Genomic DNA, 113,312 nt, shown 5'->3' on the forward strand with positions numbered 1-113,312 from the left:
CTGCAGGCCCGAGCCCTCATCCTGGAGTTGGATGCGGTCGTCGCCTGTCGCGCCGGCACGAGCCGCGAAGCGGACGGCTGCATAGAGCGTGGTACCGCAGCTGCCGTAGTAGAAGTTGTCGGCCTTCGGCTGGATGTGGCTCACAACACCCTCGAGGAATCGTCAAGACCTGTGGTTGGCAGGTGATCCCTAGCGAGTCTTTGAGCTGCGTAGGCGTCTGACCTCTGCCAGGAAACGTGCGATGTCCTGCCGGGCGTGTGCGATGAAGTCCAGGTCGTGATTGCTGGCGGGGGCAAGCCCTTCCTCGGCGGCTCGGGAGACATACATGTCGGGCTCGCTGTCGTCGAGTCCTCCGATCCGGATGAAGTTGTCGCCGCCCAGGTGCTCTCGGCCTTCAACGAAGGATTGCCACGGCCCTGGGCTGGCCAGCCTGCAGCGCCTTTCAATCGCGTCGAGCTCGTCGCTGCTGAGGGGATCGGTGTCCAGGGGCATTGCGTGATTGGGATTGGTCCGGTTCGCCGGTCTCGTGAGTGACGTGGCGTCATGTCCGTTGTGGGGCAAGGGGCCCGGGAGAGCAGAGCAGGCACGGTGCTGGTGATCATGTGGTTGTCGAGACCCATGAGAACCGAGCGAGACCGTGCCTGCCCGAACATCATCGCCCATCCCTTCCGCACTGGAGAAACTGGGTTCCCCGACTGATCCCCTCACCTCAAGCGATGTCGCTGACCTGCGGCGTTTCCTGATCCTGGTCGCCGATCCCCGCGATGCGCGAGGACTGCGGTATCCGGCCCTCGCGTTGCTGTGCGCAGCCGTCTCGGCGGTGCTGACCGGGGCTCGCTCGCTCATCGCGATCAGCGAGTGGATCACGGATGCCCCGCAGCATGTGCTGGGCGTCCTCGGCTTCGCTGCCGATCCACTTACCGGTCTGCGGCCGGTGCCGCACGCCGCAACCGTGCGCCGCCTGCTGCAGCGTGTGGACGGTGACGCGCTGGACGCGGCGATCAGCGCGTATCTGCAGGCCAGAACGCCGCCCCCGGTCGAGCCGGAGGCGGAGAAAGGGCCGGTGCGACGGGTGATCGCGGTCGACGGCAAGGTGGTCCGCGGATCGCGAACCGCAACGGCCGCGGCGATCCAGCTGCTGGCGGCGATGGACCACCACGGCGTGGTCCTGGCCCAGCGGCAGGTCGCTTCCAAGAGCAACGAGATCCCCTCCTTCGCGCCGTTGCTGGACGGTCTCGAGCTGGAGAACACGGTGGTGACCGCCGACGCACTGCACACCCAGCACGACCACGGGGCCTATCTGACCAGTCGCGGCGCGCACTACGTGGCCGTCGTGAAGAAGAACCATCCGGGCCTGTACGCCCAGGTCAGGAAGCTGCCCTGGCGAGACATCCCGCTCGGGCACCGCACTCGCGACCACGCCCACCACCGCGACGAGATCCGCCGGCTCAAGGTCGCCGCGTTCAGCCACCTCGACTACCCCGGCGCCCGCCAGGCGATCCAAGTCGTACGGTGGCGACGCGACTTGAGCACCGGGAAGCTGACCATCGAGCGCGTCTACCTGATCACCAGCCTGAGCGTCTTCGACGCCACCTGCACCGAGCTCGCCACCTGGATCAGAGGCCACTGGGGAATCGAGAACCTCCTGCACCACGTGCGGGACCGCACGTTCCGCGAGGACGACTCCAAGGTCCGCACCGGCACCCTGCCTCGCGCCATGGCCTCCCTGCGCAACCTCGCCATCAGCGTCTTCCGCCAGGACGGCCAGACCAACATCGCCGCCGCCCTCCGCCACACCGGCCGCGACTACCACCGGCCCCTACGAACCCTCGGTCTCACGTGACGAACCCAGACAGATCTCGATCATGCAATGACCCTGGATGGCGGGGGACGCGGCCGGAGCGGCAGCAACCTTGAAGGAGTTGTTCGCCGATCAAGAGCGCACACTGGGCCCCGACCACCCCAAGACCTTCACTACCTGGAACCACCTCGCCTACTGGCAAGGGAAGGCGAGGGACGCGACCGGACCGGGTACGACTTTGTCGGAGTTGTTCGCCGATCAAGAGCGCACACTGGGCCCCGACCACCCCAACGCCCTGAGGACTAGACGCAATCTGGCCATCTGCCGGGGGGAGGCGGGAGACGAAGCTGGCACAGCAGCCGCCCTAGAGGACTTGCTGGACCACATGTTGCGGGTGCTTGGCCCTGACCACTCCCTCACCACGGGAACGCGGCTCGAGCTCGCCTACTGGCAGCGCCGGGCGAGGGGAACGGCCAGATCAGTCGCCCTAGAGAAGATCCTGGACGCCACACTGCGCGTGCTGGACTCCGATCCCACCAACCCCATGGGAAAGCGGCACAGCCTCACCTACTGGCGGCGCCAGGCGAGAGGCGCGGCTGGCCCGGCAGTCGTCTTTGGCAAGCTGCTGAAGGGGATGCTGCTGCCTGATAGCGATCCTTCCTGAGAAGCCGTTGTCGTACCGATCATGGAACGTGCAGGTCGAACAAGGTTCCTGGTCGGGTGATCGTGTGGTGGTGCGGGCATGAAGGCGGGGCCTCTTGGTAGCTCGGGGGTGCGAACCTAACCGAGCGGCCCAAGGAGGCCCCGTTGTCACATGTGTACGCGCCTGCGCCCGTGGACTTCAACTCGCCCGGCGTGTCGTGCGATTGCCTCGCGCACGTGTACGGCAATGCGGCCGATCACCCGGACCGGGTGCGCCGGTATCCCTCGGACATGAGCGACGAGGAATGGACGGCGGTACGGCCGTTGTTGCCCACCCCTGCCTGGCTGGAGGGCCGCGGCGGGCAGCCCGAAGGGTACTGCCACCGTCAGATGCTGGATGCGATCCGCTACCTGGTCGCGGGCGGGATCTCCTGGCGGTCGATGCCCGCGGACTTCCCCGACTGGGACCGCGTCTACGCCTTCTTCCGCCGCTGGCGGCAGCACGGACTGATCACCGAGTTCCACGACCGGCTACGCGGGCGGATTCGCGAGCGCGAGGGCCGCGCGGTGGAACCGACGGCCGGGATCATCGACGCGCAGTCGGTGAAGGCCGCCGCGACGGTGCCCGCCGACTCACGCGGCTACGACGGCGGCAAGCAGATCAACGGCCGCAAGCGGCACATCATCACAGACTTGCCCTTGCCGAAAACCTCATCCGCCCTGGTGGGAGCTTGGTGTGCGGGGTGTGCGGGGTCTCGGGCCCGGGGGCTCGAATTGGTCCTCTCGCGCGACTGGTGACCGCCCCGGCATGATTGCCGATCGTGCTGCTGCGATTGGCTTACCTGACCGTGACGAACGCGTTCGCGATGCTGCGTGTGCTGCCGATGAGCGATCGGGACAAGGACGCGGAGATCCTCGCCTTGCGCCATCAGGTCACGGTGCTGGAGCGCCAACTCGGTGGCGAGAAGGTGCGGTTCACCCCGAGCGATCGCGCGTTCTTGGCGGCGTTGCTGCATCGGATGCCGGTCGAGGTGCTGCGCAGGGTGCGGCTGCTGGTGCGTCCGGACACGGTGCTGCGCTGGCACCGCGATCTGGTCGCACGCCGCCATGCGGCCCGGTCCCGGCCGAAGCGCTCGGGACGGCCGCGGATCCTGCGCTCCATCCGCGCCCTGGTCCTGCGGCTCGCCCAAGAGAATCCCAGCTGGGGGTATCGCCGCATCCACGGTGAACTTCTCGTTCTCGGTATCAAGGTGGCCGCCTCCACCGTCTGGGAAATCCTCAAGGAGGCCGGGATTGATCCGGCGCCCGAACGGGCCTCCAGCACGTGGTCGGACTTCCTGCGCTCGCAGGCCGACGCCCTGTTGGCGTGCGACTTCCTGGAGACGGTCACGCTGTTCGGGGCGCGGCTGTATGTGTTCGCGGTGATCGAGCACGCCAGCCGGCGGATCAGGATCCTGGGCGCCACTGCGCACCCGACCGCCGCGTGGGTGACGCAAGCCGCGAAAAACCTCGTCATGGACCTCGAAGACGCCGAATGTCGGGCAAGGTTCCTGATCCGTGACCGCGACGGGAAGTTCCCCGCCCTGTTTGACACCGTCCTCAAGGATGCGGGGATCGAGGTCGTGCTCAGCGGCGTACGGATGCCGCGCATGAACTCGATCATGGAAAGGTGGGTGCAGACCTGCCGGTGTGAGCTGCTGGACCGCACCTTGATCTGGAACCAGCGGCACCTGCTCCACGCACTACGGGAGTTCGAAGAGTTCTACAACTCCCACCGGCCGCATCAGGGCATCGCCAACGCCCGTCCGCTGCACCCGCTGCCGGTGCCGATCACCGATCCGGAGCAGATCACCCGCCTCGACATACGAAAACGCGAACGACTCGGCGGCATCCTCCACGAGTACCAACATGCCGCCTGAACTGGGCGGATGAGGTTTTCGGCAGCAGCACGGTCAGCCGACAGGCGGTCATGATGCCGAGCAGCGGCCTCAGCTCCTCGACCGCCTCGGCGAGATGAGCGTCGAGGACATGCTTCAGTCCGCGCTGCCGGACACCATCTCCAACAGCGCGTGTGCTTTTCCCAGCACCTCCAGGGCCGCGTCCCGCTGGGCCAGCTCCTTCTCCAGGCGCCCGATGCGGCGCCGCAGCTTCTCGTTCTCGACCTCGACGGCCGACTTCTTCGGCCGTACTCCGGCGCTACGGCGGTCGGCCAGCGCGTCCAGGGCACCGGCGTCCCGCGCCGCCCGCCACTCCTTGACGTGGGAGTCGTACAGGCGCTCGCGCCGCAGCACAGCGCCCTTCCCACCCTTCGGGGCGGCGTCGTACTCGGCCACGATCCGCAGCTTGTACTCAGGGGTGAAAGTACGGCGCGTCGGTTTCGCAGCCGGATCTATACCGGGGGTGTTCTGGCTGGTCATGCGGGATGGTTCTCCTCGTCGTGCCCTCACAGGCTAACAAGACAAAACGTGGTGTTTCACGCCACGCTGTCACAGAGGGATATCAGAAACCGGCGCTCATCCCGCCTGTGCACCCGGCGGGACATCGCACCGCAGGGCGTGCACCCAGCACCCTGGCTGACGGTTGCCACCTCGGCGGACGGCCGCCCTACGGGTACAGCTGATCGATGTCGGTCCGCACCCGAACCCGGCCAAGGCCGCCGACCACAAGCTGCTGCGCGCGCTGGCGATCGACGAGCCCGCCGCCGCAGCGGTCGGGCGGATCTTCGCCGAGTTCCTCGGCGCAGCTGGGGGTTTTGCCGTCGCCCAAGTGTCAATGGGGTCCAACATCCGGGGTCAACGCCCCTCGGTCTTTCGTGTGGTTTATGCCGGGCTCTGCGCCAAGCAGCCCTGCTGCGCACCCGCGGCGGGGCGCTGGGCTTAGCATCAAGATCGTGCATATGGCTGGAGCGGTCCTCGGGGCCCTAATTGTAGTCGCCGTGGGGGTAAGCGTGGCCAACACCCTTATCTTGCCCCGCGGCCATATCTGGTTCCACCAGGTCGTCGACCAGCTCGTCGACCGGATGTACACCGCGGGCAGCCGCTTCGTGCGGACATGGGAACGGCGCGACGCGCTGCGGGGGAGCCAGTCTGTCGTCACGCTCGGCGTGGTGTTGTTCAGTTGGCTGGCTGCCCTGGTGGTCGGCTACGGGCTGTTGCTGTGGCTGCCGGGGGGATCCTTCCCGACCGCGCTTCGCGTAGCGGGATCATCGCTGGCCACCCTGGGAATCGCCTCCAGGACCGGCACGGAGCCGACCGTCGTCGAGCTCCTGGCCGCTTTCTCGGGACTGGTCCTCGTTGCCGTTCAGATCGCCTACCTGCCCACCTTGTTCGCGGCCTACCATCGCCGCGAAATGGCGGTCGCGCTGCTCGGCCCGCGCGCCGGGAGCCCGGCGTGGGGGCCGGAGTTGCTCGCCAGAGCGCAGACCACGGACGCCATTGGGCAGCTAACGGACCTCTACCAGGACTGGGAGCACTGGTCAGTCGACGTCGCCCAGACCCATTCGAGCTACCCGACGCTGGTTCGTTTCCGGTCACCCGAGTCGCGCACCTTCTGGATCGTCTCGCAGCTGGCCATGCTAGATGCCGCCGCCCTGCACCTGGCGGCCTGCCCGGCAGCCGCGCCGCTTGCGGCCCGGCAGTGCGTGCAGATGGGCGTCACCTGCCTGCGCAAGCTGACCCGCACGCTGCGGATCCCGGTCGACGGCGACCCGCGGCCGGGCGACCCAGTTCAGCTCAGTTGGGAGGAGTTCCTTCAAGGCTGGGAGCGGCTCACCGCCACCGGGTTCCCCGTCGAGCGGACGGCCGAGGAGGCCTGGCCGCACTTCCGGGACTGGCGGGTCAACTATGAGGCAACCGCCTACAAGCTCGCGGCGGCCCTCGACGCTGTCCCCGCTCGCTGGTCGGGTCCCCGCCGCCAGGAGTCGGGGGCCGTTCGAACCGCCGCCGGCACTGGCCTCGAGAATGCACCGAGGTCGCATGAATCTGGCCTCTGACCCTAATCGGGTGCGTATCCAATGAGGGTGCTGGTTTGATCAGGCGGCGAGGCTGAGGGTGTTGCGGTATCGGGCTTGGTGGTTGCGGGTGAACTCCTGTTGTTCGTGCCAGGCCCAGTAGGTGTCGAAGTCGCCGTTGGCGTGCAGGGCACGGAGTTTCAGGACGGCTTCGGCTCCGGCCAGTCCCCAGCGGGCTCCGGTGATGTCGAGACGGTCTTTCACCAGGTGGCGGCAGGCTCCCTCGATGATGCCCGTCGCGATCGGCCAGCCGGCGGTCAGGGCGGTGTCGTAGCGGAGGTATTCGGCCTTGTTGGTGAGGTAGGCCACGGCGTCGTCGATGCCTTTGTGGTGGCCGGCCGCGATCCCGGCCTGTTCGGCGGCCGTCCGGATCGCGGCGGCGGCCTTGCCGCAGTCTCCGGCCAGGACGGTGCGGGCGGTGCGGGCGACCCAGGCCTCGATGGTCTTGTCGCCGCTGTCGTGCAGGCCGTGGCCGGCACCCCACAAGTACTCCAGGACGTGGACGATGTCGATGACGATGTGCACCTTCACGCCGCGGGCTTGTGCCTCGGCGTTGATCAGGTCGATCTGGTGGGGTGCGCCGTCGACCAGCACGACCCAGGTGCGGGAGTGGCCGGGGTCGCGGGCCTCGGCCTGGTCGAACACGGCGGCCACGACTTCGGCGGCGATGTCGTTGACCGAGCCGCACAGCCACTTGGAGCGGGCTTACGGGGCCCGGACCGGGAGGTCGGCACCGTCGGTGGCCCTCTCGGGGTCGGGGTCGGGGTCGGGGTCGGCGATGATGTCGTCGATGTCGGCGGCGGCGCCGATCGCCAGCTCGGCGACCTGCCGATGGCCGACCCCGGCGCCGGTCAGGGCGTTGACGCGGCCGGTGGCCTCGGCGAACGAGCCGCGGGCCGCCTCGATCGCGGCGAGTTTCGCGATCCCGTGGGAGTGCATCCCGGCCGGCATGTTCAACACCGCGTCCGCGACGTGCAGATCGGCGACCCCCGTGCCACGGTAGGCGATCCTGGTCGCGGTGACCTTCCCGAACACCGTGGCCAGGACACGCGTGCGGCCGCGCTCGATCCTCGTGCGCTCCACGCCGTCCGCGTCCACCACCTCCGGCACCCGCATCTCGGTGAGCGAGCGCAGGTTCAGATGGTCCTGGAACAGCGACCGGGTCACCTCCCGCATCCGCGAGCCGACCAGGTCCTCCAGCTGTGAGTGCGTCAACTGTGCAGTGTCCGGACCGGACAGATCCGCGGTCACCAGCTCGAACAACCCCCGCGAGGCGGCGAACGCGTCCTCGGCCACCGCCAGATCCGCCCCCACGCCGCTCACCGCGCACCAGCCCGGGAAACCAGCGCGAACAGCCCCGACTCGGCCTCGACGAGAATCCCTCGCTCGACCAGCCGCTTCAGCTTCGACCGCATACCCTCGGTATGGTTCGCCGCCGTCCCCAGGCCCACCCCGACACACACGTCCTTGCAGCGCAGCGGGCCCGGCGCCTGGGCGAAGACCACCAGGATCCGCCGATACGCCTCCGAGGTCACCGTCGCATCCCCGGACGCCTCCGCCGCCAGCAGCACCGGAACCAACTCCGCCAACGGCACCACCGCGGACTCAACATCCGCAACCGGCGCCGCCGAGCCCGGACCGTCCGCCAGCACCTCGGTCATCGTCTCCCGAGTGATCTGCAACCGGGACAGCTCGGTCTCTACCAGCATCAACGCCTCGGACAACCTGGCAATCTGCTCACGCAGTTCGGCGGCCCGCGACCCGGCCGCACTCTCTTTGGACTCCAACACGGCCAACCACGACGGCACGAGACCACCCACCCCCGACCAGTGTCCGCACCGACAGCGGACGACTCACCACGGAAGGTAGGGAACCGAAGCAGCCCCCGGCATACCAAACCCCATCGAACCACCCCAACGAGTCACCCGAGCAAGATACGCACCCGATCCGGATCCAGCACGGCCTTGCCGGTGGAGGCCTGCCGGGCGGCGCCCGTACGCGTGGCCGTCCAGAACCGCGCCTGCACCACACGGCCGCGATGATGCCCCCACCGCCCGGCGAGCACCCGAGGCCCCCGACACCGTCCCGGCACAGGTCACCGGGAGTACGCGGCCACGTGCCTGACCATCCCGATCAGTGTGAGCACCCAGGCAGCGCAGGCGACCCAAAGCAGTACCTGGCCCGGCGTCCGCAGCCAGCCCACACCCGCGGCGTCGGCGACGGACAGGGTGGCGACGGCCGTCATGCCCATCGGGAAGACCGTCGCCCAGCGCCTCATGTCGTAACGCGGACGCGGCCAGCGCGCCTCAGCGAAGAGGAGGACGGCGTACCAGCACAGGGACAGCGCGAGCGTGACCAGCGTGATCGGACGTAGCACGTCGTGCAGCGCGGTGCCGCGCCAGGCGGGCACGGCCAGCAACTGCGCCCCGGCCAGCGCGCAGATCCCCATCGCCCCGCCCGCCACCCACTGGTCGCCCCCTCCGGACCGCACCTGGCCCAGGTCGAAGCGGACGAAGGCCACCGGGTACAGAGCCAGTCCGAGCACGAAGCAGCCCAGCGCCGGCCAGGCGAGCCACCCGGACGGCAACGAGACGACCAGCGTTCCACCCAGCACGGCCAGGGCCTGCGTCGCGACGCACACCAGGAACACCGTGCCCGGCAAGTGCCGCAGCCAGTGCCGCACCACCGCCGCCAGCAGCACCGGCCAGATCAGTACCGCGACGACCAGCGCGGCGACCGCGACACCCGACCACCCCTGTAGCGCGAACCACTCCCCGAGAATGGTCGTTGCGGCCACGGCGGTCAGCGCGGGCGGCGTGTCCGCCTCCAACCGGTCCCGGTCGCGCAGCAGCCGCCGCGCGAAGTCGAAGGCGAGCCCGCACCACGCAACGGCAGCGAGGACGAGCAGGATCTGTGAAAGCACCGCTTGCCCCACCAGGCGCAGCCCGATGGAGACAATCCCGGTCGCCATCACCGCTGTCCCCGCTCCCGGGGGCAGCTCCTGCCACCAGCCCACCAGACCGTCCACGGCCCGCGCACTGTCACCCATCCCCCCACACTGTGCGGCGGTGAGGCAGGCCGCAACTGCAACACAGCCCCGACACAGCGAGCGGGCAAGGTTGTCCCGGGTATCCAGGTGAGCCGGGGCGGCGACCACGGTACGGTCCCCGGATGGAGCGCTCGAACCCCAGCTGCCCTGCTCACGGGCCCGGAATCGATCCCGCGTGCTTGATCGGGCGTCGGCTTGTGCAGCTCGTGGCGTCGTGGCACGTGCATGACGGGCGCCGCTCCGACGCCCCCGTCGACGTGTGGCTGATCGATGACCAAGGCGCATCCACCCGCATCATGAACGGAACGGACTGGTGCCTCGTCGTTGAGACATCCCTACCGTACGAGGGCTATGACATGGGCGACTGGGGCCGGATCGACGTTCTTCCTGTTCGCGACGAGACGCCCCTCGCGAGCCATGTTGGGGACACCGTGCTCGGAGTCCGGGAGGAGTGGGAACCGCGAACAGGGCGCATGGTGTCGGCGGGTTCGTGTGGCTGACCGACGGCAACACGTACCGCCCTAATGTGCCGCCCCACCGATGCACGTTCGATCTCGCCGCCGGGCAGACTGCGACATGTTCGACCCGTGCCCGGCCCGATCGTCCAGGCACCCAATGGGTGGCCGCCACCGCAGCCGAAACGGGAGTGGCCGAGTACCCATCCGGTTGGAGCAGCTTCCCGAGTGTGACCGGCACCCAGAGCGGCCACCCGTTGACTTGGCCGTTGCCGAAGTAGCGGACAGCCGTCGACGCGCATTGCGGCGCCTTGATCCGGAGGCCTTTGGATTGCCGGTCGGAGATGATGCGGACCCAAGGCGGCACGACTCGTCCGGCGGGAAGCGGCGGTGTCGGCAAACGATAGTTATCTTGAGCTCCGAGATGCTGTGTCTCGCTGACCTGGGGCGATGCGGCAAGGACAGTGTCCATGAGGCAGCTCACGAGGCTGGCCAGGGTCCTGTCAGCAGGGCCCGATCGTTGCCGAACCTCGACCTTGGCGGCGGGTCTCCGGGATGGGCGGGCTCTGGAGCCTGGCGGCGCGCAGGTCGCCGAGCGCGTGGGCGAGTTGTTCTCGGAGCTGGCGGTTTTCCTCGGCGAGGCGGCGGTTGCGTTCGTTGGCGGCCTCCAGGCGTTGGATGAGCGAAGCGTCGGAGGCTCGCTGCCGGGCCGGAACCGGGTCGGCGGAGGCTCGCTGTCGATCGGCCCGCAGGCGTTCGATCTCGGCTCGCAGGTCGGGTTGGGTGTAGAGCCAAGATCTTGAGACGCTGGCGGCACGGGCCACGATGTCGAAGGTGACGACCGTGCCTGCGGCGTCGATCTCGCGTAGGGCCTTGATCGCCTTGGCCCGTGTGTACTCGTGACGGTTGCCAGCCGCCGCGACGATATGGTGGGAGTTGTCAGCCCGCATCAGGCACCTCCGCTCCGTCGGGAGCTTCGTCGTCCTCCAGGGAAGCGATGATCCGGTCGAGGTTGCCGAGGGCCTGCTGGTTCATCTCGACGACGCGGAGCTGGCCGCGGGCCTCGGCCGCCGAGACTATCTGTAGGAGTTGCTGGCGCTGCTGCCGGTGCTGAGGCAGGAACTCCGGTGAACCGCCCCGGTTCGAATAGAGACTCGATTCCATGTAAGGATTGAGTCATGGCACGCCCCTCCTCCTATCCCCTTGAGCTGCGCAAACGAGCGGTCCGCATGGTCGCCGAGGTCCGCGGTGATTACCCGAACGAGTCGGCCGCGCTGAAGACGGTCGCCCAGAAACTCGGCATCGGCTCGGCCGAGACCCTGCGGAACTGGGTCAAGCAGGACGAGATCGACTCCGGTCGGCGGCCCGGCACGACGTCGGAGGAGTCCGCGGCGATGAAGGCCCTGAAGAAGGAGAACGCCGAACTCCGCCGCGCGAACGACATCTTGAAAGCCGCGGCAAGTTTCTTCGCGGCCGAGCTCGACCGGCCACACACACGCTCGTAGCGTTCATCGACGAGCACCGGGCCCGCTTCGGCGGTGTCGAGCCGATCTGCCGCGTGCTCACCGAGCACGATTGCAAGATCGCCCCTTCCACCTACTACGCCCACCACAAGCGGCTGGCCGAGCCGTCCGCGAGGACCGTGCGCGACGCCGGGCTGAAAGAGAAGATCAAGGAGATCTACGCGTCCAACTACCGCGTCTACGGGGCGAGGAAGATCTGGCGCGAGCTGAACCGCCAGGACATCCCGGTGGCCCGCTGCGCGGTCGAGCGGCTGATGCGCGAGCTGAACATCGCCGGCGCGGTGCGCGGCAAGAGGGTCATCACCACGATCCCGGACGAGAAGGCCGAGCGGGCACCGGACCGCGTCGAGCGCGACTTCGTCGCCGAGGCGCCCAACCGCACCTGGGTCGCGGACTTCACCCACGTGGCGACCTGGGCGGGCGTCGTCTACGTCGCCTTCGTCGTGGATACCTTTTCACGTCGCATCGTGGGCTGGTCCGCCTCCACATCGAAGGAGACCCAGCTCGTCCTGGACGCGCTGGAGATGGCACTGTGGCAACGCGACCGCGACCAACACCCGTATACGCACGGCGAGTTGATCCATCACTCCGATGCCGGGTCGCAATACACGAGTTTCCGTCTCGCCGAGCACCTGGATGCCGCCGGTCTCGCGGCGAGCATCGGTTCCGTCGGGGACGCACTGGACAACGCCCTGATGGAATCGACCATCGGTCTCTACAAAACCGAGTTGATCAAGCCGCAACGGCCCTGGAAGACGCTCTCCCAGGTCGAGCTGGCCACCGCCGAATGGGTCGACTGGTACTGCCACCGGCGCCTCCACGGTGAAATAGGCCACGTCCCGCCCGTCGAGTACGAGAACAACTACTACCTCGCGACCACGAAACCCCAGGTCACAACCGCTATCTGAGCTCTCTACCGAACCCGGGGCGGTTCAAGGTTCCTGGTCGGGTGATCGTGTGGTGGTGCGGGCATGAAGGCGGGGCCTCTTGGTAGCTCGGGGGTGCGAACCTAACCGAGCGGCCCAAGGAGGCCCCGTTGTCACATGTGTACGCGCCTGCGCCCGTGGACTTCAACTCGCCCGGCGTGTCGTGCGATTGCCTCGCGCACGTGTACGGCAATGCGGCCGATCACCCGGACCGGGTGCGCCGGTATCCCTCGGACATGAGCGACGAGGAATGGACGGCGGTACGGCCGTTGTTGCCCACCCCTGCCTGGCTGGAGGGCCGCGGCGGGCAGCCCGAAGGGTACTGCCACCGTCAGATGCTGGATGCGATCCGCTACCTGGTCGCGGGCGGGATCTCCTGGCGGTCGATGCCCGCGGACTTCCCCGACTGGGACCGCGTCTACGCCTTCTTCCGCCGCTGGCGGCAGCCGGACTGATCACCGAGTTCCACGACCGGCTACGCGGGCGGATTCGCGAGCGCGAGGGCCGCGCGGTGGAACCGACGGCCGGGATCATCGACGCGCAGTCGGTGAAGGCCGCCGCGACGGTGCCCGCCGACTCACGCGGCTACGACGGCGGCAAGCAGATCAACGGCCGCAAGCGGCACATCATCACAGACTGCCTCGGCCTGCTCCTGGTCGTCGCGGTCACCGCCGCGAACGTGGGCGACCGCGAAGCGGCCGTGCCCCTGCTGCAGCGGCTACGCCGGCTGCACCGGGACATGTGCCTGGTCTGGGCCGATGGCGGCTACACCGGCGGTCTCGTCGACTGGTGCCGGCAGAAACTCGCCTTCGCCCTTGAAGTCGTCAAGCGCACCGACGACATGGAGGGGTTCGTGGTACTGCCGAGACGGTGGGTGGTGGAGCGCACTCTGAGCTGGCTGATGCAGTCGCGGCGTCTGTGCCGGGACTACGAGACACTGACCGCGACCAGCGAGGCGATGATCCTGTTCTCGATGATCACGCGGATGAGCCGCCGACTGGCCCGGCCACGAGCCGACGGCCGGCACTGAACGCCCCCGACGCCTCCTGGAGCAACCACCCGCGCTCGGCCAGGCGCTTGGCCTTCGACCGCACCCCTTCGACCTTCGCCGCGACCGTGTTGTCGATACCCAGTGCCGCCGCGATGTCCTTGGCCCGCACCGGCTCGTGACCCGGCCGGTCCTGAAGCACGTTCAGGATCCGCTGGTTGTCCAGCGAAAGCACCGACACCGACAACCCCTCCCGCCAGGGCGGCACGACCGCTCTCGGCACTGACGCGGACCCCGGCACAGGAGCGGACACTTCCTCGCCCTCGACCTCCGTCACGACGGTGGTCTCTTCGGCAGATGCGGCCAGAGCGTCGACGAGCTCCTCGCGCGCGATCACCCGCCGGTCCAACTCGATCTCGGCGGCCTCCAGCGCCGCGGCCGCACGGGCCGCCTCCTCCCGCAGGTCCTCCACCCGCTCGCGGGCAGCCGTTTCCCGCGCCTCCAACAACCCCAGCATCGACGCCACCGCGCACCCCTCGACGATCAAGCGGAAACAGAACGTCGAGACCATCCCTCACCCCGACCAAAACCATGCCTGACCAGCAGGAACTCAACGCTCACATCCGGTTCAACAACGGCTTCTGAGGATGCTGCCCTCGGGCAGGGCCACGCTGGTGGATCGGTAGGAGGCCACGCCGCGTCCCAGGTTCGGCCCCGCGGGGACGTCGATGACGTGGATGCTGCCGTCGGGGAGGGCGAGGACGGGCGCGGGATGTCCTGCCCGGGACAGGGTGCAGGTGCGGGTGGCCGGGTCGTAGATCACGAAGAGGCAGGTCGCCGTCAGCTCCGGCTGGTCGGGGTTCTCGACGGGCGGGTGTTCGCGGGCGAGCTGTTCGGTCAGGGCGTGGAGGTGTTCGAGGAGTTCGTCGGCCTGCAGGTCCATCGCGGCCAGGGCGCTGATTGCCGTGCGCAGCCGGCCCATCGTGGTCACGGTGTGCAGGCCGTGGCCTGACACGTCGCCCGCGACGAGGGCGATGCGTGCACTGGAGAGTGGGATGACGTCGTACCAGACGCCGCTGGTGGTCACAGGCAGGAAGGTGAACGTGGTCTCCGCGGCGGTCTGCGAGGGCAGCCGGTCGGGCACCAGGGTGCGCTGGGTGAGGCGGGCGATCGTGCGCTCACGGGTGTAGCGGCGGGCGTTGTCGACGCACACTGCGGCCCGGGCCACCACGTCGGTGGCGACGCTGAGGTCGGCGTCGTCGAAGGGCGGTGATCCGGTGCCGCGGTAGAAGCCCGCCATGCCGAGCACCACGCCGCGCGCGGCCAGCGGGACGGCGATCATCGAGTGCACTCCCGTCTCACGCACTCTCTCGGCGAGCACTGGATGCCGGACCAGCCACGGGTCGTCGGCCTTCAGCTGCCGTACGAGCCGGGGCTTCAGGTCGCTGAGGGCCTGCGCGTACGGGGTGCCGCGGGGAATCACCCTGACCGCCCCGATCTCGAACATGGCCGGAACCGCCGTGATCGCCTCCACTGCTCGGAAGCTTGCCTGGCGCACGGTGACCGGGTCGACCAACGGTCCCGGGCGCGGCGCCTCGCCGTGCAGCACGGCATCGAGGACGTCGACCGACACCATGTCGGCCAGCTCGCCCACGGCGACATCGGCGAGTTCCTGCGCTGTACGGAACACATCCAGGCTGCTCCCGATCCGCTCACCGGCCCGGTACAGCAGCTGCAGGTGCTGCTCGGCGTGATCCCGCTCGGTGATGTCCACCACCGTGCCGGCCACCCCCAGCGTGCGCCCTTCGGCGTCCTGGAGACGGAACGCCGAGATCGACAGCACCTTCTCCACGCCGCCCCAGGATGGCCAGGCGGCCCCGGTAGCGGAAATCGGTCATCGCCTCGCCTGTCTCCAGCACCGTGCGCAGCATGCTCTCCACGTCGTCCGCAACGAATCCCAGCTCGCGCCAGGTTCGGCCGACCGCGTCACTCATGTCGAAGTCCTGGACACCGGGCGCGGCGGAGTTGAAGCGCACGATCCGCAGCTCCGGATCCAGAACCTGCAGGCCGATCGGCGGCTGAGTGAACAGCGCGTGCAGCACCGCCGCATCGAAACCAGAGTCCATGCCTACGACAGCCTCCTTCGCACGATGACAGCCTGCGGCGCAGCCTGGAGCAGGCACGGCACGCTCTCGCCCTGGCCCGTCGGCTCGACGACCAGGTCGCGATCACTGCGAGCCACGAGATCGACTCACCGGACCTGCTGCTCGCCATGATCCCCGAGGACATACGTCGCGCCTACCACCACCGTGTGCTCGGCCCGGTCCTCGACTACGACGCAGCCCACGGGTCCGACCTGGTGAACACGCTGGAGACGTTCCTCGCCGCCTCCGGTTCCTGGCAGGCGTGCGCCGAGGTGCTGCACGTGCACATCAACACCGTGCGATACCGCATCCAGCGAGTCCAGGATCTGACCGGCCTCGATCTGGCGTCGCTCCCGGATCGGTTGCACCTGTACCTCGCGCTGAAGTCCCGGTGAGGGTCTCCTCTGCGGGACATCTGTTGGGCGCGGGTCACCTGACCGAGGGGCTTGATCCAGGGCTGGGTAGTTAGGGCCCGTAAAGAATCAACTCGTTGGTTTGGTCTCTGTCGTGAGGGTCACGCCGTGTGCGGCGGCGTGAACGAGGAGTCCCGCCAGGGTGTTGAGGTGTGCTGCTGGGGGCCGGGGCGGCCTGATCGACCTCTTCGACCGGCGGCGGCTCTTCCATAACCCCTCCTCAAGACATACTCGTGACCAGTGGGGCGTCTGGGGAACCGTGAGGACGTGCGGGAATCTGAATCCGCGTGCTCGGTAGCAACAGGGCGTGGCTCCTCGGGTCGGCTCCCTCGCCAGACTGACTCTCGGCCTCAACGTGCCAAGGAGCGACCGACGTTGGCAGACGACCTCACCACCCCATTTTCACGGCCGCGAGGCGCCGCCGTCAGGCGGGAGGGGGACTGAGGGGAAAAGCCGCTCGGTGAGATCACTGAGCGGCGGACGACGTGCAGGGCCCGGGTGAACGATGCCCGCTCGGCGGTGCTGCGGCGCAGGCGGGCGGCCTCGTCCAGCAGGTCCCGGGTGGCGTGGTGCACGATCAGGTGTGTGTAGATCTCCTGCCGCACGCCGTCCGGTGTCTGTGATCCTCCGCCTGGCGGATCCAGTTACGCAGGGCCTCGTGGTGCACGCCCAAGCTCCTCGGCCATGCGCCGGATCACGGGCTTCGGCTCGGCCGTGCGGTACATCCGGACCGCACGCTCACGCAACTCCAGCGGGTATTTCCTCGGAGCAGGCATCGTCTGGGCTCCTCTCATGAGACCCATCTGACCTGCTGTCACCATTCCCCGCATCTCGGGGGAACCTCAGCACGACGGCAGCCCAGCCGAGCGGCGGGATCGGACTTGTCCACGCCAGGATCTGCGCCCGCTCCAGCCTGGCCCGGGAGGTTGTTACGCGTCTGTCGTGTCGGCGGCGGATGCGGTTGGTGATGATCAGGAGGGCGGTGCCGAGCAGGAGGATTCCCGTGACGAGCCCCTTGAGTGCGCCTCCGCTGGACGTTTCGGCGTCTACAGCGGCTGCTGGGGCCATGCCGTGGGTGTGCGGGAATTTGATCTTCGCGTGGAACTTCTTGACGAGCAGTCCGCTTCTCAGTTCAAGGGTGGCGCGCCAGGGGCCGTCGGCCACTTCGTCGGTGACGGGAATCATCACGGGCTCGGACTGGTGGGGTGCCAGGCTCGTGCCCAGCTGTACCTGGTAGGGGCCTGCGCTCAGGCTTCCCGACACCGAGGCGAGTTTCAGGGTGCCGGACAGGTCCAGGGCGCGGCCCCCGGTGCTGATGATCTGGGCGCGCACGATTGCGTGCCCATGCGGGCCGCGTTGCGCCGTCATCGTGCGCGCGGTGAAGTTGGGGGCCGGGGGGTTGTGGCCGCCGACTGAGAGGTACATCCGGATGCCGGTGCGGCTCACCAGGGCGATACCACCACCTCGATTGCCCCTGACTTGTGCCCAGATCACGGCATAGCGCTCGCCGGGCGCCGCGTCTCTGGGCACGCTGATTGTCACGGTGTCGCGGAGGGTGTCGTGGGCGAGAACATGGAGTGTCCTGCGGCGCAGCCTTGTCCAGGCCGAAAGCTCGTTCCGCTTCCTGCCGGCTGCCCCCACGAACGAGCCATGGGTGATCCTGGCGGCGGCCGGATACACCTCGACGTGCAAGGTGGAATCAGTGGTGGGAGACGCAGTTCGTCGGTGGTGCCGTGTCATCTACGATCAGCGGGATGAAAAGCGCAACTGCCCTGAAGAACTGGCTCGCCGACCGCACCCCTGAGCAGCTCACCGCGCTGTTGGAGATACGGTCGTTGCCGTCGGCCGCCGGGTATGGGCAGGGTCTGCGTACATTGGGCCAGCTCGCCGATCACCTGCTGTCCGATGTCTCCGTCAGCCGCGCGCTGGGCTCGCTGAACGCTGGTGAGCTGCGGCTGCTGGCCGCTGTCGCCCAGATCGCCGACACCGAGCACGGGCCCACCCTTATGGGCCCAGTACCGTCCGGCACCTATAGACCTCGCCAGGACGCCGTAGTCGATCCGGCTAGCCGCGCTGTGCCGCGCGCCGAGGTCCTGCGGCGGCTCGCACCTGACGCGGCGGGGCAGGCCATCATCGAGGACGCATTGGAGCGCCTGGCCGGGCGGGCGCTGGTCCTGCCTCCGCACGCGGGGAAGGTCGTGGTGCCCGCGCTGCTGCACCATCGCTCGGCCGAATTCCAGGGCTATGGCCGCCCGGCCGACCTGCTACTTACCGGCGCCTTCAACGCTCCCGAGGTCCATGTGATCGCCGACCGGCTGGGCCTGGGCAGGGACACGACCCGTGACGGCTCCCAACGCCGGATCGTCACCTTCCTCCGGGACGCCGGGAAAGTGAGGGAGTTGGTCGCCCAGGCCCCGCCTGAGGCCTTGGATCTGCTCGACAAGCTCGTGCCTGGACCGCCTCTGTTGCGGACCCACTGTTTCGTCTCGCGATACGGCTACTACTCCGGTCCGAACAGCAAGTTCACCGTGCGCCCCGGCGGTTCCGGCGATCCGGGTACCGACTGGCTGGCTGAGCACGGTCTGGTGCTGCCTGTCAGCACCGACCTCGCCGAGCTGCCGTATGAGATCGCCCGAGCCCTGCGCGACGACACCGCCCCTGACCTGCATCTCACCCCGCCCGCCCTCACCCGCACCGTGCCGCTGCCCCGCCGTACCGACGGTCAGGCCCAGGCGGCAGCGGGGGCCGCCGCCTGGCATGCAGAACTTGTGCTGCGCGCCGTGGCCGCCCAGCCGCTGGCGATCCGCAAGGCCGGCGGCATCGCGGTCCGCGACACCCGACGGGTCGCCAAGGACGCGGGAATCAGCGAGGAACAGGCCCGTCTCTGGCTCGACCTCGCCTCCAACGCCGACCTGCTCGCCCCGCACCAGGACCAGGCATCTGTCCCCGCACCACGCGGTCGGCAACGCGGCCGCAAACAGGCCCCCGAACCCCCGGTGCGACTGCTGCCCACCCCCCGCTACGACACCTGGATCACCAAGCCCCCTGCCCAGCGACTCCTGCCACTGCTGGCCACCTGGGGCGTCGTACCCGAGATCTTCACCTACTGGCCCGCCGACAACGACCAGCCCCCCGTCGCACTGATCTCACCTACCGACACGATGGCAGCGGTACTGCGCCGAGGCATCCTCGACGCCCTCGCCACCCTCCCCGCCGACCACGGCATCGCCACCGGTGAACTCGATGAACTGCTCGCCTGTGCGGCCTGGTTCCGCCCCTCGCTCAGCCCATTCCTGGACACCAACGATCTTCAGTCGCGTGCCCAGGCCACTCTCGACGAGGCCGAACTGCTCGGCGTCACAGCCCACGGTGCGCTCACCACTACCGGCCACGCCCTGCGCGCCCTGCTGCACACCGGGGCCGTGCTCCACTTCCCCGCTGTCCCCGGCGCGGGCCCGGACTTGACCGACTATCCTCCACTCGCCGATGCCGTCCGGGAACTGCAACGTGCCCTCGACACACTGATGCCCGCCCCGCGCGCCACCGCCCGCTTCCAGGCCGACCTGACCGCCACCGTCACCGGCGCCGGCGCTCCCGACCTCACTGACCTGCTCGCCACCCTCGCCGACCGCGAATCCGAAGGACACGCCACCGTCTGGCGGATCACCCCGGCCACACTGCGCCGCGCCTTCGACACCGGCCTGGACGCCGACACCGTCCTGGAACGCCTGACCGCCGTCAGCGAAGGCGGCACCCCGCTGCCCCAGCCCCTCACCTACACCGTCAAGGACGTCGCCCGGGCGCATGGCCGCCTGCGCGTGGTCCGCTCCGCCTGCTGCATCCGCTGCGACGACGAACACCTCGTCACCGAGGTCTCCTCCGCCCGCGGCCTCACCAAACTGGGCCTGCGCAAGATCGCCCCGACCGTACTGATCAGTACCGCGCCGCCGCAGACCACACTCACTGCACTGCGCGCGGCCGGGTACACCCCGGTGCTGGAGGCCGAGACAGGCACGACCGTGTTGGAACGCGCCCCCCAGGAACGCGCCGAACCCCAAATGCCCGAATTCGCACAGGCCCACCCCCACTACGGCCCTGGCCCGGCGACCGCCCCTGCTCTCGCCGCCACGCTGCTGCACCCAGAAGGCAGCCGAGACAGCCGGAAGAGATAGCGGGGCCTCTTGAAGCCCGTCCGGCTCTGTCCGTAAGGGGATCCTCTACCGCACAGAGGCGACCTTCGGCCCCGGAAGACCGTGACCAGCGCCAGGGCCGTCTCATTTGAGCCGTCCGCTGATCCGAAAGTGATCGTTTAGCTGGGCGTGCGGGAGCGCCCGGGCGGCGGAGCTGTCCGGACGGGGTGTCGGTGGGGGTTGTTCAGACACCCCATGTCGTTTGAGGTCAAGCGGCATGGGAGTGGGCATAGTGTGACCAGGCGGTTGCTTCGCTGTAGGGGGTGCGGGTTTTGAGGCAGCCGTGGACTCTGCTGCGCAATTCCTGGGTCAGGCCGTGAGCCGGTAGGCGAGGCGTTCAAGGCGGCTTCCCGCCTGTCGCCCTGGTGTTCACGAAGACGTCGGCGCGCAGGCGCGGATGAACCGCATCAAGGCCGTCCGCGATCTGTCCCGCACGTGCTGGCAGCCTCGCTGGCAGAAATCTCACAGCTGGTCATCCAACGTCTCGGAGGATGACGGCTGGTGGGACTTCGCCGGCACGGTCCCGGTCATCGCGACCCACCTCGACCAGCTGCGCACCCATGGCCCGCACGGTTCCGGCTGGTGGAGGTTCGGTCACAGCGATTGGCAGCCGATCACCGAGGCTTTCACCAACACCGGCACCAAAGACGAGTACCGCGCCCGCGAAGACCAGCGCAGCCTGGAGCGCGAAGCCCAGGAAGAGCGCCGCCGCCAGGAGCGCGAGGAGGAGCAGCTCCGCCGGGAGGAGGGGAAGTGGGAGTGGCCGTCGTGCGGTGGCCTGGTCTACCCCGGCGATGCCTGGGGCAAGCCAGTGGCCACAGGTAGCCCGTGCACGGTCTGCCGCACAAGCACGGACAGCCAGCAGCCGCAGACGGCACAACGGGCGGTCACGGCTGCGGAGGCCGCCGAGACCAACGGGATCCTGGCCCGCCTACGCCGCACGTAGCAGCCCCGCACCGCGGTGCGGGTGTCACATCCAGCGGCCCAGGCGGCTGTGGTGAGCCGTTCGGTGACGACGGTGGTCAGTTCATCGAGCCGCCCGCAGACGCTCGTCCGGCCCGAAAGCCTCGGTATCCCATCCGTGCAGGTCACCACGTACCTTTCGGCGTGGTCGGGGAGCCGACATCCCTGTGGTTGATCTTCGAGTGGTTTGGGCGTGTTCTATGCGTATGGCCGGGGTGTAGCTGGGACGGTTGTGGCCTAGTCGATCATGAAAGGCCTCTGATGATCCGTAGATTCGCCCGTTTATGCAGCGCCGTCGCCTTGGGCACCGCAATGCTCACGGCCGCAGCGGTTGCGCCTGCCAGCGCATTCACCGCATCGGCCGCGGTATCCGCGCCGAGCCAGCTCAGATCTCTACCACCACAAGCGAACGTCCCTTCCCTGGATGCCGGCGGGCCTGCCGGGACCGTCAGTTATCCTCCGGACGGTCAGCGGCATCCCGGGCCCAGCACCATCACCATCCAGGCGCCGCCCTACACCCGCATCGTCGGACTGGACCTGCGGTGCAGCGGGATGGGGTGCCCGGTGAGTATCGCGCCTGACGGCAAGTCCGCCACGGCTCAGCTCACGGCCGGCACCTATGACTTCATCCGGCCGTGGACCGTCCACGTCGTCGCAGACATCGACGCTCCCCTGGCCGGGGGAACCTTTAGCGGCACCTTCACCGTGGACGGCGTGACACAACCGCTCATCGTGCACATCACCCCCGGCATCCAGGGCATCATCGCGGCCAACCTCCGCAACACCAGCCCCTCCGGCGGTGGCGTGCGCGTACTCGCCGTCGACCCGGGCACCAACACCGCTGCGGCCGGCCTGCTGCCCGGTGACCGCATCGTCGAGGTCGCCGGAATCCTCACGCCTACCGTCAACGACCTCGACAACGTCCTGAGTGGCAAGCGGTCCGGTGCCACCTACCCCGTGACCGTCGATCGCGGCGGCACGCTCGTCACCCTGCAGATCCCCCTGGACCCGGAACCGTAACTTCGCGGGTGCCACGGTGCGGCCCGGTCCCATCCAGGATGCTGTTGAACGAATTCGGGCCCGGCCCCTTCGCCCCGTTGGAACTATCCGGCGGGACGAAGCGCTGCGAGGCGGATGCTGCGGGCGTTGGCCCTTGCAGATTGACACCGTGATCAGCTTCGGGCGGCTTCTCAAAGACCTCGAAGGGGCATGTGACAGCGCCCGCCCGGCTACGCCGCCCACTCCAAGGGATAGACCAGGCTCGGTGACTGCTTCGGGGGAGGGGCGCTTGATCCGTTCTCGATGCGCTCCTTGTGACCCCGGCACGCCGCTGCTGTGGGGGTGATGGGGGCAGGGATGGGTGCCGGGTGTCTGTGATCTTGGTGGTGCGGGCCGGTCGGCCCGCACATGCTGCACCGATCTGAGGAGTCCTGTGCGTATTCGTTCGATCCTCTCTCTCGCCGCGTCCGCTGTCGCCGTGGCGGCGCTGGCCACTCCCGCCCAGGCCGCCGATGCCGCCGACGGCGTGTACTTCATCCGTGACGTGCGCAGCGGTGCGTGTCTGGCGGGCGGTGAAGGTTCGCTGGGCGCCCGCATCGAGCCCTGCAATCCCGGCACCGTGTGGGAGGTCCGCAATCAGGGCGACGGTCTGGCCCAGATCGTCGAGGCGCGCGGGGAGATGCGCTGTCTGGCGCTTTCGCCGATCCGGATCTACCCGCCGGTGGTGTGGGTGGACGAGTGCGGCCGCCAGCCCGACCGGTGGACGATCCAGGGCGAGGCCTCGGAAGGGCCGGTCGCCATTGCCCTCGGCCGGGGCGAGCTCGGCCACCTGACTACACAGGGCCACCGCGTGATCCTCAGCCCCGACGGCGGGCCCCAGTGGATCCTGGAACGCCTCGGGTAAGACATAGGTGTCGGGTCACCTCGCGGCCCGGATGAGGGCCCGCGAGGTGCTCAAGGGGTGTTCCTGGCTCGACACTCCAGGTGACGAGCGCTTCGACCACGCCGACTTTCTGCGCGGGCAGTTGGACAGGACCGTCACCCCGGCCGGGATGGCCGTCAAGGACGCCGTGTACCGGCAGTCGCTCGCGGCTCTCCTTGTCGCCCTGGACGCGGTTGAACGCGCGGCCCTCACCGCCTGGCTTGCCGCCGTCAACGCGAAGGACCCCGATCGGCCGGCGTGAGTTTCGCCCCGGGTTCTCCTCGACGACTTCGCCGATGAACGGGGCCCAGGGCCAATGACTCCCGCTCTCTCTCGTGAACATCGCCTATTCGCGCGAACGAGCGGATCCCAACCTCACATCGAAATGACGTGGAACTCACGTACACAGCCAACGCATCCGGCTGTGCGGTTCGAAGGCCTCGGCGGGCCTGCTCTCGATGAGCGTCTGGACGTCTCTGGGGCGCGCCCCCGTTTCCTGGCGACGCTGGGTTAGGGTCGCGGGCAGTCCGTGCCGGAATGGTGTGTGCGGGCCAGGCCCGGCTCCCAGGCGCTCTGGAGCAGCCGGGCCGCTCCCAAGCTCGCGCTCGCGCCGCCGCCCGGGGACCGGCCCCTTTCTTCCGGACTGACGCTGGAAGAACTGGAAGAAATGGGGTGTCGGAGTTGGCGGGGAGGTCTGTGAGGCTGTTGTTGTTGTGGGACGCGTATTACAGCAGTCCTCCGAGCGGTAGGGCCCGCTCGGCGAGCTGTCCGTGCAGCATTCCTTGGGCGGTGTCGGCTTCGGTGAGCCAGTCGGCGGTGACCAGCAGCGCGGCGTGCTCGGCGACTTTTTCGGGTGGCAGGGCGCAGAACGCGGCGATCTTGTTCAGGTGGAGTCCGCCGTCCTCGGCGTGTCCGAGGCGGCCGTCGGGGCGGGTGTGGGCGGCGGTGTACAGGGCGAGGAGCCGGGTTGTGGCGCCCAGTTTCTTCTTGCGGATCTTCCGGTCCCCGACTGCTTTCTGGGCCCAGCCGGAGATTCTGGAGCGGGTGGTCTTGCCGAAGGTGAACGGGTGGGGCTGTGCGGGCTGCAGTGTGGGGACGGTGAACGCGGTGGGGTCCTCGGGCTGCGAGGCGAGGGTTTCGGTGACGGTGCCGGGCAGGCGTAGCCAGCCGGCTGCGATCAGCCGTTCCAGTACCTGCTCGGCGTCGTCGGGCAGCCAGCCGGTGAGGTCTTGTCCGGTGATGTTTCCGGTGCCTGTGCGCGCGGCGCGCAGGGTGAGCAGGAGCACCGCGAGGCGCACTTCGGCGTCGGGATGGGGTGCGTGGGCCTGGACGTAGTCCAGCACGGTGCGGGCGTGCGCGGCTTGGTTGCGGGTCAGTAGCCGTTCCACCACCGGCTCGTCCTCGCTCATCGTGTCGCTGACTGGCCGGCCGACACGGTTGGAGTGCATGTCGCGGGTGGTCTGCGCGGCACTCTCGGCGCGTTTGGCCTCGTGGCGCAGGGATCCGTTGCCGGTGGCGTTGGCCCACAGGGCGAACGCGCGGGCTTTGCGCTCCTGGAGTTGAGCGAGGAGGGCGAGGTCGGGTTCAGCACGTTGTTGATAGGCGCGGAATGCGTCGCCGAGTTCGATGAGTTCCAGGCGTAGCGCGTCGGGCTGAAGGTCGTAAGGGACGGTCCGCTGCGCGATTTTCCCCCACCGCTTCGCCTGCCCGGGCGTTGTTGCCGGTGAGGTGGCGCGGGCGCGAGGCACCGGCGCCGGCCCGGTGGCCGCGTAAGAAGAAGCGTCGGCCACGGGGGACACGGGGGAGGGGCTGTGGTCGGAGAACACCGCCGCCGCCCCACCCCTGGCGGTGCTGCCTGCGGGCTTGCGCTCTGCCCCTGGCTTCTGCGTCGTTTCCTGGCCCGCCTCGGCCGGGGCCGGGGTGGGGCGGGGCGGTGGTGGGGCGGTGTCCAGGACACGGCAGTCGGGGGTGGCGGCCGCGCAGCGCGCGCACGTCTCCGCGATCCGCCAGAGCCGCCCGGCCCGGTCCGCGTAGACCGCCAGAACCACTGGGCCCCCGCACCGCACCGCTCCCGCCGACGGCCGCGCACCGGTCCGCCTTTTGGGGAGGGTGTCGGGGTCGGGGGTGTGCCACGCGCAGTCGGCGGCGCGGCAGCCGCACCACGCCCCGGGGCGCGGCCCGCCGCCCGCGCGGATGTGGGCCAGGTGCGTGTTGACGTGTCCGACCGCGGCCTTGCGCCCCGCGGCGGTGTTGGGCAAGCGCTGGTCGGCGCAGGCCGGGCGGGAGCAGGAGAGCCGGACCGTGCCGGCAGAGGGACGGCCGTAAGGGTCCAGGCGCACCGTCCATACCCGCCCTGTGACGTGCTCCTCCTGCGTACCAGCCTCCACCGCCATGTGCGTACTCCCAGCGTTGCTTGATCCGTTGCCCCGGACGGTCCCCATCATCGGGGATACCGGTCGATCAGCCCCCGAGGACCGGCAGTTTCGCCCACGACGCAGACCTCGGCAACCAGCGCGTTGAGCAGCATCGGCGCCAAGGCGGGATCGGCGCGTCGATCGCGTACCTGTGGAACTGCTACCAGGACCTGATCGAGGGCCGGACGCGAGCACCAGAGCGTTGACGAAGCCGCCCGCAACAACGGCATCCTCGCCCGGCTCCGCGTCCGGACTCCGCCTGCCAGATGACTGGTTTGTCAGGCATGGGTCTATCAGGAATGAGGTGTGATTCGTCTGATTGGCCTACAGGTTCTTCGGTGGGCTGATTGGTCTACACCCGTCCGGCGGTGAGGCGGCCGTCGAAGAGGAGGTCGAACTCGTTCAGCGCGCTCTTCCAGCGGTTGTTCCAGCGCTGGCGGCCGCGTCCGGTGGGGTCGAGGGCGAGGGTGGCCAGGTAGAGGCGCTTGAGGGCGGCGGTCTCGTTGGGGAAGTGTCCGCAAGCTTGGGCCGCGCGTCGGTATCGGGCGTTCAGCGACTCGATGGCGTTGGTGGTGTAGACGACCTGGCGGATGGCGTCCGGGAGGCCGAGGAAGGGAACGAATTCGCTCCAGGACCGTTCCCAGATCCCGGTGATCGACGGGTACTTCTTGCCCCATGTGCCGTCGAAGTCGGCCAGTCGCTGCCGGGCCTGCTCCTCGTTGACGGCCGTGTAGACGGGCTTGAGGTCGCGGGCGACGTCGGCCCAGTCGCGGCGGGACGCGTAGCGCAGGCTGCCGCGGATGAGGTGGACGATGCAGGTTTGCACCACGGTCTGCGGCCAGACGGTGTTCACCGCGTCGGGCAGGGCGGAGAGGCCGTCGCAGACCAGCATCAACACATCGCGGACGCCCCTGTTCTTGATCTCGGTCAGGACGGTCTGCCAGTACTTGGCGCCCTCGCCGCCGTCGCCGGCCCACAGTCCCAGGATCTCCCGGTAGCCGTCGGCGGTGACCGCGATGGCCACATAGACGGGTCGGTTCGCGACGTGCCCGTCGCGGATACGGACGTGGATCGCGTCGATGAAGACCACCGGATAGACCGCGTCGAGCGGGCGGGTGCGCCATTCCGCCATCGACTCCAGAGCTTTGATGCTCCTATCGTCGGTCAAGCGGCATCGAGCCAGCTGCGGTAGGCGTCGGCGAAGGTGTCGTCGCGGCGGAGTCCTCGTTCGATGTTGGAGATGACGGCGGGCCAGACTCCGAAGTGGTTCGCTGCGGCGGTGAGCGTGATGTTCTTGGCCTGGCGGGTGGGCCTGAGGTCCGCGATCTCGGGAACCTCGACTGCGGTGGTCAAGAGGCGGAAGATCTCCCGGGCGATGGCGCGTTTGAGCAGCCGGATGATCTCCTTTTTCGTCCGGCCGGCCTTGGTTTGACGCTCCACGTAGTCACGGGTGCGCTGGTCACGGCGCATGCGGACGAGCGCGATGCGGTAAAGGGCCCCGTTCGCCGCGCGGTCACCGCCGCGCGAGAGCCGGTGACGGTTGGTCTTGCCACTGGAGGCCGGAACCGGGGCGACACCGCACAGGGCGGCGAAGGATGCTTCGGTGCGTAGGCGGGCGGGGTTGTCGCCAGCGGTGATCAGCAGTTGCGTAGCGGTGTCGGGTCCGACGCCGTAGGCGGCGCGCAGGCCGGGGTTGAGCTGCGTGACCAGGGCGTCCAACTCCGCTGTCAGAGCGGCGTGTTCAGCGGTCAGGTTCTGGACGCGTCGCGCGAGCGTGCGCAGGGCGGTCAGGATCGGGACATGGACAGGGGCGTTGCCGACCCGGAGCCGGACCAGGGCGTCGATGCGCTTGTCGCCCCGCAGCACTTCGTACTTCGTGCGGATGCTGTCGGGCGCGGTGATCAGAATGTGTCCGATCTGGTTCAGCGCCGCTGTACGGGCCTTGACGGCGGATCGTGCCACGTTGTGCAGAGCCCGGATCCCGGCGACGGCATCGCCTTTGGGGGCGCTGGTGGCCCGGCCGGACACGACCGCACGAGCTGCGGCATAGGCGTCGATCGGATCGGACTTGCCGATCCTGCGGCGCTCGGCCTTGTCCGGCCGGTTGACCTCGACCACGGTCAGACCGGCCTTGCGGGCCGCGCGCGTGAACCCCGACCCGTAGGAGGACGTGCCCTCCACGCCGACGGCGGCGACGGTGCCGTGAGCAGCCAGGAAGGCCAGAGCAGCCGTGTATCCGGCGGCCGTTGTGGGGAACTCGGCATCGGCGACCTGCCCACCGCGGTCGGTCACCACGGCAACGTGGACAGTGTCGGCATGAGAGTCCACGCCGCCGATCACCACGTGTTCGACGGCTGCTGCAGTGTCCGTTTCTGTCATGCTGGAAATGCCTTCCTGACCGGAGGTGGCTCCAGCCGGGTGGGGCAGACAGGACAGTGATGGGGCCTCTGGCCAGGCTCCTATGAGGTCATGTTCCACCCGGCCGGGGCCTCGGGAACGGGCCCCGGCAGCCGGACAGACCAAGGCGAAGACAGCCCAGCAGGACGTCAGTCAGTGATCGAGCCACGACCACCGGGAACCCGAATACCACTATCACTGTCGGTGATGGTGGAGACGGTCTCTTTTGTGGTCGTCATCCCGTACACCTCGGAGAGATGGGCGACGATCTCGCCGGAGGTCAGGCCCTTCGCGGTCAGCGACAGGACCATCTCGTCCAGCGCACCCGTCCGGCGGGCGTACTTGGGCAACAACCGTGGGGTGAAGGTGCCCAGGCGGTCCCGGGGGACCTGCACGGTCACCGTGCCGACCTCCGTCATGACTTTCTTGGCCCGGTAGCCGTTACGCATGTTGCCGCCCGAGCGTGAACCGCGGCCGCCGGCCCGCCCGGCCTCCGCCGCGAGATGCACATCCATCTCGGCCTCCAGGGCGGCCTGCATCAGATGCTGGGCCAGCTCGGGCAGCAGCCCGCCCTCGCCCATCAACCGCAGCCCTCCTAGGCGCACCTTCTCGGCCGCCAGCGCGGCCAGCTCCTCCAGCAGCTCGCTGGACAGACCGTTCTCGGATACCGGCATCGACTTCACGTCGGCACCCTCGATGCTCTCACCAGCCACGGCAAGCGACACACCGTCAGCGGCCTCGATCAGGTGATCCGTCGTCGTACTCATCAGGTGACTCCTTCGGGGAAGCACACACCTGATTCATGACACTCCCTGCTCTGGATGCGCTCCTGCCCGGGTGCCGGCCCGGGTTTCGCGCGAGGACTTGACGGCCGCGAGCTGGTGTTCCTGCCACCGCGACGCGTATACGAGCCGCAGCGCGTTCCCCCGCGCGGCGGCCTCGACCGCCACCCAGTCCAGAGCCGCCAGGCTCTGGTCGGAGCCGTCCACTCCCACGGTGATGGGTCGGGACATTTTGCTCTCCTAGCCTGGGGCTCTCTCAGGCATCCGTGCACGAGGCGCCTGATCAAGAAATTTCCCACTCGGCCGAAAGGGCGCGATTCAGGGCATCACGCATTGTGGCACCGCAAGATCGTCAAGCACGCGGCATTCACTGGGCAGTACCCGGTCGCGATCCTCTCCGACTGCGTCGTCTACGCGGCCGACGGCGAATCACCGCTGGACTTCCTGCCGTACCGGGAGGGCAAGCCGCTGCCGGGCGGCTTCAAGCTCGGGGTCAACCCGGGCCTGGTGAAGCACGAGGGAACGCAGAGCGTGCTGTGGGGCGAGGGCGCCAGGGAGCAGTTCCAGGCCCCGGAGCTCAACCTCGCCCGGTACATCAAGGACGGTACCGTCACCGACCAGGACAACGGGGAGTAGGTAGGCGATGAGCACGTTCGGGGACGGTCTCGACAAGGCGGTGCAGAAGGCGTTCACCCGCCCGACGCCCAAGAGCGCGGGCGCGCAGATGCGGTACCTGGTCAAGCAGTACAAGGGCACCAGGGCGGTCGCCCAGATGCTGCGGATCTCCCAGCGCACCGTCGAGCGGTACGTGAAGGACCAGATCAAAAAGCCCCGCCCCGACCTCGCCGCGCGCCTGGAGCGCGAGGTGAAGGCCCGCTGGCAGCCGCAGATCCGGGCGAAGGCCAGGGAGAAGGCGGCGAGCACCGGCGGCATCGTCATCGACACCCGGGCGCGGCTCGGCTATGTCGCGCCGATCGGGTCGACGATGAGGACCGGATCCGGCACCTGACCGTCGCCCTGCCGCCGCGCCACGCCGCCCGCCTCTTCGAGGCCCAGGAGGCCGGTGCCAGCGACGACCGCCTCAGGGAGATCGCCGCCGAAGCCCTCAAGGAGACCTACTTCCAGGACGGCGGCCGCCGCGCCGGCTCCCTGGAGGAGGTCCACTTCACAGATATCGAGCACCTGGAGTTCGACCTGTAGCAGCCGCGGCCCGAACAGCCCGCGAGCCCGGACCAGTTGGTCCGGGCTCGCTCGCGTATCCGCGGGGGGTGCCTCTATGTCCTTCATCAAGGCTGAGTGGTCTGCGGTGGCTGTTCTGGTGGTGCGTGGTTCGTGGAAGGTGCCGTCGCGGAGCATCGCGAAGAGCACGCCCATGCGGTGCCGGGCGAAGCGGAAGAGAGCCTGGATGCGGGTCTTCCCCTGATCCCGCCATATGTCGCCCCTGCAGTTCGCCTGGCTGCAGGTGAACTGGATCGGTCGTGATCCACCTGAGAGCCCGCCGGGGCTTGGGCTGTGTTGCCGGAAGCGTGATCACGCGGCGTCCCTCGCCGGGGCCGGTGCCCCCCCGGGCACGTCACAGCGCGAACGCCGGGACCCCGGGGGTACGGGTCACACCGCACACCCCCCGTGCTCGCGAGGGCGCCGCGGGCGGCGCGAGGGCCGGCCCGATCAGCGGCATGACGGCCGCCAGCATCTCCGCCTCGCTCGCGGTCCCGTCCACGACCAGATCGGCCGCCGCCCGGGAGGGCGCGACGTGGGCTGCGTGGCGGTCCCTGCCGGTCTGCAGATAGTTGCGCAGGGACAGTCGGGGGTCCTGCCGCTGCACCTCGATCTTCCGGAGGATCTTGCGGGCCAGGCGTATGTCGTCGGGGGTGTCGACATACACCCGCCACGCCGCCCGCTGGACCACGGACGGCAGTGACAGCGCGAACAGGCCCTCGACCACCACCAGCAGCACGCCGGGGCGCAGCAGCGCCGCGTCAATGACGTGTGTCACCGCTGTCTCGTCGATCGACCCCGGATGGTTCCAGTCGAGGACGGCGTGCCCGTCGGCACTGACCGTCCACACACCCCTCAGGGGGTCGTGCGCGGGCACGTAGTAGTCGTCCAGATGGACCAGCGCGACGTTCTCGGGACACTGCAGCGACAGGGCTTCGGCAAGGGTGGACTTGCCGGATGCGGTGCCGCCTGCGACCGCCAGTACACCCGTCATACCGGGCGCTCCTCATGTGCTCAAAGGGGATAGACGAAGCGGCTGGACAAGCCGGGTGCAGGGAATGTACGGCGGCGTGATCGCCCATGGCAAGCGGGGAAACGCGGCCCGGTTCAGCGGAGGCCGGGGCCGCGACCTTTGGTCGACCTGCGCACCGGTCTCGGCGATGCCGCGGGCCTTCAGCGTGGCATAACGGCCCTTGGGCGCGGGCGTGACGTCGACGCGCGGGAACGAGTAGTCGAGGCAGCGCACCTGCGACCAGGTGACCCCGCCCGGGCCCCACCCGCACACCGGGAACAGCACCGACGGCCGCCGCCCTCCACGCCCTGACCAAGACGTCTCCGGCAGGTCGCCCGGCCGAGCCGGAGGAGATCGCCGGGGCGGCCCTCTACCTCGCCAGTGAGGTGGCCACCGGGGCGGGGCACTGGCTGGCGGCTCGCTAGACCCAAATCTCGTGTTCGTTGCGGTAGTGCGGCCACGGCCGCCCGGCCTGTCGTGCGGCGAGGACGTGTTTGATGCCCGCAACCCACGAGCCCGGGCGCAGCAGCTCAATCAGGTAGCGCTCCAGCTCGGAACGGCGCATCTGCAGCGTCCAGCCCGGCGTCATCGTAAGGCCGCCCGGCAGTGCCACGGCCCGCAGCTGTTCCTGCTGGTGGATCTCCATGACGACCTCGCCCTGCTGCAGGTGGGCCTTCCCCGGCGGGCGGACCCAGCGCGCGTCTAGGCCGGCCACCTGCAGCAGGCGGGTCAGCGCAGGACCGGAGGTCTCCACGGTGGCCACGGTGTAGTCGCCGATCAGACGGGCGCAGGCTACCGGATGCAGCGGATAGTTGGCCCAGGGCACCCGCAGCGGGTCGCGGGCCGTGCTGTCGAGGCTGGTGGCGTTGATGTTGTGGTCCTCGCGGCCGACGGCGATCCCTGCCTGTTGCAGGGCGATGTCGACTGTCTGCTGAAGGCGCTCGTTGAACTGCTTGGAGGACAGTCCTTGCTGGGAACAGCCGTACTGGTCGATGACGAACAGGGCCCGGCTGCCGGGCACCTCGGTGGCGTAGATGCCCTCGTTTGCGGCCCGCTCCAGGGCCTCGCGCAGCACGTCCAGGTGTGTGCGCAGCGGCAGGTTCAGGTCGTAGAGGAGTTCTGAGGCGTTGTCTCCTGGCAGTGGGCCGCCATCCAGCACCGCCGCGCGGGCCTGGTTGATCCGCCGTAGTTGAGCGCTCTTGGTGTTGTTCGGGTTGGTCTTGATCTCTTCCGTGCGGGGCGGGTGCACGCCGTCCCAGACCGTGATGTCGCCGATGCGCAGGCAGTTGGTCAGGTCGTGCAGGAGCGCGAAAGCACCGTCCTCCTTGAAGGCCCTCTCGACGTGTTCGCGTTCCGCCTGCAGCCCTGCCTTGCCGTACATCAGGCCGGGCGAGTCGTTGCGGCACAGAGCGAGGATGAACGGGCGGTGGAAGCCGAAGACGCGCCAGGCCAGCGCATCACCCACCGAGCGCAGCTGGCGGGCCAGCCGGTCGCATACGTCCTGCTCGAACCTGTGGGGCTCGTAAAGTCATCGCTGCTGGTGAGAGCCCGCGTGCAAGGCCCTCGGTGGTGGCTGGGATGCTGCACCCCGTGATCATTTCGATCCTGTACCGGGCCACCCGGGCGTTGCTGTCCGTGCCTGCGGTGCTGCTGCGCCGGTCCGGTCCGCTACGAGCCCGCAGACCGGTTCTGGCTGGCCGCGTTGTCGTCGCTGATACCGCGCCGCCGCTGGAGCGGTGTCTTCCCGGTCACGCCGGGGGCGCTGCTGGCCTGGCACCGCGGGCTGATCACCAAGAAGTGGGACTACTCCGACAGACGCCGACGCACCGGGCGCCCTCCCACGGCCGCCGCGCTCAAGAAGCTGGTTCTGCGTCTGGCGCAGGAGAACCCGCGGTGGGGCCACCGGCGGATCCAGGGTGAACTGGCCCGGCTGGGGCATCCGATCGCGCCGTCCACGGTGTGGGAGATCCTGCACGCGGCCGGCATCGGTCCGGCCCCGCGCCGTACCGGCCCGAGCTGGCGCGAGTTCCTCTCCACCCAAGCCGAGGGGATCATCGCGGCGGACTTCTTCCACGTGGACACCGTGACCGGCAGGCGGCTGTACGCGCTGGCGTTCCTTGAGCACGGCACCCGCAGGCTCCACCTCACCGGCGTCACCGCCCACCCCACCGCGCAGTGGGCGACCCAGCAGGCCCGCAATCTCGCCGCCGACCTCGGCAACCGCGTCGAGTCGCTGCGCTTCGTTCTCCGCGACCGCGACAGCAAGTACACCGACTCCTTCGACGCCGTCTTCGAAGCCGAGGACACCGAGGTGCTGCTCAGCGCACCTCGGGCGCCGCGCATGAATGCCCACTGCGAGCGAGTAATCGGCACGAGCCGGCGCGAGGCCCTCGACCATATCCTGATCATGAACGAGGCCCACGCCCGACAGGTCCTCGCCGAGTATCAGGAGCACTACAACTGCCACCGGCCACACCGATCACGAGACCAACGACCACCCGAAGCCCCGGAACAGCCAGCGGTGTTGCACGATCGCGTGCCCCGCAGGCTCCTGCGCACCCGCGTCCTCGGCGGGGTCATCAACGAGTACCGATACGCGGCTTGAGCTGCAGCGATGACTTTTCGAGCCCCACAGGAATGGGCCGAGGAGAGCGTCGGCGAGGATGTATGGGAGACCTGCCGGGAGTTGATCCCGGCCGGGAGTGTGTTCGCTTTCCTGGCCGAGCACCGGGAGGCGCTGTTCCCGGGGTCGATGTTCGCGGACATGTACCCCTCCACGAACGGGCGTCCCAGCATGCCGCCGCAGGTGCTGGCCTCGACGGTGGTACTGCAGAGCCTGCACGGGCTGTCCGACTTCGAGACGGTGCAGGAACTGCGCTGTGACCTGCGCTGGAAGGCGGCGTGCGGGCTGGGGCTCCACGACACCGCGTTCGATCCCTCGCTGCTGACCTACTTCCGCCGCCGCCTGCAACGCTCTGGTGACCCGAACCGGCTGTTCCACAAGGTCAGGGAGGTCGTGGCGGCCACCGGCGTCCTCAAGGGCCGGCGGCGGCGGGCTTTGGACTCCACCGTGCTGGACGACGCGGTCGCCACCCAGGACACCGTCACGCAACTGGTTGCCGCGATCCGCCGGGTCATCCGCGAGGTCCCCGGCGCGGAGCAGACCGCCGCCACCTGGTGCAGCGCGCACGACTACACCGAACCGGGCAAGCCGAAGATCGCGTGGAACGACGAGCAGGCCCGCGCCGACCTGGTCGACGCCCTGGTCCGTGATGCGCTGAACCTGCTGGGCGGCCTCCCCGAGCAGGAGCTCGGGGAGGCCGCGGCGAACGCGCTCGGGCTGCTGGCCCTGGTCGCGGGCCAGGACGTGGAACCCGCTGAGGACTCCGACGGCCGCGACGGGCGCTGGCGCATCGCCCAGGGCACGGTCCGCGACCGCACGGTGTCCACGGTCGACCCCGAGGCGCGGCACATCCACAAGAACCGGACCCGTCACCAGGAGGGCTTTCGCGCCCATGTGGCCTTCGAGCCGAGGCGGGGCTGTTCACCGACGTCGCCCTGACCGCCGGAAGCGGCGCGGACAACCACGAGGCCGCCGTCGCTCGCGACCTCCTGTCCGAAGAGGAGACGAAGGTCACTGCCCTGGGCGATGCCGCTTACGGCACCGGTGACCTGCGTGAACACCTCCAGGATCAGGGCCATGCCCTGGTCCTGAAGCCGCCTCCGCTCAAACCGGCGGTCCCTGGCGGGTTCACCGCCGACGAGTTCACCGTCGACACCGAGCGGGGCCAGGTCACCTGCCCCGCCGGACATACCGTCGGGCTCGGCCGACCACTGGCGAACGGCGCCCGCCAGGCCCAGTTCAAGAAACTGTGCGCCACCTGCCCCCTCAAGGACCGCTGCACCCGCTCCAAGACCGGCCGCGTCTTCAGCGTCCACGCCCAGTACGACCTGCTCAAAGCCGCCCGCGACCAGGCCGCCACCGACCCCGGCTGGCAGGCCGAGTACCGCCGCTGGCGACCCCCGGTGGAACGCGCCATCGCTTGGCTCGTCGCCAAAGGCAACCGCCGCGTGCCCTACCGCGGCGTCATCAAGAACGACACCTGGCTCCACAATCGAGCCGCCGCCCTCAACCTCCGCCGCCTGATCAACCTCGGACTCACCCGCACCAACGGCACCTGGACGCTCACCACCGCGCACGCATAAGACAAAGGGCCGCCCGGCCCACCGTCGAACGGCCCCTCACACAAGATTTTCAGTGATCTTCTAGACGGACCCGCACCGCACGCCGACCGCCCACCGGCCGCACCACCCTCAGCGGGGAGAGCGGTGGTCCATCCGCTTGACGCCCCGGACCCGCCGCACCGCCTTCACAGGAACTGTCCTGCCCCCGCCCGTGCCCCGTTCGCCCTGGTCACCGCCCTGGCCGCCGCCCTCGTCAACCCCCGTTCGCCGGTGGGATCTTGACAAGCGTTCGACAACCGAAGACATTGACGCGCGTAGAGCTGAGCCCACCCCTCACCCCCGTCCAGTGCCCTGGCACCTCCCCCCACCACCCTCCCTGGAGGCATACCTTGCCGATGAAAACCTCGTCCCGGCTCGCCGCCCTCACCGTCGCCGCCGTCTGCTCCACCGTCACCACCGTGGTTCTCAGCTCGCCGGTCCAGGCGGGAACCCTGCCGCTGGCGGGAGCCCATGGCCAAGCCGAGAGCCTGCTTGCCGACCAGGTCCGCATCCACGACATCCAGGGCGGCACCCGGACATCCCCGCTCGCGGGCACCACGGTCACCACCGTGCCCGGCATCGTGACGGGCCTGCGGACCTACGGCTCCTCGAAGGGCTTCTGGTTCCAGGACCCCGAGCCGGACAACGACCCGGCCACCAGCGAAGGCGTCTTCGTCTTCACGAGTTCCACACCGAAGGTCGCCGTCGGCGACTCCGTACAGGTCTCGGGATCGGTCTCCGAGTACATCCCGGGCGGCACCGCCACGGGCAACCAGTCGGTCACCGAGATCGGCAAGCCGACGGTGACGGTGGTGTCGTCCGGCAATGCGCTCCCGGCCCCGGTGACCATCGACGCGAGCTCGGTGCCGGACGCATACACCCCGGACGGCGACTCGTCCGGCTCCATCAACGCCCTGCCGCTGCAGCCGGACACCTACGCCCTCGACTACTACGAATCGCTGGAGGGCATGGACGTCGAGATCGGTTCGTCGCGTGTGGTCACCGCCACCGACCCGTACGCCGAGCTGTGGGTGACGGTGAAGCCGGATGAGCACCCCGACCCGCGGGGCGGCACCGTCTACGGCTCGTACACCTCGCAGAACTCCGGCCGTCTGCAGGTCCAGTCGCTGATCCCCACCGCGACCCAGCCCTTCCCCACCGCCGACGTCGGCCAGACCCTTGAGGGGACCACCGAAGGTCCGCTGGACTTCAACCAGTTCGGCGGCTACACGCTCGTCGCCCGCACCATCGGTACGGTCACCGGAGCGAGCCCTGAGCGCGAGGTCACCCGCAAGCAGGCCAGCGACGAGCTGGCGGTGGCGACGTACAACGTGGAGAACCTCGCCCCGAGCGACCCGCAGACCAAGTTCGACAAGCTCGCGGACGGCGTGGTGAACCACCTGTCCTCGCCGGACATCGTGGCCCTGGAGGAGATCCAGGACAACAGCGGCGCAACGGACGACGGCACGGTGGCCGCCGACCAGACCGTGCAGAAGTTCATCGACGCGGTGGTCGCCGCGGGCGGGCCGCACTACGAGTGGCGGTCCATCGACCCGGTCAACGACGCGGACGGCGGCGCGCCGGGCGGCAACATCCGCCAGGTCTTCCTCTTCAACCCGGACCGTGTCTCGTTCGTCGACCGGCCGGGCGGCGGCTCAACCACGGCGGACAACGTGGTGGGGACGGCAACCGGCCGGGCCGTGCTGACCCAGTCCCCCGGGCGCATCGATCCCACCAGCACCGCCTGGACGGACAGCAGAAAGCCGCTGGCCGGGCAGTTCACGTTCCAGGGCCGTACGGTCTTCGTGATCGCCAACCACTTCATGTCCAAGGGCGGCGACCAGGCGCTGACCTCCGCGTTCCAGCCGCCGACGCGCAGCTCCGAGACCGAGCGGCACGAGCAGGCGGACGAGGTCAACGCGTTCGTCAAGAAGATCCTGGCCTTCCAGAGCAACGCGGAGGTGCTCGCGATCGGCGACCTCAATGACTTCGAGTTCTCCGACACGGCGACCCGCCTGGAGGCCGGCGGCGTGCTCTGGTCGGCGATCAAGTCGCTGCCGGAGGCGGAACGCTACACCTACGACTACCAGGGCAACAGCCAGGTCCTGGACCAGATCCTGGTGAGCCCGGCGGTGCAGCAGGGCACGTTCGAGTACGACAGCGTGCACATCAACGCGGAGTTCGCGGACCAGAACAGCGACCACGATCCGCAGGTGCTGCGGCTGAAGCCGTAACGGTCCTGCTGCGGCGCGGGGGCACCGGGCGGGTGCGGTGACGAAGGCCCGCCCGGCGCCGCCCGGCGTGGCCGCCGGCCTGCCCCCTGTGGTGCGGGTCGGCGGCCACGCCGGGCGGCGCGCGCTGTTCCTGCTCTCCGTCGGCTCCGAAACGCACGGCTCACCGCGGGAGCCGGTCACCGCGTCCGACATCGAACAGGCCGTCCGGCTGGCGATCGCCACGCTGAGCACGTCCGCGGAGCAGGACTGGAGCGCCCGGGCCGACTCGCTGCGGTGGGACTGCTGGGAGACCGTCGAGCACCTGGCGGACGATCTGTTCTTCTACGCCGCCCAATTGGCCCCGTGGCAGCCACCGCAGTCCGACGCCGTGCCGTACGACTGGCAGGTGCGGCGGGAGGGCGGCCCCGCGAACGTGATCTTCATGGACCGTGCGGCGGGCACGGCCGGGCTCTTCCAGGGCCTTGAGGCGTGCACCGCGATCCTGGCGGCGGTCGTGCGCACCGCACCGCCCGCCAAGCGGGCGCACCACGTCTACGGCCTCTCCGACGCGGAAGGGTTCGCCGCGATGGCCGTGGTGGAGACCCTGGTGCACACCTACGACATCGCCGAGGGCCTGGGCCTCGCCTGGGCACCGCCCGCCGGCCTGTGCGCCCGTGTCCTGGCCCGGCTCTTCCCACATGTCCCGGCCGACGCCGCCGCGCCCTGGCCGGCTCTGCTCTGGGCAACCGGGCGTATCGCACTGGAGGGCCGGCCGCAGCTCACCGAGTGGCGCTGGTACTCAGTGCCGCACGGCGACGCCGACGCGGCGACGGTCGCCGAAGCACCCGCCGCCGAGGGGACCGCGGCCGTCCGGAGCTGACGGCGCATGACCGTCGCGGGCCGCACCAGGCCACCGTCACCAAGCCGCCGGACCGTCGTGGCACGCACGACGGTCCGGCGGTGATGCACAGCTGGACGGCTAGAAGATCACTGAAAATCTCGGGTTCTGGCCTCGCGTGTGCTGACGCGGGGCCAGACTGCTGTGTATGCAGGGGGAATGGGCCGAGGAGAGCGTCGGCGAGGATGTATGGGAGACCTGCCGGGAGTTGATCCCGGCCGGGAGTGTGTTCGCTTTCCTGGCCGAGCACCGGGAGGCGCTGTTCCCGGGGTCGATGTTCGCGGACATGTACCCCTCCACGAACGGGCGTCCCAGCATGCCGCCGCAGGTGCTGGCCTCGACGGTGGTACTGCAGAGCCTGCACGGGCTGTCCGACTTCGAGACGGTGCAGGAACTGCGCTGTGACCTGCGCTGGAAGGCGGCGTGCGGGCTGGGGCTCCACGACACCGCGTTCGATCCCTCGCTGCTGACCTACTTCCGCCGCCGCCTGCAACGCTCTGGTGACCCGAACCGGCTGTTCCACAAGGTCAGGGAGGTCGTGGCGGCCACCGGCGTCCTCAAGGGCCGGCGGCGGCGGGCTTTGGACTCCACCGTGCTGGACGACGCGGTCGCCACCCAGGACACCGTCACGCAACTGGTTGCCGCGATCCGCCGGGTCATCCGCGAGGTCCCCGGCGCGGAGCAGACCGCCGCCACCTGGTGCAGCGCGCACGACTACACCGAACCGGGCAAGCCGAAGATCGCGTGGAACGACGAGCAGGCCCGCGCCGACCTGGTCGACGCCCTGGTCCGTGATGCGCTGAACCTGCTGGGCGGCCTCCCCGAGCAGGAGCTCGGGGAGGCCGCGGCGAACGCGCTCGGGCTGCTGGCCCTGGTCGCGGGCCAGGACGTGGAACCCGCTGAGGACTCCGACGGCCGCGACGGGCGCTGGCGCATCGCCCAGGGCACGGTCCGCGACCGCACGGTGTCCACGGTCGACCCCGAGGCGCGGCACATCCACAAGAACCGGACCCGTCACCAGGAGGGCTTTCGCGCCCATGTGGCCTTCGAGCCGAGGCGGGGCTGTTCACCGACGTCGCCCTGACCGCCGGAAGCGGCGCGGACAACCACGAGGCCGCCGTCGCTCGCGACCTCCTGTCCGAAGAGGAGACGAAGGTCACTGCCCTGGGCGATGCCGCTTACGGCACCGGTGACCTGCGTGAACACCTCCAGGATCAGGGCCATGCCCTGGTCCTGAAGCCGCCTCCGCTCAAACCGGCGGTCCCTGGCGGGTTCACCGCCGACGAGTTCACCGTCGACACCGAGCGGGGCCAGGTCACCTGCCCCGCCGGACATACCGTCGGGCTCGGCCGACCACTGGCGAACGGCGCCCGCCAGGCCCAGTTCAAGAAACTGTGCGCCACCTGCCCCCTCAAGGACCGCTGCACCCGCTCCAAGACCGGCCGCGTCTTCAGCGTCCACGCCCAGTACGACCTGCTCAAAGCCGCCCGCGACCAGGCCGCCACCGACCCCGGCTGGCAGGCCGAGTACCGCCGCTGGCGACCCCCGGTGGAACGCGCCATCGCTTGGCTCGTCGCCAAAGGCAACCGCCGCGTGCCCTACCGCGGCGTCATCAAGAACGACACCTGGCTCCACAATCGAGCCGCCGCCCTCAACCTCCGCCGCCTGATCAACCTCGGACTCACCCGCACCAACGGCACCTGGACGCTCACCACCGCGCACGCATAAGACAAAGGGCCGCCCGGCCCACCGTCGAACGGCCCCTCACACAAGATTTTCAGTGATCTTCTAGATGCTGGCGTACGGCTGCTCCTGCTCGCTCACCTCCGCAAGATGCTTGAGGCCGTCCAGCTCGTACGCGTTGGGGGGCGTGCTCTGATCGAGGAACAGCTGGACGCCATTGTCGGCACGGTGAACCGCCGGCCCGAAGCTGCCGAGACACTTCAGAGGACTGGACTGCTCGAAAAGCTCAGGACATGGGTGGACACCATGAACGGACTTCTGTCGGTCGGCACCGGTGCGACCCAACTTGGACAGGCGGTGGTGAGAGCGATCGAGATGTGACAGTAGACGGACGGGGCGGTGGTCGCTGCGGACCGCCATGAGACTGGTTTGCCCGGGCGCGTCTCGCGGTACCTGCCCTGGGCGACCGATCAGGCTGGCGAGGTCGACCCGACCACGTGATTGGCGACAAGGCCTATAGCTCTCTCTGCAACCGCCGCTACCTCAGACCGTGATCCGCCGGTAGCCCCTTCCTAGGGGGTGCGGGTCCGGACGTCCAAGAGCATCGTGTCGGAACCGCCGTTGCGCCCGACCCAGGTGAAGCCGAGGGATGTGTAGAGGTGTACGGCGGGGTTGCCGTCCTCGACGCTGAGGCTGAGGCGATCAATCGGCCGCTCGCCGGCTGCTTGGATCAGCGCTTCCATGAGCGCCCGGCCGTGTCCGCGGCCGCGCTGTCCGGGCAGCACGCCAAGGGTCAGCTCGGGGACGTCCGGCGTGACGAAGCCGTACCCGGGCTCGTCCTCGGGTAGGCACCGCGCCCAGGCCGCGCCGACCGGCTCGCCGGCGTCGGTCTCGTTGACGACCCCGAAGTCGCCCTTGCGGGGCCAGCCGACGAGGTAGCGCGCGGCGTACGGGTCGATGACGAGTTGCTCGACAGTGAACCGCTGCTCGCCGTTCCAGTTGTACGCCTCCAGCAGGACGCGCCAGAGGAAGTCGGTGTCGCGGGCGATGGCGGGACGGACGGGCATTGGCGGCCTTCGGTCGGGAGCGAGACGGGGCGGCCGACGATAAGCGTCCATCGACGGGGCAGGCAACGGGATTCGACGTGAGGAGATCCGCCGGACAGCTGGGGCGCGCATCCGGAAGACGACATTCGCGACGGTCGAAAAGTCAGGTACGTCCCTTGCGATGTATGGCGAAGGGTGGCGGATTCAGCGGCCAGGGCCGGGACCGGCACATGCCACTGGAACTGCCCGGCAGACTTTCGTGAGCCACCGGCCGCTCACCGCGGCCAAGCCGAGCCTCGTTTCTGGCAACGCGAGTACACCCTCGAACCACGTGTACGTCCGCCAAGGGGGAGCCCGGCTCCGACCGACTTCCGTGAGGAGCGAAGCGCACGTTCATGACGTGCGCTGACACCACCATGCTGAGTTCCGTCATGCAGGACGCCACTGCCCAGTACATAGCCACCACGCTTTTCGCGGTCACCTTGGTGGTCACGGGAGCGCTGCGCACGCTGTGGCGCCGCAGGCCCTGGCAGAAGGTTCCCGAAGAGCCGGCCCCGGCACCGGAGCGTCTGTCGTCCTCGTCTGTGCGGACGATCCTGGGCACCGGCCGCCGAGCCAGACGTCGACATCTGCAGAGAGTGTCGTCTTGCGGACGACGAAAGGAGTCGTCTTGAAGACGACACGCAACCAGCGCCCCGAAGCGGAGTTCGACCGCGAACGCGCCTGGTCGCACATGCTGGAAAACCCCGGTGGCATCCGCCGCGTCACCTCCTACGGCTCCTACAGCAACAAGCGCTTAGGGGAAATCGCGCGACGCTACGACCAGATCGCCCAGCGTGCCCAAGGCCTGCTGCAGCCGGCCGCGTCCGAGACCGACGTACTCGCCGCCCTCCTGGTGATCCGCTCGCTGCGCAACAAGCTGGATACCGACGAACTGATGCTCATCACCCTGGCCCGCTCGCAACGGATCACCTGGGCCCGCATCGCCGACGCCCTTGAGATGAGCAACCGGCAGTCGGCTGAACGACGCCACCTCCAGCTCAGCCGCGCCCACCCGCACGCGGATGGCAGCCTGCCCCGCACCCAGAGCGAACGAGTCGAGGACGTCCGCGAGCGCCGGGGCCGGCGCACCGAACGGAAGTGGGCCTGGCAACACGCCCGCACGATCCGTGCGACAGCCGAGGCCCTCACTGCCATCCCGGACCTCCAACAGCGCGCCGACACATCGCAGGAAGCCACGCTCATGGCCGCACCGGTCAATACCGACACCGCCCGGCCGAAACCCATGCACATGGCCTGGCCAGGTGCCCTGAAGGAATGCCTCGCCGAACACCTGCGCCTCTGCGCCGCACCGGAACAGCACCTCAGCCCCGAACGACATGGTCTCGGAGACGAGAAATGGCAGCTTGAGCAGCAGGAAACCGACATCCTGCATCGCATGCTCGGACTCCTCAGCTACGCCGCCAACCCCCGCCACGTAGACCTGACCGATCACCCTGAACTTCTCAAGAGGATCATCCGTCTCTACGACGAGTTCCAGCAGCACAGTCGGGTCTATCAGGAATGAGGTGTGATTCGTCTGATTGGCCTACAGGTTCTTCGGTGGGCTGATTGGTCTACACCCGTCCGGCGGTGAGGCGGCCGTCGAAGAGGAGGTCGAACTCGTTCAGCGCGCTCTTCCAGCGGTTGTTCCAGCGCTGGCGGCCGCGTCCGGTGGGGTCGAGGGCGAGGGTGGCCAGGTAGAGGCGCTTGAGGGCGGCGGTCTCGTTGGGGAAGTGTCCGCAAGCTTGGGCCGCGCGTCGGTATCGGGCGTTCAGCGACTCGATGGCGTTGGTGGTGTAGACGACCTGGCGGATGGCGTCCGGGAGGCCGAGGAAGGGAACGAATTCGCTCCAGGACCGTTCCCAGATCCCGGTGATCGACGGGTACTTCTTGCCCCATGTGCCGTCGAAGTCGGCCAGTCGCTGCCGGGCCTGCTCCTCGTTGACGGCCGTGTAGACGGGCTTGAGGTCGCGGGCGACGTCGGCCCAGTCGCGGCGGGACGCGTAGCGCAGGCTGCCGCGGATGAGGTGGACGATGCAGGTTTGCACCACGGTCTGCGGCCAGACGGTGTTCACCGCGTCGGGCAGGGCGGAGAGGCCGTCGCAGACCAGCATCAACACATCGCGGACGCCCCTGTTCTTGATCTCGGTCAGGACGGTCTGCCAGTACTTGGCGCCCTCGCCGCCGTCGCCGGCCCACAGTCCCAGGATCTCCCGGTAGCCGTCGGCGGTGACCGCGATGGCCACATAGACGGGTCGGTTCGCGACGTGCCCGTCGCGGATACGGACGTGGATCGCGTCGATGAAGACCACCGGATAGACCGCGTCGAGCGGGCGGGTGCGCCATTCCGCCATCGACTCCAGAGCTTTGTCGGTGATGGTGGAGACGGTCTCTTTTGTGGTCGTCATCCCGTACACCTCGGAGAGATGGGCGACGATCTCGCCGGAGGTCAGGCCCTTCGCGGTCAGCGACAGGACCATCTCGTCCAGCGCACCCGTCCGGCGGGCGTACTTGGGCAACAACCGTGGGGTGAAGGTGCCCAGGCGGTCCCGGGGGACCTGCACGGTCACCGTGCCGACCTCCGTCATGACTTTCTTGGCCCGGTAGCCGTTACGCATGTTGCCGCCCGAGCGTGAACCGCGGCCGCCGGCCCGCCCGGCCTCCGCCGCGAGATGCACATCCATCTCGGCCTCCAGGGCGGCCTGCATCAGATGCTGGGCCAGCTCGGGCAGCAGCCCGCCCTCGCCCATCAACCGCAGCCCTCCTAGGCGCACCTTCTCGGCCGCCAGCGCGGCCAGCTCCTCCAGCAGCTCGCTGGACAGACCGTTCTCGGATACCGGCATCGACTTCACGTCGGCACCCTCGATGCTCTCACCAGCCACGGCAAGCGACACACCGTCAGCGGCCTCGATCAGGTGATCCGTCGTCGTACTCATCAGGTGACTCCTTCGGGGAAGCACACACCTGATTCATGACACTCCCGCACAGTCGCCGCTGACGTCATTCTCGGGGAGTCACCACGGCCGGTCGGCGGTGCGGCTGGCGAAGGTCGCCCGCCTACCAGTCGTGAGTGCCGTGGCTCTCGGGACGGCGGTGTCGAGGCGCCGTCCCGGGAGCTTCGGGGCTGGCGCCATTCAGGGTGGGGGGCCTGGGCGCTGCTGATTCACTCTCGGCGCTGGGTGGGGTGTCGGGGCGGTGACGCGCGAGTGGGCGGCGTGTCCGTCACCTGGTTGGGCCGCAGCGGTGTCTCTTCTGCTGGTGTCTGGTCGCTCGTTGGGCGTGGTGAGTGGTGAGTGGTGTGCGGTGGAGCACCGGAGCTCTGCCGGTCTCTGTCCTCACTATCGAACGGACTGCCCGCTACTCACCACGACTGCTCGCGTTCCGGGTGGCCGGTGGCCGGTGGCCGGTGGCCGGTGGCCGGTGAGTTGGGCAAGCCTGTCCGGGCCTTGCGTTTTTCCCTACAGCCTCCCCTACAGTCGCCCCTACACTCTGCCCTACAGTGATCACTGACGGGGTGACCGGTTGCCGTGCTGGTCAGTGCCTGGTTCGTGGCTTGCCCGCCGGTCCGACACCCCTTTACCGACTGTTCGTTGTCGGTGAAGGGGACTTGAGAAGACGCGGCGGCGCGGGCAGCCGGCTGCGGGCGGTCGGGCTGTCCGCCGTGGTGCCGGACGAGGGATGGGGAGCGGGATGGGTAGGGCGGAGTGGCCGTACAACTCGACGGCCAGGGCGCGGGGTCTGGTGCTTTTGGCGTTGGGGGTGGTGAAGGTCGCGACGGCGGAGCAGTTGCGGCAGTTGGTGCTGCCGGGGACCGCGGATCTGCAGACGGTGCGTAACGCGTGCAAGGACCTGCGGCACGCCGGGCTCATGGAGTCGGTGGGCCGCACGTCCAGCCTCGGGGCGAACGGGCGGCCGGTGCGGCGGGACTTGTGGAACCTGACAACGTCCGGGCTCGCGGCGGCCGCGTCCGAGCTGGGGCGGCCGGTGCGGGAGATGGGCGGTACCGCGAGGGACGCGGCGAAGGCCGGCGCCGCGCACGCTCTGGCGGTGACGGACACGATCGACGCGTTCCGCCAGTCGCCACCCCTGCCGACGAAACCCGTCGCTCGCCGCACCACCCGCCCCGCCCCAGACCGCGTCCTGCCGGTCCGGCCGCGCGGGTTGGGGCACCTGCGGGGCTGGGAGACCGAAGTCGCCCTTCCGGTCACGGGCACGTTCACGACCCCCGCGAGGGGCAGCCTGCGTGCGGATGCGGTGCTGACGGCGCCGGAGGACCTGGTGCCGGTGTTGTTCGTGGAGGTCGACAACCACACCGAACCCGCAGCGGTCGTCGCCGCGAAGATCGACCGGTACCAACGATTCTTCCGGCGCCAGGTCAAGAACGACCGCGGTCGTGACGTCCCGTTGTGGTCGACGCTGTGGGACGACTCCGGCCGCGGTGGCTTCCCGCCTGTCGCCCTGGTGTTCACGAAGGACGTCGGCGCGCAGGCGCGGATGAACCGCATCAAGACCATCCGCGACCTGTCCCGCACCTGCTGGCAGCCCCGCTGGCAGAACCCGCACGGCTGGTCACCCAAGGACACGGAGGACGACGGCTGGTGGGACCACGCCGGCACGGTCCCCGTCATCGCGACCCACCTCGACCAGCTCCGCACCCACGGCCCCCACGGGCCGGTGTGGTGGCGGTTCGGGCACAGCGACTGGCAGCCGATCACCGACGCCCTCACCAATACCGGCACCAAAGATGAGTACCGCGCCCGCGAAGACCAGCGCAGCGTGGAGCGCGAAGCCCAGGAGGAGCGCCGTCGGCAGGAGCGGGAGGAGGAGCTTTCCCGCCGGGAGGCGGGGAAGTGGGTGTGCCCGTCCTGCGGTGGCTTGGTCTACCCCGGCGGGGGCGAGCCAGTGGCCACAGGCAGCCCGTGCACGGTCTGCCGCAAGATCACGGACAGTCAGCAGCCCCAGCAGCCGCCCACGGCCCAACGGGCGGTCTCAGCTGCGGAGGCCGCCGAGACCAACGGAATCCTGGCCCGCCTGCGCCGCACGTAGCCGTCCGCGGTGGGGGTGTCAGATCCAGGTGCCTTCGAGTGCGCGGCGGTCGCCGGTGAGGGCGTAGCGGCGTGTGGCGAGGATGGTTTCGACGTCGCAGCCGATGTCGTCGGCGTACCGGGCGAGGACCGTGTCGGCGGCTTCCTGGTCGGACAGGTAGGCCGGGGCGAGTTCGAGAGCGGTCTGGCCCAGCTTTCCGCCGGCCGCGACCATCTCGTCGACCAGGCGCCGTACCGCTGTCGTGTCAGTGGGGTGCCGTTCCGCGTCAGCGAGCGCCCGGGCCAGAGCATCGTCGATGTCCTCAGCGGCGGTGTTGTCGGCTGCGGGGAGCGGAGCCTGGCGGAGCTCGTCGCCGGGTTCATCGCGTTTCGGGCGTCGTTGTCGGTGGGATACGCGAGACTGCCGATGTGTTGATCGGTGATCTCGTCGTGGGTATCGAGCTGGTGTTCGGGGTTGCGATCGCTCTGCTCCTCATTCCCGGACCGGTTCAGCGCTGGTGGTTGCGGGCTTTGGAGCGCTTCGAGCGACTGCGCGTCGCCTCGGGGGTGCGTCGAGCCGCTCCGCTCTTGTTCCAGATGCTGCTGCTGCCGCCTCGGATACGAGATCGGGTCGACGGCCACGGATTGGCCCCTCGGTACGTCGTGCGGTGGTGGCGTGCTCTGCCCCTGGCCATGCCAATCAAGGCACTCCGGTTTGGCTTGCTGCTACTCGTCTTGTTGAACGTCGACGGCATGGCGGACTGGGAGCATCTGCGGTTGAGCGCGGATCCGGGACCGAAGCCTGGCGTGGTGCAGAAACTGCTCAGCAGCATTGTGGCTGTGCCAATGTCGGTGCGCACCTGGGGCTTTGGCGCGATCGGCAAAGTGGCGACCTTACTGGCCGTCGCCCTGTTCTTGGTCGCCGAAGTGCTACTCCTCAGGCGCACAACCCTGACCAGCACCGGCAGCGCCGCGACGCATGCCGCCTATGACCTGGAGGCCCTCGCTGAGTACCCGGACAGGGAGGGTGCACGAAAGGAGTACCGGCGCTGTTGGCCAATCGTTGCACTGCTGACGGTCGCAGCTCAATGCGCCACAGTTCTCCGTCGATGGGAGGAAACGCAGCCGGACTGCCAGATCCCGCGAGTTTCCATGCAACCGGTTGAGCAAGCTATCTGGAGAGCCCATCGCACCTGCCGCGCCAGAGCCAGACGGCACAACGAGCGGCAGTTCAAGGCGCATGCCGCACTGGTGGTGGGCGCGCTGCGTAGGGCCGAAGCGCGCCAGGACTCCGAGCCCGGCCGCGCCCTTGAAGACCTCACCGTGATGCTGTTGACCATCGCCGAACGCTACGCCGAGGGCCGCATCGACGACCTTCTCGACGCAGATCAACTCGCCGGTGTGGATCCGGCCGCGCCGAGGGAGCGATTGCGGATGGTCGTGGTGGGGCTCGTGGTCGTGCTGGTCATGGCTTGTGCGGCCGTCCTCGGGTTGCCCGAGGCCGCACTCGTTCCTGTGCTGCCGGTGGTGGTGTTGTTTGTCGCGGTCGTCTTCAACCGCGGTCGGATGCCAACGGCGGGGCAACTCACCGATTTGATCATCCCTCGATGAAGCTGAACAGCCCATGTCGAAGCCCCACCCGCCTCGCCACATAGGACACCGTCTTGTGGACGTTCGAGCGGCGGCAGCCGGGCAGGGCAGTCCTGCTCGGTCACAGTGCCTACTCCCAGTGTGAGTGGGCGGGCTGATGGCATTGGGTGGGCGTCAGAGGGGCGGGGGTGCTGGGTGCCTGGCCGCATGGGGACGGTTGCGGGCAGTTCCGCTGTCATGAGGTGACCAGGCGGCTGCTGATTTCTGACCAGTGCGAGGTGGGTCGGCTGTGGAGGTGACTGTTCCCATGCGGTGAGGCTGTGGGGCGGGTCTGATCGCAGTTGTTTCGTTTCCGCAGCAGCCGTCGACAGGGTCGGGGACCCTGACTACGCGTTCACGTTCGATGTCGGCACGATCGCCTGACACGGGCCTCTTCGAGAGACGGCGCGCTGCCACGCGAGGCCGATTACATCCGGTTGGTCTTGTGTGCGTGGCGATCGGAAGGCGGCTCGGGGCTGATGTCAGAGGCAGTGGCTACGGTCAGCGTCCATGGCTTCACAACTGGATTCTGATAGGCAGTCTCGACCCGGTCGGCACTCCCTCGGACGTATCTCGTCTGGCTCGCCGGAACCCGTGCCTCGTTCCTTGGCGATGCGGCCATGTACTTCGCCCTGGGTTGGGCAGCCAGTGCTCATGGCGGTGCGACGGCCGCTCTGGTCTTGACCGCTGTCAACCTTCCGCGCACGGTTCTGCTGCTGTTGGGTGGTGCCGTGGGTGATCGATTCGGCGCCCGCCGGGTGATGATTGTCGGGGATTGCGTGATGTTAGCTGCCGTGCTGCTGGCCATGGTGAGCCTTCGCGTGGGGACGCCGCCGTGGCTGCTCAGAGGCCCAGGCTGCCAGGCAGATCCGGGAGCTGATATCGCTCCCAAGGTCGTAATGAGGTTCCCCCGAGATGCGGGGATGGGTGACAGAGGGTCAGATGGGTCTCATGAGAGGAGCCCAGACGATGCCTGCCCCGAGGAAGTACCCGCTTGAGTTGCGTGAGCGTGCGGTTCGGATGTACCGGACTGCTGAGCCGAAGCCTGTGATCCGCCGCATGGCGGAGGAACTCGGCGTGCACCACGAGGCCCTGCGCAACTGGATCCGTCAGGCAGAGGCCGATACCGGCGAGCGAGACGACATCCTCACCACCGTCGAGCGTGAGGAGCTGGCCGCCCTGCGGAAAGAGAATGCCCAGCTCAAGCGGGCGAACGAGGTCCTGCGGACGGCCTCGGCTTTTTTCGCGGCCCAGCTCGACCCGACCCGGCCCAGGTGACCGCGCTCGTCGATGCGCACCCGCACCTGGGGGTCGAGCCCGTACTCCGGGAACTCTCCATCCCCTCCTCCACCTATTACCGATGGCGCCAGGCCGAGAAGGAGCCATGCGAGCGACGCCGCCAGGACGCCGAACTCACAGGGAAGATCCGGCAGGTCCACGCCGACTCCGGCGGGATCTACGGCTCACCCCGCGTGCACGCCGTCCTGCGGCGTGAAGGCGTCCACGTCGGCCGCAAACGCGTCGAACGGCTCATGCGCCAGGCCGGCCTGGCCGGGATCAGTCCCCGCCGGGGCAAGGGCTTCACCCGACGCGACCCTGACGCCGATCTCGCTCCTGACCTGGTGCAACGCGACTTCACCGCGGCCGTGCCGAACCGGCTGTGGGTCACCGACCTGACCATGATCGCGACTCTGGAGGGCCCCCTGTGGCTCTCCGCGATCCGCGACGCGTTCTCCCGCCGGGTCGTGGCCTGGGAAACCTCCGCACGTGCGGACGCCGACCTCGTCCTGACCTCGCTGGAGTATGCCCTGGCCAGCCGCGAAGTCACGCCCGGTGAGCTCATTCACCACGCGGACCACGGCACCCAATACACCTCCGTGAAGCTCACAACACGCCTGGTCAGAGCCGGGATCCAGGCATCCATGGGCACGGTCGGCGACTCGTTCGACAACGCCCTCGCGGAGAACCTGTGGATGGTCATCAAGACCGAGTGCATCCGCGGCCGCGTCTTCGCCACCAGAGCCGAAGCGAACCTCACGCTCTTCGAGTACATCGACGGCTTCTACAACCCCCGCCGCATCCAGAAACGACTCGGCTACCTCAGCCCGATCGAGTACGAGGAGAAGCACTACGCCGACCAGGCAGCGACCGAACCAGTGAACCTGAAACCACGTCAACCCGCCCTGACCAGCTAGTCAGCCACCCCCGCACAGCGGGGGAACCTCATAAGGAGTCCTTATGGGACTGTTGACCCAAATCGCCACCCTGCGACTGGCGCCGGTGCGCGGTGCGGCCTGGGTCATCGAGCGCGTCGTCGAGACCGGAGAGAAATCAGCATGCGGGTCTACCGACCGGGTCGGGGGCTCCGGGTGGTCAGGCGGGTCCATTCGTGGTCGCGCTGGCCGGGAATGAGGCGTCCGGCTGCGGCCCATTCGGCGGCGAGTGCGGTGTAGATCGGTTCGGTGCCGGTCGGGCGGACCGTCTCCTCGGCGCGGTTGGTGCCCGGAGCGGGCGGTGTGGATACCGTGGTCATGCCCAGCTAACGACCCCCTTTGCGCTGGGGTCACCGTTGAGCGGTCCGTCAGGTGCAGAAAGCCGGTGCGGCCCCCAGGACACCGTGAGGCACCGCCTGGGGACCCCGGCAGGATGCCGACAGACCGGGGGCGGGAAGCATCCGCGACACCTGATCACACTCTGACCGTCCACGGAAGGACAGCTGCGACTCCATTCCGGGGCATCTGCGTTTCTCACTCCATTGGCCGCCCGCCCTTCGGCGAGGTGCCAACATTCTGTATGCGGGCTTGGCACCTCGGCTGTGCCCTGCCGCAGACGACGACTTACGAGACGGCATGGCGGGCGTGGCGTGATCGCGAGCGCGATCTGCAGGAAGCGATCACGCGGTACGCCAAAAGTGAGGCCCTTGACCGCAACGACCTCGAGCAGGCTGTGCGCAATGCCTAAGCTTCAGTCCTGCAGGGCGGCGGGTGGTCGGCGGGGTTCCCGCGCCATTCGATCAGGAAGACGGTTGCGTCGTCGCTGGTGTGCCCGCCGCGTTCCTGTTTCAGGGCGTGGGAGAGCTGGAGCGCCTCGGCCCGCATTCCTCCTTCCTGCTGTTCGAGTTGGTTGACGCAACCGATGAGCTTTTCCTCGCCGAAGGGTTGTCCGTCTGCGTTCCGCTCTTCGATCACCCCGTCGGTGTAGCACAGCACCCGGTCGCCACGTTGGAGCTGGATCTCGCTGAGGGAGGGGCATGCGCCGCCGAGGCCGACGGGCAGGGTGGTCGGGCCTTCCAGCTGGCGCACCACCTGCTTCTCCCGGATCAGTAGCGGTACGGGGTGGCCCGCGTTGACCCATTGGAACAGGCCGGTGGTGATGTCCAGTTCCATCATCTGTGCGGTGACGAAGTGGTCGGCCCCGAACTGTTCGGCGATGGCCTGGTCCATGTACTGGTACTTGTCGGCCAGGCTGATGCCGGCGCGTCTGGCATGCCGGTAGGCGCCGACGGCGACGGTCGCCATGGTGGCGGCGTCCAGACCGTGGCCCATGGCGTCGATGACCGCCGCGTGCAGGGTGTTGTCGTTGAGGGCGTAGTCGAAGCTGTCGCCGGCGATGTCGTATGCGGGCTCGACGGCCCCGCCCACCGCGACCTGCGGCACGGACATCGTCAGCGGCGGCAGCAGGGACCACTGCATCTCCGCGGCCACACTCATCGGTTCACGGCGCCGGGCCTGGAAGAACCGGTCGGTGTAGGCATGCTTGGTGACCACAATATCCGCGACCAGACTGGCGAGCCGGCGCAGCAGCCGCCGGTCGTCGTCATCGACGGTGTCCAGGGTCAGGGCCAGCACTCCCACCTCGTCGCTGCCGTCCAGCAACGGCAGATACATCCGCACGCCGTCCGCCTGCGCCACCTCGACGGGGGTGGCTCGCAGGAACGCCGTACCGGCCGGAGAGTCAGCGATTTCCTCGGGCTCGCCGACAAGGAGTCTCTGGCCCGGCAGCGGCACCAGAAGCTCCCGCGCATAGTCCTGCAGGAGGATCGAGACGTCGCGGCCACCGATGCCGGCCACTTCGTCTGCGATCATCGGAGCGATCAACTGCGGCGGCATCTCGTGCGCACGGTCCAACAGCAGACCGAGGAGCCGCTCACCGAACCCCCCTGACCGGTCCACCACCTTCTTGCCGGGCCGCCGCTCACGTTCCTCCATAACCGCAGCCGCCCCTTCTGACCTGATCGTCCGCAATCGTTGACCTTTGTGAGGCATCGACCATCGCCTCAGAAACTCGTCCCCTGATCATCGCCGCCGCTACCTGGCTCACCGGCTGTGAGGGCTTCCGTGGCCGGTGAATCACTCCACCAGTGCAAACGGGACTGGTATCGGGCTGAGGTTGAGTCAGTGGGGTTTGCCGCAAGGGCGGCGGCGCCCGGTGCAGGCAAGGAGATCTGGCCTGCACCCCTTGACCGCACCCGACCGAATATTCTTCATGCGTGCGCACATGGACATGACATGTCGGGGGTACGCGGAGCCTGCACAGACTGATCCGGCACTGGGCGCGGAAGAACCGGGTCGAGCTGTGCTTCACCCCGACCTACGCGTCCTGGGCTAATCCGATCGAAGCCCACTTCGGGCCTCTGCGGCAGTTCACCGTCGCCAACTCCAACCACCGCAACCACACGGTCCAGACCCGGGCCCTGCACGCCTACCTGCGCTGGCGCAACAAGAACGCCCGCCACCCCGACGTGCTCGCCGCCCAGCGCCGCGAGCGGGCCCGGATCCGCAGCGAGAAGGGCATCCGATGGGGCGGACGCCCCCTCGCCTCCGCGGCCTGAGGAACCCGGCGAACCTCATCCGGTCACAGGATCAGCCGGCGTAGGGGTTACCGCCGAGCCACGTGGTGCCGTCGATCAGTTCGCGTGCCGCGTCCAAGTGGCCGCTGTGGCACGCGACTTCGGTGAGCACATGGATCAGAATGCGCCGCACATCAGGCAGTCGCCAGGTCGGCCAGTACTCCACAGGCCAAGCAGCCGGCTCCTGGTCGAGCGCGGTGGCGGCGAGCACGGCGTCCGCCGCCGTGATGGCTGCCCGGTAATCGGCGAAGACCTGCTCGGCGCTCATCCCCTCGGGCACGTACCAGTGCGCCTCCGCGCCCGCAGTGAGCTGTCCGGCCACATCCGGATCGCCAGCGATCACCCCGCGGAACCAGAAGCGTTCGACGTCCACGGTGAGGTGACGCAGCAACGCCAGACAGCTCCAGCCACTGGGCAGGACCGGCCGCCGCAGATCCTCCTCCGACAGCCCTTCGAGAACTCCGATGACGTGATTGCGCTGGCGGTCAAGAGCGCTCTTGAGGGCGTCGAGTTCGGCGTTCACCGCAGGGTGCGCAGATCGGCGAGGCGTTCCAGGGCCCCCGCCAGCTATCTCTCCCAGCTCTCCTGTCGTACCTGTTGCACTCGTCATAACGCGCGCCTCCGGTCTCCTGCAGATCATCTGCGGCCTGGACGCTACACCGGGGCTACGACAACACCTGGCCGAGCACGTACGAGGCTCGCCCTACGCAAACCCCCACCGATCCAGTTCTGTCGCCAGCACCACATGCCTCCGGTGCGCGATGACCTCCTGCGAGAAGTAGTCGCGCCAGCTGCGGGCTCTTCTCCTACGTCGACTGCCCCGGCCGCTCAGCGCCACGTCGTCCGGTACCCGCCAACCCGGCAAACCTTGCCGGTCAGCGCACTAGTAGACCGTCGCGGCTAATTTTTGGGATAGAGGTGGCGCAGTTTGATGCGTGCGTCGTGGGTGGTGAACTGCCAGTCGACCTGACGTTGGTCGGTGTTGGTGGCGTTCTGCCAGGCCGAGAGTTCGGTGTTGAGGTTGTCGAGGTCACCGATCCGGCGGTCGAGGCATTGCCGGGTCAGCGCGGAGAGTTCGATCTCGGCGATGTTGAGCCATGACCCGTGTTTGGGCGTGTGATGGATCTCGAGGCGCTGGGCCAGGGCGAATGCTTCTTCTGGTTCGAATGCCTCGTACAGTGAGGCGATGCCGTGGGTGTTGAGGTTGTCCATCACCAGCACCACGGATTCGACGTCGGGGTAATCCACGCTCAGCAGCTGCTTGACCTGGCCGGCCCAGTCGATCCGGGTCCGCTGGGACAGCGCCTGGACTCGACGCCACCCGCGAAGGGGTTCGACCCACACGAAGATCGAGCACGTGCCGCAGCGGATGTACTCGCTGTCCTGGCAGGCATCGCGACCAGGGCGGGCCGGGAGCGGGTCGCGGACATGGTCGAGGAGCTGGTAGGGCTTCTCGTCCATGCACACCACGGGACGTGCCGGATCGTAGGGCCGGGCATAGATGGCCAGCACGTCTTCCATCCGGGCCGCGAACTCCGCGTTCGCTCGCGGTGGGATGGTCCAGCACTTTCTCAGATGAGGACGCAGTTGCGTTTTTTTAAGACCCGCCCGATGGTGGAGTGGTCCAGATCGGGGATGTCCTCGACCAGCGCGACGTGCTTCTCCAACAGCCGCAGCGACCACCGGGCATAGCCCTGGGGTGGCTGTGAGCACGCCATCGCGATCAGCCGGGCTTCGACCTCGCCGGTCACCGGCGAGGGCACCGGCGGGAGGTCGCGCTTCTTCCGCGCGATCGTGGCGTGAACATCGCCACCGGTCTCGGCGAAACGCTTGGCGACCAGCCGCAACGTCTCACCGGAGACACCGAGCCGGGCCGCGATCGCCTCCTTGGTGTCCACCTCACCCACCGAGCTGTCCAGTGCAAGCAGCACCCGCGCACGCATGATCATCGAGGCCCCACGAACACCCGTCGTGGTCACTCGGACCAGCTCCTCACGATCCTGCGCGGTCAACCTGACCGGCCGCTTCTTCTGCGAACCCACAACAACAGTCCTATCTGGCAAAGGGGAAGGAATCTGCCAGACACCAACCTCCCAGTCAGGTGCACCATAACTAAGCGGCGACACGCTACTAGTAGGGCTTGGTCAGGTCGGTTGTGGTGGTGCGTGTCCTGCAGGTCCGGTGTGGCGTTGAGAGTGTGTGACTCCGGACGAGATTGCTGTGGTGCGTGGCGAGTTGGAGACGTTCGCGGCGGAGGTGTTCGAGCCGTTTGCGCGAAAGGATCAGCGCCGGTGGGGGCAGGTATATCTGCGGGGGCTGCTGACCGACGGGCAGCGTAAGTCGGTCGAGCCGATGGCCGCCCGGCTCGGGGAGGACGGCAATCGTCAGGCACTGGCCAACTTCATCACCACCAGCCCCTGGGACCCCGCGCACATCCGGGCCCAGCTGGCCTGGCGGATGGAGGAGGCGATCGGGCCGGAGGCCCTGGTCTTCGACGACACCGGGTTTTTGAAGGACGGGACCGCGTCGGCGTGTGTGTCGCGGCAGTACACCGGCACCGCGGGCAAGGTCACCAACTGCCAGGTCGGCGTCTCACTCCACCTCGCGTCCGACCACGCCTCGGCGGCGGTCAACTGGCGGCTGTTCCTGCCCGGGACATGGGATCCCGCCTCACCGAAGGCCGATGCGGGCAAGGTCGCCCGCCGTGCCGCCTGCGGCATCCCGGACGATGTCGGGCATGTGGAGAAGTGGCAGCTGGCCCTGGACATGCTCGACGAGACCCGCTCCTGGGGGATCGAGGTGCCGCTGGCCGTCGCGGACGCCGGATACGGCGATGCCGCCGCGTTCCGGCACGGACTGCAGGCCCGCGGCCTGAACTACGTGGTGGGGATCTCCACCACGCTGTCGGCCCAGCCCGCCGGCGCGGTGCCGGTGGCCGAGCCGTACTCGGGGTCCGGACGCCCGCCGGTGGCGAAGTATCCCGACAAGCCGCGGCCGGTGAAGGAGCTGGTCATCGCGGCGGGCCGGAAGGCGGCCAGGCCGGTGCAGTGGCGGGAGGGCTCCCGGCCCGGCACCGGCCGCTCGGGCCGCAAGCGGATGTACTCCCGCTTCGTGGCCTTGCGCATCCGGCCTGCCGGACGCGAGATCCGCCAGGCCACCGACGGCCCGGAACTGCCGGAGTGCTGGCTGCTGGCCGAATGGCCCGCCGGTGAGAGCGAGCCGGTGCAGTTCTGGCTGTCCGACCTGCCCTCCGGCATGCCTCTGACCACGCTGGTCCGGCTCGCCAAACTCCGCTGGCGCATCGAACACGACTACCGGGAGATGAAACAGGCCCTGGGACTTGCCCACTTCGAGGGCCGCACCTGGAACGGCTGGCACCACCACGTCACCCTCGTCTCCGTCGCGCACGCCTTCTGCACCCTGCAACGACTGGCCCGGGCCCCAAAAGACGCGGCGCCGGCCTGAGCCTCTACCAGGTCGTCCGCGAGCTGCAGATACTCCTCGCCCTCTGGACCGGTGCCTGCCCCACCTGCCACCGCAACATACCCACACCGATACGAACCTGACCAAGCCCTACTAGAAGACTGCTGAAAATCTCGGGTTCTGCCCCCGGCTTGGTGGAGCCGAGGCCAGTCTTGTGGGCATGCAGGGGGAATGGGCTGGGGAGACGGTCGGGCCGGATGTGTGGGAGACCTGCCGGGAGTTGATCCCGGCAGGGAGCGTGTTCGCGTTCCTGGCCGAGCATAGGGAAGCGCTGTTCCCGCCGGGGACGTTCGCCGACATGGGGTGCCGGTAAGAACGCTGTCACCAGCCGCAAACGGAGGTGATCAGTCCTCTGACCTGGTGGGTTGGGGCAGTTCCGGCGTGCTCGTCGCCTCAGCGAGTGCGAGGCGACCACCCTTGAGTTCGGGCACGTAGTTGTAGATGGTGTTGCGGGAGACGCCGAGGAGCTTGGCGATCGAGGTGACGGTGTTCTCCGGGCGGGCGAGTAGGTCGCGGGCGTGACGTACCTGCTCCTCGGTCATCGCCGGCGGGCGGCCGAGTCGGGCGCCGCGGGCGCGGGCGGCGTCCAGGCCCTCATTGGTGCCCTGCACGATGAGTTCGCGGATGAACTCCGCCAGGGCCGCGAACACGTGGAAGACCAGGCGCCCGCCGGGCGTGGTCGTGTCGAGTGCCTCGTGCAGCGAGGTGAAGCCGACGCCACGCTTGCGCAGGCCGGACACGATCGCGATGAGGTCCTGGATGGAGCGGCCGAGCCGGTCCAGTGACGGGACGACGAGGGTGTCGCCCTCGCGCAGGTAGTCGAGGGCCTTACACAGTTCATCGCGTTCGGCGTTCTTGCCGGACTTCTTGTCGGAGAAGATCCGGATGCACCTTGCTTCGGTGAGTGCGTGGATCTGCCGGTCGAGCAACTGTCCCTTGGTGGACACGCGTGCGTATCCCACGAGGCTGCCGGCCCGTACGGCCGGAACGGGTGCGAGGAGATCGGCGGTGTCGTCGTCCTGGGGTCGCTGCACCTGCCAGATCGTACAGAAAAGGGTGCTCCTCAGGTTCTTGAGCACATCGACTTTCTGACACCGTTTTATAGGCATGATCCGGCGTCGATACCGCCGCGCGCCGCAGCTTACCGATCTTGCTCATCAATCGGTCGGTTGATGAGCAGTGGCACCTTGCAGGCAAACCGCAAAGACTTCTTCGCGAAGGAACCTTTACGAAGAACTCTTTGCGGTCTAACGTGTGCGGTATGACCGACGCATCGAAGAGGCCGGATGGCCCGAGGGCTGAAGAAGACTCGATTGTGCTGGATGCCAAGGGGCTGCGTGCCCTGGCACATCCGGTGCGCGTGCAGCTGGTGGAGCTGCTGCGGAAGTACGGCCCGTCGACGGCTACCCGCCTCGCCGAGCGGCTGGGCGTGAATTCCGGGACGGCTAGCTACCACCTGCGCCAGCTCGGCGCGGCCGGCTTCGTCGAGGAGGATGCCGAACGCGGCAACGCGCGAGAGCGCTGGTGGCGTTCGGTACATCAGACGACGGAGATCAACGACCGGGATCTGGCCGATCAAGAGCCCGAGGCCGCGCTGGCGTATCTGCAGTCCGTCGCCGCCACTTACACCCTTCGCACTCAGCAGACGCTGAACGAGCTGCAGACGATGCCCCGTGCGTGGCATGGCACCTTCGACATGAGCGACTGGGCCCTGCGGCTCACGCCCGAAGAAGCCGTCGCCCTGCGCCAGGAGTTGAGGGCCGTCATCGCCCGCTACCGGCGGGATACGCCAGAGGCGGCGGCGAGTGCCCCCGAGGGAGCCGAGCGGGTCGCCGTGATCACGCAGGTCCTGCCCGAACTGGACGTGCCTGCCGCGTCGTCGCTCCCTACCGGCCCTCAGGAAGCGGAAGGAAGCCCGACGTCATGACCGACGACGCCTCGGAGGCCGGCGGCATACCCGGCAAGAGGTCCTTACGGCCGCTGGCCGGGGTACTGGCGGCCATGGCCGTGTCGCTCACCGGTACGCGGATCTCCGTCGTGGCACTGCCCTGGTTCGTCCTCGTCACGACCGGTAGCGCCACCCAGACCGGACTGGTCGCCTTCTGTGAGATGACCCCCTACGTGCTGGTTAAGGCGTTCACCGGACCACTGGTGGACCGGATCGGCCCCCGGGCCGTTTCCTGGACCACCGATCTGGCCAGCGCGACCGCCGCCGCCGCGGTTCCCCTGCTCCACGCCCTGCACCTGCTGTCCTTTCCGCTCCTGCTGGTTCTGGTCGCGCTGATCGGCGCGGCCCGCGGCCCCGGCGACCTGGCCAAGGAGGTGATGGTCCCGGAAGCGGCCGAGCACGGCCGGGTGCCGCTGGAACGGGCCACCGGCCTGTCCGGCGTGACCGAACGGCTCGCCTCCACCATCGGCCTGGCGGTCGGCGGATCCCTGGTGGCGCTGCTCGGTCCTCTGACGGGACTTGCCGTCAACGCGGGCTGCTTCGCCCTCGGATCGGTGATCATCAAACTCACGCTGCCGCACGGCATGGGGCACCCAACCGTGGAAGCCCCGTCACAGGCCGACGAAACGGAACCGGGCTACTGGCGACGATTCGGCGAGGGCTTCACCTTCCTTCGCGGCGAGCCGTTGCTGCTCACCGTCATTGTCACGATCGGCATCACCAACCTGCTGAACGCGGCGATCACCACGGTGCTCATCCCCGTCTGGGCCAGAGAGTCCGGCAACGGGCCGGCCGCGATCGGTCTGATGGGCAGTGTGATGGGGGCCGCGGCGGTCGGCGGGAGCCTGATCGCCGCGGCGGTCGCGCACCGGCTGCGGCGGCGGATGGTGTTCTTCGCCGGGTTCCTGCTGGCCGGGGCACCGAGGTTCCTGATCCTCGCCTTCGATGCCCCGCTGGGGGCGGTACTGGCCGTCTTCGCGGTCAGCGGATTCGGTGCCGGCTTCATCAACCCCGTGCTGGGGGCCGTCCTCTTCGAGCGAGTGCCGCGCCGGATGCTGGGCCGGGTCAACGCCCTCGGTGACTCTCTGTCCTGGGCCGGTATCCCTCTCGGCGGCCTGCTCGCCGGGTCGGCGGTGGCCGCTGTCGGACTCGCGCCGGTGCTGCTCGTCTGCGGGGCCGCGTACTTCCTCACCACGAATCTGGCGGGACTGCGGCCGGAGTGGCGGGAGATGGACCGTACGCGTGGGCGGGGCGTCCGGAAGCCGCATTCCAAGGAAGACGCCTCACAAGGCAGTGCGAATGTAGCGACATGACGTTTACGGGAGGGAGGTGGACCATCTGGTTTCCTTCTCCCTCCCACCGCTCCTTCTGACCTCGCCCACGCTTCACGCACGCTCAGATGACTGCTGATCGGCGGCGTCCGTCGGAACTCGGGGGCCCGGAAGTTTGACCGCAGCAAGGTCGAGGCGGGTGTCCATGTCGAGGTTGACCTCCCCGTACGGACGCACGTGCGACCAAAACAGCGGGGTCAGGCCGCGCCGATCGGCGGGCGTGAGAAGCCCGGCCCACTCCGGTTCGCCGAGGATGTCCTGAAGCATCAGGGTGTTCACGTAGACCAGGGCCGATTGCAGAATCCGCAGGCACAGCACGAACATCTCCTGCTCGTCGCGCCGGTTCGAGGCGATCTCCCCGCCCTTGCCGTAGGCGATCACAGAGTTGGCGCCGTTGGAGGACTCCATGACGTTCAGGCCCTCCTCGATCTCCCGCTGGAGGTCCCGTAGCCGCAGGTACCGGGCCACAAAGATGGTCTTCTGGGCACGGCCGACCTCCAGCATCGCCGCATAGGTGGGGTGGGAGGCGTTGCGGGTGAAGCGCCGCAGGATCGCCTCGGTGGACGCGGTGCGGGTACGGATCGCGGTGGCGTACTTGATCATCTGGTCGTACTGCTGGGCGATGAGTTCCCAGCGGATCGGGCGGGTCAGCGCCGGGGTCAGTTGCGGGTAGGCGTCCGGTTCGCCGGCCACCGGCCGGTACAGCTTCACCTTGTTGATCCGCTTGATCCTCGGCAGTAGGTCGAAGTTCAGCAGCCTCGTGATGCCAAACCCGATTTCCGACTGGCCGTGCGAGTCCGTGTAGTTCGCCTCGACGTCCATGGTGGTGCCGTGCCGCATGGCACCCTCGATCATCGCGGCGACCTCGGAGGCGGTGCAGTTGATCAGCTGGGAGTGGATGGCCAGGGACTTCTTCTCCACGTGCCAGTAGATGAGCACCCCGCGGCCGCCGTAGCGCGAGTGCCACTCGGTGAAGAGGTTCTGGTCGTAGGCGCGCACGTGGGTGGAGTCGGAGGCGACCGCAGTCGAGCCCTGGCCCCACAACTCGGTACTGCGGGCGGCGAAGGTGGCGTTCGCGATCTGGACGGCGATGGCACGAGCGGCCTCGGCGGACAGGTAGCGGCGGCGTACGTAGCGGAGTTCGTCCTCCGTGTGGCCGTGGCCGCCGGACGCCACGGCCTTGATCCCGGTGTTCGTGCCGTACGCGTAGATCACCAGCAGCAGGCGTTCAGCCAGCACCTCCGGCGAGAGGCTGCCGCCACCGGAGACGGAGGTGACCGCGTCCAGGCAGCCGGTCCGCAGCACCGCTTCCTTCAGCATGTCGACCAGCGGCACGATGCCCGCCTCTGTACCTCGGCCTTGATCCTGCGCAGGTTGCGCGGCTCGGGCTGGGCCTCGGCCGCCGTTAGCCGGATCGCCCCGGACTTCCGCTCGGCGATGTCCAGCCAGGACAGCTTCGGCATCTGGTCGTTGAGCAGGGTCAGCTCGGCCGTCATCTGCCCGCGCAGCTCGTCGACGAACACCGCGGCGTCCAGCGGCTTGCGCAGCTCCCGGTAGTTCTCCGCCCGCCTCGCCTCGAAGTCCTGCGGCAGGTCCTCATCCGGGTTGCGCCACTTGTCGGCGCCGACGACCCATATCTCCTTGCACTTGAGCTGATCCCGCAGAGCCTGGAAGGCCACGACCTCGTAAACCATGCGCACCACCCGGCGCCGACCCCGCTTGTCGGTGCGGTGCACGACCTCCGCCCAGTCCCCGCCCATCGCCTTGTGGACCGGCACCGTCTCACCCAGCGGGTAGTACGTCGTGTTCCCCGCGTTCGCGTACCGCGCCACCAACGCCAGGGCCTCGATCACCGGCCGGTGAGCATGGTTGGAGGAACGGAACTCCAGCACGTCCAGCAGCCTGATCAGCCCGCGCCGGTAGTGGTTGGTGTACGACGCCTTCAGCGTCGTCTGCACCGTGCGCCGGTAGACCGGCCCCCGGGTCTTGAACTCGTGCACCAGCTCCCGCAGCGTCGCCTCGCCCCCGGACACCGCCGGGAACACGACCTGGCGGACCGTCCCCTCCGGGGCGCCGAGCGACGCCTCGGCGAGCTTGAAGAGGATGTTCTCCTTGCCCGACACCTTCTTGAACGCGTTGATGAGCTGCTCGGTGACCTTCTTCTCCGCCCGCGCCCCGATCCGGTGCACCGTGGAGATCAGCAGCTCCACCAGCGTGTCGGTGATCTCCCGTTCCCGCTCGTGCAGCAAGGCGGCCAGCAAGGTCACCCCCAGCGGTACCGGGTGCGTCCGCAGGTGAGAAGGCGATTCCACTGCGGCTCGCGCCCGCCAGGCGGCTACGACCTTCGGCGCGACGTCGATGAACAGATCCGGTGGCAGGCCGATCGCCCGCACCGCCAGGAGCTTGTCGATCTCGGTGAGCATCGTTTCCAGGCTCACGTTGCCCGGCGCTTCCTTGATCTTTGCCAGTATCGGCGGCGCGTCTTCGCCCTCCCCACCGCCACCTGCGGGTCCGGCGTCGTCCTGGTCGGCGCCGGCCACCAGAGCCACGATCCGCTCGATGCTCTCCACGGTCAGCCGCGAGGAAACCAGGGCCGTCAGCGACTCCTCGGCCGCCCGCAGGGCAGCCGCCACAATCCGGTCGCACCGGCCCGGCGTGGGCGGCTCGATGCTCTCCGTGCGGCAGCGCGCCAGCAGTTCCACCCGGACCTGCTCGGGCCTCCGTTCCTTGTGCGCGACGTGCTCAGCCAGATACGCCGTCAGCTTCTCCGCGTCCGCGACGCTGCACTCACGGAAGCCGAGGTGCTCCCGGACCTGCGCACGGTGGTACTCGACCGTGCGGCCCGTCCAGTCGTAGGACTCCAGCTCCGAGGCAAGAACCTGCACCTGACGGGCGACGAACTCCACGGCCTCACCGGGCAGCTCTGTCCGGTTCCGGGGAAACCGGGCGTACTGCGTATAGAACTTCAGCAGCACGGCGAAGCCCAGTCGCGTCGCACCGCGCTTGCCGGACACGAGCACCTGCTCGTCCTTCAACAGCGTCCAGTGCTCGACGAGTTCATCCAGGTCCAACGGAGTACGGGCCACGATCGCCGATCGTCCTCGCAGAGCTTCACCCACCGCAGCCGTACGGCCCCGGACTCACCCACACGGGTGACGCCCGCAAGATCACTGCCGTTTGCGGCTGATGACAGCGTTCTTACCGGCACCCCGACATGTATCCGTCGTCCAACGGCCGTCCGAGTCTGCCGCCGCAGGTTCTGGCCGCGACGGTGGTGCTGCAGAGTCTGCAGGGTCTGTCGGACTTCGAGACGGTTCAAGAACTGCGGTGTGACCTGCGGTGGAAGGCGGCCTGTGGGCTCGGGTTGTATGACATGGCCTTCGATCCGTCGCTGTTGACGTACTTCCGGCGTCGTCTGCGCAACTCCGCCGATCCGATGCGGATCTTCACCAGGGTCAAGGAAGTCGTGGCCGTGACTGGGGTGCTCAGGGGCAGGCAGCGGCGGGCGCTGGATTCCACGGTGCTCGATGACGCGGTGGCCACCCAGGACACCGTCACCCAGATCATCTCCGCGATCCGCCGGGTGATCCGCGAGGTCCCCGGCGCCCAGGAGACAGCGGCCGCGTGGTTGACGGCGCACGACTACACCGACCCGGGCAAACCGAAGATCGCTTGGAACGATGAGGCCGCCCGTGCCGCGCTGGTCGGCGCGCTGGTCACCGATGCCCTGAACCTGCTCGGGCGCCTGCCCGAACAGAACCTGGGCGAGAAGGCGGCGAACGCGGTCGGCCTGCTGGCCCTGGTCGCGGGTCAGGACGTCGAGCCGGCCGAGGACTCCGACGGGCGCGACGGCCGCTGGCGCATCGCCCGGCGCACGGTGGCGGACCGGACGGTATCCACCGTCGATCCCGACGCACGTCACATCCACAAGAACCGCACCCGCCACAGCGAAGGGTTCAAAGGGCATGCGTCCTTCGAGCCGGAGATCGGCCTGTTCACCGCTGTCGCCCTGACCAGCGGTTATGGTGCCGAGAGTCACGAGGCCACCGTCGCCCTCGATCTGCTGGATGGGGAGCAGGGTGAGTTAACCGTGCTCGGTGACTCCGCCTATGGCACCGGCGACTTACGGATGCGTCTTGAGGCCGACGGCCACACCCTGGTGATCAAGCCGCCGCCGTTGCGGCAGGCCGTCCCCGGCGGTTTCACCATCGACGACTTCCAGATCGACACAGCCGCAGGCACCGCGACCTGCCCGGCAGGACACGTCGCCAACCTCGGACAGATCAAAGCGGACGGCGCCCGCACCGCCCAGTTCAAGCGTGCCTGCACCGACTGCCTCCTGCGAGATCGTTGCACCAGCTCCAAGACCGGACGCACCCTCAACGTCCACCCCCAGCACGAACTGCTGACCGCTGCCCGGGCACAGGCCGCCACCGACCCGGTCTGGCAGGACGAATACCGCCGATGGCGGCCCCCGGTCGAACGCGCCATCGCCTGGCTGGTCGCCAAAGGCAACCGCCGGGTCCCTCACCGCGGCGTGATCGCCAACAACATCTGGCTCCACCACCGAGCCGCCGCCCTCAACCTCCGCCGACTGATCAACCTCGGACTCACCCGGACCAGCGGCACCTGGCGCCTCACCGCCGCCCTCGCATAGACACGAAGGGCTGCCCGGCCTACGGCCGCGCAGCCCCACAACAAGATTTTCAGCAGTCTTCTAGTAGGGCTTGGTCAGGTTCGTATCGGTGTGGGTATGTTGCGGTGGCAGGTGGGGCAGGCACCGGTCCAGAGGGCGAGGAGTATCTGCAGCTCGCGGACGACCTGGTAGAGGCTCAGGCCGGCGCCGCGTCTTTTGGGGCCCGGGCCAGTCGTTGCAGGGTGCAGAAGGCGTGCGCGACGGAGACGAGGGTGACGTGGTGGTGCCAGCCGTTCCAGGTGCGGCCCTCGAAGTGGGCAAGTCCCAGGGCCTGTTTCATCTCCCGGTAGTCGTGTTCGATGCGCCAGCGGAGTTTGGCGAGCCGGACCAGCGTGGTCAGAGGCATGCCGGAGGGCAGGTCGGACAGCCAGAACTGCACCGGCTCGCTCTCACCGGCGGGCCATTCGGCCAGCAGCCAGCACTCCGGCAGTTCCGGGCCGTCGGTGGCCTGGCGGATCTCGCGTCCGGCAGGCCGGATGCGCAAGGCCACGAAGCGGGAGTACATCCGCTTGCGGCCCGAGCGGCCGGTGCCGGGCCGGGAGCCCTCCCGCCACTGCACCGGCCTGGCCGCCTTCCGGCCCGCCGCGATGACCAGCTCCTTCACCGGCCGCGGCTTGTCGGGATACTTCGCCACCGGCGGGCGTCCGGACCCCGAGTACGGCTCGGCCACCGGCACCGCGCCGGCGGGCTGGGCCGACAGCGTGGTGGAGATCCCCACCACGTAGTTCAGGCCGCGGGCCTGCAGTCCGTGCCGGAACGCGGCGGCATCGCCGTATCCGGCGTCCGCGACGGCCAGCGGCACCTCGATCCCCCAGGAGCGGGTCTCGTCGAGCATGTCCAGGGCCAGCTGCCACTTCTCCACATGCCCGACATCGTCCGGGATGCCGCAGGCGGCACGGCGGGCGACCTTGCCCGCATCGGCCTTCGGTGAGGCGGGATCCCATGTCCCGGGCAGGAACAGCCGCCAGTTGACCGCCGCCGAGGCGTGGTCGGACGCGAGGTGGAGTGAGACGCCGACCTGGCAGTTGGTGACCTTGCCCGCGGTGCCGGTGTACTGCCGCGACACACACGCCGACGCGGTCCCGTCCTTCAAAAACCCGGTGTCGTCGAAGACCAGGGCCTCCGGCCCGATCGCCTCCTCCATCCGCCAGGCCAGCTGGGCCCGGATGTGCGCGGGGTCCCAGGGGCTGGTGGTGATGAAGTTGGCCAGTGCCTGACGATTGCCGTCCTCCCCGAGCCGGGCGGCCATCGGCTCGACCGACTTACGCTGCCCGTCGGTCAGCAGCCCCCGCAGATATACCTGCCCCCACCGGCGCTGATCCTTTCGCGCAAACGGCTCGAACACCTCCGCCGCGAACGTCTCCAACTCGCCACGCACCACAGCAATCTCGTCCGGAGTCACACACTCTCAACGCCACACCGGACCTGCAGGACACGCACCACCACAACCGACCTGACCAAGCCCTACTAGCCCAGCGATTCGCCGACCGTGGCGACACTGTCCTCATCACCAGCCGCACCACAACACACGCCGACACGGTGGCCGGCGAGATCGGCGGCGTGACCAGAGGCCTGGCCGTCGACCTGTCTCAGCCGGAGACGATCGCCGCGGCGCTCGGCGATGTGCGCGCCGTCGACAACCTGGTGATCACCGCCGCCAAACAGGGCGTCAACTCCCTCGCGGACTTCGATATTGCCGCAGCCATCGAGTCCGTGACCACCAAACTGGTCGGCTACACCGAGACCGTGCGAGCCCTGCGTGACCGGTTCAACCCCGGTGCGTCGGTCGTGCTCTTCGGTGGCCTGGCCAAGGAACGTCCCTACCCCGGTTCCACCATGGTGACTGCCTTCAACAGCGGCATCACCGGTCTGGTGAAAACCCTGGCCGTGGAAATCGCACCCCACCGCATCAATGCGATCCATCCGGGCGTCGTGGGAGACAGCCCCAAGTGGCGCGACGCGCCCGAGCACCCCCACCTGGCGCGGACCCCTATCGGACGCCTCGTGACCACGGCGGAGGTCGTCGATGCCACCGACTTCCTCCTCCGCAACACCGGCGTCAACGCCCTCGACCTGTTCGTCGACGGCGGACTGCGTGTCACCTGACACGACTGCGTCGACCAGGCTCTCGCGGCCGCGCAACCGGACGCTGAAGTTCCCCCCTGATCGTGGACAGCGGGTGCTTACACTGCGGGGGCGAGACCTCGTGTCGTCAGTGCCCTTGTTTCGAGCGGAGTGACGAACCCGCTGCGCCGCTCTGAGACGGGAGCGGCATCGGCCACATCGACGTGACCTGAGCCTGGATCCACCGGCTTGAGGTCTGTGGACAGTTTCTCGGGGAACGAAGAAGTGCCTTGTGACCTGCGATGATGAGGTTTCTCTAGGACCACATCAGGCACGATCAGCAAGGCACTTCCGAGATGCAATCTTCCCATGCCGCAGCGGCGGTCTCATCCGCGTTCGACGACCCGAACCTGATCGCGTGCGGCGGGCTGGAGCCGGTGGTGCGGTTGGCCGAGCGGTGTGGTCTGCCCGCGCTGGTCGGGGAGCACATCCGTCTGCCGGCCTCGAAGGACGGCACCGGTGCCTTCCCCGCGGCGAAAGTGATGTCGCTGGTGGGTGGCATGGTCGCGGGCGCCGACAGCATCGATGACATGCACCGGCTGCGGCACGGCGCGATGGGCCGCCTGTTCTCCGGTGTGCGGGCCCCGTCCACGTTGGGGTCGTTTCTGCGTTCCTTCACGCACGGGCATGTGAAGCAACTGCACGCCGTGGCCCGCCGGTTCCTGCCCGCACTGGCCCCTCACGCCCCGCTGCTGCCCGGCGCGGACCAGGTCGCCTACGTAGACATCGATGACACCATCCGCCGCACCTACGGCTACGCCAAGCAGGGCGCCGGTTACGGATACAGCAAGGTCAAGGGCCTGAACGCGCTGCTCGGTATTGTCTCCACACCCCTGGCCGCCCCGGTGATCGCCGCCACGAGGCTGCGCAAGGGACCATCGAACTCCGCGCGCGGGGCGGCAGCGTTCGTCGCCGAGACCATCCGCACCGCTCGCGCCTGCGGCGCGAGTGGCCTGCTGGTGATGCGCGCGGACTCGGCTTTCTACAGCGCCGATGTTGTCAACTCCTGCCGGGCGCTGGGCGCGCGGTTCTCCATCACGGTGCGGATGAACGCTTCCGTCAAGGCCGCCATCGCCCGTATCGATGAGGACGCCTGGACGCCGATCAAGTACCCCAAGGCGGTCTGGGACGAGGAGGGTCGATGCTGGATCTCCGACGCCGAGATAGCCGAGACCGGCTACACCGCCTTCACTTCCAAGCCGAAGAAGCAGCAGGTCACCGCCCATCTGATCGTGCGCCGCGTCAAACGCTTGAGCGCTGAAGCCGTCCCCGCCGGACAGGGCACGCTGTTTGACGCCTGGCGCTACCACGCCGCGTTCACCGACTCCCCGCTCTCCTTGAACGATGCCGAGCGTGATCACCGCCGGCACGCCGTCGTCGAGCAGGTGATCGCGGATGTCAAGAACAGCGCCTTCGCCCACGCGCCCTCCGGGCATTTCCAGGCCAATGCCGCGTGGCTCGCCCTGGCAGCCCTGGCGCACAACCTGACCCGCGCCGCCGGCGCGCTGGCCGGCACGTTCCATGCCAGAGCGACCACCGCCACCATCCGTGACCACCTGATCAACGTGCCCGCCCGCCTGGCCTGCTCGGCCCGGCGCTTCACCCTGCACCTGCCCGAACGCTGGCCCTGGAACACGGACTTCACCCAACTCTTCAGCATCGTGCACGCGCCACCAGCCCTCTGACACTCTCTGACCGACCTGCCCGAAAGGGCCCGAGACCTGCGGAAAGTGGAAAGGCTGGGCAGACCAGCGGCCACCCCACGCCCGAATCCGCAACTCAGCCCCGACACGCCCTGCACGACCCCGAACCGATCACACCACAATCAAGCCGGTGGATCCGGGCTGAGCTGCGAATGTAGTGATCGTTTCGGATTGTAGTGATCATCGCGAAATTTCCCTTTCTCGGTGGGCTGTGGTCTGCCCTCTGTGGGAGTGATCTCTGCTGTCGTGCCGCGCTCGCAGCTGATGGTCCGGCTGCCTCTGGAGTGGAGCCAACCGACGGGCCGAGGCCCTGAATGCCAAGCAACAGACCTCCCGTCTCTCCCGCCGCAGCCCAGCACGTTGACGCCACGGAGGACGAAGGGGCCGACATCGTCAGCTACCCAGCCAGCGTTCGCGGCGTGCCGCCCGGCGTCCAGAGTGCGGAGGCCATTCCCGCGGGACGTTTCGCCGGCTGCCCGGGCACGGCCGGGGCGGGCAGCTCCGCCTCGCCGCGCTCGGCAATCCGTCCGACTCGCACGTCCGAACTCCTGGAGGGCGTCGGCGTGGTGCTGCAGCTGGACGAAGAGCCCTGATGTGACCGTCGCGGCGTCCTGCGGGGTGTAGAGGGACCACGGGCTCGACAGCGCGGTCACCACAGCCTGGGTCGTCTCCTTCGCCGCGCAGACCATCTCCACCGAGTCCCGGGATCGTGCATTCCGTACTCGACCGCGCAACGGACCTCCCCGACGAGGTCGTTGGGCTCGTGCACGGCCCGCTCGTACACCTCATCAGAACCCGGCCTGGCTGGCCCCACGCTCCCTCTGCCCCCGCGGAGGTGACCTTTCACCGACCGGGGCCGGACGGTCGGCGCCCGGGCATACAGTGTCGGGGGCTCGCTCCCGGGGTGCGGGGGGCGGCCGCAGGCCGAAGGCGGGGGGCATGGACAGCAGCGAGTACGACGAGTACGAGGCCATTGTCAGAGTCCGCAAGGGTGCGCGTTTCACGCGGTCGAGTAAGACCGCGGGCGCTCATCGCGGCATGACACGTGACCCCAACACCAACGAGAGGGGTAATGCCGAGATCTTCTTGAAGGAGGAGAACGAGCCGGATCCGGTGGCAGCGTGCCCGCAGGGCTGGCCCGACTCTGACCAGTACGAATCGGAGGCCCGGGAGCAGGAGCGTCGAGAGAACGCGGAGTTCCTCGCCGAGGTCGTCTTCCAGATCGGCCTCAAAGTGGCGGAGAAGGCCGCGCCGCACGTCAGGAAGTGGTGGTCCGAACAAGCGCTTCCGGCAATGAAGACGAAGTGGAACGACCAGGCGCTCCCATCCGTGAAGGCGAAGTGGACCAGCGTGCGAAGTCGCACCAGTGACCGCCGGGCAGAGGTCGCAGAGGACCTGCAGGAAGCCGTCACCGTTTCAGGCGATCATAGAAAGACCATGAGCGGCGCAGAGGCGCGGGAGCGGTTGTCTGCTGCGGTGATGGCCAGGATCTACAGCGATGGGCAGCTACGGCTGGTGCGCAACGCCCGGGTCGTGGACGAGGGGGAGGACGGTCCGGTCGAGGTGGGGGCGACGGACGACCTCACGCCCCAGCGCATCGGGGAGTACGTCGCGTTGATGCTCGAGGCGAACCCTTCGCTGCTCGGCGAGGACACTCTGGCCGAACTCGGGAGGCTTGTCGCGAACATTCGAGCCGACGGCGGCCACGTTCCCATCCCGAGAGCGGAAGGTGTGCTGCCCTACGACAAGGGGAGCGACTGACGAGGGGGCGACCGCGGTGGGCTGAGCCCCGGTCGGAGAGCCAGCTCGTCGGACCCGTCGAAGAACCGCCCTTAGAACGGTCCGCGGCCTCGACGCCAGCGCTGGGCAGTCGAAGGCGATACGGGCACCCGGGCCGTCGGAAAAGGACCCGAACCACGGGCACCTCGTCGGCGGCCCATTTCACTTGAAGCGGCGGGGACTGGAACGGAGCATCAGCCACCGCACCAGTCCCGGACCCTACTCAGGCCTCAGCAGAACCATCCGTTCTGCACCCAGCCGTTGCGGTTGACGTTGCCGTAGGCGAAGCCGTACACCCAGTCACCGCTGACGCTCTTCACATCGAAGGTCTGGGGGTAGGACAGTGTGCCCATCCAGGCCCCGCCGGGATCGGTCCGCACGTACAGGCTGTCCGCACAGACCGTCATCCGGACACCGGGGATACCGTTCGCCGCCTGGGCCGGGGCCGCGGTCAGCCCGACCCCGAGCGTGGTCAGGCATATGAGGGTCAGAGCGCCCGAACCCACCCGGGACCTCACGCTCCGGCGCGATGCCTTTGCATCACGGCGCAGGCTCACCATGATCCGTAACCTCCTATGCACTCCTCACGTACATAGCCCCAATCGTTGGGGCCGAAGTCGAAGGTCGCCGCCCAGCCGTTGTACACGGGGTGGACTCCGGGGGTGTGGCCGACCTTGTCCCCGTAGGGGAGGACGCGCAGGAGGCCGGTGGGGCCGGACGCACTGTCATAGTTCGCGTAGAAGCTTGCGCTCTGACAGACGATGATCGCGTGAGTGGGAACCACAGCAGCATCGGCCGCTGGTGCCGTCAGGGCGAGAGGAGCGGCCACGGCGACAGCCGCTGCAAACCGCGCGAGTACCGACATTTTTCTCCTATAGGTGGGGGTGCGTGGGGGGTGTGTGGGGGTGCGAAATTCAGCGAGACGCGCCGCGGACACCCAGCCGCGCGGCGCGGGCCTTCAGTCGTTGTCGTTGTAGAAGGTGATGCCGCGCCAGTCGGTGACGCAGTCGCGGTCCATGAACACCCAGCCCAGACCGGTGTCTCGTACTGCGATGGCCGGGTTGGAGCCGTTGGTGGTGTAGCGGTACGCAACGGTGCTGCTCGGCGTGCCCGCCGGGTCGCGCAGCGAGCCGGCGGTGTAGGAGCTCGAGGTGTAGTAGTTGAAGTACGCCCCGCAGCCCGGGTTGACTGTGATCGAGGTGCCGTCCTGCGCCGCGTGCGCGGCGGCGTTGAAGTCGTAGCCGAAGGAGCGGCGGTGCCCGAGCGCGTCCTTGGTGCTGTCGCTGCAGGACTCCGGGACCGAGGCCGTGGGGTTGTTGCTGAGTGCGCCGGGCGGGATCCAGGCGCAGAGGTTGTTGTTTCCGTAGTTTCGGCCGTAGTGGTAGTTACTCGGGTTGGTCTGGTGGACATCGAAGGACGAGCCGGCCATGGCGGTGCCGATCCAGTAGCCGCAGGGCATGTTCTGCAGCCAGGTGCCGGCCGGGACGGTTCCGCTGTTGTTGCACACTGTCGGCTTGGGGGAGTTGGGCTGGATGACGTAGCGGTTCACCGCGGCCTGCGCGGTGGTGCTGATGGTCAGCAGTCCGGCGACGGCACAGCCGGCGGCCAGCACGGCTGTGATCCGCCCGTGGCGGCGCAGGAGCCCTCTGCGCTGGTGCGTTCTGCTCATGATGATCCTCTCCTTGGCAGGGGTGGCAGGAACGTGCCCCACGGTGAGCCGCCGGCTCGCATGGCCGTAGCGGAGAGCCGGCCAATGGCTCAGCGGGAGAAGCGGACGATCTGCGCGGTGCCGGGGGCCACAGTGATGGCCGAGATATTGGCGCCGACGTGCACCGGCTCGCTGTATGGCGTGTGGTCGGGGGTGCCCGCAGGGGTTACGGAGCTGCCGCCGAGGGTGATCGCGCCGGCTTCCAGGGAGGTGAGGCCGCCGGGGGCGGAGCTGGCCAGGGTCGTTTGCCGACCGGAGCGGAAGCCCTTGGGGAGCTTCAGCGTGACCGTGTCGTCGGTGGCGTCCGTGGCGGTCGGGTCCTGGACGTTGATGAGCACCACGCTCAAGCTCGAGTCGTCGCCCCTGATCGCGTACGCACGCAGCTTGCCCAGGTCCTCGTCCGGCAGGGCCAGGTCGACGAAGCGGCCCTGGGGAAGCTGGCGGAAGGTCCACAGGCCGTAGTAGAGGGCAGAGGCCGACAGTTGGTGGGTGTCGAGGGCGGACTGGTCGGCGGCGCAGAAGGCGCCGTAGTAGCGGTACGAGATGGGGTAGTCGGCGGAGTCGCGTGGCTTGAAGTCGCCGCAGACGGCCGCCGTGTTGGTGTGGAAGAGCAGTCGGCTGACGCCGTTCTGGGCGGTCTCCAGGAGATAGTCGAGCGACCACAGGGACGATCCGTAGGCATCGCTCACTCCGGGCTGGCCGCTGCAGGAGGCGCTGTTGGATTCGTTGAGCGTCATCGGCACGGTGTGGTGCAGCCGGTCGCCGACGGCTTTGATGCCCTGCAGTTTGGTGCGGGCGGTGAGGTAGGTGCCGGCGGACATGAGCTGCGGCATGGTGGCGGTCGACGTGCCGCAGTGGCTGCCGGCGTAGAGGTGCGAGGCCAGTTCGGCGAGGGTACGCCGGGGGGCGTCGGGACCGTCGGCCAGGGCGGCATCGGTGAACCCGTTGATGGTGGAGTTGGTGACTGCCGTGTTCGCCGACGGCCCGGTCATCTTCAGGTGTGTGTCCGGCAGCGCGGTGTCGATTTCGTCCTGGTAATGCTTGACGGTGGACCACATCTCGGCCGGGGTGAGCGTGGTGACGTTGTCGTACTCGTTGCCCACCTCGACAGAGAGCAGGTCGTCGCCGAGCGTGGCGTGCGCGGCCTTCACCTCTGCTACCACCTGGTCCATCGTGACCTGCGGAGCCGGGTCCTTCGCCGGGTTCTTGAGCTTGGCCGGGTCGATGAGGGACTTGAGCGGTACGCCCAGGGTGACCTTCCACCCGGTGGCGTCCAGCAGCTTCTTCAGGCCGTCGAGGTCCGCCTGGTCGGCGGTGCCGCCGATGGCCTGCGCCGGCGCGGGGTTGTCCTTGAACGTGCCGAAGGCCGGCCATACCAGGTCCATCGAGTAACCGCCGAGGCGCAGAACGCCGTGATCGCCGAGCGTCTTCAGCCGCTCGGCGAGCAGGTCCTTGGTCAGATAGCCGTGCGCGAAGTCCGCCGACTCCACGGAGAAGCCCTGCATGCCGACCTTCAGCCGGGTCTGTGACGCAGAGCCCGATGCGTCCAGGGCGAAGGGTGTCGCCGACCGGGCCGTCTGCCCGGCCCCCGGCCCCGGCGCCGGGTCGGCGAAGGCCTGGCCGGCGCAGACGAAGAGAGCGGCGGCGGCCGCCAGGGCGGCCGGCCGCAACAGCGTGGCGGGCGAGGTGCGCATACGCATGGTGAGGGCTCCTTGGACCGGGCTGATGCGTCTCGACGAGCAAGATCCACCTAGTAAACGTTTTCTCGCTGGTGGACCTTGCAGCCCCTCCGAGGGGTCTGTCAATGCCTGGGACACAAACGGCAGTTGAGGCCGGTCGGGCTCAAGCCCGGGCCGCGCCCGTCGAAGCCCGCACCACGAGTTCGGTAGGCAGCCGGACCGTGCCGGTCCGGCCCGCCTTCGTCAGCTGGTTCCACAGCAGGTCCCAGGCGCGGCGGCCCACTTCCTCGGTCGGCAGCCGTACGGTCGTCAGCGGCGGGGCGAGGAACTGCGCGACCGGAATGTCGTCGAACCCGGCCAGCGAGATGTCCCCTGGCACATCGAAACCGCGCTCGCGCATCCGAGCCAGACTCCCGATGGCCACCAGGTCGTTGAACGCCACGACGGCACTCACCCCGGCGGCCACCAGCGCGGGCAGCGCGCGATAGCCGTCGTCGCTGGTGGATCCTGCGGGCTCCACGGTCACCCGGATCCGCAGGCCGGCGGCGGTGTCGCCCAGGGCGCGCTGACGCTCTGCGTCCGACCAGGAGGTCGGCGGTCCGGCGAGGTAGCCGATGTGCCGGTGGCCGAGCCCGGCGAGGTGGCGCACGACCTCGGCCATGCCCGCGTACGAGTCCACTCCGGCCGAGCTGATGGGCAGATCACCGACCGAGCGGTTGGTGCACACGAGCGGGCCGCGGCCGAACCGTGCGAGGTCGTCCAGCGCCAGCCGCGGCGAGCAGAGCACCAAGCCGTCGCAGTGCAGGGCGAGTTCCTGGATCAGCGTCCGCTCCTCGTCCGGGCTCTCCTTGGCGTCGGCCACGAGCAGCCGGTGGTCCTGGGCAGCGGTCGCATCGGCCAGCCCGCCCAGCAGCTCGGAGAACGACGGATTGCGCAGGTCAGGCACGACGACGCCGATCAGTCGGGTCACCCCGGCCTGCAGATTTCGGGCGGTGCCGCTGGGCCGGTAGTGCAACTCCGCCGCCGCGAGTCGCACCCGACGGATCAGCTCGGGGTCCGTCACGCGCCTGCCGTTGAGCACGCGCGAGACGGTCGCGGTCGACACCCTGGCCACACGGGCGACGTCGACGATGGTCGGCCTGCGGGTCACCTCGGGCATGCCAGGACCTTAACCCCATGCAAGGGGGTTGCCCCATCCCGGAGCCGTTCCCTAGAGTCCACGTCCAGCATTCCTGAACATAATCTTCGTTCACATACATGCACATCTCTGTCGGCTCGAGGGGTTTCGTGATGCCGCATCTCGATGGCGTGCTGTTCTTTCCGGTCACCCCCTTCGACGCTTCCGGCGCGCTCGACACGGCCGCGCTGGCCAAGCACCTGGAGGCCGGTCTTGAGGCCGGTCCCGGCGGCGTGTTCACGGCCTGCGGAACCGGGGAGTTCCACGCTCTGGCCCCGCAGGAGTACGCCGAGGTGGTAGGCGTCACCGTCGAGGTCACTGCCGGCCGGGTGCCGGTGTACGCGGGTGCGGGCGGTGCGTTGCCCCTGGCCCGGCAGTTCGCCCGGGCGGCCCGGGACGGCGGCGCGGACGGCCTGCTCCTTCTCCCGCCCTATCTCGTGCAGACGCCGGCCGCCGGCCTTGTGGCGTATGTCGAGGCGGTGGCAGCCGCCACCGAGCTGCCGTTGATCGTGTACCACCGCGACAACGCCCGCTTCGACCCTGCCTCGGCGGCCGCCACCGCCCGCCTCCCACAGGTCAGCGGCTTCAAGGATGGCATCGGCGACCTGGGCCACCTTGCGCGCATGGTGACGGCGGTCCGCGGCGAACTGGGCGGTAAGCCGTTCCAGTTCTTCAACGGCACGCCTACCGCGGAGGCAACGGTCCTGGCCCACCGCGCGATCGGCGTCGACCTGTACTCCTCCGCGGTCTTCTGCTTCGCTCCGGAGATCTCGCTCGCCTTCTACCACGCCGTACGGGACGGCGACGACGAGCTCGTCGAGGCCCTGCTGTCCCGGTTCTTCCACCCGCTCGTCGCCCTGCGCGAGAAGGTCCCGGGATACGCGGTCGCGCTCGTCAAGGCAGCCGTACGCCAGCGTGGCCTCGACGTGGGCGGCGTCCGCCCGCCGCTGGTCGACCCCACCCCGGAGCACTTGGCGGAGCTGCGCCGGATCACCGAGGCCGGGCTGGCCGTGTGCGACGAGGCCGGTGTGCGATGACGGACCGGCTGCGCATCACCGAAGTCACCCTCACCCCGGTCGCCTTCCGTGACCCACCGCTGCTCAACGCCGTGGGCGTGCACGAGCCGTATGCGTTGCGGGCGATCGTGGAGATATCCACCGACCAGGGCCTCACCGGCCTGGGCGAGACATACGCCGACGAGGGTCACCTGCGCCGCCTCGCCGTCGCTGCCCGCGCGATCACCGGCATGGACGTGCACGCACTGGGCACGATGCACCAGCGCATCGCGGCCGAACTCGCGGGCGACACAGGCGCCGACGGCCACGGCCTCACCGGCATGATCACCTCCAGCTCCACCACCGACCGGGTCTTCTCGCCCTTCGAGGTCGCCTGCCTCGACATCCAGGGCAAGACCGCCGGCCGCCCGGTGGCCGACCTGCTCGGAGGCGCCGTACGCGACGAAGTACCGTTCAGCGCCTACCTCTTCTACAAGTGGGCCGCTCACCCCGGCGCCGACCCCGACTCCTGGGGCGAGGCCCTGGACGCCGACGGCATCGTCGCCCAGGCCCGTCGCATGGTCGGCGAGTACGGCTTCTCCGCCATCAAACTCAAGGGGGGCGTGCTGCCGCCCGAGGAGGAGATCGAGACCATCCGCGCCCTGCGCGCGGCCTTTCCCGAGCATCCGCTGCGCCTGGACCCCAACGCTGCCTGGTCCGTACCGACCTCGCTCAAGGTCGCCGCCGACCTCGACGGCGTCCTCGAATACCTCGAGGACCCCACACCCGGGCAGGCCGGGATGGCGCAGGTGGCCCGCGAGGTGCCGATGCCGCTGGCCACCAACATGTGCGTCGTCGCCTTCGACGAGGTGGCGCCTGCGGTCGCCCAGGACGCGGTGCAGGTGGTGCTCTCCGACCACCACTACTGGGGCGGCCTGCACCGCTCCAAGCTGCTCGCCGGCATCTGCGACACCTTCCGGCTGGGCCTGTCCATGCACTCCAACTCCCATCTGGGCATCAGCCTCGCGGCCATGGTCCAGCTCGCCGCGACCACCCCCAACCTCACCTACGCCTGCGACACGCACTGGCCCTGGAAGACCGAGGACGTGATCGCACCGGGAGCGCTCACCTTCGATGGCGGCGCGGTAGGGGTGCCGCGTGCCCCGGGTCTCGGTGTCGAACTGGACCGGGACGCGCTGGCCCGCCTGCACGAGCAGTACCTGGCGTGCGGGCTGCGCAACCGCGACGACACCGGATACATGCAACGCCTCCACTCCGACTACCGGCTCCGCTCGCCGCGCTGGTAGGTGGCCGCTTCCCTCCGCAGTCCGCTCTTAAGGAGTTCTCATGGCTTGGCTCGACTGGGTAGCCCTGTGCGGCTACTTCCTGGTGATGCTGCTGATAGGCGTGTGGTCCCACAAGCGGATCAGCGGCGTCAGCGACTACTTCACGGGCGGGGGCCGGATGCCGTGGTGGCTGTCCGGCATCTCGCACCACATGTCCGGCTACAGCGCGGCGGTCTTCGTCGCGTACGCCGCCGTCGCCTACAGCTACGGCATCACCGTCTACTTCTGGGCCTTCGTGCCGCTGGCCCTCGCAACCGGCGTCGGCGCGTTTCTCTTCGCGCCGCGCTGGAACCGGCTGCGGGCCCGCTTCAACGTCGTCTCCCCGCTGGAGTATCTGGCGAAGCGCTACAACATCCCGACCCAGCAGGCGCTCGCCTGGAGCGGTGCGCTGCTGAAGGTCTTCGATGTCGCCGCCAAATGGGCCTCGGTGGCGATCCTGCTCAACGTCTTCACCGGCATGTCGATGACGACCGGAATCCTCATCACCGGCGTCGTCACCCTGTTGTACTGCACGGTGGGCGGGCTGTGGGCGGACGCGCTCACCGACTTCGGCCAGTTCGTCATCCAGGGGGTCGCCGCACTGTCCATGCTGATCGCCGTGATCGTGAAGCTGAACGGCCACGGCGGGCTCGGGGGGATGTGGGACAAGCTCCCCGAGGGGCACACCCACCCGCTCGTCGGCCCGTACACCGCGGGCTTCCTCACTGCGTACATCGTCATCAAGCTGTTCGAGTACAACGGCGGCATGTGGAACCTGGCCCAGCGCTACATGGCCACCGAGAACGCCCGTGGCGCCCGCCGCTCGGCCCTGTTGTCCGCCGCGCTCTACCTCATCTGGCCGGCCGTGCTGCTCTTCCCGTCCGTGGCCGCCGGGGTGCTGATGCCGCACGTCGCAGACCCGCAGCAGGTCTACGCGCTGATGGCCAAGCAGTACCTGCCGATGGGCCTTATCGGCCTCACGCTGGCCGGCATGTTCTCCCACACCATGGCGATGGCCTCGTCCGACGCCAATGCTATCTCCGCGGTCATCACCCGCGACATCATGCCGGTCGTCTCGCGGCGGGCCCGCTCGATGAGCGCCGAGGCCGGGCTGCTGGCGGCGCGGGTGTGCACGGTCGCCTTCGTGTCGATCAGCATGATCGTGGCGATCCAGGCCGACCACTTCGGCGGGGTCCTCGGCATCATCGTGAAGCTGGTCGGGGCCGTGATGGGCCCGATCTCCATCCCGATGCTGCTCGGTCTGCTGCCGGCCTTCCGGCGCTGCGGGCCGATCGCGGCGCTCGCCTCGTGGGCGCTGGGGCTGGGGGCGTACTTCCTGCTCACGTACGGCATCGAGCCGGCCAACCAGACCTGGCTGGTGGCCACGCCCCTGGTGACATCGCTGATCGTCTACATGGGGGTGGGTCTGGTCAAGCCGGAGCCCTCCGGCGAGGCCGACGCGATCGTCGCTGCGATCGGCTCCGACGGTCCGCAGGGCGCGGCGACCGAGGCGCCCGTACCGGTGGCCGCCGACTGACGCAGGAGAGCGCGGGGCCCGGGGCACGCCCCCGGGCCTGTCCACCCCGGAAGGAGCCCCCATGAAACGCCCCGGCGCACGCGTTCTCGCCTGTGCTCTCGCCCTGTCCGCCACTGTCGCCGCGGCCACCGTGAGCCCGGCTGGCGCCGACGCCCCGGTGCATACGGCCGCAACCTCAGTCCGCGGCGGCGCAGTCCCCGACCACTTCGTTGGACTCAGCATCGAATGGTCCCTGGTCGAGCGGTACATGAACCCCACTGCCCGGCCCGCCTTCGTCAACCTGCTGCGCAATCTGCACACCGGAGTCCTGCGCATCGGCGGCTCCTCCCAGGACCAGATGCCTTTCGATGCGACGGCGCCCAACAACAACCGCGTGATCACACCGGAGGACCTTGCGTACGTCCGTGCCACCCTGGACGCGGCCGGAGACGGAAACGACCACGGCAAGCCCCGCTGGGGCGCCGTCCTGGGCACCGCAATGTCCCCGCCCACCGACACCAAGCCGTGGGTGAGCCCCGAGCACGCCAGGAACTTCATCACCCAGGGCGTCGGGCCTGCCTTCCCCGGGGAGGCCGCGAAGGAGGTCGCGGGCATCGAGCTGGGCAACGAACCCGACCTGTCCTACGGCTCGAACCTCGACCGCTACCTGGGCGACCTCGCCACCTACGCCGACCCGGCCGTGACCGGCCCATACCCCGTCATCGCGCCCAACACCAGCGAGGACATCCTCCCCTGGACCACCCTCGCCGACCCGACCGCCGCCACCCGCTACTTCCATAGCTGGCCGCAGATCCTGGACACCGGTGCGCCGCTGATGAAGCCGCGCGCCGGCGCCTTCGACGCGTACGCCTCCGACCACTTCTACCCGCTGGCCCGCACCTGCACCAACAAGCCCTACCGCTGCCCCAGCACCACCACCCTGCTCTCCGACGAGCACCTGGCCAGCCTCGACTACGAGGTCTACACCCACGCCACCAAGGCCGCCGAACACGGCCTCGGCTACCGGCTCGAGGAGACCAACACCGCGGCCAACCGCGGCGCGGACGGAGTCAGCAACGTAGCCGCATCCGCGACGTACGCCCTGTCCCTGATGTTCCACACCGCCTGCCCGCACCCCCCGGACCAGCCCGGTGCGAACGCCGCCTGCACCACCGGCGCCGAAGGCGTCAACTTCCACAACGCAGAAATCCGCGCCTTCTTCTCCCCCGAGGAGGGTAACGCGTACTACAACGCCGTCGATTACGACCCCACCGAGGCCATGGGTGCCCCCACCGCGGCCCCGCTCTACTACGCCATACTGCTCTTCGCCCGCTTCGCCCAGGACACCATCGGCCTGCACCAGGCGGACGTCACCACCGTCGATGCGCAGGAACGAAAGCCCGAAGCCTGGCAGGTCGAGACGGACTCCGGCGAGCACCGGCTGTTCCTCATCAACAAGGCCGACCACCCCGTGACGGTCACCGTGTCCGCCTCCGGCGCAGCTGCGGAGATCGACCGAATGACCCCGTACGACCCGGACGGCAACCGGACCCTCGACGCCCCTCAAGTCCGCATCGACGGCCGTCAGGTCGCCGCCGACGGTACCTGGCCGGGCTTCCGACCTGCCGCGGTCCACACTTCCGGAAACCACACGACCTTGACCCTGTCCGCCGGCGAAGCCGCGGTCCTGACGTCCCCGAGTCGGCCGCGCGAAGAAGCCGCAGCCGATCAGCTGAGCCGGTCGATGAGGACCACCGCCACGTCGTCCGCCAAGGGGCCTTCGGTGTGATGGAGCAATTGCTGGTGCAGGTGTTCAGGAACTGCTGGGGGTGTCGGCATGCATGCCTTCTATGGCTTCCGCCAGAGCGAAGAAGTTGTTGTCCCGGTTGCGGGCTTCGATCACGCCGTCGGTGTAGAGCAGCAGACGGTCACCGGGCAGGAACGGAACCCGGGTCATCCGCGTAGTGCCTCCCGGAAGGCGCCCAGCACCACCGCGACCGCGCGCATGGCATTCAGCCTCTTGCCCCGTACGTCTCCCACGATCATCCGGACGCCGTAGCGAGTCTGAACGGCCTCGTACAGATCACCGCCGACCTGTGCTCCTGTCTCGGCTGCCAGCCACAGGCTGGCCGCCCGCACCCAGCCGTGCGGGGACAGGTCGCAGGATGACCTGCGCCGCCACCCCCCGCCGTGGGGACCTTATTGCTCAGAGGGAGCGCGGTCGCCGCCGCCGCCGCCGACTGCGGCGGCGACCGCCAGCCACCCACTGTCCCGGAGGGGCGGCAACTGCACTTGTCGTGTCATGACCCTTTCACGCTTCTCACTCGAACCGCATCCGGTGTCCGGGAGAGGCCTGCTGGCGCCTCTTCCTTTTATAGGAGAAGACGGACGTGTTCTTGTCCGTCGGCTTCGTCTGATTCCTCTTTTTGGCGGTCATGGTCACGTTCCTGGCTGCCTCGATGATCAATTCCAAGGGGTCAGTGGTCATAGGCGGTCAGTGAGCGCAAGACGGGCTGTCCAGTGCGGTCTTTGTGCCAGATCGCGGCCGTCAGCGCGAGGATTCGCTGCATGACGCGGGCGACGACGCCGCCGAACGTGCGCCCTCGGTGTTGTTCGAGATCGAGTTGGCCTTTGAAGGTCTCATTGACCGACTCGATGACCTGCCGCAATAGCTTGAACAGGGGCGCTCCGGGCCGCTCCGGCTCGCCTTTGCGGGCCGGCCGCAGCAGGCAGCCGGATGTCCTGCTCGGCCAGTTCGTGTTCAAGGCCCGGCCGAAGTAGTTCTTGTCGCCGATCAGTGTCTGGGCGGGCCGGTCGGCGACGAGGCCGGGTTCGGCTGGGAGCAGGTCCAGCAAGGTCTCTCGCTCGTCGGCCTTGGCCCCGGTCAGAGCGAAAGCGACGGGCAGGCCCTGGAGGGTGCACACGAGGTGTAGCCGCAGGCCCCAGAAGAAGCGGCTGTGACTGGCGCAGTACCCGTACTCGGCCCATCCGGCCAGGTCGGAGCGCTTGACGGTCTCGCGTGAACGGCCACACTCCACCGGCGTGGAGTCCACGATCCACACGTCGTCACTCCCCACCGAGGTATCAGTGGCCAGCAGCCGGGTGACCCGTCGAAGCAGTCCGGCGCCCTTGCGTAGACGCTTGTTGGTGCGGAGACGCCTTCAGCAGGTCGTCGGTCTTCACATAGAGTGCGGTCGCGAGGGTGTCCAACTCTGTCTTCACACACTGACGTTGGACGCCCTCGTCCCATGCGCGCAGCCGATGCCTTGGAATCGATCGTCTCGTGGGCAACCCTGTCGACGGCCCCCGGGGCAAGCCTGCAAGTAATGATTTCCAGGCGTCTGTAGAGAGGGTGTGGTGGTGTCGCTTTTGGCCCCGGACGTCGACGCTCATGGGGCTAGCTTCCGATTATGGCGATTGCCCCGGAATCGGAATGGTCGGGCCTGCCTGAGGTGTCTCTGCCGCATCCCGAGATCACCTATATAGGGTGCGCTCGGTGCGGGACGCAGATCGCGGGTCTCGATGGCCGGTATGCGTGTGCGGGTTGTGGCTGGGTCAACGACTGGTCCGAAGGCCACGGTCCGCTCCCCGAAACCGGGCGCCCGACCTGAACTTTCGTCCATCACCGGGGCTCTGCCGTTCTCAAGCCGAAGTGGGAAGCGTGGCGGCCACTGCCGTGACGCGGGAGACCGGACCAACGAATCCGCGGCTTTGCCCACACAGACGTCCCATTCCATCTCGCCTGCGGCGTCGGCCGCGGCGTGGACCTGCTGCAGCAGACGTTCCCAGGTGCCGTCGGACGACCACAGCAGCGGAGCGCCTTTGCTGTCAGCCGCGATTTCCGGTCGGCTTTCCGTCGTTCCGTCCCGCCGGATGCCTCCGGCGGGACGGACGCACTGCTGCCGACGTGAGGTTGGGGGAGTCAGCAACCGTTGAGGACTGAGGACAGGGCGCTCTTCTCGGCGGAGTCGACCGAGAGTCCGTAGTAGTACTTCACCTGGACCCAGGCGCGGGCGTAGGTGCAGCGGTAGGTGGTGCGGGAGGGCCACCAGGTGGCGGGGTCCTGGTCGCCCTTGGACGGGTTGACGTTGTCGGTGACCGCGAGCAGTTGGGGGCGGGTGAGGTCGTTGGCGAGTGCCTGCCGCTTGGAGGTGGTCCAGTTGTCGGCGCCCGAATCCCACGCTTCGGCGAGGGAAGATGAGGTGGTCGATGTCGACGTCGGAGACGGCGGACCAGGTGGCTCCGTCGTAGGGGGAGTACCAGCTGCCGCTCGTGGCGGCACAGGAGGAGTCGGTGACGACGCTGGAGCCGTCGCGCTTGAGGACGGTCTCGCGGGTGTCGCAGTTGCCGCTGATGGTGATCCAGTGGGGGAACAGGTCGCGGCTGTAGCCGGTTCTGGAGTGTTCGGCTGACACGGTGAGGGAGGCAAGGTAGGAGCGGGCGGTGGCAGCACTGACCGGGGTGGGCAATGCGGCCTGTGCGGGAGTGGTGCCGAAGATGGTGAGGGCGGTGGTGGCGGCTGCCATGAGGCTGGTGCGGATGCTGCGGCGGGCTCTGGTGCGCATGGGTTTTGGCACCCAGGGTGAGGAGTTGGGGGGTGGGCTCGCGCACATGATGGGCCCGGGCGGTCTATGCGTGTAGATCCCGGACGGTGAAATTTTGTGATGGCACGTCAACTCCGTCCTGTCTGGCTCTGGGTATGAGAGGCGGCAGCACTCCGACCCGGACGCCGCTGCTGTCGGACGCGAACGGACTGCCCCTGGTCGTCGGCTTCTCGGCCGCCAACCCCCACGACAGCGGAGGCTTGAAACCCATGGTTGAGGGTTACGAAACGAGGCACGACCCACACCGTGACAGGTACTTCAAGCCCCACCGCATGTACGCCGACAAGGCCTACGAGTGACCAGTGAAGTCAAACGTCAAGCTCAGCAGAACCATCCGCGGCAGGGATGCGGACCTTGGCTGGGGAGTGCTCCAGGGCGACCGTGGCGGTGACGATCGCCCTGCAGCAAGGGCCCGTTCTGAGGCGTTGAAAGGCCATCAACTCCTCGACGACCGAGGAAGGTTTGCCGCCCGCAGGAGGTGTCCGAGCAGGTGAACCGGCGGACGGCGTGGGCCTCTGAGCCCCGGAGGTACCCCCGTCCGCCGGATGGGGACACTTCTGTCTGTCGGCTCAGCAGCCGCCGCAGTTGTAGTAGAGGACGTCCCAGTGGTTGCCCTCGTCCGCGTAGATGTTCCCGGAGCCGGACTTGTACTGGGGAGCGCCGTCGCCGCGGAGCCCTATGTAGCTGAAGGCGTTGTGGATGTAGTTGGTGAGGCAGGTGGACTTGGCGTAGTCGAGCTTGTAGCCGTTCCAGTGCGAGTACGTACCGCTGGCGTGCCCGGTCTCGGTGCCGCCGGTGATGTTGAGCGCGCAGCCGGTGGCGCTCTTCAAGGTCTGGGCCCCCTGGGCGGTGGCGAGGTTGAGCTGCTCGAAGGATGTGCAGGTGGGGTTGTTCCGGTCGGAGCAGCCGCCGGAGGACGACCAGGTGATGCCGGACGAGCGGAACATGGACGTCGCCTGTGCGTGCGTGAGCTTGGTGACGGCGTGGGCCTCGGTGGCGCCGCTACCCAGAACCCCGATACCGGGGGCGAACGCGGCGCCGAGGACGAGGGCGAGCGCGGTCAGGGCCGAGCGTAGTTTCGGGCGGTGCAACATAGGGGGTTTCCTCCTGCTCATGACAATTTTGGGACCGAGCTGCCGCATGGTGGAGCAGGGAGATAGTGCCCGAGTTCTACGCGCGTCACAAGAGCGCGTCCGGACGAGTTTGCCATGGAGGTTGAACGTGTTTTGATCCGCGGTCAGAGGGTCACGGTTCGAGCGACGCCAACAATGCTGCCGGGCACCACCGACAGCGGTCACAGCAAAGGCAACTGGCCTGCCTGGAACAGCTCGACCGTCCGGTTGTAGCGAATGCTGTGTCCGCCTGCGATCGAGAATTGCACGCCGGGTTCAGCCGTCAGGTCGGGTAAGGAATGCGATACATGTGCCATGACCGAGGCCATCAACGGCTCGTTCAAGGCTGAGCTGATCGAACATCAAGGACCCTGGCGGGACGCTGACCAGGTAGAACGTGCTGTCGTCCAATGGGTCGGCTGGTACAACACCGAGCGCCTGCACTCCGCCCTCGACTACCTCCCGCCCGAGCAATTTGAGGCCCATCACTACCAATCCCGGGCCGCCACGAACGCCGCCTGAAACCACACAAACCGGCCGCTACGAAACTCGGGACAGTTCATCGCTTCTCCCCGACGCACAGCCTGTACACGCTCCTGATGGGCCAGGTTGCTCGTCGTGCCCTTGCGGATCCGGCCTCACTTTACGCGCGTAGCTTTGACGTGTACAACTCACATTGCACCCTCCGGGCTCGGTCGCACCACCAACACCTTTGGAGGTCCCCCATGCACATCTCCAGATCCCGCTTAACCCCACTGGGTCGCGCCGCCGCCACCCTCGGCGCCCTCACCATCACCCTCGGCCTGCTGGCCGGCAGCACCGCCCAGGCCGCGCAGTCCCAGGGCGGCCAGATCCCGCTAGGCGCGGGCTACCTGGGCGTCACCATGCACAACACGCAAACGGCCCCCGGTTCGGTCAGCCCCATGGCTGCCACCGACGGCGTCCAGGGCATCGACGTCTCGCACTACCAGGGGACGATCAACTGGACCTCGGTGCGCAACTCCGGCAAGCAGTTCGCCTGGATCAAGGCCACCGAGGGCACCAGCTACAAGGATCCGATGTTCGGCTCCAACTACACGAACGCGTACCACGCCGGTGTGATCCGCGGCGCGTACCACTTCGCCCGGCCCGACGCCTCCAGCGGGGCCACCCAGGCCAACTTCTTCGCCTCCAACGGCGGCGCCTGGTCCAGGGACAACCTCACGCTGCCCGGCGTACTGGACATCGAGGGCACCTGCTACGGCCTGTCCCAGACGGCGATGCGCAACTGGATCCTGGACTTCTACAACACGTACAAGACCCGGACCACCCGAGACATCGTCATCTACACCAGCCCCAGCTGGTGGAACACCTGCACCGGCGGCTGGAGCGGCATGGCCACCCGCAGCCCGCTCTGGGTGGCCCACTGGACCACCGCCGCCAGCCCCACGATCCCGACCGGCTTCCCGGCCTGGACGGTGTGGCAGTACACCAGCACCGGCACGGTGTCGGGCATCTCCGGCAACGTGGACCGCGACAAGTTCAACGGCACCCGCGACCGGCTCCTGGCCCTGGCCAACAACACGCCATGACCGCCGCGAGCTGGTGACAGCCCCCCAGGCAGGCGGGCCGCTGACGACCGTCGAGCGGCCCGTCCCGCCCTCGGCCTGCACGGCACGAACGCACACACATCCCTGACTGCGTTACGGAGCCCCCATGGACATCGCGTACCCGTCACGGCGCGGCCTGCTGAAAGGCGGTGTCGTCGCCGCCGCTGCCACCGCGCTCGGACCGCTCGCCTCCGGCACCGCCCGCGCCGCGAGCTACCCGACCACCCACTGGATCCCCGCCAGCACCTCGAACTACACCGTCTCCAACCGGCCCACCAGCTATGCCATCGACCGGGTCGTCATCCATGTCACCCAGGAGTACTTCCAGGACGCCCGGCGGATCTTCCAGGACCCCGCACGGAAGGTGTCGGCGCACTACATGCTCGCCTCGGCGGACGGCTACATTGCCCAGTTCGTCCGGGAGAAGGACATCGCCTGGCACGCGGGGAACTGGAGCTACAACACCCGCAGCATCGGCATCGAGCACGAGGGGTGGGTCGACGAACCGAGCTGGTTCACGAATGTGATGTACCGACAGTCGGCGCAGCTCACCGCCGCGATCTGCACCCGGTACGGCATCCCCAAGGACCGAACCCACATCATCGGGCACTACGAGGTGCCAGGAACGGACCACACCGATCCCGGTCCATACTGGGATTGGGCCAAGTACATGACCTACGTCAAAGCCGCCGTCTGACCGGCTTGGGCCTGCTCGCCGCAGGCTTCGCCCCCACCCTGCCGCTCCTCATCGCCGCCGGCGCCCTCATCGGCCTCACCACCGTGGCCGCTCAGGTCGTCGGCCCGCCGGCGGCCGGACTGGGGCCGCCGTAGCCCGGGGTCGTGGTGGTGGGGTCCGGCACCCCTGCGTTGCGCAGCCGGGTTGCAGCTCCTGGTCGTCGGCGGGGCTGCAGGCTGGGTTCGCCGGACGGGAGCAGGGCGCTGCGCTGCGGCCCGACGCAATCTATCCGGGTTGCCACCTGGCCTTCCGTCGCGCCCACCAAGTGCCGCTGCCCGCCGGGGCCGCGACACGGCCGCCGCCCTCGCCTACGAGCACTGCCGCAGCTGCTGGGACCAGGACTGACGTGAGGCGCAGCCGTCCGGCTGTGCCCGTCGGAGCCACCGTCGGTCAGGGGGTGGGCGCCTCGGTGAAGTAGTCGATGTCAGACTCCCAATATCCGTCTCTTCGCAGCTGTAGCGTTCGGTTGTGGACGTCCTCGACGAGCATGCTTCTGAACTCGCCTTCGCTGTCCAGGGGCGGCTCCCCGTCTGCGGCGAGCTCAGACTCGAAGCGGGCGCGGATCTGTTCGGCTGCGACGTAGCCGAGGCAGCCGCGGTCTTCGTAGCAGCGGGAGTGCTCCGGGGCTGTGGGAGGGACGCTCTGGTGGACGCCGCGTGTGTGGCTGCAGCCGGGGTGTGCGCAGCGGGCAGGCGTGAGGCCAGGAGAGGGCTTCGCGCAGGCTCCGGATCTGCTTCTGGACGGCTGGCGCAGCGCGGGGAGAGAGCGCGACCCCGATCTCGCCGACGTCAGCTCACCCACTGACAGCACAACGACGAACCAGCAGTGACAAGCCCGTGGTTCATCCGGCTGGTCAGATGTGAAGGCGCAGGTAGACCAGGAGAGCGTCGTCCGGTACGTCTTCCAAATAGCGCTGCACGGCGAGGTACGACCCCGGTGCGATGTCCGGTGCGTGGGGGCACACGGCACGGCCGCCGCAGGCGCTGTGGAGCCCTTCCTCGCCGTCCCCGTACCACCAGCCCTCCAGGGTGAGCACGTTGTCGAAGCCCGGCCACCTCGAGTGATCACGGATGAAATCCTCGCGGGAGAGACCGCCGACGCTCTGGAGGGGATCGTGGCAGTCCAGGAAACTGGTGCCGTAACGGTGGCTGCGGGCTGCGCTCTTGAGCTCGTCGAGGGCCGACAGGTAAGCCCCAACGAGAGGCTGTGCCCTGTAGCGCTCATAGGCCGGCGTCCAAGGGTCCGGCTCCCCCTCCATGCGGAACAGGAGGAAGGGCGGTACGTCCATCTCCGCCTTGCTGCGTTCCACAAATAGCTCGAGCGGCTCGGGAGCGGGATGGCGGCCGGACAGCTCCACCCACAGGTCCCAAGCGCGGCCCGCCAGGGCGACGGACTCGGTGTGGGTCGCGCTGAAGTCCAGTAGGCCGCGCGGGCCGCCCGCGCACATGCCGGGCAGACTGGGCGCGTTTGTGCCGTCGAACCGCGGCCGGTCGTGGAGGAGGCGCGGATCCGACTCGAAGCCGGCCAGGACAGCAAATCCGGACCCCTCGGCACCACCGTAGATCCGGTAGTGGTCCCAGATATCGAACTCCCCGCCGAGCCCCCTCTCCCGTTCGAACGGAGCCATCGCCTCCGCGAGCGCCGCGTCCACCCGCCCTGCCGCCGAACCCGGCAGGCACACCACTATCCTCATTCCGGTCATGACCTGATCATGCCGAAGGGACGGCAAGCGCCTCCAGCCGGTTTCGTACGGGCGTTGGATGGAGGCTGCTTGCCGGTGGCGGTTCCCCTTCCGGCCTGGGGCATGCCGGTGGGGTGGGTTCCGGCGGTCGGGCCGTGCGTGTTGGCTGTGGGGCATGCTCGCTGCTCGACCATGACGCGCTCGCGAGGTGGGCGTCGGGGACTGGGCCCGCGCCGTGGCACTGACGGCGTAAGAAAACCGGCGGGGCTTGTGGGCCCCGCCGGGTGCATCCCCCGCTTCCCCTGAGAGGGAATCAGGAGGGGGCCATCGTATGCCGCGGGGTGGGTGTGTGGATCGCGCGGGGGTGGCGGCCTGGGGGCAACGACGTTGGGCCCTCGCAGTTCTGACATGACGTGGTCATTCAGATTTTACTGCCGATCATCTACCCGCATAGACCCCGGCGGCGCCATCCTGTACCCGCACCTCACACCACGCCCAACACCCAGCACAGGAGCGCTCACGCATGCCCAGAATCACCCGCCGCAGCATCACCGCCACCCTCGCCGCCACCCTCGCCGCAGCCCTCACCCTGCTCGGCACCACACCCGCCCAGGCCGCCCTGCCCACCCCTGTCAGCGCCGCCACCGCCCGCTCCTACCTGGCGTCGATGCCCGCCACCGCCGAGTCGCACGGCTCGACGTACGACCGTGCGTTGTTCCCGCACTGGATCACCATCTCCGGCACCTGCGACACCCGGGAGACCGTCCTCAAGCGCGACGGCTCCGGCGTCGTCACCGACTCGTCCTGCGCCGCGACGTCGGGCAGCTGGTACTCGCCGTACGACGGCGCGACCTGGTACGCCGCGTCCGACCTCGACATCGACCACATGGTCCCGCTCTCCGAGGCGTGGGCGTCCGGCGCGTGGGCGTGGAGCACTTCCCAGCGTCAGGCCTTCGCCAACGACCTGACTCGCCCTCAGCTCATCGCGGTCACGGACAACGTCAATCAGTCCAAGGGTGACCAGGACCCGGGCACCTGGTGGCCGTCCGTCACCAGCTACAAGTGCACCTACGCGCGCGCCTGGGTGCAGGTGAAGTACTACTACGGCCTGACCGTCGACAGCACGGAGAAGAGCGCGCTGTCGTCGGTGCTGAACGGCTGCTGACCGGCCGACTCGCGGTTCACGGGTTCTACTGACAGCAAGTCTCACAAGGTCGCATACTGGCGGCCGGTCCGTCCGTTCCCGGCTCACGCGGTGCACACACGGCCCCGTCGCGCTCTTCCCCTGAAGCGCGGCGGGGCCGCCGCACGCCCGCACTCGCCCCGCTTCTGATGGGTTGTGAGCATTGGGAAAATCGAAGGCGTTCGACCTCGACAACCGATACGTTCACGTCTGTCATCAGGTGTCACTTCCTGTTCGAAGATCCACCGTTGACCGTACAGACCCGACACCACCGGCAGATGTTGGTGAGCATGACCAGGGAGTGCGATGGGTCGAACGTGATGGGGTTCTTGTGCATCAGGTTCGCCTCGATCGGGTCACCACCCGTGAGCCGCTTCATCGTCGATTCAGTGAACCGCTTGCCCTGCTCCGTCTCGGAGCAGAACACCATGCGGGCGCCGCGCAGCCGCATCTGTGCGACATCTCGTGAGTTCCCGTGACTTCTGCTGGGCTCCAGAGTCCCTGGCCTGGGGCTTCTCCCTCGTTGGCGTACTCGGCCGGATTGTGACGTAACTTCAGAATTCCTGAAGCATTCTCGTTTCGTCCGACCATTCCGAGGCCTGATCGAAGTCGAGGCGGTTCGGGCTGACGGCGCTGGCGGCGGCGGTGGTGAAGGACCTCAGCAGATTCTGGAGAACTCACGGGATCCGCGCCGTAGCAGTTCCCGTCGGCTGATCAAACGTCGAAGGCTGGAGTCACCTCGTATGGCTCCGGCCTTTCGCGTGTGCGTGGCTGTCCTCGCCCCGGGTGCCCAACTCGAAGCGATCTTCTTCGGCGAAAAGGTGATCTTTTTTAGCAAAACAGATGTGTCTCCTGTACAACCCTTCCTTCCCATGCGGTGTCAAACACGGCGCCGGACATAGGAACGGCGCCGCCGGCGAAGAGGCACCGATCAACCTCGCTGCCCGACGACCCACGCGGGTCCGGCTGACTCCCGAGGGCTGAGCAATGACGCCGGAAGAGTACGAGCGTTGGCATGTCCGGAACTGCGCACGCTGCGGCCGTCGGGCGGCGAAGTCGGCGGAACGGTCGGACGGCACAATTTTCCGGACCTGCTACGACCGCGCGATGTGCGTCCGCGGCTCCTGCCCCAACTGCCGAACCGACCGGCTACTACCCGGTCTGGACACCGTCGGCAATTCGATCTGCCGCGACTGCGCCGGCATCACCCGCGACTTCTTCTGCGACCGTTGCAGCTTCGAAGGACTCCTACTCGGCGGGCGTCTCTGCGAACGCTGCACCCTCGCCCGCCTCCTCGACGACGGCACCGGACACGTCGCGCTTCCGCTGCAACCACTGATCACCACCCTGCTGAAGATGGACCGGCCCAAGAGCCGACTCATCTGGCTCCGCAACCCCAACGTCGTCCGCCTCCTCCGGGGCCTGGCCACCGGCACCATCCCGCTCACCCACGACGAGCTGCACCAGGAAACACCCTGGCGAACCGTCGCTCACCTGCGCGACTGCTGATGGACAGCTGCGTCCTGCCGCCCGTCGACCGACAGCTCATGCTCTATCAGCGTTGGCTGACCGAACGACTCGCCGGCATCGAGAACCCCGAACACCGTCGGCGTCTTCAGCACTTCGTCACCTGGCATCAGTTGCGACACCTGCGGAGCAAAGCGGAGAAGGGGCCTCTGGGACGCTCCCAGACCAGCCAGGCGAAACAGGAGATCACCCAGGCTGGCGCCTTCCTCGCCTGGCTCGCCGACCGAGGCCGCACCATCGAACACTGCCAGCAGGCCGACCTCGATGCCTGGCACACCGCGAAGCTGGCCACCCGGCGCCCGGCCCAGACGTTCCTGCGCTGGTGCATGAAGACGAGCCGGATGCCCCGCCTCACCCTGCCACCCCAGGTCATCAACCAGGACCAAGCGCCGCTGCACCAGCACCGCCGACTCGCCATCCTCCGGCGGACCCTCAACGACGACTCCCTGTCCCTGCGAGCCCGGGTCGCCGCCGCACTCGTTCTCCTCTACGCGCAACCCGTCACCCGCATCGTCCGCCTCACTGTCAATGACGTCATCGACGACGGGGCCACCGTCACCATCCGGCTGGGAGACCCGCCGTCCCCACTTCCGGAGCCCGTCGCTGACCTCATGCGGGCATACGTCCACTCCTGCCAGCACCTGCCCTACGCCAGCAGCAGAAGCTCACAGTGGCTTTTCCCGGGCCGCCAGCCCGGACAGCCGATGAATCCGGTCAGCCTCCAAGTCCACCTGCGGAAGATCGGCGTCCCACCGCAACGCGGCAGGAGCTCCGCGATCCACCAACTCGTCCTCCAGGCCCCGGCCCCCGTCATCGCGAAGGCGCTCGGCTACCACGACAAGACAGCCACCCGCCTGGTCACCGAAGGCGGAGGAACCTGGAGCCGATACGCCCCCGGCGACCACATACGCTGACGGGGGGCGCCATGGTTGCTCTGGCGGGCCAACCTCCCGGGACCGGCATGATGTCAGTACCAGGTGGCATGCTCTGCCGCCATGAACAAAGAGCAGTTCTGGCAGCTCATCGAGGCAGTCCGCAACCAGGCGTCCAACCCGGACGACGGAGAAGTTGTCGCCCGCCGGGTAGCCTCGCAACTGGCCACGCACCCGGCCGAGGAGATCGTCGCCGCTCAGCAGGTGTTGTGGGACCTGATGGCCGACTCTTACACGAATCCTCTGTGGGCCGCTGCCTACGTGATCAACGGCGGATGCTCCGACGACGGCTTCGACTACTTCCGCGGCTGGCTGATCGCGCAGGGACGCGAGGTCTTCGAGCGCATAGTTGCTGACCCCGATGCCCTCGCAGAAGTGCCCATCGTGCGAGCTGCAGCGGCCGACGGAATTGATCTCGATTGTGAGGAGGCGCTGAGCATCGTCTGGAACGCACACGTCATGGCGACCGGCAAGCAACTCCCGGACGACGCATTCACCATCCGATACCCGGAGCTGGACCCCACCTGGGACTTCGACTTCGACGACCAAGGCGAAATGACTCGCCACCTGCCACGCTTGGCAGCTCTCTACCTGGAGTAAGAAGCCGTATCTCAACCGAACGTGATCGTTTGATTCTTGCTGGTCGGGCATGGCTTCGCTCGGGGTGAGGGAGGGATGCGGCGTCTTGTGTCCGCTTCATGGCCGAGGGGTGCGCGGTGGCGTCGGTGCTGGGAATGCTGGAGGAGCGGGAGGCGGCTGCCCGTGTGCGGGTGGAGGGTCTGCGGGAGGAAGTCACGCGGTTGGCAGAGGTGTTGGAGGCCGCGGAGATCGAGCTGGACCGGCGGGTGATCGCGCGGGAGGAGCTGGTCGAGGCCCTGGCAGTCTCTGAGGCCGAGTCCACGGCCGTGACCGGGACCTGGGCGGAGAAGGAAGTGGCGCCGTCGCTCGCGTCGGTGCCGGGCTCGACGGTGCCGCCCTGGCGGGAAGGGCTGCCGGTGACGGTTCTGGCGCCGGACTATCAGCGGATTCTGGGCGTGCTGGAACAGCAGCGATCAGCGGGTCACGGGCCGCTTCGAGCCAAGGAGCTCGCGGTGGAGCTGGGCCTGGAGACGACGCCGGCGAAGGTCGAGGGGGTGCGGTCGAAGGCCAGGCGGCTGGCGGAGCGCGGGTGGCTCCTCTTGGAGGCGTCGGGGGCATTCAGTGCCGGTCGGCGGCCCGTGACCGGGCCAGGCGCCGGCTCATCCGTGTGACCATCGACCACTGGATCATCGCCTCGCTGGTAGCGGTGAGGGTCTCGTAATCGCGGGCCAGACGGCGGGAGTTCATCAGCCACGCGAACGTGCGCTCCACCACCCACCGCCTCGGCAGCACCACGAACCCCTCCGTGTCGTCGATGCGTTTGACGACCTCCAAAGCCAGGGCGAGTTTGTGTCGGCACCAGTCGACGATGGAGCCGGTGTAGCTGCCGTCGGCCCAGACGAGGGTGATGTCGCGATGCAGGCGACGCAGACGCCCCAGTAGGCCCACCGCCGCTTCTCGGTCGCCGATGTTCGCGGCCGTGACCGCGACGACCAGCAGCAGGCCGAGCGTGTCGGTCACGATGTGCCGTTTGCGGCCCGGCACCTTCTTCCCGCCGTCGTATCCGCGTGAGACGGACGGCACCGTCGCCGCGGCCCGCACCGACTGCGCGTCGATGATCCCCGCGCTCGGTTTTGCCTCGCGCCCCTCGCGTTCACGGACCCGCTCGCGCAGCCGGTCGTGGAACTCCGCGATCAGCCCGTGCTCGCGCCAGCGGCGGAAGAAGGCATAGACCCGGCCCCAGGCGGGGAAGTCCGCGGGCATCGCCCGCCACGAGATCCCGCCCGCGACCAGATAACGGATCGCGTCCAGCATCTGCCGGTGACAGTAGCCCTCGGGCTGCCCGCCCCTGCCCGCAAGCCAGGACGGCACCGGCAGCAGCGGGCGGATGGCCGCCCACTCCGCGTCCGTCATGTCCGACGGATACCGGCGTGCCCGGTCCGGATGATCGGCGGCGTTCCCGTACACATGCGCGAGGCAATCACACGATGGGGCGGCCGAGTTGAAATCAACGGGTGCGGACGCGTACAACAACGACACCAGGGCCTCCCGGCATTGCTCGGTTTGATTCGCATCTCTGAGCTACCGAGAGGCCCTGTCTTCATGCGCGTACCACCGGAAGATCACCCGACCAGGACCCCTGTTCGACCCGCACGTTCCAAGATCGGTTGAGATACGGCTTCTAAGCGGCGAATCGCGATCACGAGACACCCAGCGGAGGCGAGACTTCCCGGCGATGACTGTCTGTCACGCCCTGAGGACAAGAATCGGTCTCCGCTGACGAATACGCGACACCTCAACATGCGAGCCCACCAGTCCTAATGGAAGTACTGGATGCCGGGGAAGAGCTGGGCGGTCTTGGAATCGGCCGGGAAGCCGACCAGGCCGATGAAACGGTGCGGCCTGCCGAGAGCCCAGAAAGTGTCACCGGGGGCATAGTCGGCGGGACGAACGTGCACCGTGTCGGCGGGCCGGTACTGGCGTTACAGGCGCACCCCATGGGCGTTGCAGACCAGGGCCAGGGACTCGAACACCGCGAAGTGGCTCTCGTCGTCCATGCCCGGGGCACTGTCTGTCTCGGCGCTGTCTCCGGTGAAGTGGACGGTGCCCACCGGGGAGCCACCTGGTGACAATCCCCCCGCAAGAACTACGCCGGGACCAGCCCGGTCACCCGCAGCGCCAGGCGTTCTCCGCCCTGCGCGCCTCACCGGGCGCCCGCCGCTACTACGAGAAGCAGCGAGCCCGGGAGACCGGCTACAACGCCGCCCTCCGCCCAGTCGGCAACCGGCTCGTCGGCATCCTCCACGGATGCCTCAAGACCTGCTGCCGCCCTCCGCCCAGTCGGCAACCGGCTCGTCGGCATCCTCCACGGATGCCTCAAGACCTGCACCCTCTACGACGAAGCGACCGCCTGGTCACACCATGCACGCCTCCATGCCGCTTGACCTCAAACGTCGTGGGGTGTCTGACCCGCCACCGGACCACCCCGTAGGGAGCGACAGCCGCATGATGCAGACCGCACCCCCGCCCCAGCTCCGGGTGCTCAACGACACGCGCTCTGAAGTAGCAGCCACACACCACAACGTCATCGGCCCACCACGGGATCGTGGTGGGCCCATTGACGGCCGCGGGTGGTGGGCAGGCCGTGCCCGGTACCGGGTCAGGCGGTGCAGCCGCTGGTCGGCAGGCTGCCCAGGCTGGGCGGCGTACGGCCGTCGTAGATCGCCAGCAGATAGCTCTGCGGGCAGCGCGCCACGCCGTCGCTCGTCCTGATCTCCACGTGCAGGTGCGGCGCGCCGGAGTTACCAGTGTCTCCGGTGGTGCCCACCCGTGTGCCGGCCGCCACTTGGGCGCCATCGGCCACCGAGCGCGCACTGAGGTGGCAGTAGACGAAGCGCGAACCATCCGGCTGGAGCAGCCGGATGCCGATTCCGCAGGATGCGCTGTCGTAGTGGTCGACGACGCTGCCCTTGATCGCGTAGGCCGGGAGGTAGCTCACGATCAGATCGACGGCCGGCGTGGAGTTCCAGTGCGAGGCCGCGTAGTCCGCCCTGCCGACAGCAGTCCGGGCCAGCGGCAGAGAATAGCCGGACGGCGTGCCGCCACCGCCGTTGCCGCCGACGAGACTCTGCCAGGTCTGCGAGCCGACCCGACCGTCGACGGCGAGACCGTGGGAGCTCTGGTACGAGCGCACGGCGCTGTCGGTGACGGGTCCGAACTGCCCGTCCACGGGTAGGCCCGCGCCGTACAGATTGAGCTGGAGCTGCGCCGCCCGCACCGCGTCGCCGCTCGCCCCCTGGCTCACGGAGACGATCAGGTGCGGCCATGTCTCCGAGCCGATCGTCCCGTCGGCGGTCAGGCCGCGGGCGGACTGGAAACTGACCACGGCCGAGCGGGTGGCCGGTCCGAACTGCCCGTCCGCCGCGATGCCGTACCCGTGGTGCCGCAACAGATACTGCGCAGTCTGGGTGTCCGCGCCGCTCACGCCCTGGCTGAGCGACGGCCACGCGGGCAGTGCGCCGGCCGGGGTTGCCGGCAGCAGGGCGAGGAGGAACGCAGCCACCCCTGTCACTACGGCGACTAGGATCGAACGAGATCTCCCTGAGGGCATCATGCCAAGGCCTTCCGTCGGGCGGCGGGGGACTGTGCCGCAGCAGGCTACGGCCGTTCCTCAAGCACGGTCCAGACCTCGCACACGTCCAGGGAGCGGGCCGCTACCCTGCGCTTGCCGAATACCTCATCCATGCTGATCAGGCCGCATGTTGGTACTCGTGGAGGGTGCCGCCAAGCCGCGCTCGGCGTCGTATGTCCAGACGGGCGATCCGGTCCGGGTCCTCGATCGGAGCGGGCAGCGGGTGGAGGGGGCGGGCGTTTGCCAGGCCCTGGTGCGGCCTGTGCTCGTTGTAGAACGTCTCGAACTCGCGCAGGGCGTGCAGGAGATGACGCTGATCCCAGATCAACGTGCGGTCCAGCAGTTCTCGCCTGCAGGTCTGCACCCACCGCTCCATGATCGAGTTCATTCTCGGCATCCGGACGCCGCTGAGCACGACCTCGATGCCCGCGTCCTGGAGCACCTCGTCGAACAACCGCGGGAACTTCCCGTCCCGGTCCCGGATCAGATAGCGCGCCCGGCAGCCGGCGCCCCCGAGGTCCATGACAAGATTCCTCGCCGCCTGGACCACCCAGGACGCGGTGGGATGCGCGGTCGCGCCCAGGATCCGGATCCGGCGGTTCGCGTGCTCGATCGCGGCGAACACGTACAAGCGGGCCCCAGACAGGGTGACGGCCTCGAAGAAGTCGCAGGCCAGCAGCGCGTCGGCCTGGGAGCGCAGGAAGTCCGCCCACGTGCTGCACGCGCGTGCGGGTGCCGGGTCGATCCCGGCCTCCTTCAAGATCTCCCAGACCGTGGATGCCGCCACCTTCACCCCGAGCACGAGCAACTCACCATGCACGCGCCGATAGCCCCAGCCTGGATTTTCCCTGGCCAGGCGCAGCACCAGCGCTCGGATCGAGCGCACGGTGCGCGGCCGGCCTCCGCGCTTCGGCCGGGACCGGGCGGCGTGCCGACGAGCGATGAGATTACGGTGCCAGCGCAGCAGCGTGTCCGGCCGCACCAGCAGTCGCATCCGGCGCAGCACCTGTCGCGGCAAGCCCTGGAGCAACGCGGCCAGGAACGCCCGGTCGCTCGCGTGGAACCGGACCCGCTGCCCGTTAAGCTGCCGCTCCAGGACCGCGATCTGATGGCGCAGGGCCAGGATCTGCACATCCTTCTCGCGGCCGCTCATCGGCAGCAGCCGCAGCACCGCGAACGCGTTCGTCACACCCAGGTACGCCAGTCTCAGCAGCACGACCGATCATCATGCCGCGCCCACCACCGACCGCGCGAGAGCGCCGACTCGGGCAACCACTGGCCGACACCCAAACCCGCTCCCACCTGCATGGATGAGGTATTCGGCAAGGGCAGGGTCGTGACGAACGGGTGCCAGTCGGGACCACACTGCATGATCTTCGCCACTACTACGCGAGTTTGCTGATCAAGCACCGCGAGTCCGTGAAGACCGTCCAGAAGCGCCTGGGGCACTCAAAGCCGAGCATCACGCTCGACACGTACACCCACCTCTGGATGGAAGACGAGGACACGACCCGGGCCGCAGTCGAAGCAGCGCTCGGCGATGTGCCCCCGATGTGCCCTGGTAGGCAGGCCGGATGACTCTTCGCGCAGGTCAGGGCCGTGCCCGGACAGATCAAGGGTATCCGTACGAGCGAACGCCCGACCTGCTCATTCACGCCATGAGCGGGTTGACCAGCGCAAACCAGTCGCGGTGAATCCCGTGAAGCTGTGATCAGCGCTCGCCCGCCGGGCCGCCCGTCAGCACCGCCAGGGCCGCTGCCAGGGCCGGCTGACGTTCCGACCCGGCGCGCACCAGTGCCTCGATGACCCGGCCGCGGCCCGGCAGCGGCAGCACGGCCGTTCCCGGGGGCGGGCTGTCGCACAGCAGGTTCGGCAGGACCGTCACGGCGTGTCCGGTCGCCACGATCGACAGGGCCGAGCGCAGATCGACGCAGCTGTGCTCGATCCGGGGCGTGAAGCCGGCGTTCCGGCAGGCGTGCACCAGGATCTCGCGGCAGGTGCTGGGCTCCGGGGCCGAGATCCATGCCAGGTCGCGCAGCACACCGAGCCCGTCCTCGCGCACCGACGCGACGAGCTTGTCCGGTACGGCCACCACCAGCGGGTCGTCGAAGAGCGGTACCGCGATCGTGCCGCTCGGCGGTGGGGTGCCGAGCAGGTGGTAGCGGTACGACACCGCGAGATCGAGTCCCTGCTGTCTCAGCAGGGGCACCGCGTCCTCCGGCTCGGACTGGACGATCATCGGCCGCAACCGCGGATGGCGCGCGACGAGCTCCGCCACGAGCGGCGCGGCGACCGCGCTGATGGCGCTCGGCGCGCAGCCGATTTTCAGCTCACCGCTGAGGTCGTCGTCCAGGGCCCGCACGGCACCCTCGGCCCGCTCGAGCGCCGCGAGGACGTGCTCGCACTCCGCCGCGAGCGCCGCCCCGGCGGCGGTCAGCCGCAGCGTGCGGCCCTCACGGTGCACCAGAGGGGCACCGGCCTCGGACTCCAGGGTGCGCAGTTGCTGCGAAACGGCGGACGAGGTGACGCCGTGCAGATCGGCGACCGAGCCGACCCTTCCGTGTTGGGCCAGGTCACGGAGCATGACCATGCGCTTCACATCAAGCATTAGTTCAGCTTAACAAGTTCGGTAGTAAAGGTAGCTGGACTTGGCTATTCTTCTGCGGTCATCCTCGGCGCATGAAGGTCGTACTCATCGGAGCAAGTGGCACTCTCGGCCAGGCGGTGCATGTCGCACTGCGTCACCGCGGACACGAGGTGATCACCGCCTCCCGCAGCAACGCGGACATCAGCGTCGACATCACCGATCCGGCGTCCATCGCCGCCCTGTACAAGAAGGTCGGACGGGTCGACGCGGTCGCCTCGGCCGCCGGCACCGTCCCGTGGAAACCCCTCGGCGAGCTCGGACTCGACGACGTCCGGGCCGGCGTGGAGGGCAAGGTCCTGAGCCAGATCGAGCTGGTCCGCCAGGGCCTGGAGTTCGTGGCCGACAGCGGCTCCTACACCCTGATCACCGGCATCCTGGCACGCGAGCCCATCCTCACCGGTGCGGTCGCCTCGCTCGCCAACGGCGCGGTGGAGGCGTTCGTGCGGGCGGCGGCGATCGAACTGCCCGCCCGGCAGCGGATCAACGCCATCAGCCCGACCGTCTTCGAGGAGGCCCTGGACGTCTTCGGCGACTACTTCCCGGGCTTCGACCCGGTCCCGGTGAGCCGGGCGGCAGCGGCCTACGTGCGCTCCGTCGAGGGGCACCAGACCGGCCAGATCTACCGCGTGGAATGAGCCGTACGCCGTCGACCCGCCGTCCGTGCCGGGCGCCGCGGCCCGGCCGGGATTCTGCGGACATCCGAATCTGCGGAGAGCCGAACCATGGCAGGCACTTCATTCGGCGCGCGGCGGGCGGCACAGTCGGTGCGACACCCGAATCGTGAGTCGGCGCCATATTGACAACAGGGGGACGGAACATGAACAAGGACGTGGGCTGGAACGGGAAACCCCGGCGGAGCAACCATGTCTGAGCACACGGTCCTGAAGATAGGTCTGGTGGGTGGTCTGAGTTTTCCGTCGACCATTACCTACTACGACCGCATCAACCGTGCCGTCAACAGGCGACTGGGAAAGGCGCATTCGCCGCGGATCGTTCTGGAAAGCCTTGATTTCCAGCCCATGGTGGAATGGATAGCGGCACGCGACGGCCATGCGGTCGCCGGTGAGATCGCGGCGGCCGCCCGGCGCCTGGAGCAATCGGGGGCCGACTTCTTCGCCATCTGCTGCAACACCGTGCACGAGTACGCGGACCTGGTCGAGGAAAGCGTCGCGCTGCCCCTGATCAACATCTGCCGTGTCACCGCGGAGGAGACCGCGCGCCGCCGTGTCTCCACGGTCGGCCTGCTCGGCTCGGCCTTCTCCATGGAACAGGCCTTCTACCGGGACGAGTTCGCCGCCCAGGGCATCAAGGTGGTGACGCCCGAGCCGGACGACCGCGCCTTCATGCAGGACTCCATCGAGCGCGAACTGTGCACCGGCGACATCTCGCAGGCCACCCGTGACCGCTTCCTGCGCATCGCGCACGACCTGCTCGCCTCGGGGGCCGAGGCACTTGTCCTGGCCTGTACGGAGGTGCCGCTGGTGATCCGCGCCGAGGACATCCCCGCGCCCGTGATCGACACCGTGGACGTCCACACGGCGGCCATCGTCCGGCGCGCGCTCGGCCCTCTGGGAGGAGGAGTGTGATGCGCGTGGTTCACGTCAAGATGACGGTGGCGACGGTCCTGCTCGGCTCCTACCTGGTGGCGAGCAAGCTGATCCTTCGGGAGGTGCCGGTCTTCACGGCCACGTTCTTCCGCCTGGTCAGCGCGGCCGCCGTGCTCGCGGTCGTCGTGTGGATCAAGTCGCCCCCCACCGTGCGGCCCGGACGCCGGGACAGCGCGGTGATCTTCGCGCAGGCGCTGCTCGGGGTCTTCCTGTTCAGCGTCTTCGCCATGTACGGCGTGAAGTTCACCGGCGCCATCGAGGCCGGCGTCATCCTCGGCATGGTCCCCATCTCCATCAGCCTGGTGGCCGTGCTCTTCCTGCGGGAGAGACTCTCCCGGCGCCGCGGCTGCGGGATCGCGCTGGCGGTCGTGGGCGCGGCCGGCATCAACGCGCTCAGCGCCGGCGGCTCGGGCGGTGGGTCGAACGAGGCACTGGGCGCCCTGTTGCTGGTCTGCGCCGTCCTGTGCGAGGCCGTGTTCGTCACCTTCGGCAAGCTGCTCTCCCGCCCCCTGCCGCCGACGTGGCTGTCGCTGATCCTGTCGGTGGTGGGCGCCCTGATGTTCCTCGGTCCCGCGCTGGCCGAGACCGACGTCGCGGCTCTGGCCGACGTCTCCTGGCAGACCTGGGCGCTGATGGTCTACACGGGAGTGGCCATCAACGGTGTGGCCGTCGTGCTCATGTACGACAGCCTGGACAGGGTGGACGCCACCGTGGTGGCGGCATTCACCGCCTTCACCCCCGTCAGCGGCGCTGTCCTTTCCGTGCTGTTGCTCGACGAGAAGCTGCACGTCTACCACCTGGTCGGAATGGCTCTGGCGGCGATCGGCATTTATTTCGTCGCCAACGAGAAGGGGCCGCGGGCCCCCGAGGAGGAGCCGGGGCCGGATGGTTCCGATTCCCGCACATCAGCTTCGGATCCTGCGGCATTTCCCCCGGTGGAAAGCCCTGCGGCGACCGGACGCGGGTCGTCCGGCGGGCCTGGCTGACGACCCTTCCGTTCTCCGCAATGCGGTGACCCGAACCATCGGAACCCCTTCTGGGACCGCCTGGATGACGGCAGAGTTCAGTTGTCCAGCGAGGTACCGAGAAAGGACCGTGGAAATGGTCACCGCATTTTCCGTTGAAACGACTTCGCAGAACTCCGCCGACGTTCTGGAGCAGGAACTGGCTCTCGCCTTCCCGGCCTCCGGCCCGCACGATCGCGACCTCCGTCTGAAACTGCTCAGGCGGCTGCACGCCCACTACGTCGCCTACATGGCGGGCCCGGAGGACTTCGCGTCCATCCCCCGGCTCAACCACGACCGCTCGATCGCGGCCATCGAGGACTCCTGGTTCGCCTGGGAGGACCGCCAGGTCGACCAGGGTGACCTCCCGGCGACCGGCAAGGAGTTCCGCGACTGGTTCCTCGTCACCGCGGACCGGCACACCCAGCCGGAGTTCTGCGAGTACCTCGCGAAAGAGGCCTCGCTCAACGAGATCGCGCTCTTCTTCATGGGCGAAGAGCTCGTCGACAGCAAGTTCGACGACCTGATGGCGCTCGTGCAGATCGGCACCCAGGGCCACACCAAGCTCACCATCGCCGAGAACTACTGGGACGAGATGGGCGAGGGCAACATCGAACACGTGCACACGCGCATGTTCGAGCACTCCGCCCGCTACATGCGCGCCCGCCTCGACGAGGCCGGCGTGGACTACTCGAACCTGCACTTCCCCGAGGCGTACGAGAACGCCGCCCTGCTGCTCGCCTACGGCATCCACCGCCACCTCAACCCCCGCGCCCTCGGTGCCATGGGTGTTCTGGAGCAGAGCGCGTCGCCGCGCTTCCAGGCGATGGTCGACGGCTGCCGCCGCCTCGAAGTCCCCGAGGACGTCATCGACTACCAGCGCATCCATGTGCACGTCGACGCCGACCACGGCGCCGAATGGTTCGAGGGCGTCTTCGTGCCGCTCGTGGACCGCTCTCCGGAGTTGCTGCGGGAGATCTCCCTCGGCGTGCTCACCCGCGTCCGGGTGGCCAACGGCTACTACACCCGGATCTGGGACGCCATGCAGGCACTTCGCTGACAGCGGCACACACATACACAGGGGGACGTCATGTCAACAGCAGAGATACCCAAGGCAGCCGAACAGTCCGAGGACGCCGACCCGGTGCGCACCACCGGCGGGACCCCGCCCGCCGCAGCCCGCCAGAAACCGGTGCTGCTCTTCTCGCGGGCCCGGGTGACCGGACGTGACCAAGCCGTCTTCATCACCAAACTCGTCGTCGCCGCCGTACTGACCGGCGCAGGAGCGTTCCTCGCCCTGCAGGACGGTCTGCTGTTCTCGGCGGCCGGGATCGTGCTGCTCGCCGCCGTCTACACGCACATGGTGGAACTGCAGCACCAGTGCCTGCACCACAGCGCCTTCACCTCGCCCAAGCCGCACCGCGTCGTGGGCGTCCTGCTGGGCCTGCCGCTGCTCGTGTCGTACACCCACTACCGGGTCCGGCACCTGCAGCACCACAAGTACCTCGGTACGCCGCAGGACTCGGAGTTCTTCGGCTTCGACACGCGCGCCCCGCTGACGTGGGGCATGCTCTGCCGCGGCGCCTTCGACTACCGGCGGCTGGGCATCATCGCCCGCGAGGTCTACCGCAGCTGGCGAGGAACGTGGGAGTACGACGCCGGGGACATCTCCGACCGGCGCAGACGCGAGATCATCGCCGAGTACCGCTGGGCGGTGGTGCCGGTGTTCGCGGCGGTGGCACTCGCCGTCGCCGGGTACGGCGGCCCGGTACTGGAGCTGTGGCTGCTGCCCCTCCTCGTGGCCGCCCCCATGCACTTCTTCCTGGAACTGCCCGAGCACATCCTGTGCGACACGGAAGCCACCGACGTACTGCGCAACACCCGCTCCATCAAGGGGAGCTGGTTGAGCACCTGGTACACCAACGGCAACAACCTGCACGTGGAGCACCACGCGGCCATGACGGTGGCGATCAACCGGCTGCGGGAGCGGCACGCGGAGGTGACCAGCATGGCGAAGTACGTCGAGCGGGGATACCCCACGTTCTACCTGGCGGTGCTGCGGGAAGCGGCGCGCAACTCCCGGGTCGCGGGGAGGCAGCGGTGACAGCGCGGACCTTCCGGGTCGAGGTACTCGCCTCGCGGCTCGCCACCTCCGTCTGGGACGCGGACGTCGAAGGGCTCGTCTCCGCCTCCTTCGTCCGCAACCAGATCAAGCTCCGGGTGCCGGAGGCCGACTTCAACGTCCGGCTGCGCGGCGACGGACCGGACCGCCTGACGCTGACCTTCGAGGCGGTCTTCCGGGAGTGCGGCCAGGCCCGCCGGGCGGGCGGCACCTGGTGGGACACCTGGGAGGTGGTGGCCGAGCCGGCCGAGCGGGCGGGCCGGGTCCTGGTCGAGCAGGTCCTGGCGGCCCGGCGTCGGTTCGCGGTCCTCCTCGCCGACGCGCGGCGGGAGGCGGCCTGACTCAGGGGCGGGGCGCGCGGCATCGCACGGGCGGAGGTCCTCCCGTGCGGGGCGCCGCCCGCGGCAGGCGGCCCCTCATGCCTCGCCCGGCGAGTCCAGCCCCGCGTCCAGTCCCAGCAGATAACCGAGCTGGAACCGGTTCTCGGCGCCGTAGCGGGCCTTGATCCGGCCCACGTGGTTCTGCAGGGAGCGCTCGCTGATGCCGAGCCGACGGGCGATCGCCCGGTCCGAGCGGCCGGCGACCAGCAGCTTCTGGATGGACTCGTGGATGGAGGGGATCACCTCAGGAGCGGCGTCCACCGAGCGCGCGGGCACGAACGGGGTCGATTCGGCGCGGTCCCAGGACCGCTCGAAGACATCCACCAGGAAGCGCACCACGGACGCCTCCCGCACCTCCAGCGCCAGGGTCCGGTCACCGCGGCCGGGTATGAACGCCACCTCGCGGTCGACGATGATCAGCCGCTCGAAGAACTCGGGAAGGGTGCGCACCTCGGCCCCGTACGCCGTCACCTGGCGCACGTAGTCCTTGGTGGCCTCGTCGAATCGGGCGCTGTGCTGGTACAGCGTCCGGTTGGCGATCCCGGCGTCGAGCTGGGCGCGGACCGTCTCCAGGGCATCGGCGAGGACTGATCTCGGCCGGGGTCCGTCCGGCTGGGCGGTGAGGATCTCCTTCCGGGCACCGTCGACGGCATCGCGGATGGCCTGGTTGATCTCGGGCAGGCCGTCCAGATAGTCGATGACGGGAGTCGGTCCCCGCAGCGAACCACCGGCCGACCGTGCGACGGCCGCGATGCGGTCGCACTCCTTGATGCGCAGGCTGGCGATGTTGCTGATGTGCGTGGTGCCCTGGGCGAACGCGGCGACAACAGCAAGGGTGGGGACGACGTCCGGCATCGCCTCCATGTCGATGTCGATGCCGTGCAGGTCTCCGCCGGACAGGGTGATGGAGGTGTCGGTGACCTCGGCGGTACATCCCATGCGGACCAGGGCTTCCACGAGGCCGACGTCGCCCTGCTTGGAGTCCTTGCCGATGCCCGGGATGGTGACCGTGCCGCCCAGAACGGCGGCTGCAGCGAGGAAGTAGGACATGCCGGAGGCGTCGGGCTCCACGGTGACGGTGCCCCCGCGCAGCTTCTGGCCGGCGGCCACGGTGAAGCGGGTGTAGCCCTCCCGCTTGACGGTGACGCCCATCTCGGCCAGCGCCGCGATGGTCATCTCGACGTAAGGCTTGGAGACCAGATCGTCGGTGATCACGACCTCGGTGTCCTGTTCGGCGCGAGTGGCGTTGATCAGGAGGCTGGAGGTGAACTGGGAGCTGACCGCGCCGCTGATGCGCGTAGACCCGCCGCGGAAACTGGGACCGGTGACCTTGATGGGCGGGCTGCCGTTGCCGCGCACCGCCTCGGCAGTGACCCCCAGCCCGGGCAGGGCGTCGAGCAGTGAGCCCATGGGCCGCTCCTGCATGCGCTTGGTGCCGGTCAGCACGGTCGTGCCGTCGGCGTGGCCGGCCATGGCGATCAGGAAGCGGATCGGGGTGCCCGCGGCGCCGACATAGACCTCCTCTGCGGGGCCGCGCATCGGTTCGCCGGTCGGGGTGACGGTGATCCGCTCGGCAGCGGCATCGACATCCACGCTGACGTGACCGAACTGCCGCAGGGCGTTGGCGAGGTACTGCGTGTCGTCGCAGACCAGTGCGCCTTCGATCGTTGTCGCCTGCCCCGAGAGGGCAGCGATCGCCAGGTAGCGGTTGGAGTAGCTCTTGGAACCGAGGACCTTCACCTGCTTGCTGAAGGTGTCCAGCAGCCGGATGGTGACATTTTCGGCCTTCATACGCGGATCAGATTCAAGCGAGCTCAATGTCGTCTCCCCATCATCGTGGCGTGGCGGCGCCGGTAGTGACCGGGAAGAGACTGCGAGGCGATCAAGGGTTGAGGAAAGTCCTTCATGAGGCAGCAAGTTGCATGGCAACTTGCTGCCAGAATCGGTCACTTGAGGGCATCGGATGGGACGTCAAATGTCCAACTACCGTGCTATCTTCAAGAAATTCAATTCAGCAGCACACTGGGGGGCAGATGTCGCAGCCGCTGGGATTGGACGAACTGGCCTGTCAGTCTTCCGTCTAGTTACGATATCGATCAAGCTCTGAGCTGCAGTGTTTGAAGTGCAGAGACAATACAAGATCGACATCTGGTATGGGTGTTGACCTGCATTGGTTCCTTCGGTAGACGTCTCGATCTCTAGTTGACTGGCTTGCTGACCTGCGATGTTGGGATTAGGCAGAGAGTGTCGTAACTAGAAGACTGCTGAAAATCTTGTCGAAGGGCTGTCCGGCCGCAGGCCGGGTGGCCCTTTTTCGCTATGCGGTGGCCGCGGCGAGGTGCCAGGTGTTGCCCGTCCGGATGAGTCCGAGGGTGATCAGTCGGCGGAGGTTGAGGGCGGCGGCGCGGTGGTGGAGCCAGATGTTGTTGGCGATGACGCCGCGGTAGGGAACCCGGCGGTTGCCCTTGGCGACGAGCCAGGCGATGGCCCGCTCGACGGGCGGCCGCCATCTGCGGTATTCGGCCTGCCAGACCGGGTCGGTGGCGGCCTGGGCCCGGGCGGCGGCCAGCAGGTCGTACTGGGGGTGGACGTTGAGGGTGCGTCCGGTCTTGGAGGTGGTGCAGCGTTCCCGTAGCGGGCAGTCGGTGCAGACGCGCTTGAACTGGGCGGTGCGGGCGCCGTCCACTTTGACCTGTCCGAGGTTGGCGGTGTGTCCCGCCGGGCAGGTCGCGGTGCCGGCCGCTGGGTCGATGCGGAAGTCGTCGATGGTGAAGCCGCCGGGGACGGCCTGCCGCATCGGCGGCGGTTTGATCACCAGGGTGTGGCCGTCGGCCTCAAGGCGCATCCGCAGGTCGCCGGTGCCGTAGGCAGAGTCGCCGAGCACGGTTAACTCGCCGTCCTCGCCGTCCAGCAGGCCGGCGCCGACGGTGGCCTCGTGGTTGCTGGGACCGTATCCGCCGGTCAGAGCGACAGCGGTGAACAGGCCGGTCTCCGGCTCGAAGGACGCATGCCCTTTGAAGCCGTCCTGGTGACGGGTGCGGTTCTTGTGGATGTGCCGCGCATCGGTATCGACGGTCGACACCAGCCGGTCGGCCACCGTGCGCTTCGCGATGCGCCAGCGCCCGTCGCGTCCGTCGGAGTCCTCGGCGGGTTCCACGTCCTGGCCCGCGACCAGGGCCAGCAAGCCGACCGCGTTCGACGCCTTCTCGCCCATCTCCTGTTCGGGCAGGTGCCCGAGCAGGAGATGGGCGTCAGTGACCAGCCCGTCGACCAGCGCGGCACGGGCCGTCTCGTCGTCCCAGGCAATCCTCGGCTTGCCCGGGTCGGTGTAGTCGTGCGCCCGGCAGTGCTCCGCGGCCACCTCCCCGGCGCCGGGGACCTCGCGGATCACCCGGCGGACGGCGGAGATGATCTGGGTGACGGTGTCCTGGGTGGCCACCGCGTCATCGAGCACGGTGGAGTCCAGCGCCCGCCGCTGCCTGCCCTTGAGCACGCCGGTCGCGGCCACGACCTCCCTGACCTTGGTAAAGATCCGCATCGGATCGGCAGAGTTACGCAGACGGCGCCGGAAGTACGTCAGCAGCGACGGATCAAACGCGCTGTCGTACAGGCCGAGCCCGCAGGCGGCCTTCCACCGCAGGTCACACCGCAACTCCTGGACGGTCTCGAAGTCCGAAAGCCCCTGCAGGCTCTGCAGCACCACCGTCGCGGCCAGCACCTGCGGCGGCAGACTCGGACGGCCGTTGGACGACGGATACATATCCGCGAACATCCCCGGCGGGAACAGCACCTCCCTGTGCTCGGCCAGAAACGCGAACACACTGCCTGCCGGGATCAACTCCCGGCACGTTTCCCACACATCCGGCCCGACCAGCTCCCCGGCCCATTCCCCCTGCATGCCTACAAGACTGGCCCCGACTCCACCGAGCCGGGGCCAGAACACCAGATTTTCAGCAGTCTTCTAGACGAATAATTTCTCTGCTCGAGCGCGTGGGGGCGGAAGATCGTTGATCTTGCTCAGCCCGGACTGTGCCGCCTACGACCGCAAACGCCCGTCAGCAGCCCCCAGGCCGGGTCACCGCCCACGCCAGCGCGGCGACCGGGGAGGTCGGTGTGCGGCTTCCTCCCATCGGAGCCAACGTGGACGGGCTCCAAACGGTCGATCTCCTGTCGCTGTGGGAGACCACCGCGATTGCCGCCTACAAGACATCCGCCGACTGGACCCGGGGCATCGTCACCCTGGCCGCGCCGCCGTTGTGCAGGAGCTGCTGAATTCGGCCAGGGCACTCGGCGTCGTCCCCCACGCCCCGGTGCAGGCCGGCGCCGCAGCTGCCCGCAGCCCGATGACGTGGCTGGCCACGTAGGGGCCTCCTACGCAGCGGTCGAGGGTCGTGCGGTGATCAGCGGTTGCCGTCGGGAGTGGCAGTGCCAAGACCCGCCGGAGACCGGCCCGCAGTCGGCACATTCGCTTGCCCCGGCGTTGTGCGCGCCGCCCATCCGACTCCCGCGCCGTCTGTACGGCACGGCACCGAGTTGGGAGCATGACGGGATATGCCCGGCAGGTGAGGGGTGGTTGCGTGGGGGCGGACGAGATCAGGTCTCAGGGCTTCAACCTGAATGAGCTGTTCCGTGATGTGACCTATGAGATCGACTACTACCAGCGTGACTACACCTGGGGCGAGGAAGAAGTCCGCACCCTGCTACGGGACTTGTGTGATTCGTTCCGGAACTGGTCGGGCGACTCCGCGTACCGGCGCCGCCCGCACACTGCGCCGCAGTACTTCCTCGGCCCCTTCGTCTACCACGAGCCGTCGAGGAACTGCCGCTACCTCGTCGACGGCCAGCAGCGGTTCGTCACCCTGCACGTGCTCTCCCTGCAGCTGAGGCTGTGGGCCCAGGAAGCCGGAGATCCGCAAACGGTCGACCAGCTCAACCGTGTGATCACGACCGACGGGAAGCACTTCTGCGTCGGCATCACCGACCACGACCCCGTCCTGCGGGCCATCAGCGAGGGTCGCAAATACGAGACTGGGGCCGGGGACTCCCTCTCCCGCCGCAACCTGTGGGCACGCAGCCAGCAGATCGAATCCCAGCTCGCGGAAGAACTCGACGCCGAGGAACTCCACCACTTCACCGAGTGGCTCCTGAAACGGGTGGTCCTGGTCGGCATCCGCGCGGCCGGCCCCGACCACGGATACCGCATGTTCGAGACGATGAACGACCGCGGCGCCCGCCTCACCGCCGTCGACCTTCTCAAGAGCCACTTGCTGTCCAACGTCGGCGCGGGGGAGGAACAGCTCAACACCCAGTGGCAGGAGATGCTGCGAGAACTCTCCACCGACCGCGACGACCCCCAGGCAGCGTCGCGCTTCATCAAGGCCTACCTCCTCGCCCGCTGCGCACGCGAGGGCCACGCTGAGGACCGCCGCCAGATCACCACCAACCTCAACGTGTGGGTGCGCCACAACGCCACGCACCTTGGTCTGACCGCGGGACGCCCCGACCACTTCCTCAAGTTCGTGCAGGACCTGCTGAAGTCGGCCCGCCTGTACCGGCCCATCCTTGCTGCCACCCGCACGCTGAAGAAGGACGGCGACCGCCTGGAGACGGTGCTCTTCAACGAACGCAACGGACTCGGCGTCCAATCCGTCGCCGTCCTCGCGGCCATCGACCCCGATGACCAGCCCACCGACGCCAAGGACAAAGGCCGCCTCGTCGCCTCCTACATCGACCGCTGGTACACCCTGCGGATCCTGCAGGACCTGCCCGTCCAGGCCGCCGACGCCGACGCCCTGGTCCACACCGAGCTCGTCCCCCTCCTGCGCGGATGCCGCACCGTCGCCGACGTCGCCTCCATGCTGGGGGACCTCGTCCGCCGCGACGGGAACCCGGTGCGCGAAGCAATCACCCTGGGACTGCGCGGCAACAACGCCCACCAGATCCGCTATCTTCTCGCCCGCGCCACCGCCTACACCGACGAGGCCTGTAAGAGACCCTCCGACATCCTCGCCTACCTCGACCGCGACCAATTCCACATCGAACACCTGTGGGCCAACCACCACCACCGGGTGGCCGGAGACATCCCCGACCCGGTCGTCTTCCGCAGCCGCCGCAACCAGCTCGGCGGCCTCGGCCTGCTGAGGGGCCGCGAGAACTCCAGCATCAACGACCTGCCCTTCCACGACAAAACCCGCCTCTACGCCCGCGGCAACGTCCTGCTGGGCGTCATGGCCCCCGAGTACGACCGCCGCCACCCCGAGCTGCGCGACTTCATCAAGACACACCAGCTCGACAAACACCTGCGGGCCTTCGGGGCGAGGGAGACCATGACCACGGTCATCGCAACCCGGCAGGAGCTGTATCTGCGTCTGTTCGAACACATCTGGAACCCCGAACGCCTGGGCCTGCCCGCCACTGCTGCTGCCGCCGCACCCCCAGCCGACGGCTCCAGCCAGCCGGCCGCCCGCCCCCGCCAGGCCGCTCCGCGACGCAAACCGGCTTCGGGCCGGCGCACGGACGTGGCCAAGATGGTCGACACCCAGGTCTTGCAAGCTGGCACCCGGATCGTGCTCACCTACCGCGCCACCGAGCACTGGGCCACCATCGACGCGAACGGCGGCATCATCCTCACCGCGACCGGAGGCACCCCCTACGGCAGGGTCGACGAGGCCGGAGCCGTCGCCCGCGGTACCAAGACCTGCCAGGGCATGAACGAATGGCACATCGAAGACGAGAACGGAGTACGTGTCAGCCTGCGCGCCGTCCGCGACCGTGCAGCGGCGGCTGGCGCCCTGTAGCCGGTCAGGCGGGTCTGTCGGAGGCCGCCCTACCCTGGCGATAGGACAGCACCGTAAGGGGAGGCGGAATGGCGCACGACGCAGAAGTCATGCAGGAGCTGTGGCCGCAGCTTCTGCAGGCCGTCAAGAACAGGCGGCGCTTCACCTGGATCCTGCTGAGCCAGAACGCGAGGGTGCACGCCTACGACGGCACCACGCTGACACTGAGCTGGAACACCCAGGGTGCCTACGACAACTTCATCGGCTCGGACTCTCGCGGTGTGCTCGACGAGGCGCTGCAAGGGATCTTCCATCCTGTGCCCGCCGTCGAGTTTCTGGTGGACGGCAAGGCCCTGTCTGTCGGCGCCCGACCGGCATCGGGGGGTCCCGCAACACGGGTGCAGGTGTCCGTCGCTGTGACGGCCTCCGACTCCCTGCCGCAGGCGGCTGAGGCGGTGACGTCCGACCTGCAGCGCGTCCTGGCCCAGACGGCGTTCTTGATGCACGAACAGGGCCACGTCCAGGCCGCTGCCCTGCTGGCAGATGTGGAAGGCGTCGAACTGGTCCCCGGCAACCGCTTCGGGGACTGGGACGATGCCGTCCTGATCGTGCCGCCCTATCTCGTGCCCCGGTTCACCGAGGAGATCATCGCGGCGATCCAGCCGGTGTTCGACCACGTGGCCGGGCGGCACGGCCTGGAGATCGGCGGTGTCACGGCCGCGCCGGCGCTTCCCGAAGTCGGTGACGACTGGCGGCAGATCCTGCAGCAGAGGCTGGCCCGGGGAACGCTCTCCAACCAGGCCTCCAGAACCCGCGCCAGGGAAGTGGCCCCCACTTCCCACCGAGACGGCTTCGTCTTCGGCTCGAACGAGGAAGTGCTCGTCTACGAGGCGTTGAAGCGAGTACAAGAGCAGTTGCCGCAGGAGTCTTCCATTGCGGTCTTCCCGCTCCCGATGGGACGCGTCGGCACCGGCAACGCCTGGACATCGGACTTCCTCGTCACCGCCGCTGGCAAGGTCGGGATCATCGAGGTCGACGGACCCCACCATCACAAGCGGTTCGCCGCGGACGCCACGCGCGACCGGCACTGGCGCAACAGCGGCATTGTCCACATCGAGCGGATCCTCGTCGAGGAAACGAGCGCCGACACCGATCTCGATGCCCTCGTGCGGCAGTTCCTCACCCGGCTGCGCGAATACCGCTGACGTGGACGCCGCCACGCCGAACCGGCAGCCGTCCGCCCCCAGCGCCGCGGGGCGGACGGCTGCCGGTACCTCCACTGGCCCGCGGCGGCCAAGGCGACCACACGCGCCCGGGCCTTCAGCCGCACGGACCCGGAAGCCCCCAAGGGATTCGGTGGCAACCGGTGGGCGAAAAGGCCGGCCTGGCCCGTCCGGTGAGAGGCCGCGCGGGGGTCAGGCGCGTCCGCCGAGTCTCCACCCGCCCGGCGCGGGAAACAGCTCGGTGGTGATCAGATCGCCCAGCCGCCAGGGCAGACAGGAGCGGTCCGCGAGCGTCGTGTCCACCTCGAGTGCCGGGTCGGTGTGCGGGGCGTGCAGGGGCAGATGCCGGTAGCGGCCGCGCCTCGGCCGCTCCGCCTCGACCACCGCCTTCTTGGATGCGGCCCGGCCCGCGGGCACCGGACGCAGAGGCGGATGCCGCACCATCCACGCCTCGACCATGGCCAGGCCCTCCACCACGGGGATGCGCCACTGCTCCAGCAGCCCCGCAACCTCCTCCAGCCAGGCCCGGTCCGCGTCCTCGGTGAGGGTGCGGCGCTGCCGCTGCCGCTCCCGCGCGGCCAGCCGGTAGGCGAGGCGCACCGCCTCCGGGGAGAACACCAGTGGCGCGATGCGCAGTTCGTCCCGGCCCGCGCGGCCTAGCGCCCGTCTGCGGGTGCGCCACACCGGAGCGTTGAGCACGGGGATGTTCCACCAGCACGAGGCGATGGCGTAGGCGTCGGCGAACATCGCCTGTCCGCCCGCGCCCAGCCGGCGCTCCAGCAGCACCCGCAGGCGGTGGGCGTCGGCGACCTCAGGCACGGCCGACAGCCGGATAGCCGCGGTTCCGGGCTCGCGCCGGTTATCCAGCCAGCGCCCGTGCGCGGCGCAGACCTGCCACGTCGCATCGGCGGCTAGGTAGGAATTCCACGCCGTGCCCTTGATACGGGCGCACATCTCGCACACCCGCACCAGGAAGCAGCCGGGGGTGTCCCAGGGCCAGTCCCACGCCGGCCCGCCCGCCGCAGTCAACAGCCGGTTCGCGCGCAGGTTCGGCAGCGCGGACTGCAGCTCGCCGACCGAGCGGCCCGTCATCACGGCGAGCCGGTCCAGCGCGGCCGTATTGAGATAGCCGTAGCGCGGATCGCCAGGCACGCCGGCCTTGCGCAGCGGCGTGCCGAACATGGGCCAGAACTCCTGGTCGGGGATGCCGTTGGCGTCCGCCAGGCGCCGGGTGTAGGAGCCGGTCGACTCCCCGCCGATCAACCGCACCGACAGCGCCAGCCGCTGCGCCGGCCGCCAGGGCCTTTTCCGCTGCGGCCGGCCGGCCGCAGCGCTTCCCGCACGAACCACCGTCACGTACCTCTCTCACCAGCTGTCCCCGCAGCGGGGCGACGCCTTTCCCCCCGGCCGGGCATCCGCTCCTTACGCCGGGACGAGCAACCCGTATACGTCCGCTGCCGCCTATGCGCGCGAGCCATGTCCGCTCCCGGCGCAGGCCGCGTCTTTGGCCGAAAATCTTCGACGCCTCCTCCGGCCGGGCAGGCCCGGCCAGTAGATTCCCGCGCGATCCGAAGCAGGGGCGCCGCCAGCCCCGAGAAGGGGGAGGCGCCACCATGCAACTGCGGGAACACCAGGCCGCGGCTCTGGCCGCGATTCAGGCCGCGGTGGCGGCCGGTGAGAAACGCATGACGGTCGTCTCGGCGTGCGGTACGGGCAAGACACTGGTCGCCCAGCAGACCGCACAGCGGCTGGCACCGCGGGGCTCCGTGCTGGTGCTGATGCCGACCAGAGCCCTCGTGACCCAGAGCATCCGGCGCTGGCGTGAGGCCGGCCGGACGGGGCTGGCACTCGGCGTCTGCTCCCTCAGCCAGACCGAGAGCGGCCTGGCTCCCTCGGAAGCGGTGCTGTGCCGCTACCCGCGGGCCCTCGCCCGGGCCGCCCGCACGACCGGCCCGGTCACCGTGTTCTCCACCTACGGCTCCCTCCACCACATCCGCGACGCCCACGACCTGTACGGGCTGCCGCCCTGGGACCTCGTGATCATCGATGAGGCCCACCGC

107 protein-coding genes and 16 pseudogenes (3 of these 123 only partly in view) are annotated in these 113,312 nt (G+C 68.6%); 66 read left to right on the forward strand and 57 right to left on the reverse strand.

The genetic code is table 11. From position 1 onward, the window contains the following. Positions 1-144: the 5' portion of a hypothetical protein gene (locus tag OHA03_RS35445; RefSeq protein WP_267007726.1), read on the reverse strand. 72 nt of this gene lie to the left of the window's left edge; 144 of the gene's 216 nt are visible here — the first part of the coding sequence; it begins with the start codon at positions 142-144; its stop codon lies beyond the left edge, outside the window. 45 nt (positions 145-189) lie between these two features. Further along, on the reverse strand, positions 190-492 hold the full coding sequence (locus tag OHA03_RS35450; protein WP_267007727.1) for a hypothetical protein: 303 nt from the start codon (positions 490-492) through the stop codon (positions 190-192). Positions 493-637: 145 nt separating this feature from the next. Here OHA03_RS35450 and OHA03_RS35455 point away from each other — a divergent pair, with 145 nt between their 5' ends. From OHA03_RS35455 to OHA03_RS35470, 4 genes are all read left to right on the forward strand, one after another. Continuing rightward, positions 638-1,843, forward strand: coding sequence for an ISAs1 family transposase (locus OHA03_RS35455; RefSeq protein WP_267004661.1), 1,206 nt, complete (start codon positions 638-640; stop codon positions 1,841-1,843). Positions 1,844-1,922: 79 nt separating this feature from the next. Beyond that, positions 1,923-2,465 carry a tetratricopeptide repeat protein gene (locus OHA03_RS35460; protein ID WP_267007728.1) on the forward strand — a complete coding sequence of 181 codons (543 nt, stop codon included), beginning with the start codon at positions 1,923-1,925 and terminating at the stop codon, positions 2,463-2,465. Positions 2,466-2,617: 152 nt separating this feature from the next. Further along, positions 2,618-3,241 (forward strand): transposase, encoded by a 624-nt coding sequence (locus OHA03_RS35465; RefSeq protein ID WP_267008269.1) that lies wholly within the window; start codon positions 2,618-2,620, stop codon positions 3,239-3,241. Positions 3,242-3,264: 23 nt separating this feature from the next. After that, positions 3,265-4,362 (forward strand): integrase core domain-containing protein, encoded by a 1,098-nt coding sequence (locus OHA03_RS35470; RefSeq protein WP_267007729.1) that lies wholly within the window; start codon positions 3,265-3,267, stop codon positions 4,360-4,362. Between the two features lie 114 nt (positions 4,363-4,476). Here the strand turns inward: OHA03_RS35470 and OHA03_RS35475 are convergent, their stop codons facing one another. Together OHA03_RS35475 and OHA03_RS35480 are read right to left on the reverse strand one after the other, a co-directional pair. Next, positions 4,477-4,860: a hypothetical protein gene (locus OHA03_RS35475; protein WP_267007730.1), complete on the reverse strand. Its 384-nt coding sequence runs from the start codon at positions 4,858-4,860 to the stop codon at positions 4,477-4,479. A gap of 187 nt (positions 4,861-5,047) precedes the next feature. After that, a complete protein-coding gene (locus OHA03_RS35480; RefSeq protein ID WP_267007731.1) occupies positions 5,048-5,209 on the reverse strand; it encodes a hypothetical protein in 162 nt (53 codons plus the stop codon). A gap of 181 nt (positions 5,210-5,390) precedes the next feature. On the opposite strand from OHA03_RS35480, the gene OHA03_RS35485 reads away from it, so the two are divergent. Continuing rightward, positions 5,391-6,434: a hypothetical protein gene (locus OHA03_RS35485; protein WP_267007732.1), complete on the forward strand. Its 1,044-nt coding sequence runs from the start codon at positions 5,391-5,393 to the stop codon at positions 6,432-6,434. 39 nt (positions 6,435-6,473) lie between these two features. Here OHA03_RS35485 and OHA03_RS35490 read toward each other — a convergent pair. The 3 genes and pseudogenes from OHA03_RS35490 to OHA03_RS35500 form a co-directional block, all read right to left on the reverse strand. Continuing rightward, a pseudogene (locus OHA03_RS35490) lies at positions 6,474-7,754 on the reverse strand (ISKra4 family transposase). 17 nt (positions 7,755-7,771) lie between these two features. Beyond that, on the reverse strand, positions 7,772-8,272 hold the full coding sequence (locus OHA03_RS35495) for a hypothetical protein (protein ID WP_267007733.1): 501 nt from the start codon (positions 8,270-8,272) through the stop codon (positions 7,772-7,774). Positions 8,273-8,547: 275 nt separating this feature from the next. Then, positions 8,548-9,501 (reverse strand): tellurite resistance/C4-dicarboxylate transporter family protein, encoded by a 954-nt coding sequence (locus tag OHA03_RS35500; protein ID WP_267007734.1) that lies wholly within the window; start codon positions 9,499-9,501, stop codon positions 8,548-8,550. Positions 9,502-9,623: 122 nt separating this feature from the next. Between OHA03_RS35500 and OHA03_RS35505 the strand changes: the two genes are divergently transcribed. Further along, positions 9,624-10,001, forward strand: a complete 378-nt coding sequence (locus tag OHA03_RS35505; protein ID WP_267007735.1) for a hypothetical protein — start codon at positions 9,624-9,626, stop codon at positions 9,999-10,001. Positions 10,002-10,459: 458 nt separating this feature from the next. Here the strand turns inward: OHA03_RS35505 and OHA03_RS35510 are convergent, their stop codons facing one another. Together OHA03_RS35510 and OHA03_RS35515 are read right to left on the reverse strand one after the other, a co-directional pair. After that, positions 10,460-10,906: a DUF6262 family protein gene (locus OHA03_RS35510; protein WP_267007736.1), complete on the reverse strand. Its 447-nt coding sequence runs from the start codon at positions 10,904-10,906 to the stop codon at positions 10,460-10,462. After that, on the reverse strand, positions 10,896-11,120 hold the full coding sequence (locus OHA03_RS35515) for an integrase (RefSeq protein ID WP_267007737.1): 225 nt from the start codon (positions 11,118-11,120) through the stop codon (positions 10,896-10,898). Before OHA03_RS35515 ends, OHA03_RS35510 begins: the two co-directional genes overlap by 11 nt. 14 nt (positions 11,121-11,134) lie before the next feature. Between OHA03_RS35515 and OHA03_RS35520 the strand changes: the two genes are divergently transcribed. From OHA03_RS35520 to OHA03_RS35530, 3 genes are all read left to right on the forward strand, one after another. Further along, a protein-coding gene (locus OHA03_RS35520) for an IS3 family transposase (RefSeq protein WP_267007271.1) occupies positions 11,135-12,387 on the forward strand; the annotation gives its coding sequence in 2 pieces (ribosomal slippage) (positions 11,135-11,417 and positions 11,417-12,387; 1,254 coding nt in all). A gap of 137 nt (positions 12,388-12,524) precedes the next feature. Beyond that, positions 12,525-12,860, forward strand: a complete 336-nt coding sequence (locus OHA03_RS35525) for a transposase (RefSeq protein ID WP_267008270.1) — start codon at positions 12,525-12,527, stop codon at positions 12,858-12,860. 32 nt (positions 12,861-12,892) lie between these two features. Then, positions 12,893-13,435, forward strand: a complete 543-nt coding sequence (locus OHA03_RS35530; RefSeq protein WP_267008271.1) for a transposase — start codon at positions 12,893-12,895, stop codon at positions 13,433-13,435. Here the strand turns inward: OHA03_RS35530 and OHA03_RS35535 are convergent. The 3 genes and pseudogenes from OHA03_RS35535 to OHA03_RS48095 all read right to left on the reverse strand — a co-directional run. Beyond that, the gene (locus tag OHA03_RS35535) at positions 13,383-13,964 is read right to left on the reverse strand and encodes a hypothetical protein (RefSeq protein ID WP_267007738.1); all 582 of its coding nucleotides are present in this window, start codon (positions 13,962-13,964) and stop codon (positions 13,383-13,385) included. The two genes, OHA03_RS35530 and OHA03_RS35535, sit on opposite strands and share 53 nt — an antisense overlap. A gap of 57 nt (positions 13,965-14,021) precedes the next feature. Next, complete coding sequence (locus OHA03_RS35540; RefSeq protein ID WP_267007739.1) at positions 14,022-15,245, reverse strand: PP2C family protein-serine/threonine phosphatase; 1,224 nt, start codon at positions 15,243-15,245, stop codon at positions 14,022-14,024. Positions 15,246-15,282: 37 nt separating this feature from the next. After that, positions 15,283-15,519 (reverse strand): annotated as a pseudogene (locus tag OHA03_RS48095) (PAS domain-containing protein); the annotation flags it as partial. A gap of 146 nt (positions 15,520-15,665) precedes the next feature. On the opposite strand from OHA03_RS48095, the gene OHA03_RS35545 reads away from it, so the two are divergent. Next, positions 15,666-15,932 (forward strand): CdaR family transcriptional regulator, encoded by a 267-nt coding sequence (locus tag OHA03_RS35545; RefSeq protein WP_267007740.1) that lies wholly within the window; start codon positions 15,666-15,668, stop codon positions 15,930-15,932. Positions 15,933-16,688: 756 nt separating this feature from the next. Here the strand turns inward: OHA03_RS35545 and OHA03_RS35550 are convergent. Further along, positions 16,689-17,642, reverse strand: coding sequence for a hypothetical protein (locus OHA03_RS35550; protein ID WP_267007741.1), 954 nt, complete (start codon positions 17,640-17,642; stop codon positions 16,689-16,691). Positions 17,643-17,704: 62 nt separating this feature from the next. On the opposite strand from OHA03_RS35550, the gene OHA03_RS35555 reads away from it, so the two are divergent. The 5 genes from OHA03_RS35555 (at position 17,705) to OHA03_RS35575 (ending at position 23,286) form a co-directional block, all read left to right on the forward strand. Beyond that, positions 17,705-20,122: a helicase-associated domain-containing protein gene (locus tag OHA03_RS35555; protein WP_267007742.1), complete on the forward strand. Its 2,418-nt coding sequence runs from the start codon at positions 17,705-17,707 to the stop codon at positions 20,120-20,122. Positions 20,123-20,537: 415 nt separating this feature from the next. Further along, the gene (locus OHA03_RS35560) at positions 20,538-21,086 is read left to right on the forward strand and encodes a hypothetical protein (RefSeq protein WP_267007743.1); all 549 of its coding nucleotides are present in this window, start codon (positions 20,538-20,540) and stop codon (positions 21,084-21,086) included. Between the two features lie 581 nt (positions 21,087-21,667). After that, entirely contained in the window at positions 21,668-22,123 is a 456-nt protein-coding gene (locus tag OHA03_RS35565; RefSeq protein ID WP_267007744.1) for a PDZ domain-containing protein, read from the forward strand. Positions 22,124-22,535: 412 nt separating this feature from the next. Next, the gene (locus tag OHA03_RS35570) at positions 22,536-23,006 is read left to right on the forward strand and encodes an RICIN domain-containing protein (RefSeq protein ID WP_267007745.1); all 471 of its coding nucleotides are present in this window, start codon (positions 22,536-22,538) and stop codon (positions 23,004-23,006) included. Between the two features lie 7 nt (positions 23,007-23,013). Then, a complete protein-coding gene (locus tag OHA03_RS35575) occupies positions 23,014-23,286 on the forward strand; it encodes a hypothetical protein (RefSeq protein ID WP_267007746.1) in 273 nt (90 codons plus the stop codon). A 463-nt stretch (positions 23,287-23,749) separates the two neighbouring features. Here OHA03_RS35575 and OHA03_RS35580 read toward each other — a convergent pair whose 3' ends face one another. From OHA03_RS35580 to OHA03_RS35600, 5 genes and pseudogenes are all read right to left on the reverse strand, one after another. Continuing rightward, complete coding sequence (locus OHA03_RS35580) at positions 23,750-25,417, reverse strand: hypothetical protein (RefSeq protein ID WP_267007747.1); 1,668 nt, start codon at positions 25,415-25,417, stop codon at positions 23,750-23,752. A gap of 373 nt (positions 25,418-25,790) precedes the next feature. Beyond that, positions 25,791-26,579 (reverse strand): annotated as a pseudogene (locus OHA03_RS35585) (IS256 family transposase); the annotation flags it as partial. A 23-nt stretch (positions 26,580-26,602) separates the two neighbouring features. Then, positions 26,603-27,817 (reverse strand): IS110 family transposase, encoded by a 1,215-nt coding sequence (locus OHA03_RS35590; RefSeq protein ID WP_267003324.1) that lies wholly within the window; start codon positions 27,815-27,817, stop codon positions 26,603-26,605. A 167-nt stretch (positions 27,818-27,984) separates the two neighbouring features. After that, positions 27,985-28,602: a transposase gene (locus tag OHA03_RS35595; RefSeq protein ID WP_267007748.1), complete on the reverse strand. Its 618-nt coding sequence runs from the start codon at positions 28,600-28,602 to the stop codon at positions 27,985-27,987. Positions 28,603-28,635: 33 nt separating this feature from the next. Next, positions 28,636-28,848 carry a universal stress protein gene (locus OHA03_RS35600; RefSeq protein WP_267007749.1) on the reverse strand — a complete coding sequence of 71 codons (213 nt, stop codon included), beginning with the start codon at positions 28,846-28,848 and terminating at the stop codon, positions 28,636-28,638. Between the two features lie 108 nt (positions 28,849-28,956). Between OHA03_RS35600 and OHA03_RS35605 the strand changes: the two are divergent. Further along, positions 28,957-29,253: pseudogene (locus OHA03_RS35605) on the forward strand (transcriptional regulator); the annotation flags it as partial. A 7-nt stretch (positions 29,254-29,260) separates the two neighbouring features. Further along, positions 29,261-29,817, forward strand: a pseudogene (locus tag OHA03_RS35610) (XRE family transcriptional regulator). A 108-nt stretch (positions 29,818-29,925) separates the two neighbouring features. Here OHA03_RS35610 and OHA03_RS35615 read toward each other — a convergent pair. The 3 genes and pseudogenes from OHA03_RS35615 to OHA03_RS35625 form a co-directional block, all read right to left on the reverse strand. Beyond that, positions 29,926-30,045: pseudogene (locus OHA03_RS35615) on the reverse strand (IS110 family transposase); the annotation flags it as partial. 145 nt (positions 30,046-30,190) lie between these two features. Further along, the gene (locus OHA03_RS35620; RefSeq protein ID WP_267007750.1) at positions 30,191-30,829 is read right to left on the reverse strand and encodes a uridine kinase; all 639 of its coding nucleotides are present in this window, start codon (positions 30,827-30,829) and stop codon (positions 30,191-30,193) included. A 439-nt stretch (positions 30,830-31,268) separates the two neighbouring features. Continuing rightward, on the reverse strand, positions 31,269-32,312 hold the full coding sequence (locus tag OHA03_RS35625; protein ID WP_267007751.1) for a hypothetical protein: 1,044 nt from the start codon (positions 32,310-32,312) through the stop codon (positions 31,269-31,271). A gap of 237 nt (positions 32,313-32,549) precedes the next feature. On the opposite strand from OHA03_RS35625, the gene OHA03_RS35630 reads away from it, so the two are divergent. The 7 genes and pseudogenes from OHA03_RS35630 to OHA03_RS35660 form a co-directional block, all read left to right on the forward strand. Beyond that, positions 32,550-33,452, forward strand: coding sequence for an integrase core domain-containing protein (locus OHA03_RS35630; protein ID WP_323181309.1), 903 nt, complete (start codon positions 32,550-32,552; stop codon positions 33,450-33,452). Between the two features lie 9 nt (positions 33,453-33,461). Then, positions 33,462-35,053 (forward strand): annotated as a pseudogene (locus tag OHA03_RS35635) (IS1182 family transposase). Between the two features lie 368 nt (positions 35,054-35,421). Beyond that, entirely contained in the window at positions 35,422-37,305 is a 1,884-nt protein-coding gene (locus OHA03_RS35640; RefSeq protein ID WP_267007752.1) for an endonuclease/exonuclease/phosphatase family protein, read from the forward strand. Positions 37,306-37,435: 130 nt separating this feature from the next. Continuing rightward, complete coding sequence (locus tag OHA03_RS35645) at positions 37,436-38,164, forward strand: hypothetical protein (RefSeq protein ID WP_267008272.1); 729 nt, start codon at positions 37,436-37,438, stop codon at positions 38,162-38,164. Positions 38,165-38,330: 166 nt separating this feature from the next. Further along, positions 38,331-39,910, forward strand: a pseudogene (locus OHA03_RS35650) (IS1182 family transposase). Positions 39,911-40,015: 105 nt separating this feature from the next. Further along, on the forward strand, positions 40,016-40,246 hold the full coding sequence (locus OHA03_RS35655) for a hypothetical protein (protein ID WP_267007753.1): 231 nt from the start codon (positions 40,016-40,018) through the stop codon (positions 40,244-40,246). Between the two features lie 59 nt (positions 40,247-40,305). After that, positions 40,306-40,413 (forward strand): annotated as a pseudogene (locus tag OHA03_RS35660) (IS5/IS1182 family transposase); the annotation flags it as partial. Between the two features lie 24 nt (positions 40,414-40,437). On the opposite strand, the gene OHA03_RS35665 reads toward OHA03_RS35660, so the two are convergent. Further along, positions 40,438-40,932 (reverse strand): GNAT family N-acetyltransferase, encoded by a 495-nt coding sequence (locus OHA03_RS35665; protein WP_267007754.1) that lies wholly within the window; start codon positions 40,930-40,932, stop codon positions 40,438-40,440. A 649-nt stretch (positions 40,933-41,581) separates the two neighbouring features. On the opposite strand from OHA03_RS35665, the gene OHA03_RS35670 reads away from it, so the two are divergent. Beyond that, positions 41,582-42,478, forward strand: a complete 897-nt coding sequence (locus tag OHA03_RS35670; RefSeq protein ID WP_267007755.1) for a hypothetical protein — start codon at positions 41,582-41,584, stop codon at positions 42,476-42,478. A gap of 49 nt (positions 42,479-42,527) precedes the next feature. On the opposite strand, the gene OHA03_RS35675 is transcribed toward OHA03_RS35670, so the two are convergent. Continuing rightward, positions 42,528-43,796 (reverse strand): IS256 family transposase, encoded by a 1,269-nt coding sequence (locus OHA03_RS35675; protein ID WP_267008273.1) that lies wholly within the window; start codon positions 43,794-43,796, stop codon positions 42,528-42,530. 847 nt (positions 43,797-44,643) lie between these two features. Between OHA03_RS35675 and OHA03_RS35680 the strand changes: the two genes are divergently transcribed. Continuing rightward, on the forward strand, positions 44,644-45,999 hold the full coding sequence (locus tag OHA03_RS35680) for a replication-relaxation family protein (protein ID WP_267007756.1): 1,356 nt from the start codon (positions 44,644-44,646) through the stop codon (positions 45,997-45,999). Between the two features lie 18 nt (positions 46,000-46,017). Here the strand turns inward: OHA03_RS35680 and OHA03_RS35685 are convergent, their stop codons facing one another. After that, on the reverse strand, positions 46,018-46,212 hold the full coding sequence (locus OHA03_RS35685) for a hypothetical protein (protein WP_267007757.1): 195 nt from the start codon (positions 46,210-46,212) through the stop codon (positions 46,018-46,020). Positions 46,213-46,406: 194 nt separating this feature from the next. Here OHA03_RS35685 and OHA03_RS35690 point away from each other — a divergent pair, with 194 nt between their 5' ends. The 4 genes and pseudogenes from OHA03_RS35690 to OHA03_RS35705 all read left to right on the forward strand — a co-directional run bounded on the left by OHA03_RS35690 (position 46,407) and on the right by OHA03_RS35705 (position 49,801). Continuing rightward, positions 46,407-47,588, forward strand: coding sequence for a hypothetical protein (locus tag OHA03_RS35690; protein ID WP_267007758.1), 1,182 nt, complete (start codon positions 46,407-46,409; stop codon positions 47,586-47,588). 605 nt (positions 47,589-48,193) lie between these two features. Then, a pseudogene (locus tag OHA03_RS35695) lies at positions 48,194-48,604 on the forward strand (MFS transporter); the annotation flags it as partial. Then, a complete protein-coding gene (locus tag OHA03_RS35700) occupies positions 48,576-48,884 on the forward strand; it encodes a transposase (RefSeq protein ID WP_267007759.1) in 309 nt (102 codons plus the stop codon). The pseudogene OHA03_RS35695 and the gene OHA03_RS35700, both read left to right, overlap by 29 nt. After that, positions 48,881-49,801 carry an IS3 family transposase gene (locus OHA03_RS35705; protein WP_267007760.1) on the forward strand — a complete coding sequence of 307 codons (921 nt, stop codon included), beginning with the start codon at positions 48,881-48,883 and terminating at the stop codon, positions 49,799-49,801. Before OHA03_RS35700 ends, OHA03_RS35705 begins: the two co-directional genes overlap by 4 nt. Before the next feature lie 149 nt (positions 49,802-49,950). Here OHA03_RS35705 and OHA03_RS35715 read toward each other — a convergent pair whose 3' ends face one another. Next, complete coding sequence (locus OHA03_RS35715) at positions 49,951-50,139, reverse strand: hypothetical protein (protein ID WP_267008294.1); 189 nt, start codon at positions 50,137-50,139, stop codon at positions 49,951-49,953. 424 nt (positions 50,140-50,563) lie between these two features. Next, on the reverse strand, positions 50,564-51,814 hold the full coding sequence (locus OHA03_RS35720; protein WP_267007761.1) for a PP2C family protein-serine/threonine phosphatase: 1,251 nt from the start codon (positions 51,812-51,814) through the stop codon (positions 50,564-50,566). Between the two features lie 332 nt (positions 51,815-52,146). On the opposite strand from OHA03_RS35720, the pseudogene OHA03_RS35725 reads away from it, so the two are divergent. After that, positions 52,147-52,437, forward strand: a pseudogene (locus tag OHA03_RS35725) (IS630 family transposase); the annotation flags it as partial. A gap of 31 nt (positions 52,438-52,468) precedes the next feature. On the opposite strand, the gene OHA03_RS35730 reads toward OHA03_RS35725, so the two are convergent. From OHA03_RS35730 to OHA03_RS35740, 3 genes are all read right to left on the reverse strand, one after another. Continuing rightward, positions 52,469-52,978, reverse strand: coding sequence for a DinB family protein (locus OHA03_RS35730; protein WP_267007762.1), 510 nt, complete (start codon positions 52,976-52,978; stop codon positions 52,469-52,471). Between the two features lie 377 nt (positions 52,979-53,355). Further along, entirely contained in the window at positions 53,356-54,138 is a 783-nt protein-coding gene (locus OHA03_RS35735; protein ID WP_267005185.1) for an IS630 family transposase, read from the reverse strand. Further along, positions 54,027-54,434: a helix-turn-helix domain-containing protein gene (locus tag OHA03_RS35740; RefSeq protein ID WP_267005186.1), complete on the reverse strand. Its 408-nt coding sequence runs from the start codon at positions 54,432-54,434 to the stop codon at positions 54,027-54,029. Before OHA03_RS35740 ends, OHA03_RS35735 begins: the two co-directional genes overlap by 112 nt. A gap of 220 nt (positions 54,435-54,654) precedes the next feature. On the opposite strand from OHA03_RS35740, the gene OHA03_RS35745 reads away from it, so the two are divergent. Further along, a complete protein-coding gene (locus OHA03_RS35745; protein WP_267007763.1) occupies positions 54,655-55,920 on the forward strand; it encodes an IS701 family transposase in 1,266 nt (421 codons plus the stop codon). Positions 55,921-56,282: 362 nt separating this feature from the next. Here the strand turns inward: OHA03_RS35745 and OHA03_RS35750 are convergent, their stop codons facing one another. Further along, positions 56,283-56,900 carry a recombinase family protein gene (locus OHA03_RS35750; protein ID WP_267008274.1) on the reverse strand — a complete coding sequence of 206 codons (618 nt, stop codon included), beginning with the start codon at positions 56,898-56,900 and terminating at the stop codon, positions 56,283-56,285. Between the two features lie 299 nt (positions 56,901-57,199). Here OHA03_RS35750 and OHA03_RS35755 point away from each other — a divergent pair, with 299 nt between their 5' ends. Together OHA03_RS35755 and OHA03_RS35760 are read left to right on the forward strand one after the other, a co-directional pair. Then, positions 57,200-57,865: a transcriptional regulator gene (locus OHA03_RS35755; RefSeq protein WP_267007764.1), complete on the forward strand. Its 666-nt coding sequence runs from the start codon at positions 57,200-57,202 to the stop codon at positions 57,863-57,865. Further along, positions 57,862-59,199, forward strand: coding sequence for an MFS transporter (locus OHA03_RS35760; RefSeq protein WP_267007765.1), 1,338 nt, complete (start codon positions 57,862-57,864; stop codon positions 59,197-59,199). Before OHA03_RS35755 ends, OHA03_RS35760 begins: the two co-directional genes overlap by 4 nt. Positions 59,200-59,271: 72 nt before the next feature. Here OHA03_RS35760 and OHA03_RS35765 read toward each other — a convergent pair whose 3' ends face one another. Together OHA03_RS35765 and OHA03_RS35770 are read right to left on the reverse strand one after the other, a co-directional pair. Then, positions 59,272-60,552 carry a transposase gene (locus OHA03_RS35765; RefSeq protein WP_267007766.1) on the reverse strand — a complete coding sequence of 427 codons (1,281 nt, stop codon included), beginning with the start codon at positions 60,550-60,552 and terminating at the stop codon, positions 59,272-59,274. Beyond that, on the reverse strand, positions 60,531-62,303 hold the full coding sequence (locus tag OHA03_RS35770) for a DUF4158 domain-containing protein (protein ID WP_267007767.1): 1,773 nt from the start codon (positions 62,301-62,303) through the stop codon (positions 60,531-60,533). Before OHA03_RS35770 ends, OHA03_RS35765 begins: the two co-directional genes overlap by 22 nt. Before the next feature lie 125 nt (positions 62,304-62,428). On the opposite strand from OHA03_RS35770, the pseudogene OHA03_RS35775 reads away from it, so the two are divergent. Continuing rightward, a pseudogene (locus OHA03_RS35775) lies at positions 62,429-63,874 on the forward strand (IS1182 family transposase); the annotation flags it as partial. 175 nt (positions 63,875-64,049) lie between these two features. Here the strand turns inward: OHA03_RS35775 and OHA03_RS35780 are convergent. Further along, positions 64,050-65,315 carry an IS701 family transposase gene (locus OHA03_RS35780; protein ID WP_267007763.1) on the reverse strand — a complete coding sequence of 422 codons (1,266 nt, stop codon included), beginning with the start codon at positions 65,313-65,315 and terminating at the stop codon, positions 64,050-64,052. A 23-nt stretch (positions 65,316-65,338) separates the two neighbouring features. Between OHA03_RS35780 and OHA03_RS35785 the strand changes: the two genes are divergently transcribed. The 4 genes from OHA03_RS35785 (at position 65,339) to OHA03_RS35800 (ending at position 69,501) form a co-directional block, all read left to right on the forward strand. Beyond that, positions 65,339-66,019 carry an SDR family oxidoreductase gene (locus OHA03_RS35785; RefSeq protein ID WP_267008275.1) on the forward strand — a complete coding sequence of 227 codons (681 nt, stop codon included), beginning with the start codon at positions 65,339-65,341 and terminating at the stop codon, positions 66,017-66,019. 314 nt (positions 66,020-66,333) lie between these two features. Continuing rightward, entirely contained in the window at positions 66,334-67,722 is a 1,389-nt protein-coding gene (locus OHA03_RS35790) for an IS1380 family transposase (protein ID WP_267007768.1), read from the forward strand. Positions 67,723-68,159: 437 nt separating this feature from the next. Beyond that, positions 68,160-68,333: a hypothetical protein gene (locus OHA03_RS35795; protein WP_267007769.1), complete on the forward strand. Its 174-nt coding sequence runs from the start codon at positions 68,160-68,162 to the stop codon at positions 68,331-68,333. A 346-nt stretch (positions 68,334-68,679) separates the two neighbouring features. Further along, positions 68,680-69,501, forward strand: coding sequence for a hypothetical protein (locus tag OHA03_RS35800; RefSeq protein WP_267007770.1), 822 nt, complete (start codon positions 68,680-68,682; stop codon positions 69,499-69,501). A 248-nt stretch (positions 69,502-69,749) separates the two neighbouring features. Here OHA03_RS35800 and OHA03_RS35805 read toward each other — a convergent pair whose 3' ends face one another. From OHA03_RS35805 to OHA03_RS35825, 5 genes are all read right to left on the reverse strand, one after another. Beyond that, entirely contained in the window at positions 69,750-70,025 is a 276-nt protein-coding gene (locus tag OHA03_RS35805) for a hypothetical protein (RefSeq protein WP_267007771.1), read from the reverse strand. 47 nt (positions 70,026-70,072) lie between these two features. Then, positions 70,073-70,384 carry a hypothetical protein gene (locus tag OHA03_RS35810; protein ID WP_267007772.1) on the reverse strand — a complete coding sequence of 104 codons (312 nt, stop codon included), beginning with the start codon at positions 70,382-70,384 and terminating at the stop codon, positions 70,073-70,075. 93 nt (positions 70,385-70,477) lie between these two features. After that, positions 70,478-71,188 carry a hypothetical protein gene (locus OHA03_RS35815; RefSeq protein WP_267007773.1) on the reverse strand — a complete coding sequence of 237 codons (711 nt, stop codon included), beginning with the start codon at positions 71,186-71,188 and terminating at the stop codon, positions 70,478-70,480. Positions 71,189-71,277: 89 nt separating this feature from the next. Continuing rightward, the gene (locus tag OHA03_RS35820) at positions 71,278-72,927 is read right to left on the reverse strand and encodes a glycosyl hydrolase family 79 C-terminal domain-containing protein (RefSeq protein WP_267007774.1); all 1,650 of its coding nucleotides are present in this window, start codon (positions 72,925-72,927) and stop codon (positions 71,278-71,280) included. A gap of 142 nt (positions 72,928-73,069) precedes the next feature. After that, positions 73,070-74,065 carry a LacI family DNA-binding transcriptional regulator gene (locus OHA03_RS35825; protein WP_267007775.1) on the reverse strand — a complete coding sequence of 332 codons (996 nt, stop codon included), beginning with the start codon at positions 74,063-74,065 and terminating at the stop codon, positions 73,070-73,072. 131 nt (positions 74,066-74,196) lie between these two features. On the opposite strand from OHA03_RS35825, the gene OHA03_RS35830 reads away from it, so the two are divergent. The 4 genes from OHA03_RS35830 (at position 74,197) to OHA03_RS35845 (ending at position 79,708) form a co-directional block, all read left to right on the forward strand. Continuing rightward, positions 74,197-75,120 carry a 5-dehydro-4-deoxyglucarate dehydratase gene (locus OHA03_RS35830; RefSeq protein ID WP_267007776.1) on the forward strand — a complete coding sequence of 308 codons (924 nt, stop codon included), beginning with the start codon at positions 74,197-74,199 and terminating at the stop codon, positions 75,118-75,120. Further along, positions 75,117-76,385, forward strand: coding sequence for a glucarate dehydratase family protein (locus OHA03_RS35835; protein ID WP_267007777.1), 1,269 nt, complete (start codon positions 75,117-75,119; stop codon positions 76,383-76,385). Before OHA03_RS35830 ends, OHA03_RS35835 begins: the two co-directional genes overlap by 4 nt. Positions 76,386-76,425: 40 nt before the next feature. Continuing rightward, positions 76,426-77,940, forward strand: a complete 1,515-nt coding sequence (locus OHA03_RS35840; protein ID WP_267007778.1) for a sodium:solute symporter family protein — start codon at positions 76,426-76,428, stop codon at positions 77,938-77,940. A 61-nt stretch (positions 77,941-78,001) separates the two neighbouring features. After that, complete coding sequence (locus OHA03_RS35845) at positions 78,002-79,708, forward strand: hypothetical protein (RefSeq protein WP_267007779.1); 1,707 nt, start codon at positions 78,002-78,004, stop codon at positions 79,706-79,708. Positions 79,709-79,732: 24 nt separating this feature from the next. Here the strand turns inward: OHA03_RS35845 and OHA03_RS35850 are convergent, their stop codons facing one another. From OHA03_RS35850 to OHA03_RS35860, 3 genes and pseudogenes are all read right to left on the reverse strand, one after another. Beyond that, on the reverse strand, positions 79,733-79,876 hold the full coding sequence (locus OHA03_RS35850) for a SpoIIE family protein phosphatase (protein WP_267007780.1): 144 nt from the start codon (positions 79,874-79,876) through the stop codon (positions 79,733-79,735). After that, positions 79,873-80,058 carry a hypothetical protein gene (locus OHA03_RS35855; RefSeq protein WP_267007781.1) on the reverse strand — a complete coding sequence of 62 codons (186 nt, stop codon included), beginning with the start codon at positions 80,056-80,058 and terminating at the stop codon, positions 79,873-79,875. Before OHA03_RS35855 ends, OHA03_RS35850 begins: the two co-directional genes overlap by 4 nt. 338 nt (positions 80,059-80,396) lie before the next feature. Beyond that, positions 80,397-81,141: pseudogene (locus OHA03_RS35860) on the reverse strand (IS982 family transposase). A gap of 188 nt (positions 81,142-81,329) precedes the next feature. Here OHA03_RS35860 and OHA03_RS35865 point away from each other — a divergent pair. Continuing rightward, positions 81,330-81,530: a hypothetical protein gene (locus OHA03_RS35865; RefSeq protein ID WP_267007782.1), complete on the forward strand. Its 201-nt coding sequence runs from the start codon at positions 81,330-81,332 to the stop codon at positions 81,528-81,530. Positions 81,531-81,841: 311 nt separating this feature from the next. Here the strand turns inward: OHA03_RS35865 and OHA03_RS35870 are convergent. Further along, positions 81,842-82,445 (reverse strand): annotated as a pseudogene (locus OHA03_RS35870) (DUF1524 domain-containing protein). Between OHA03_RS35870 and OHA03_RS35875 the strand changes: the two are divergent. Beyond that, a complete protein-coding gene (locus OHA03_RS35875; RefSeq protein ID WP_267008295.1) occupies positions 82,363-82,560 on the forward strand; it encodes a hypothetical protein in 198 nt (65 codons plus the stop codon). The pseudogene OHA03_RS35870 and the gene OHA03_RS35875 sit on opposite strands and share 83 nt — an antisense overlap. A gap of 79 nt (positions 82,561-82,639) precedes the next feature. Next, a pseudogene (locus OHA03_RS35880) lies at positions 82,640-82,819 on the forward strand (IS5/IS1182 family transposase); the annotation flags it as partial. Positions 82,820-83,092: 273 nt separating this feature from the next. Here the strand turns inward: OHA03_RS35880 and OHA03_RS35885 are convergent. Both OHA03_RS35885 and OHA03_RS35890 read right to left on the reverse strand, forming a co-directional pair. Beyond that, positions 83,093-83,617 carry a hypothetical protein gene (locus OHA03_RS35885; RefSeq protein ID WP_267007783.1) on the reverse strand — a complete coding sequence of 175 codons (525 nt, stop codon included), beginning with the start codon at positions 83,615-83,617 and terminating at the stop codon, positions 83,093-83,095. A 200-nt stretch (positions 83,618-83,817) separates the two neighbouring features. After that, the gene (locus OHA03_RS35890; protein ID WP_267007784.1) at positions 83,818-83,952 is read right to left on the reverse strand and encodes a hypothetical protein; all 135 of its coding nucleotides are present in this window, start codon (positions 83,950-83,952) and stop codon (positions 83,818-83,820) included. Between OHA03_RS35890 and OHA03_RS35895 the strand changes: the two genes are divergently transcribed. The 4 genes from OHA03_RS35895 to OHA03_RS35910 all read left to right on the forward strand — a co-directional run bounded on the left by OHA03_RS35895 (position 83,951) and on the right by OHA03_RS35910 (position 86,055). Continuing rightward, positions 83,951-84,157, forward strand: a complete 207-nt coding sequence (locus OHA03_RS35895) for an integrase core domain-containing protein (protein ID WP_267007785.1) — start codon at positions 83,951-83,953, stop codon at positions 84,155-84,157. The genes OHA03_RS35890 and OHA03_RS35895 overlap by 2 nt on opposite strands. Before the next feature lie 203 nt (positions 84,158-84,360). Then, a complete protein-coding gene (locus OHA03_RS35900; protein ID WP_267007786.1) occupies positions 84,361-85,206 on the forward strand; it encodes a GH25 family lysozyme in 846 nt (281 codons plus the stop codon). A 124-nt stretch (positions 85,207-85,330) separates the two neighbouring features. Beyond that, positions 85,331-85,921 (forward strand): N-acetylmuramoyl-L-alanine amidase, encoded by a 591-nt coding sequence (locus tag OHA03_RS35905; protein ID WP_267007787.1) that lies wholly within the window; start codon positions 85,331-85,333, stop codon positions 85,919-85,921. Positions 85,922-85,926: 5 nt separating this feature from the next. Then, positions 85,927-86,055 (forward strand): hypothetical protein, encoded by a 129-nt coding sequence (locus OHA03_RS35910; RefSeq protein ID WP_267007788.1) that lies wholly within the window; start codon positions 85,927-85,929, stop codon positions 86,053-86,055. Positions 86,056-86,813: 758 nt separating this feature from the next. On the opposite strand, the gene OHA03_RS35915 is transcribed toward OHA03_RS35910, so the two are convergent. Beyond that, complete coding sequence (locus OHA03_RS35915; RefSeq protein WP_267007789.1) at positions 86,814-87,662, reverse strand: hypothetical protein; 849 nt, start codon at positions 87,660-87,662, stop codon at positions 86,814-86,816. A 502-nt stretch (positions 87,663-88,164) separates the two neighbouring features. On the opposite strand from OHA03_RS35915, the gene OHA03_RS35920 reads away from it, so the two are divergent. Continuing rightward, entirely contained in the window at positions 88,165-88,806 is a 642-nt protein-coding gene (locus OHA03_RS35920; RefSeq protein WP_267007790.1) for an HNH endonuclease family protein, read from the forward strand. 241 nt (positions 88,807-89,047) lie between these two features. On the opposite strand, the gene OHA03_RS35925 is transcribed toward OHA03_RS35920, so the two are convergent. Beyond that, positions 89,048-89,275, reverse strand: coding sequence for a DUF5906 domain-containing protein (locus OHA03_RS35925; RefSeq protein ID WP_267007791.1), 228 nt, complete (start codon positions 89,273-89,275; stop codon positions 89,048-89,050). A gap of 536 nt (positions 89,276-89,811) precedes the next feature. Between OHA03_RS35925 and OHA03_RS35930 the strand changes: the two genes are divergently transcribed. The 4 genes from OHA03_RS35930 to OHA03_RS35945 all read left to right on the forward strand — a co-directional run bounded on the left by OHA03_RS35930 (position 89,812) and on the right by OHA03_RS35945 (position 92,533). After that, entirely contained in the window at positions 89,812-90,333 is a 522-nt protein-coding gene (locus tag OHA03_RS35930) for a hypothetical protein (protein WP_267007792.1), read from the forward strand. Between the two features lie 38 nt (positions 90,334-90,371). Beyond that, complete coding sequence (locus OHA03_RS35935) at positions 90,372-91,265, forward strand: hypothetical protein (RefSeq protein ID WP_267007793.1); 894 nt, start codon at positions 90,372-90,374, stop codon at positions 91,263-91,265. 81 nt (positions 91,266-91,346) lie between these two features. Beyond that, complete coding sequence (locus OHA03_RS35940; protein WP_267007794.1) at positions 91,347-91,883, forward strand: DUF4240 domain-containing protein; 537 nt, start codon at positions 91,347-91,349, stop codon at positions 91,881-91,883. Positions 91,884-91,981: 98 nt separating this feature from the next. Beyond that, positions 91,982-92,533, forward strand: coding sequence for a hypothetical protein (locus OHA03_RS35945; RefSeq protein WP_267007795.1), 552 nt, complete (start codon positions 91,982-91,984; stop codon positions 92,531-92,533). Here the strand turns inward: OHA03_RS35945 and OHA03_RS35950 are convergent. The 5 genes from OHA03_RS35950 to OHA03_RS35970 form a co-directional block, all read right to left on the reverse strand. Next, complete coding sequence (locus OHA03_RS35950; protein ID WP_267007796.1) at positions 92,481-93,275, reverse strand: IS5 family transposase; 795 nt, start codon at positions 93,273-93,275, stop codon at positions 92,481-92,483. The two genes, OHA03_RS35945 and OHA03_RS35950, sit on opposite strands and share 53 nt — an antisense overlap. Positions 93,276-93,679: 404 nt before the next feature. Further along, the gene (locus OHA03_RS35955; RefSeq protein WP_267007797.1) at positions 93,680-93,820 is read right to left on the reverse strand and encodes a hypothetical protein; all 141 of its coding nucleotides are present in this window, start codon (positions 93,818-93,820) and stop codon (positions 93,680-93,682) included. A 24-nt stretch (positions 93,821-93,844) separates the two neighbouring features. Then, complete coding sequence (locus tag OHA03_RS35960; protein ID WP_267007798.1) at positions 93,845-93,973, reverse strand: hypothetical protein; 129 nt, start codon at positions 93,971-93,973, stop codon at positions 93,845-93,847. Positions 93,974-94,521: 548 nt separating this feature from the next. Continuing rightward, positions 94,522-95,424 (reverse strand): peptidoglycan-binding protein, encoded by a 903-nt coding sequence (locus tag OHA03_RS35965; protein ID WP_267007799.1) that lies wholly within the window; start codon positions 95,422-95,424, stop codon positions 94,522-94,524. A 187-nt stretch (positions 95,425-95,611) separates the two neighbouring features. Further along, positions 95,612-96,709 carry an integrase core domain-containing protein gene (locus OHA03_RS35970; protein ID WP_267007800.1) on the reverse strand — a complete coding sequence of 366 codons (1,098 nt, stop codon included), beginning with the start codon at positions 96,707-96,709 and terminating at the stop codon, positions 95,612-95,614. Between the two features lie 131 nt (positions 96,710-96,840). Between OHA03_RS35970 and OHA03_RS35975 the strand changes: the two genes are divergently transcribed. Next, positions 96,841-97,071 (forward strand): tyrosine-type recombinase/integrase, encoded by a 231-nt coding sequence (locus OHA03_RS35975; protein ID WP_267007801.1) that lies wholly within the window; start codon positions 96,841-96,843, stop codon positions 97,069-97,071. A 133-nt stretch (positions 97,072-97,204) separates the two neighbouring features. On the opposite strand, the gene OHA03_RS35980 is transcribed toward OHA03_RS35975, so the two are convergent. Beyond that, entirely contained in the window at positions 97,205-98,101 is an 897-nt protein-coding gene (locus OHA03_RS35980; RefSeq protein WP_267007802.1) for a LysR family transcriptional regulator, read from the reverse strand. A gap of 71 nt (positions 98,102-98,172) precedes the next feature. On the opposite strand from OHA03_RS35980, the gene OHA03_RS35985 reads away from it, so the two are divergent. The 6 genes from OHA03_RS35985 (at position 98,173) to OHA03_RS36010 (ending at position 103,214) form a co-directional block, all read left to right on the forward strand. Continuing rightward, positions 98,173-98,775, forward strand: a complete 603-nt coding sequence (locus tag OHA03_RS35985) for a short chain dehydrogenase (protein ID WP_267007803.1) — start codon at positions 98,173-98,175, stop codon at positions 98,773-98,775. 228 nt (positions 98,776-99,003) lie between these two features. Further along, positions 99,004-99,726, forward strand: coding sequence for an aspartate/glutamate racemase family protein (locus OHA03_RS35990; protein WP_267007804.1), 723 nt, complete (start codon positions 99,004-99,006; stop codon positions 99,724-99,726). After that, positions 99,726-100,733, forward strand: a complete 1,008-nt coding sequence (locus OHA03_RS35995; RefSeq protein WP_267007805.1) for a DMT family transporter — start codon at positions 99,726-99,728, stop codon at positions 100,731-100,733. The genes OHA03_RS35990 and OHA03_RS35995 overlap by 1 nt, the downstream gene beginning before the upstream one ends. Before the next feature lie 115 nt (positions 100,734-100,848). Beyond that, entirely contained in the window at positions 100,849-101,811 is a 963-nt protein-coding gene (locus OHA03_RS36000; RefSeq protein WP_267007806.1) for an iron-containing redox enzyme family protein, read from the forward strand. A gap of 30 nt (positions 101,812-101,841) precedes the next feature. Further along, positions 101,842-102,855, forward strand: coding sequence for a fatty acid desaturase (locus OHA03_RS36005; protein WP_267007807.1), 1,014 nt, complete (start codon positions 101,842-101,844; stop codon positions 102,853-102,855). Then, the gene (locus tag OHA03_RS36010; protein ID WP_267007808.1) at positions 102,852-103,214 is read left to right on the forward strand and encodes a hypothetical protein; all 363 of its coding nucleotides are present in this window, start codon (positions 102,852-102,854) and stop codon (positions 103,212-103,214) included. The genes OHA03_RS36005 and OHA03_RS36010 overlap by 4 nt, the downstream gene beginning before the upstream one ends. Positions 103,215-103,289: 75 nt before the next feature. On the opposite strand, the gene OHA03_RS36015 is transcribed toward OHA03_RS36010, so the two are convergent. From OHA03_RS36015 to OHA03_RS36025, 3 genes and pseudogenes are all read right to left on the reverse strand, one after another. Next, positions 103,290-103,733, reverse strand: coding sequence for a LuxR family transcriptional regulator (locus OHA03_RS36015; protein WP_267008276.1), 444 nt, complete (start codon positions 103,731-103,733; stop codon positions 103,290-103,292). 261 nt (positions 103,734-103,994) lie between these two features. Beyond that, a pseudogene (aroA, locus tag OHA03_RS36020) lies at positions 103,995-105,044 on the reverse strand (3-phosphoshikimate 1-carboxyvinyltransferase); the annotation flags it as partial. A 526-nt stretch (positions 105,045-105,570) separates the two neighbouring features. After that, positions 105,571-107,151 (reverse strand): IS1182 family transposase, encoded by a 1,581-nt coding sequence (locus tag OHA03_RS36025; protein ID WP_267007809.1) that lies wholly within the window; start codon positions 107,149-107,151, stop codon positions 105,571-105,573. 215 nt (positions 107,152-107,366) lie between these two features. Between OHA03_RS36025 and OHA03_RS36030 the strand changes: the two genes are divergently transcribed. The 3 genes from OHA03_RS36030 to OHA03_RS36040 all read left to right on the forward strand — a co-directional run bounded on the left by OHA03_RS36030 (position 107,367) and on the right by OHA03_RS36040 (position 111,234). Further along, positions 107,367-107,525, forward strand: coding sequence for a hypothetical protein (locus OHA03_RS36030; RefSeq protein ID WP_267007810.1), 159 nt, complete (start codon positions 107,367-107,369; stop codon positions 107,523-107,525). Positions 107,526-107,830: 305 nt separating this feature from the next. Continuing rightward, complete coding sequence (locus tag OHA03_RS36035; protein ID WP_267007811.1) at positions 107,831-110,050, forward strand: DUF262 domain-containing protein; 2,220 nt, start codon at positions 107,831-107,833, stop codon at positions 110,048-110,050. A 68-nt stretch (positions 110,051-110,118) separates the two neighbouring features. After that, positions 110,119-111,234: a hypothetical protein gene (locus OHA03_RS36040; RefSeq protein WP_267007812.1), complete on the forward strand. Its 1,116-nt coding sequence runs from the start codon at positions 110,119-110,121 to the stop codon at positions 111,232-111,234. A 210-nt stretch (positions 111,235-111,444) separates the two neighbouring features. Here the strand turns inward: OHA03_RS36040 and OHA03_RS36045 are convergent, their stop codons facing one another. Further along, positions 111,445-112,608 carry a hypothetical protein gene (locus OHA03_RS36045; protein ID WP_267007813.1) on the reverse strand — a complete coding sequence of 388 codons (1,164 nt, stop codon included), beginning with the start codon at positions 112,606-112,608 and terminating at the stop codon, positions 111,445-111,447. A gap of 257 nt (positions 112,609-112,865) precedes the next feature. Here OHA03_RS36045 and OHA03_RS36050 point away from each other — a divergent pair, with 257 nt between their 5' ends. Continuing rightward, positions 112,866-113,312, forward strand: partial view of a DEAD/DEAH box helicase family protein gene (locus OHA03_RS36050; protein WP_267007814.1) — the 5' portion only. It continues 48 nt past the right edge of the window; the window shows 447 of its 495 coding nt (coding positions 1-447); the start codon lies at positions 112,866-112,868; its stop codon lies beyond the right edge, outside the window. Then, a protein-coding gene (locus OHA03_RS36055) for a hypothetical protein (protein WP_267007815.1) crosses the window boundary here: on the reverse strand, positions 113,293-113,312 show its final stretch. The gene runs 1,048 nt beyond the window's last position; 20 of the gene's 1,068 nt are visible here — the last part of the coding sequence; the start codon falls outside the window, past its right edge — the gene reads right to left on this strand; the stop codon is at positions 113,293-113,295. The two genes, OHA03_RS36050 and OHA03_RS36055, sit on opposite strands and share 68 nt — an antisense overlap.

This window comes from Streptomyces sp. NBC_00154, from assembly GCF_026342835.1.
Classification (GTDB): Bacteria; Actinomycetota; Actinomycetes; order Streptomycetales; family Streptomycetaceae; genus Streptomyces.

Bases quoted from the DNA above. Each gene is read 5' to 3' on its own strand.
- OHA03_RS35905 (WP_267007787.1), top strand. From the start codon at position 85,331: ATGGACATCGCGTACCCGTCACGGCGCGGCCTGCTGAAAGGCGGTGTC.
- OHA03_RS35985 (WP_267007803.1), top strand. From the start codon at position 98,173: ATGAAGGTCGTACTCATCGGAGCAAGTGGCACTCTCGGCCAGGCGGTG.
- OHA03_RS35830 (WP_267007776.1), top strand. From the start codon at position 74,197: ATGCCGCATCTCGATGGCGTGCTGTTCTTTCCGGTCACCCCCTTCGAC.
- OHA03_RS35885 (WP_267007783.1), bottom strand. From the start codon at position 83,617: ATGTTGCACCGCCCGAAACTACGCTCGGCCCTGACCGCGCTCGCCCTC.
- OHA03_RS35840 (WP_267007778.1), top strand. From the start codon at position 76,426: ATGGCTTGGCTCGACTGGGTAGCCCTGTGCGGCTACTTCCTGGTGATG.
- OHA03_RS35680 (WP_267007756.1), top strand. From the start codon at position 44,644: ATGGGTAGGGCGGAGTGGCCGTACAACTCGACGGCCAGGGCGCGGGGT.
- OHA03_RS35505 (WP_267007735.1), top strand. From the start codon at position 9,624: ATGGAGCGCTCGAACCCCAGCTGCCCTGCTCACGGGCCCGGAATCGAT.
- OHA03_RS35850 (WP_267007780.1), bottom strand. From the start codon at position 79,876: ATGACCCGGGTTCCGTTCCTGCCCGGTGACCGTCTGCTGCTCTACACC.
- OHA03_RS35935 (WP_267007793.1), top strand. From the start codon at position 90,372: ATGCTCTATCAGCGTTGGCTGACCGAACGACTCGCCGGCATCGAGAAC.
- OHA03_RS35755 (WP_267007764.1), top strand. From the start codon at position 57,200: ATGACCGACGCATCGAAGAGGCCGGATGGCCCGAGGGCTGAAGAAGAC.
- OHA03_RS36040 (WP_267007812.1), top strand. From the start codon at position 110,119: ATGGCGCACGACGCAGAAGTCATGCAGGAGCTGTGGCCGCAGCTTCTG.
- OHA03_RS35515 (WP_267007737.1), bottom strand. From the start codon at position 11,120: ATGGAATCGAGTCTCTATTCGAACCGGGGCGGTTCACCGGAGTTCCTG.
- OHA03_RS35500 (WP_267007734.1), bottom strand. From the start codon at position 9,501: ATGGGTGACAGTGCGCGGGCCGTGGACGGTCTGGTGGGCTGGTGGCAG.
- OHA03_RS35580 (WP_267007747.1), bottom strand. From the start codon at position 25,417: ATGGCGGTGGAGGCTGGTACGCAGGAGGAGCACGTCACAGGGCGGGTA.
- OHA03_RS35980 (WP_267007802.1), bottom strand. From the start codon at position 98,101: ATGCTTGATGTGAAGCGCATGGTCATGCTCCGTGACCTGGCCCAACAC.
- OHA03_RS35790 (WP_267007768.1), top strand. From the start codon at position 66,334: ATGCAATCTTCCCATGCCGCAGCGGCGGTCTCATCCGCGTTCGACGAC.
- OHA03_RS35760 (WP_267007765.1), top strand. From the start codon at position 57,862: ATGACCGACGACGCCTCGGAGGCCGGCGGCATACCCGGCAAGAGGTCC.
- OHA03_RS36005 (WP_267007807.1), top strand. From the start codon at position 101,842: ATGTCAACAGCAGAGATACCCAAGGCAGCCGAACAGTCCGAGGACGCC.
- OHA03_RS36025 (WP_267007809.1), bottom strand. From the start codon at position 107,151: ATGCAGGGGGAATGGGCCGGGGAGCTGGTCGGGCCGGATGTGTGGGAA.
- OHA03_RS35665 (WP_267007754.1), bottom strand. From the start codon at position 40,932: ATGCCCGTCCGTCCCGCCATCGCCCGCGACACCGACTTCCTCTGGCGC.
- OHA03_RS35595 (WP_267007748.1), bottom strand. From the start codon at position 28,602: ATGAGTACGACGACGGATCACCTGATCGAGGCCGCTGACGGTGTGTCG.
- OHA03_RS35590 (WP_267003324.1), bottom strand. From the start codon at position 27,817: ATGACAGAAACGGACACTGCAGCAGCCGTCGAACACGTGGTGATCGGC.
- OHA03_RS35655 (WP_267007753.1), top strand. From the start codon at position 40,016: ATGCTTGAGGCCGTCCAGCTCGTACGCGTTGGGGGGCGTGCTCTGATC.
- OHA03_RS35895 (WP_267007785.1), top strand. From the start codon at position 83,951: ATGACCGAGGCCATCAACGGCTCGTTCAAGGCTGAGCTGATCGAACAT.
- OHA03_RS35915 (WP_267007789.1), bottom strand. From the start codon at position 87,662: ATGACCGGAATGAGGATAGTGGTGTGCCTGCCGGGTTCGGCGGCAGGG.
- OHA03_RS35900 (WP_267007786.1), top strand. From the start codon at position 84,361: ATGCACATCTCCAGATCCCGCTTAACCCCACTGGGTCGCGCCGCCGCC.
- OHA03_RS35535 (WP_267007738.1), bottom strand. From the start codon at position 13,964: ATGGTCTCGACGTTCTGTTTCCGCTTGATCGTCGAGGGGTGCGCGGTG.
- OHA03_RS35825 (WP_267007775.1), bottom strand. From the start codon at position 74,065: ATGCCCGAGGTGACCCGCAGGCCGACCATCGTCGACGTCGCCCGTGTG.
- OHA03_RS35720 (WP_267007761.1), bottom strand. From the start codon at position 51,814: ATGGAGGAACGTGAGCGGCGGCCCGGCAAGAAGGTGGTGGACCGGTCA.
- OHA03_RS35810 (WP_267007772.1), bottom strand. From the start codon at position 70,384: ATGTCGGTACTCGCGCGGTTTGCAGCGGCTGTCGCCGTGGCCGCTCCT.
- OHA03_RS35620 (WP_267007750.1), bottom strand. From the start codon at position 30,829: ATGACGGGTGTACTGGCGGTCGCAGGCGGCACCGCATCCGGCAAGTCC.
- OHA03_RS35600 (WP_267007749.1), bottom strand. From the start codon at position 28,848: ATGTCCCGACCCATCACCGTGGGAGTGGACGGCTCCGACCAGAGCCTG.
- OHA03_RS35820 (WP_267007774.1), bottom strand. From the start codon at position 72,927: ATGCGTATGCGCACCTCGCCCGCCACGCTGTTGCGGCCGGCCGCCCTG.
- OHA03_RS35995 (WP_267007805.1), top strand. From the start codon at position 99,726: ATGCGCGTGGTTCACGTCAAGATGACGGTGGCGACGGTCCTGCTCGGC.
- OHA03_RS35800 (WP_267007770.1), top strand. From the start codon at position 68,680: ATGGACAGCAGCGAGTACGACGAGTACGAGGCCATTGTCAGAGTCCGC.
- OHA03_RS35845 (WP_267007779.1), top strand. From the start codon at position 78,002: ATGAAACGCCCCGGCGCACGCGTTCTCGCCTGTGCTCTCGCCCTGTCC.
- OHA03_RS35675 (WP_267008273.1), bottom strand. From the start codon at position 43,796: ATGCCGGTATCCGAGAACGGTCTGTCCAGCGAGCTGCTGGAGGAGCTG.
- OHA03_RS35890 (WP_267007784.1), bottom strand. From the start codon at position 83,952: ATGGCACATGTATCGCATTCCTTACCCGACCTGACGGCTGAACCCGGC.
- OHA03_RS35865 (WP_267007782.1), top strand. From the start codon at position 81,330: ATGGCGATTGCCCCGGAATCGGAATGGTCGGGCCTGCCTGAGGTGTCT.
- OHA03_RS35685 (WP_267007757.1), bottom strand. From the start codon at position 46,212: ATGGTCGCGGCCGGCGGAAAGCTGGGCCAGACCGCTCTCGAACTCGCC.
- OHA03_RS35560 (WP_267007743.1), top strand. From the start codon at position 20,538: ATGAACCGCATCAAGGCCGTCCGCGATCTGTCCCGCACGTGCTGGCAG.
- OHA03_RS35815 (WP_267007773.1), bottom strand. From the start codon at position 71,188: ATGAGCAGAACGCACCAGCGCAGAGGGCTCCTGCGCCGCCACGGGCGG.
- OHA03_RS35450 (WP_267007727.1), bottom strand. From the start codon at position 492: ATGCCCCTGGACACCGATCCCCTCAGCAGCGACGAGCTCGACGCGATT.
- OHA03_RS35920 (WP_267007790.1), top strand. From the start codon at position 88,165: ATGCCCAGAATCACCCGCCGCAGCATCACCGCCACCCTCGCCGCCACC.
- OHA03_RS35945 (WP_267007795.1), top strand. From the start codon at position 91,982: ATGGCCGAGGGGTGCGCGGTGGCGTCGGTGCTGGGAATGCTGGAGGAG.
- OHA03_RS35990 (WP_267007804.1), top strand. From the start codon at position 99,004: ATGTCTGAGCACACGGTCCTGAAGATAGGTCTGGTGGGTGGTCTGAGT.
- OHA03_RS35545 (WP_267007740.1), top strand. From the start codon at position 15,666: ATGATCCCCGAGGACATACGTCGCGCCTACCACCACCGTGTGCTCGGC.
- OHA03_RS35835 (WP_267007777.1), top strand. From the start codon at position 75,117: ATGACGGACCGGCTGCGCATCACCGAAGTCACCCTCACCCCGGTCGCC.
- OHA03_RS35510 (WP_267007736.1), bottom strand. From the start codon at position 10,906: ATGCGGGCTGACAACTCCCACCATATCGTCGCGGCGGCTGGCAACCGT.
- OHA03_RS35940 (WP_267007794.1), top strand. From the start codon at position 91,347: ATGAACAAAGAGCAGTTCTGGCAGCTCATCGAGGCAGTCCGCAACCAG.
- OHA03_RS36000 (WP_267007806.1), top strand. From the start codon at position 100,849: ATGGTCACCGCATTTTCCGTTGAAACGACTTCGCAGAACTCCGCCGAC.
- OHA03_RS35950 (WP_267007796.1), bottom strand. From the start codon at position 93,275: ATGACGGACGCGGAGTGGGCGGCCATCCGCCCGCTGCTGCCGGTGCCG.
- OHA03_RS35475 (WP_267007730.1), bottom strand. From the start codon at position 4,860: ATGACCAGCCAGAACACCCCCGGTATAGATCCGGCTGCGAAACCGACG.
- OHA03_RS35555 (WP_267007742.1), top strand. From the start codon at position 17,705: ATGAAAAGCGCAACTGCCCTGAAGAACTGGCTCGCCGACCGCACCCCT.
- OHA03_RS35925 (WP_267007791.1), bottom strand. From the start codon at position 89,275: ATGCGGCTGCGCGGCGCCCGCATGGTGTTCTGCTCCGAGACGGAGCAG.
- OHA03_RS35700 (WP_267007759.1), top strand. From the start codon at position 48,576: ATGCCTGCCCCGAGGAAGTACCCGCTTGAGTTGCGTGAGCGTGCGGTT.
- OHA03_RS35715 (WP_267008294.1), bottom strand. From the start codon at position 50,139: ATGACCACGGTATCCACACCGCCCGCTCCGGGCACCAACCGCGCCGAG.
- OHA03_RS35930 (WP_267007792.1), top strand. From the start codon at position 89,812: ATGACGCCGGAAGAGTACGAGCGTTGGCATGTCCGGAACTGCGCACGC.